Origin of the sequence: Wolbachia endosymbiont (group B) of Limnophora tigrina (assembly GCF_964263235.1) — a bacterium.
Lineage (GTDB): Bacteria > Pseudomonadota > Alphaproteobacteria > Rickettsiales > Anaplasmataceae > Wolbachia.
On record NZ_OZ181655.1, the window covers coordinates 1,036,080 to 1,151,422 of the forward strand.

The following is a 115,343-nucleotide window of genomic DNA, read 5'->3' on the forward strand; positions in this document are numbered from 1 at the left end:
AAATGCATTAAAATTCTATACTTCTGTAAGGCTTGACATAAGAAAAATTGGTGTAATAAAAGACAAAGAAAATATTACAGGCAATGAAACAAGAGTTAAAGTTGTAAAAAATAAAGTTGCTCCTCCATTTAGAGAAGCGAAATTTGATATAATGTACAATGAAGGTATATCAAAACTCGGAGAAATAATAGATATGGGAGCAAAGCTTGGTGTGCTTGAAAAAGCAGGCGCTTACTATTCATATAACAATACACGTCTTGGACAAGGAAAAGAGAATGTAAAAACTTACTTAAAAACAAACAAAGAAGTTGCAAGTGAGATAGAAATGAAAATCAGAGATTTGCTCGGAAATTATGATAATTCTATCACAATTAATGAGGATAGTGAGCAACTTTTAGAAGAATCAGTGTTCTGATCTAAACTTAGTTTGTGTTGGATGGGTTGTTACAGTATGACGGTGTGTGCTAATCTGTAATGTTACCTTGTATCAAGAGGACTTTGCTGAAGCAGTTAAAAAAAGCTTTTCATGAGAAATTATAAATGATAAATTGTTAACAATAGGTTATTGTGAATAAGATTATGTGTTTTAGTTTACCTAATATAAACAGGGAAGGTTATTTATTTATAGTCATTGCCTTTATAGTAACGTGTATAGCATTCTCTATATCTTGGGGGTTTGGTATTACGTGCTTGTTTCCGACATTATTGTGTACTTATTTCTTTCGCGATCCAGCAAGAGCTGTGCCAAACAATAAGGATCTTATATTAAGTCCTGCTGATGGTGTGATTTCAAAAATTGAAGAAGTTAATTATCCTTTATCGGCAGAAAATGGAGAAGAGAAGAAGTTCACGCTTGTTAGCATATTTTTAAGTGTTTTGAACGTCCATGTGAACCGTATACCAATATCTGGTACGATAAAGGAAATGAATTATAAAAAAGGCAAGTTTGTATCCGCAATGAGCAATAGGTCTAGTAATGAAAATGAAAAGCAGGTTATTGTGATTGAATACGAAAAGGGAAAAGAAATTATTGTGGAGCAAATAGCTGGATTAATTGCACGTCGTATCGTTTGTAATTTAGGAGTATCCCAGAATGTGAAAGCAGGTGAAAGGTTTGGAATTATAAGATTTGGTAGTAGAGTGAATATTTATGTTCCTGCTGATATAGAAGTCAGAGTTTCAGAAGGGCAAACTGTTATTGGTGGTGAAACAATTATAGCAAACTTAAATAAGGAAAACGTTCAAGAGAAGCTTACTTTTGACGTTATATGAATAACGATGGAAGTAACAGTAGATTCTTACCTATTACTAAATTATTCCCAAACTTTATAACTTTATTGGGTTTATGTTCTGGTCTCACTTCACTTAAATTTACATTTAATGAACAATGGGAATTCTCAGTAATTTTTATCATCATTGCAGCAATAATAGATGGAATGGATGGCAGAATAGCTAGAATTCTAAAATCAACTAGCGATTTTGGAGCCCAGCTTGATTCTTTTGCAGATTTTCTAAATTTTGGTGCAGCGCCTGCATTTCTTTTGTATTTTTGGAAGCTAAACGAAATCAAAGTCATAGGTTGGATTTTAGTAATGATATACGTAATCTGCATATCAATAAGACTTGCAAGATTTAATGTTTCGCTACACTCAGAACAATCACACTGGGAAAAATTTTTCTTTTCTGGTGTTCCAGCTCCAGTGTGTGCTTTACTTTCTTTGTTACCAATAATTATTACCTTTCAATCTCATGAGAGTGAATACTTACTTCTCATAGAGCGATTTTTTAACACAAGAAACGTAGCTTGTTACTTTCTGGCCATTTCATTTTTTTCGATAAGTCACATTCCAACTTTCTCTGCAAAATATATTTATATTCCCAAAAGCCTATCCTATATATTTGTGTCATTTTTTGGAGTACTCGTTGTATTTTTCATCAGTAAGCCCTGGATGACTCTACCAATTTTAGGTGTAGTGTATGTACTTACTATTCCAGCAAGCACTGGGCTTTATATATATTACTCGTATAAAGCTCGTTAGCTATAAGTCGTAATAAAAAGTAGTGAGCAGCATGATTGTAAAAATAAGTGAACTGTTAAATTCATTTCTGTACATAAAGATATTCAACATTCCATTTATAATTATTTGGGTAATTGCAACTGGGGTTTTTTGTACCATCCAATTCAAATTCACTAACTTTAGATTGTTCAAGCATGGAATACAGACGCTATTCAATCTAAAGTGTAATAACAATAACAATGGCATAATCACTCATATTCAAGCGTTTGCAACAGTAATTTCAGGAACAGTTGGTCTTGGAACAATATCAGGAGTTGCAATAGCTATCACAATAGGGGGCCCAAGTGCAGTTTTTTGGATGGTAATTACCGGAATACTTGGTATGTCGATAAAGTTTGCCGAGGTGGTGCTTGCATTCACCTATCGCTCTGAAAATGCAACTGGCGGGGCTTTTTATTACATGAAGTACGGGCTTGCAAAAATTGGATTTGCAAAAACTGGTAGATTTCTTGCCTTTACTTATGCGATTATGCTACTTACTGCAATGATTTTGGGCGGTATACCATTTCAAGCGAATCAGATAGCAGCATTGTCAAATAACCTCTTCGAATACAACGCATCCATTATTATATCCCTACTTGTCTTTATTGTAATATTGGGAGGAATAAAGCGCATTGCTTTCGTTTCAACGAGCTTAGCACCAATTATGATAGTGCTATATGTGGGTATGTGTATATATTTAATTGTATTAAATAGGACTTGATCTGACACTTAAAATAAGTAAGTTATAAAATAATAAAAGAAAGGAGTGTTAGAAATGAGTACAATACAAACAAAAATACTAAAACCAAAGCTAGGGTTATTAGAGCTAGCAAAACAACTAGGAAATGTATCTCAAGCATGCAAAGTGATGGGATACTCAAGAGATACATTTTATCGGTTTAAGGAGTTATATGAAAATGGAGGAGAGGAAGCATTACATGAAATAAGTAAGAAAAAACCGCTATTAGCGAACAGAGTTTCCGACGATATAGAAAGAGCAGTGATTGGTATAGCAACAGAATTTCCAGCATATGGGCAAGAAAGAGCTGCAAATGAACTGAGAAAAAGAGGTATAATAATTTCTCAGGGAGGAGTAAGGTCTGTATGGCTAAGAAATGACCTTGAAACTCTCAAAAAGAGACTTAAAGCGCTAGAGACAAAAGTAGCTTAAGAAGGAATCATTTTAACTGAAGAACAACTTACAGCTTTAGAAAAAGTTAAAGAACAAAGGGAAGCTCATGGTGAAATTGAGACACAACATCCAGGTTATTTGGGTTCTCAAGATACCTATTATGTGGGCAATATCAAAGGTATAGGGCTAATTTATCAGCAGACTTTTGTTGATACTTATTCGAGAGTTGCAATGGTTAAACTTTACACGGACAGAACAGCTATTACAGCTGCAGACCTCCTCAACGATAGAGTTATTCCATTTTTTGATGAGCAGAAAATTCCATTATTACGCATTCTAACTGATAGGGGTACAGAGTATTGTGGCAAGCCAGAAAATCACGCTTATCAGTTATATTTGGGAATCGAAAATATCGATCATTCTAGAACCAAAGCCAACTCTCCACAAACCAATGGCATATGTGAAAGATTTCATAGAACCATGCAAGATGAGTGTTACAATATTATCTTTAGAAAGAAAATCTACAATTCTTTGGAAGATCTACAGATTGATGTTGATTATTGGTTGCGTTCTTATAATGAGACAAGGCCTCACTCGGGTAAGTATTGCTATGGCAAAACACCTATGCAAACGTTTTTTGATAGTAAATATATTGCTTTTCAGAAAAACATTAGTAGCATTAAACAAGAGCCTGATATTAGTTTTGACTACCTCAATTCTTCTGTCAGTTAATTCTTGTCTGTCACATTAAATCTTGTCTTTTACAAAGACCAAGGACGTAAGTATTTCTTTCCTTTTGCAGAAGAATATTGTCACTTATTTACTTAACAATTCAAAAAACTTGAAAGAATAAAGATAGCTATTGAAATTATCTTGATTTACATCAGTTATCCAAGTTTGACATTGAATACTTAACACTTCCTCTATTAACGCCTTTCTGTAATGTTTATCCAGATGAGACATTATATCATCAAGTAGAAGAAGTGGTGCCTTATTGTAATGAATACACCTTGCTTTTACACTGGATAAAATAATAGAAAGCAGTAATAACTTTTGTTCTCCAGTGGAGCACAGATTTATTGGTACGTTTCTTTTTTGACAAAAAACCCGAAAATTATCGTTATGCACACCAAGGGTTACTCTACCAGTCAATGAATCTTTTTCTCTGTTTTCCTTTAGACGATTCTGAAAATATTCTGCAGTATCGTCCAAAGTTAGCTGGCTGCTGAATTTCAAACTTGCCTTCGGAAAAAGCTTACTGGAATGGTTATCAATTGTATCTTGTAATATTTTTAAAACAGATGATCGCATATGTAAAATACTAACTGCATTAACGGCCATTATGTTTTCAAGACTAGAGAACCAGTTTTTGTTCAAAATGTTCTCCCTCAATAGTTTACTTCGCTCATGTTTAGCTTTTCTATATTTCATGTAGCAGCAAGTGTAATTTTCTTCAAACAGTGAAACTATACGGTCTAAAAATTTTAATCTGTCACTTGGAGAATTAAGAAGAACATAGTCCATTTGTGGAATCAGCCATATTACATTGGATATCTTATACAGAGATGAATAACTTGATTGCGTTTTTCCATCAATTTGTATTAGTTTCTTATCAAAACTCTTTGCGATACCAATTGAATTAAAATCCGTTCCATTAAAAAAATCATAGTGCACTACCCAATCTTCATTACTGAATCTATTTTGTATCTCACTGGCTTTTGCTTTTTTCATTCCATTGCTTTTAGCAAGCAACGAGATTGCTTCAAGTATATTAGTTTTACCAATACCATTTTTGCCAGTTATTACAACTGAGCTATCATCTGAATCCAGTTCAAAGTTTGAGTGGCTACGAAAATTATGTAATTTCAGCTTTTTTATGTAGCAATGGGTAGCCATTAACCTATTCTTTAGTTTACATTCTCCTTACTTCTTCCAGAACCTCATCAACATGCCCACTAACTTTTACATTTTTCCAGATCTTCACTACTTTACCTTTTTTATCTATTAAAAAAGTAGTGCGCTCTATTCCCATATACTTTTTGCCAAACATACTTTTCTCTACCCAAACACCATATTTTTCCAACATTTCAGCATTCTCATCAGAAACTAAGGAAAATGGCAGAGAATATTTTGCTTTGAAGTTAGCGTGGCGCTTAACACTATCTTTTGATACACCAATTATCACTGTGTCAAGGGAAGAGAAATCATCTATTTTATCTCTAAAGCCTTTTGCCTCCATCCTACAACCCGGAGTATCGTCTTTAGGATAAAAATAAAGGACTACATTTTTTTTATCAAAAAATTCACTCAATGATAAATTTTCACCAGAATCTGTTGGTAAGCTAAAATCAGGTGCATTATTTCCTACTGCTAATTCCATACCTTGCTCCATTAATAACACTTTTATGGTATTATAGTAATATGGTGCATTATTTCCTACTGCTAATTCCATACCTCGCTCCATTAATACCACTTCTGTGGTATTATAGTAGTATGGTACATTATTTCCTACTGTTAATTCCATACTTTGCTCCATTGATAACACTTTTATCTATAGTAGTATATTGTAGTCAGAGTATCAAATTTTATATATAGCTAACAGATAAGATTCTTGATGGGGGCTTATTGATAAGTTTCTGCCTTGTATCTTGTAAAAAGCATCTAATGCTTTAAGCTTAAGCATTGTAAGTCATGCTCATTAGTTTCATCATCTCTTATGGTATGGCTAGGTATATAATTGACCTTATTAGGAAATAAAGTACAGTTTGATATTGCAATAAAGAAAATCTTCTGCAAACTAGCGTACTTATCAGTTTGCCTTGAGTAAACTTTACCAGCATAGGCTTGTGCGCGTTTTTCGAAGCCCTTGTCTCTAGCGAGCTGGTTAGGTAAGGAAGTAGTATTACTACTACTTCCTCCCTTAGAAACGCAGCATGCAGGTTTCCCCACACTACGCTTGAGCCCCTTATCTAAGTTCTTCTTTTCTCGAACCGGCTTGTCTTTCATAAATCCTCAGAATACATCAACTTTAGTGGTGACACTAACAGTAGAGAACCTTCTCTTGAAAAGGAGCTTGCTAACATTCTTGTTCGTTTCACTCTTTCATCAAAATACTTTTTCCATTTTAAGTCAAGTGGATTTGCATCCGCCCTGATTTTAACATGTCGTCTGATAGGTATATCAATCAGCTTAAGCAGTCTTAAATACCGTATCTCTTTTGGTTTGTTCTTGCATATGGGTGCAGCAAAGACCCATTGGCGTTGACCCATTACCTTGAAGTAACGATTTTTTATCCAACGTAATCCTTTGCGAGGATGTCTTTTCTTTGCCCATTTCCATAAACTATGCCAAATTTCATTATCGATCTTTCTAAACGCTTTTTTAGCACACACATGGTGATAGTAATTTCCCCATCCTCTCAGTAGAGAGTTAAGTGACTTAATTACTATAGCCTGTGTATTTGCTATTTTCGCTTTTATTAATGTACGCGCTTTATTAAGAAGCCTCTTAATACTTTCTTTCGAAGGTTTAATGATTAATTTCTTATTATATCTACGCACATTACAACCAAGAAAGTCAAACCCTGCTATAATAGATGTAATCTTTGTTTTCTCTTCAGAAAGAATAAGACCTCTCTCATGAAGAAAGGATGATACTAGAGGTTTAACTTCATTTTCTAGTACTTCACCTGAGATAATAAGGTGTAAAAGACAAGATTTAATGTGACAGACAAGAATTAACTGACAGAAGAATTGAGGTAGTCAAAACTAATATCAGGCTCTTGTTTAATGCTACTAATGTTTTTCTGAAAAGCAATATATTTACTATCAAAAAACGTTTGCATAGGTGTTTTGCCATAGCAATACTTACCCGAGTGAGGCCTTGTCTCATTATAAGAACGCAACCAATAATCAACATCAATCTGTAGATCTTCCAAAGAATTGTAGATTTTCTTTCTAAAGATAATATTGTAACACTCATCTTGCATGGTTCTATGAAATCTTTCACATATGCCATTGGTTTGTGGAGAGTTGGCTTTGGTTCTAGAATGATCGATATTTTCGATTCCCAAATATAACTGATAAGCGTGATTTTCTGGCTTGCCACAATACTCTGTACCCCTATCAGTTAGAATGCGTAATAATGGAATTTTCTGCTCATCAAAAAATGGAATAACTCTATCGTTGAGGAGGTCTGCAGCTGTAATAGCTGTTCTGTCCGTGTAAAGTTTAACCATTGCAACTCTCGAATAAGTATCAACAAAAGTCTGCTGATAAATTAGCCCTATACCTTTGATATTGCCCACATAATAGGTATCTTGAGAACCCAAATAACCTGGATGTTGTGTCTCAATTTCACCATGAGCTTCCCTTTGTTCTTTAACTTTTTCTAAAGCTGTAAGTTGTTCTTCAGTTAAAATGATTCCTTCTTAAGCTACTTTTGTCTCTAGCGCTTTAAGTCTCTTTTTGAGAGTTTCAAGGTCATTTCTTAGCCATACAGACCTTACTCCTCCCTGAGAAATTATTATACCTCTTTTTCTCAGTTCATTTGCAGCTCTTTCTTGCCCATATGCTGGAAATTCTGTTGCTATACCAATCACTGCTCTTTCTATATCGTCGGAAACTCTGTTCGCTAATAGCGGTTTTTTCTTACTTATTTCATGTAATGCTTCCTCTCCTCCATTTTCATATAACTCCTTAAACCGATAAAATGTATCTCTTGAGTATCCCATCACTTTGCATGCTTGAGATACATTTCCTAGTTGTTTTGCTAGCTCTAATAACCCTAGCTTTGGTTTTAGTATTTTTGTTTGTATTGTACTCATTTCTAACACTCCTTTCTTTTATTATTTTATAACTTACTTATTTTAAGTGTCAGATCAAGTCCTATTTAATACAACTTACTTATTTTAAGTGTCAGATCAAGTCCTATTTAATACAGCTAAGAAATGACCTTGAAACTCTCAAAAAGAGACTTAAAGCGCTAGAGACAAAAGTAGCTTAAGAAGGAATCATTTTAACTGAAGAACAACTTACAGCTTTAGAAAAAGTTAAAGAACAAAGGGAAGCTCATGGTGAAATTGAGACACAACATCCAGGTTATTTGGGTTCTCAAGATACCTATTATGTGGGCAATATCAAAGGTATAGGGCTAATTTATCAGCAGACTTTTGTTGATACTTATTCGAGAGTTGCAATGGTTAAACTTTACACGGACAGAACAGCTATTACAGCTGCAGACCTCCTCAACGATAGAGTTATTCCATTTTTTGATGAGCAGAAAATTCCATTATTACGCATTCTAACTGATAGGGGTACAGAGTATTGTGGCAAGCCAGAAAATCACGCTTATCAGTTATATTTGGGAATCGAAAATATCGATCATTCTAGAACCAAAGCCAACTCTCCACAAACCAATGGCATATGTGAAAGATTTCATAGAACCATGCAAGATGAGTGTTACAATATTATCTTTAGAAAGAAAATCTACAATTCTTTGGAAGATCTACAGATTGATGTTGATTATTGGTTGCGTTCTTATAATGAGACAAGGCCTCACTCGGGTAAGTATTGCTATGGCAAAACACCTATGCAAACGTTTTTTGATAGTAAATATATTGCTTTTCAGAAAAACATTAGTAGCATTAAACAAGAGCCTGATATTAGTTTTGACTACCTCAATTCTTCTGTCAGTTAATTCTTGTCTGTCACATTAAATCTTGTCTTTTACAGGTATTTTAGATGATACTATATCTTGTATTACTTCTTCCTTGACGTGCCGTTCAATATATTGGAGTGCCTCATTGTCAGGTGAGTCAATAATATTCCCTTGATCATCTGAAAAATAATATTTGTATGTATCACCTGACTCTTCCCATGTTACATATTTATATTCCACTGGTTGTGCCTTAAGAACGTAAATATACTTTGTGTTATAATCAGAAGGTTTTGATACTTCGTAGTCAATTGATATCTTCATTAATTTTTCATTAAGATACACAAAAGAATGTAAGTTATTTTCATAACCGAGTTTAGCGTTTCTAAATGGCACGACTGGAAATTTACAATTTGTGATTAGACCTTCTCCTTTATCACAACGGTAAGATGTTTGTTTCAAATCTTTTCCATTCTCCTTTATGCATGCAACAATTGTAAAAGGACCATCATTTGGAGCGTTGCAAAATTTTATAGGTAAGTCTAGTACTCTATCGTCTTCATCATCCAGTGGAGTAAACCAAATTTTATTAAAATTATTCCAAGTTAACTCTTCACCATCTACGGAACCTTGAAATATCCGCATTCTAGTCTCGTTAAATACCCCTTGTCCAGGCACTATCTTAAAAACATGTTTTTTTCCACTCATAGGTATTACCAATAAATTAATTGTTAGTATTCTAACATTTATTGATTAATTTATTGTTAAGTTAGCATATGTTGGAATTGTAATAACAAATATTACTTGTGTAGAGAGGAGTTATGAAAAGAAATAAGGATTTTTTAGAGAACTAGTATAAAATACTAATGGGCTAAAATAAGCTGACCTTATGATATGCTAGAACCTATATTGGTGGAGGCAAGCGGGATCGAACCGCTGACCTTCTGCGTGCAAAACAGATGCTCTACCAGCTGAGCTATACCCCCAAATATTCTTGCTTAAAGCATAAATCACTCAGGCTGAAATGCAAGAAATATTTATCTATTAGGCTATTACTAAGCATTATAATAATGTGCAAATTCTGCAGAGTGTACACAATTCTCTATTTTTTTGTCTCCTTAGCGTTATATGTCATACCATCCAAATAAATCTGTGAACCGAAAATTAACAAGTTTAATCAAGTAAAATTTTTTTTAAATTATTCATAGATTTTTTAACTAAATTATCACTAACGCAGTATATTATATAATTCACACATGAAAATTTTAGTTTGATTAAAACGGATAAAAACTGTATTGATGTTTAGTATAGCTGAAAAATGAAATGATCCCGTAGCTCAGCCGGTAGAGCAACTGACTTTTAATCAGTGGGTCACGCGTTCGAATCGCGTCGGGATCACCAGTCGTGTTTTACGAACTTCTCTCTATAGTAATTTACCACAACATAAAACCCGCCACAGTAGCCTGTTTTAACCACCTATATGTACAGCCTTTTTGTCTAATTATTTGCCCCAAAATTCCTGTTTTCTTTCCGTAATCTGTTAATTTTCCACTATTTTTCTCAAAAAGGTAGGTACTTTTTTGCTATTTTGAGAAAAGTAAATGAGTAAATTTCGCGTGACGCTAAAGAGGACCTGTTTTCTCCATGAACATAGTTGGGTTGTATTAAATAGGACTTGATCTGACACTTAAAATAAGTAAGTTATAAAATAATAAAAGAAAGGAGTGTTAGAAATGAGTACAATACAAACAAAAATACTAAAACCAAAGCTAGGGTTATTAGAGCTAGCAAAACAACTAGGAAATGTATCTCAAGCATGCAAAGTGATGGGATACTCAAGAGATACATTTTATCGGTTTAAGGAGTTATATGAAAATGGAGGAGAGGAAGCATTACATGAAATAAGTAAGAAAAAACCGCTATTAGCGAACAGAGTTTCCGACGATATAGAAAGAGCAGTGATTGGTATAGCAACAGAATTTCCAGCATATGGGCAAGAAAGAGCTGCAAATGAACTGAGAAAAAGAGGTATAATAATTTCTCAGGGAGGAGTAAGGTCTGTATGGCTAAGAAATGACCTTGAAACTCTCAAAAAGAGACTTAAAGCGCTAGAGACAAAAGTAGCTTAAGAAGGAATCATTTTAACTGAAGAACAACTTACAGCTTTAGAAAAAGTTAAAGAACAAAGGGAAGCTCATGGTGAAATTGAGACACAACATCCAGGTTATTTGGGTTCTCAAGATACCTATTATGTGGGCAATATCAAAGGTATAGGGCTAATTTATCAGCAGACTTTTGTTGATACTTATTCGAGAGTTGCAATGGTTAAACTTTACACGGACAGAACAGCTATTACAGCTGCAGACCTCCTCAACGATAGAGTTATTCCATTTTTTGATGAGCAGAAAATTCCATTATTACGCATTCTAACTGATAGGGGTACAGAGTATTGTGGCAAGCCAGAAAATCACGCTTATCAGTTATATTTGGGAATCGAAAATATCGATCATTCTAGAACCAAAGCCAACTCTCCACAAACCAATGGCATATGTGAAAGATTTCATAGAACCATGCAAGATGAGTGTTACAATATTATCTTTAGAAAGAAAATCTACAATTCTTTGGAAGATCTACAGATTGATGTTGATTATTGGTTGCGTTCTTATAATGAGACAAGGCCTCACTCGGGTAAGTATTGCTATGGCAAAACACCTATGCAAACGTTTTTTGATAGTAAATATATTGCTTTTCAGAAAAACATTAGTAGCATTAAACAAGAGCCTGATATTAGTTTTGACTACCTCAATTCTTCTGTCAGTTAATTCTTGTCTGTCACATTAAATCTTGTCTTTTACACTGTTACTCCTAGTAATATTACATCTGACAATGTTTGAATTATTAGACTTATCGCTTATATCTGAAATATTGCTTTTTTCACTACATGAAGACAAATTACTCGACATATTGTCTAAGCTAAAGCGCTTTTTACCTTGATAGATTGGATTCCAATCAAGTGGATTATAAGTTTTTTTGCTAGTCTCAACTTTTTGGTTATTTTGCTGCTTAGGAGAAAATCCAAAGTTTTCTCTTTCTTTCTTGCTTAGTGTTTCGAGAAATTTTACGGTTTCTAATTTATCTCCTGCAGCTAAAGTAACTTTCTTTTCCTCCATAACATTAGGCTTTGGAGCAGTAGAATCAGCTTTCTCTCTTGCATTTAATTTATTAGTGCTTTCATGAATGTCAATATTATGATTTTTCATCAAATCTTGCATTCTTGGACAAAATGTTCTCTCAAGATTATCAGAGGTGTTTTTAGCTGGTTGTTTTGGTGTTCCATTCTGCTCAAAAATTGCTCGCCTTCCAGCAAATTTAGCTTGGGAAGATTTCGGAGGAACAGGTGGGGCAACCATGCCTTTTGAGTTAATCTTTCCTTCATTTTTAGGAAAAATTTCTGGATTATTTTTTTCTACTGTAGTATTCATTTTTTTACCTCTAAACCTATTAACTAATAAAATTATAAACTTAGAGGTATTAATTTTGTAATAATAATGCTAATAGGTTTCAAATAAGCATTGCCAGAGGATTCTCTATATAATGCTTAAAAGCGTTTAAAAATTTCGCTCCGAGTGCTCCATCAACCGTTCTATGGTCAACAGAAAGTGTTACTGTCATTATTTCTGCTATCTCTATTTTCTCATTCATAACAATTGGTTGTTTTTTGGATGCACCAACTGCCATAATGCAAGATTGCGGTGGGTTGATTATAGCACTGAAGGCTTTTATACCAAACATTCCTAAATTGGAAATAGTAAACCCACCTCCTTGAAATTCTTCTGGCCTTAATTTTCCAGATCTTGCTCTGCTTACTAAATCTTTCACTTCTTTTGATATAGATAAAACATCCTTTTTATCAGCGTTTTTCACTATGGGGGTAATGAGTCCATCTTCAAGTGCCACAGCAATTGAAATATCTATATTTGAATATCTCAGTATTTTATTATCTATCCACGAAGAATTTATATCAGGAAATTTTTTCATGCTAAAAGCTACAGCTTTTATAATTAAGTCATTGATTGTCACTTTATTACTCTCATCTGCTAAGTTAATCTCATTTTTGAGCGATATTAGCTTATCAACTTGGCAATCTACAGTTAAATAAAAATGTGGAACGTTCTGTTTGGATTCAGTTAAGCGCTGTGCTATCACTTGGCGTATATTGCTTACTTCAACTATGGTATCTTTCTCAGGACTTTCAGTGCGTATACTACTGCTTAAAGACTCCAACACATCAGCCTTAATTATGCGACCATATGGTCCTGTACCTTTTAATTGCTGCACATTAACCCCTTCATTTTGAGCTATTTTCTTAGCTAATAGGCTTATTTTTGTTCTACCTTCTGTTGTCTTAGTATCTTCTTCTTTTCTAGATCCCAGTGTCACGCACTGGGATGACATTGAGGAGTTGGATCCCAGTGTCACGCACTGGGATGATATTGAAGAGTTGAATGACATTGGAGGGTTGGATGATATTGAAGAGTTGGGTAACATTGAGGAATTGGATGGCACTGAGGGATTGGTTTCAACTTCTTTCTTAGCTTCAATATTGGTAGCAGAAGCTGAAACATAGTTACCGAGTGCACTTTCATCTTCTCCTTCTTCCAGCATTAAAGCTATCGGTTGATTTACAGGCACGCCACTTGTTCCTTCTGTTACTAAAATTTTTGCTAAAACTCCTTCATCTACAGATTCAAACTCCATTATGGCTTTATCAGTCTCTATCTCAGCAATTACGTCGCCTACTTCAACTTTCTCTTGTTCTTTTTTATGCCACTTGACAATTTTTCCTCCAGTTTTGCTCATTGTCGGTGAAAGAGCAGGCATTAATATTTCTATAGGCATTGATTTTGCATTTAAAGATCTATTCAATTTTTAATTTACTCTTTATCTTATGTCAATCTAATCGTGAATTATGATGAATAAGTCTGTTACACTATCCCTCACGTCATCCCAGTGCGTGACACTGGGATCTTGGTTCAGTGCTATTATCCTATTGTTTTTATTATTTAGCCATAGCTTGTTTGCTAATAACTTTGTTTCAACCAAATCAAATAAGATCAACATGAGAACAGGGCCAGGGTTTCACTATCCTGTAAAATGGATATACACTTGCAAAAATCTGCCCCTGAAAGTGATAGAAGAGTTTGAGAGTTGGAAAAAGGTCTGTGATGTACATGAAGACTGCGGATGGATAAAAGGCAATCTGCTTAGTGATAAGCACCACGCAATTTTAAAAGAAGATACTTATGGATATCAAAAACAGAGTGTAGACAGCAAGATTACTATGAAAATAGACAAGTTTGTTGTAATGAAAATAAAAAAATGCAGTGAAAAATGGTGTTTGCTGTCCTCATCGAAACGCAAAGCATGGGTACAGAAAGAATCTATATGGGGAGTTGATTAGACTGGCGAAAGACCTTGATTAGTAGTAGTTTCCAAACCTTCTGTAGCAAGTTCTTCAGATGAAGCAGAGAGTTCTTGAGGCTCTGGAGAATTGTTTTGCCATGCAGTGCTGTCACAAAAACTCCTTAACATCTCCTCAGCGGATGAATCTAAAATTTGTACAATAGACTTTTCACTCTGCTCTTTTAGCGATTGATCCATTCTAGAGATCAACTCAGAAAACTCACTACCTTCTTTTTCAGCTTCACTTTTTATTTTACTTTCTATGCGTGCAATATTACCTTGATCAATTTCTTCTTTTGTTATGTTGAATGAATTTGCAACATCTTGATATCCAATCTTACAATTTCCACAACCAATTATGCAAAAAGCAATAGAATTAGATATTTCACTTGCAGCCCACTTATGTATAGTGTAAGCCAAATAATTGTCATGGTATTTAATGCTAAATTGTTGTTCTATTAGCTCAGAAATTCTATTCTTTAGAGACATAAAGTACCCTCCTTACATTCGTTATACCTTTTTGTTAAGATACAACAATTACACCATTTACTACATGCTTTGTTTTAATTAATTATTAAAACGAGAGCATAATTCTCAGAGCTATATCTTTTTACCTTAACAATTCTTTTTTGATTTCCTCTTCAATCATCTTAGTTAAACTCGTATCAAACTCACTCCTCGAAAAATCCCTAACCTCCCCGGGATCATATCGGTTTCCTATTCTTTTTTCAATAGCATCATCTATTATGTTTTTGTCAAATCCCTTTATAATAGGCGTTACCTTCACCTGCCCTGCAGAGCCTTTACCATAAATTCCTTTGCTTTTATCAATGCAACCACCTGCACCAGGTTTACTGCTTCTAAAACCCTTTCTACACTCTACTGGTTCATACTTGATTTCACCATTTTTTATATATGCTATCCTATTATCTTCAGTATCCCGCAATCCTGTTGTTGTGGTTTTTTCTTTTAATTTTACACTATCATCAATTATTGGTTCCATATAATCCCTATACCGACCTTCATACTCATACTCTTTATAGATACCTCCACCTCCCATAGTGATTAAATCCTTGCACTCTTGTTTGCCTACACGACACTTTCTTATAAAAATAGGACCCCCATCCTTATCTGTGTATCTCTTTTCTCTGTTACCTCCTCCCTCTGAAGCTTCAATTTCAAAGATAGGATAATCAAGATCAATTTCCAATTCAGCTTTAATATAATCTCCTGGCATTCCTGCTCTAGTTTCAGTGGAACAGGCATTCTTCTTGGTGGCGTCATCTACATGATGTTTGCAGTGATTGGGTGTATTTTCTATGTGACCTGCTTCACCACATCCCCACACTTCTATTTCAACATGGCTAGATGTTGTTTGTGAGCCATCAAAATCAGAATTTCCACTTCCAAAATCACGGGATTTTTCGCTCTTTTTTTCCGGTTCTTGTTTCTTTTTTTCCAGTTGTTTCTCGATTATCTCTTTTAACTTCTCTTTGAGACCTTCTAAATCGAACCTACACAATTTATCAGCGTAAAAGACCTCTGTTCTATCTGCTTTAATCAGTTGATCTTTTAATTGTGTGCACTTTTGTACTTTAACATCCTTATCTTTACAATCCACTTCCTCATACCTTAAGTAAAATGAACTACCATCTTTTTTATTCAAATATCGTGTTGAGCGACTACACACTCCACCAAAACAAATGCAACCATCATCACCTTGCTTACATATTACTTCTTTATGCTCTGCATCTATCAACTTATATACTACTTTGACTTTGTTGTTTGTAAATTGTTCATCTATGTCTTTATCGCGATCCACGCAGTAACTGCATTTTCCCTTCTCCTGCTTATTTTCATCAGGAAAGAAAACATACCCTTGTTTATTGAATATTATTTTATCCAGCCGACCTTGAGGTCTGTTTAATAGGTCGACTATTTCCTTGCTTGGAAGATAATAGAACTGATTTGATTCCTTTGAGTAAACAGCATTATATTTAATATATCTTGTTCTCATTGATTTTAGTGGTACTATCTTACCTTCTCTTTCAAGAACAAACTCCTCTGGTTGTGGTTGCCAGCCAGAAAGACAAAGCATTTTACTGTTAGAATTTTCTTTATACTTTACTTCTATTTCTGGTTGTCCTAAGTTGTTCAATTTGCATTTATTTCCTTGAAACTCTTTACATTCTGTTTCAATATCAGGAACATAGTCATATTCTTTCAGAACTTCAAATTGTTGCGGATTACTTTCTAATATACCTTCTATAATATTATCAATATAACTTTTTTCGTTATTACTATCAGTTGTTTTTGCTACTATTGCTGGTTGTACTACTTTTAAAGATAGAGGGCCAATGTTTGTAGAAGAACCAGCATTAACATTAAAAGTACAGGAACCATTACTGTAAATTCCATGTGCTCTATAAGTACAAGTGCTCTCGCTCATCCTCATTTTTATTTCCAACGTATTTTCATCTACTACCTTTACTACCTCAGGCTCTGGAGCAGGTGGTGCAGGAAAACAGCGGACGAACTGCAGATCATCTATACTTTGAGTTCCACGGTATTCAGCGCAGAGCTTATCTTTTTCTCTATAGGTTTTGAAGTAGTGTGTAGTGCCATCTCTATCCAAAATAGAGCGCCACTCAGCTTTATTTTCTCCATACCCTTTAGGGAAATCTAACTTTTCCCCAATCTCCCCATCTCTTCCTTTCAGATCACCAATTATTACCTTAACCTTAGGGTCAAAATAATCATTGTCTCCATTTGTTATAGGAACGATTCTAACTTGTGGAGGTGACATCGCAAGTTGTTCACAAAGTGGAGGTGGGCCAGGTGCAAGTGGCACAGGAGCACATTTTACTTTTTTCTGATAGCAAGTATCACAAATATTTTCCATTCCTCCAGGGCGAAAAATATTTGCTCCTTCACCTACTTTATCAGCCCATTCAAAAATACCACTTACACAAGCCGCTTTTTGGCTACAAGCACATATTTTAGGAGAATTAGCAAATTTCTTTTTTTCTTCATCAGTAACATTATCTACCCACTCCCACTCAAGACCTTTCGCAATTCCTTCCTTAATTTTTCCATCACCTAACATTTTATCTCCTTCCCAGTCGATAAAAACTGCTGCAGAAATTCCAGCTCCGCTTGCCTGTGTTCCGTATATCTGGCGGCAAGACGTTCCATTAGCTAATACATAACAATTACCTCCTTTATAGTCGCAAACTTGAATCTTTGGATTAAAATAACCATCAACTCCTTGGTCTTTGACTGCTGTTACTTTAATTTCTTTTAATAAGTGAGGATCAAAGCTTAAATCATCCCACTTACCAGTAAAGAAGTTCGCAAGACCTTTTCCTATTGTGCTTCCCCCAGCTTCAAAATCAGTACGAGTGTATATATTTGTGCAAGTATCAGAATATCCATTACTTGCAATTAGCAAAATTAATGCTAGAAAAAAAAATTTAGCTTTAAGCTCTACACTTCTCATAAAATACCGGTAACCACTTATTAGCTTCTTCCCCTTTTTCCTTTATTGCCTCGTACATGTACTTTATAGTCTCTTTATTAGCTGAAAGTACATATATTTCTTGCATATTCTTTAAATCTAAATTTAAAGTTACTAACCCTTTATACTGTTTTATCAAAAATAAACCTTCCTGTGTTGGCGTCTGCAGAATTATATTCAGCTCCTCTTTGGATAAAGAAAATGCTTTCATGTATAATCTATTTGCATTGACGTTTGGCATCAAGATCCTTGTATCAACATGCTTGTCTAAATATTGAGTAAATTTGCTAGCAAATGCGAGGTTCAAATTCTCAGTACTTAGGATTACCACAACATTTAGTTCCGTCATTCTTTGCATCCAGTTATCAAACTCTTTCTCTGTAGGAAAAATATTACTTATCTCCCATGCTTCATCCAAAACAAGTATTGCAGGTGAACCATCACATTTTGCCTCAAAAGAATATAAAAAATAGTAAAGTATCACGGACATACATTCTTTTTGTTTTGTGAGATTTGCAGTGTTGAGAGATATAGTTTTTACCTCCCAGTCGATATTTGATTCATCACCATCTTGAAATAAGTAAGCAAAGTCACCATCATCACACCATCTACTTATTTTACCCCCGAGGAGCAAAAGCACCTCAGAAATTTGTGAAATAGAACGCGATTCCCTTGGTATAGCAAATATAGAATCCACAATTTTTCTTATCTTTTCTTCTACGTCCACCAAGCTCGTATCGGCTACCATTCTTTTGATCAGTTCAATCAGCATATTGCGACTGGAAGCACTGTCTTCAATGTTTAGTGGATTAAATTTTAGGCTTTTATCTTTATATTTTGGGTCAATTATGTAATATTTACCACTCACTGCTTTAGTAAAAATTATTGATTTTCCAGTGTTATCCAATATGACAATTCTTGGGTTAAACTTTCTTGATTCTGATAATAGGAAATTAATGAGTGAGGTTCTGCCTGAATTTGGAGCTCCAAGTACCGTAGTGTGACCATTGTTTTTTTTTCCATGAAAATTAAAGAAGTAAGGACTTCCTTTTTTTGAAAAAAAGACCGTTACCGCTTCTTTCCACCTTCTTCCTTTTAATGTACCTGACGTAAAATCGTGCAGCATAGCAAAACTGCAAGCATATTTTGCTAATATATTTTTCGGTTGCGTAATAAAAGTAAAATTGCCTGGAAGTTGTGCCCAAAAATGACTTTCCATATGTAGATCAGTTCTAAACATCATGAAGCCAATCAATGACATTATAGAAGATAAATCACCAATACCTTCAGCTAACTTATTCCTATCGTCTGCAAATATTGTAAAAATAATTTTCTGTTGACAGAAGTCTAGACTAGAGGTCTTTTCAAGCTCTATTATTTCTTCAATTCCTGAGCTTTTAAGTAAGGTATTATCCTCACTAATTTGCAGCATGTTAATTTGTTTGTTAAATTCTTTTATTGCCTTACTATTACTAGTAAATATCATTATTTCTGTAATGATAAATTCAGATTCAAGCTGCAAGCACCTATCTATATTGCCTAAGGGGATTTCCCGGTATTCCTTCATGCTGAAAATAGAGCCAAATTTTTGTTGATTTTCAAATATTGTTTGAAACGTATTGAAACCAAAAGCTATCTTTAAATTTTCAACATGTTGCGACAGATCCCTTTCACATATTGGGTGATCTTTGTGCGTTAATGTAACAATATAATGAAGAAATTCCGTCATTTCAGAATATATGTTACCCTCACTAAACCTTAGACCCAGCTTTTTAGCTCCGAAAGGTTCTAGGTCACTTTGAATTAAGTCAGTTATCTTTTGCAACTCCTGGTGGCTTTCTTGTAAAGACAGCTTATGCTTATTCTTTATTCTGTTAAAAAGAAATGAATTATTAGTATGCTTGCCAAAATCGCTAAACAATATCACAACGTACAATTCATTTATATACTGTAATTTACTATCAGTTAGTTTATTAAACCATGTTGAATGTAGATCATCAGAGAAGTCTTCAGTTTTATTCCATTTTAAACTTAGTTTATTGCGCTTTCTGGCAGTATGAATCCAAACGGTAAAATATAGGCTATTAATATTTTTTGATATGCTTTTTCTGATTTCAGTTCTAAGGTCGCTGTAGTTATCAACAGAAGAATAATCTTCTAACTTGATTATTTTTAACAATTCTCCCTGTTTTGTTAGTATGGTTTCTTCGTTGTAATGACAAGCATAAGGAATAAAATCTAAATCAATGCTCTCTAGTAATGCTAAGTTGTTCTTTTTTTCAAACTTAGAGTTAATTGCTGGTACTTTTAGCTGCATATGCGTATTCAATAAAGATAATTAAAAAAGATAAAAATACTATCTTAATTTTTATCTTTTTTTTCGCTATCGGATTGTAATTTTATATCTTTTGCAAAATTAAATTTTTCTTTTAAGTAGTCTGTTGCCTTTTCTGTACTACCAAACATCATGATCAGTACACCAAACATTATCATAAAAAAGATTAGACCTCTGAACACTACTGCAAGTATCACCGCAGCTATACACAACCCTATGATTGTTGAAGGACTCATATTTTCTATAGTATCTTTAATTGAAAATGAAGAAATAAAATCTTTTACCGTTTCTTGTACATCCTTTAATTCATCACTCACCGAACTTGCTTCGCTAGAATATGATACAAAAATAAAACTTAACAGGGCTATAAAAACCAAAACTTTATTCAATTGAACGTGCATAAACTAAACACCTTTTAAACACTCCTCAACTATAACAACTTTTACATCAACAGGCAAGAGCTGAATTCACTTATCCACTACAAGTAACACATATTTAATTTTTACAGATGTGAACATGCTGTAAGCTCTTTATCATCAACAGGACGACTCAAATTGGTGGATGTTAATTCACTTGAAGGGGGGGTTAAATACCATGTGACTGCTGTTGCTATAGTAAACACTGCAGCCATAATAAGCAATCCTTCTCCTACCAATCCTGATGTCATTGCTCCTGCAACAAGACACCCTACTGCTAAAAGGGCACAACCTGCTACAAGTGCAACGTGAAGATTTCTGTTATTGGGTTGTTTTTTAGATAGAACCTCTTTATCGTTATTGTTATTATCAGGAGCACTTTGTTCACTTAAAACAGCTTCCTTCTTTTGTTCTTCAAGTTTAAGTTCCTCTTTCCCAGGTAATGTTGATCCAGATTTCTCACTATTTAACTTTAGCTCTTCTTTCACGACTTGCTCTGGTTGCATTTGATCTTCAATCTTTTTATTATATTTAGAAGGAGATCTTCGTCCACTTGGCCCTTTGGACCTTGTTTTAGTTAGGTGTACTAATTTTGTCTCTCCTTCATCCTCTGGTTGCAAACCATTATCTTCTTCAGTAGAGCTTAGTGTTGAGTTTAAACTTTCTTCAGATAAAGTGCTTGTTGCTGATAGTTCACGTGAACCCATTCCACTATCTGATTCACTGTCACTACTGAGTTTAGAAGTTTGCTTCTCCTCTATTTCTTCCACAACCTTGCTATATTTTTCAAACACTTCCTCTGTAACATCTGAATTACTAAGTATTTTATTATCACCACTTTTTTTCTCAGCTACATTCAAGGGTGTTTCTTGTGTGTTGTTTTGCTCTTCAATATGTTTTAGCTGCATTTGATCTTCAATATTTTCTTCAACAGCATTTGGTATTGAGCTTACACTGCTGCTCCTGTTAGTAATATCCAAAATTGTTTGTACTATTGCTGTCTTTTTTTTTGAGTCTAGTTTTTTTGACTCTGTTATTTCTGCTTTCAACGCTGGAAGAAAGTGTTGGGTATAATTATTATAATGTTCTCTTTTTTTTCCACTGATTTTTCTAACTCAGCTAATGCTTCAGGACTAGTTCCTTGCTTGGATAACTCTAAGTGTTTTGCGATAGCCTGCTCATCTTGTCGTGCTCTCAGTAATTCTTCTAATTCAGTTAACACCTTAGGACTAGCTCCTTGCTTGAACAACTGTTTGCATTTTCTGAGAGTCTCGTCTCGCTTACTGTCTGGGCTTTCGTGTTTATGATTTTCTTTCGTTACCTTTGCGTATATCACGTCATGCAATTCAGAGTCTTTTTTATTATTCTTAGGTTTTTTTAAAGGACTTAGCATAGCACTTCTCCATACATAACAAAATGTATAGATACCTCTTTAGCATTAATTTTACATTAAAACTGGGCAATTATGCCCTATCATGAATAATTACGGCAACCTGTTAACTATTTGCTTTCTGGGTTTTCTACTTCTACAAATTTGCTTTTGATATAATTGTTCGCTTGTTGAACTAACATGTCTATCACTTCTTTTACAGGCTTTTCTCTATCAACCATGCCAACACTTTGACCGGCCATTAAAGATCCCGTTTCAACATCTCCATCAATTACTGCTCTTCTTAAAGCTCCAGCCCAGAATTTTTCTATTTCAAGCTGCCCATCTTCTTTTGAGATCTGCCCATTTTGGTATTTATCAATAACTTTTTTTTGATGCTTCATAAAATCATCACTTGCTTTGTTGGCTATGGCTCTTACTGGAATTACAGGAAAATCAGCACTTATCTGTACAGAAGGTATTGCATTACGTGCGGCTGATTTAATAAACACTTTCTTAAAATTTTTGTGGGCAATTGACTCATTAGTGCAGACAAATAATGTACCTATTTGACAGCCACTTGCCCTCATTTCTAAGTAATTAACTATCATCTCACCTTTTCCTATTCCACCTGCAACAAACACTGGTATTTGTTCATTTTTAAAATGAGGCAATATCTCTTGTGCGAGAACAGAAGTGCTAACTGGCCCTATGTGCCCACCTGCTTCCATCCCTTCTATTATTAACGCATCTACTCCCATTTTTACTAACCTTTTCGCAAGGCTTAATGCTGGTGCAAAGCACATAACTTTAATGCCTGCACTCTTAATTTTTTCTATATTAGGCTTCGTTGGTAATCCGCCAGCAAGCACTATATGGCTTGCTTTCGTTTCAATACACACATCTATCAACTCACTCAACTTTGGGTGCATAGTAATTAGGTTTACACCAAATGGTTTGTTAGTTAATTTCTGTGTCTCTATGATTTCTTTTTTCAATAGGTCTGGAAACATTGCACCACATGCAATTACACCGAAACCACCAGCGTTTGAGATTGCCGAAACCAAGTTTCTCTCTGAAACCCAGCTCATAGCACCACCCATTATCGCAAACTCACTACCAAGAAAATCTGTTCCTTTTTTCCAGAGGCTACTTAACATATAACCTATATCATACGTTTAAAAATGTTTTGCTTATCTATAAATGTGTGTTTCAAAGCGCCAAGTATATGCAAGATTATAAAGAGTACCATAAAACATGCAAGCATCGAATGTAGCTGATTAGCCGTGTTAGCTAGATCTTTGTTTTGATTAATCAACAAAGGGATATGAAAAAAATACTTGATCTTTTTGCCAGAAGCAGAAGACATAACATAGCCAGATAGTGGCATTAGCACCATCAAAGAATACAAACCAAAGTGTACTGTTTTGCTTACATTGATTACAAATCGAGAGAAATTCCCTGGTAGTGGTGGAGCGTAAGTAAAGATGCGAAAAAATATGCGTACAACAATCAACCCAAGAATAGTGATACCGCAAGCCTTATGAATAGCGTATATGTTGAACTTAATCTCATTGCTAAGTGGTAAGCTTTTCATATAAAGTCCAGAGCAAAGCATACCAATAATAAAAACAGCCATCAACCAATGGATAACTCTTAAACCTAGGCTATATTTATCGTCTTCCATTTTGATTACCCTAAAGTAGCATTTATATAATAGAAAAACTATTTTTCAATCAAAATTATTAAAGCAATTTAGATTTACCGACAATGTAGCTATACAAATTCGACCCAGCCGAGAGTCAAGTGGCACCTAAGCCATAGAAACGGATTAAATGCAAAACTTCCTTGACAAACTCCGCCAGCCCCCTTATCATGAAACTGAAGGTATTCAGTTATCTTCATCTGTGCAGATTAAACAGCAAGAAAACAACGTAGTTGGCGTCTTATTTTTAATTTTTTGCACTATGTGCACCTTATGTCTTCACAACATTTCTGGGTTTTTACCTACATAAGCTGAAACGCGCTTATAAGTCGTTTAAGACAGTATAGTACGCCAATTTGCAGGATTAGAGAGTGACAACTAGCTAACACGGGATTTCTTTTGCCTTTTTTTCTGCTTAGTAAATTTCTTAAACATTTGAACTAAGGTGAGTTGCACTTAAAAGCAGCTAAATTGCAGTGTTTAAGACTTAAAAAAACGCCAATACAGAAAATAGACAATGACTAGGGCTTCTTTTGCCTTTTTTTTCGCTTGGTAAATTTCTTAATGTTTGTAGCTAAACGACAACCGTCATCCCGCTACTTGTTAGCGGGATCTAGAGATACCGCGAATGAATCGCGGTATGACGTGGTAGACTTGGTGTTTGCCTACGCTTGTCATTCCAGCGCCTCCCTCTGTCATCCCAGTGCTCCGACACTGGGATCCAGTTTTTTCATAATCATCAAAACGTTGTGTTTTAACAACCACTTTCTATGCTAGTTTGCTTGCTCACAAGCAAACTTTTCTGGATCCCAGTGTCTGGGCACTGGGATGACACCCTCTTGGATGGAAACCAGTGTCAGCTACTCGGATGACAGAGGGAGGCGCTGGAATGACAAAGTGAAGTATCTGCTTCTGTCATCCTATGATAGCTAAAATGTATTAAATAGGACTTGATCTGACACTTAAAATAAGTAAGTTATAAAATAATAAAAGAAAGGAGTGTTAGAAATGAGTACAATACAAACAAAAATACTAAAACCAAAGCTAGGGTTATTAGAGCTAGCAAAACAACTAGGAAATGTATCTCAAGTGTAAAAGACCTGGATTCCAGCGTCACGCACTGGAATGAGATTGTGGGGTGTTAGGTGTCATCCAAGTAGCGTGACTACTTGCTGTATTACCAAGTCCAATTAAGTGCAGCATCATCATTTATTGGAGGCTCAAAATACGGTTGTGACATTACTTCTTTTACAGCGTTTTGGAATCCTAAATCTTTTAAGGTATCTGCTATAACTTTAGTTTTAAAGGACTCTTCTCCCGCAAGTTTATTAGCTACATCATCGATTGATGCCCCTACTTTTGCGCTTAAAAAAGCTTTTGCTGTTTGATTATCACCATACGCTGTATCATTAGCATCAAGAAATCCTCGTAATTTTTCCACTAAAATTGATTTGTTGCCATCTTTTGCACCAAGTACCTTTCCTGCTACAGCTGATGTTTCAAGTTGAGAAGTTTGAACAACTTTGTCTGTGAGTTTGCTTAAGATAGCTTTAGCACCATCTTCAGTTGCGTTGGAACCATCAGCTTTAACAACTACGTTATTTCCAGTGAGTGTACCTAACATAGTATTCACACCAGCTTCAGTTGCATTGTCACCAGTAACGTTAACTTTAGTAGTTAGATCTGGAACTTTAACAACTACGTTATTTCCAGTGAGTGTACCTAACATAGCATTCACACCAGCTTCAGTTGCATTGTCACCAGTAACGTTAACTTTAGTAGTTAGATCTGGAACTTTAACAACTACGTTATTTCCAGTGAGTATACCTAACATAGCATTCACACCAGCTTCAGTTGCATTAGCACCATCAACATCAGCTTTCTTTACCACCTTAGCATCCACATCTTTTTTAGTATAAACACCATTATCATTAGCCCCTGCTTTGAGCTTTACTAATAGAGCATTTACAAAATCACTATCGTCTATGAGCTCTCGTTTTGTCTTACCATTCAAATTATCAAGCAACGCCATATCACACTCTCCGTTAATTACAAAAACCATAGCATGCATGAAAAAAGTATAATTTTTGTTAATGCTAGATTTTACATAAGATTTCCTTGAAGCTTGTCGTTTCAGAATTCTTCTCTTACCATCCCAGGCCCCTCTCCTGTCATCCCAGTGCATGACACTGGGATCCAGGTTGCTCACAAGCAAACTAGCATAGAAAGTGGTTACAATGGTTTCGATGAGATTGCAGAAAGGCTAGATCCAGTGTCAGCTACTCGGATGACACCATTCTTTTTCCTGGATCCCAGTGTCTGGGCACTGGGATGACAAGGAAGGTAGGCGCTGGGATGACAAGGGAGGGAGGCACTGGAATGACAGGAGAAGGTACTGGACTGACAATCGTCATCCCGCTACTTGTTAGCGGGATCTAGAGATACCGCTGCGGTATGACGGTTCGCGGTGGTATGACGTAGGACTGCTGTCATCCCGCTACTTGTTAGCGGAATGGTAGGGAAACCTTAGCTATAGAGATACCGCGAATGAATCGCGGTATGACGTGTTGCTTGGGTCAGCTATACTTGCTTCCCTGTATGTATTAGATGTAGGCCGAGTTATGATCGTGATAAACATAATCGCTTGCGCAATCAAACATTTTCACAAAGCCATTCTCTAGATAAAGATTATATTCGTGATGTTGATCTGATAATACAATATTATCTTGCTCCCCTAAATTGAAATGACTTGAATCTGACAGCAATTCATAATTTGGATTATCTATTTTACTAATGCTGCTTATTACTTTGCCATTACCACTTGATATAGCTAAACTATAACTATCACCATCCTTCATTATCTTGATGGATACCTTATCTTCAGGTAACGCTATAAGCTTTTTCGTATCACCATCGTGAATTACGAACTTGCCTTTTTCAAAATAATATTTGTCTTCTGGCAAAGCACCAACCTTATAATTTGATGTATGCAATTTGTTCCAGAAATCTAACACAGATTGCTTATCTGTTCCTTCTGCTCTATCATACAAAGATTTTACATCATTGTAATCTATGGTTACATTTGCCTTGTGCTTTCCTTCTGAATCTCGATCATAGCTCTTTTCTATTTTCAAGATTGTGTCTTTCAATACTACCTGTTCTTTTTCCTCTACTGAAGCTGACCTTTTTGCCCTTGTTGGAATTTGTGGCTGATCAGACTGCATTTCACTATTGTCGTTTGATACAGTTCTCTCTTCAGCAACAACATTAGTAGTACTATGGCTCATGTTAACTTCTGTCTTAGTTTCACTTACTTGCCCTTTTGGACTTTCGGTTTGTTTCTCTTTTGTGAATATTCTCTGATAGTCCGTGTAGCCTCTATTAGTATCACCGATATCGCCACTGCCTTGATCAAAAGTTATTTTTTTACTTCCATTCCCCATGTCCTCAATTTCAACTTGAGGAGAAACAGATGCGAGGAAATCGTTATAACTGTAGTTGTAGTCAGCAGAAAAGAATATTTTCCCTTTGAAGTTATGGAAATTATTAGATAACATTCCAATTTCTTCATCAGTATCACCATCAAATAGTTTTACTTTAGTGAAATATGTTTGATCTTTTATTCTAACTATTTCACCACTGGAGTTTCTTGGTATGTGGTAATCATTTGGATCATGTTTAATGGCAAAAAGTTTACCAGAGCCATATTTCTCTAAGTTTATAAGGCCCACATTTACATGTTTATGGGAATAATCTCTCTTCTCATATTCATGTGCAAATATTGGATCTATGTATCTATATTCATCTGGTATATCTGGCATACCCATTGGATGTTCATCACCATCTTTCGTCACCGGAACAAGCTTATATGCTCCGTCTTTTTCCACTAATTTTAGATGAGAAATGCTGTTTGGTAATTGAAACCTTACATTTGCTCCATGGTCATGAATAAATAGATCACCTTTCTCGGTAATATAAAAGCCCATATTTTTGAACTCATGTAAGCGCTCGTCTCCTTGCTTTACAACCGCTTCGTACACATCATCGTCTGTCCTATCTGTTCCCTTATTATCCAGTAATGTTCCTTTTTCCACGATTACTCCGCTTTCTCTTTGCTCATCAGAATATTGTGCATGCTCTGAATCCTGATGATTCAAAATCTTAGGGCCTCTGAGGAGCAGAGAATCTAAATCTTTTTGAATGTGTCCAGTACTAGGATGCAACAATTCATTTTCATGTAAATGTGCTTCATCAAAGTATTCATCGCGTTCAACTGTTCTGCCATCTATTAGAGAAGCTTTATACTGACCATTTTCTTTTGTAACTGCCATATAAGCACTACCATCATATGAAACATTTAGGTTGTGCAATGTATCCTCAAAAACAAAAGTTTCTTTAGTTTGGCCTTCAACTTGCTTAAAAAATCCTGATTCGCTCAATAACTCTCCAAGTTTTGTATTTCCATCATATATAGACAGTGCACCCATATCCCCGTGACCAAGAGCTTTTATAGAGAAAATCTTGCCTTCTTGTAGATCAATATGATTTGTACCTCTTATCAAGTTTGGATCGATATTGATCATCTCTCCTAACATCTTTTCTACATCGATGTTCTTAGTCGCTTTTACTTGTTCTAAGCCAGTGTTTATGGTTTTATCAAGCAAGGAGTTTTTTGATTCCTCATACTTATTTAATAATGCATCTTTCAGTTGTGTATATTTGTCTTGTGTAGCACTATATAATCTCTTATCTTCATTATAATAATCAGTGCTAGCTAATTTGAATTTTTCTGAATATTTTTCATAAGAAATCTCTCTTCTTTCGTATTGCTCAGATGCATCATGGCGCTGTGTGTCTTCCTGTTCACGCAGGCCTTTCAACACATCACCATATTCTATATCCTTCTGCTTATCTAAGTTTTCTAGTTCATCCACATATCTTTTTTCTAAATTTTTTTTCCCTTCATCGTAAGATTCTCTTAAATCTTCACCATATCTTGATAATATCCTTAAAGCCTGATTTTTATATTCTTGACTGTTTTGATATTCATTACCTTGTTGGTCAGAATAAGTTAGTTTATTCTGTCCATCAGAAACCTTGAGGAAATGATATTCCTTTGATATATCTAAATGATCATTTGTTGCCCTATTTATAGCACGAGCAACATTATGAAATGCAACATGTTCTACAGAAGAAAAACTTCCAACGTTTTCTCCATCTATTTTTTCTATATTTGCTTTATAGTAGGATACGTTTTTAATTTCTCCACCCAATATTTCCTGACCAGTTGCTATAAAATCTCCTTTTGTAACTTGCAAAGCGTTGAGATGTTCCATTGCAGTTTCTGTATCATTCTCAGCAAGCCAACTTTTGAAGTCAGCATCATGTCCTTTTATGTCTTTCAAGAAACTTTTTGACTCATCTGGGTTACCTTGACGTAAAGCATCTAGGTAGTCTCTTAATAAACTAGGATCTTTTTCCTGTAAGTACATTATCAACGCATGACCTGTTTTATAAACCAGGCTATTTGCTTCGCTGTCCTTTGAATATTCTAAACTTAAAATTTTATCTAAATCCAAATTTGCAGCTTCAGTTTTGTCGATACTTGATCCTTGAGCATTGAATTTATGATCTGAATGATGCTCAAAGTAATCTGCAATTCCTTCCATTAATACTGTAGGTAGGTGCTTACCTCCTGTAGCCAAGTAAGTTAAACCATGTGCAAATTCATGCTGAAGGTTATGAACGCCACCTTGCTGATAGACATACATTTCAGCAAAAACATCAGCTTCCCCTTTGTAGTAACATTTACCACCCTCATCTCCAAGGTAAGAACCGAAACTCTCACTTCCGCCAAGGTGAGTGTAATCATCCTTGTCATCAAACATATAAATTTTAAATGTTTGTTCTGAGTTGCTGTGTTCTAACTTGAATGTATCTTTAAAACTAGTAGCTGTTTCTTTTATCTCACTTTCAATTGTTGCAATTTTACTTGCTCTTAAATTATGAGAATAAACTTCTACTTTAATATTTAAATCTTTAACTTCTACAACATGTGACGAATTAAACCCTTTGCCGTTATTGTTAAAGTATTCTTCTTTAGTTATATTTTTATTTATTTGTTGATTGATTGTCATAATTCTAACCTCTAATTTATTAACTCTTCAAATATAAGGTGACCTCTACTAAAAAAGTGTGAATTTCTGTATTAATATAATTTGTGTCTTAGTGAAGAAGTATAAGTTATTAATTTAATGTGTAAAATATTAGCACAGAAAAAATCTAGATTCTAATGTCATGTTGGATAGTGTGATAAAGGTAAGAATTTAAAAGCAAATTGACTTTCATTCCACCAAAGCACTATACTAAAACCACGATGGGTAATTAGCTCAGTTGGTAGAGCACTTGCTTGACGTGCAAGCGGTCGCTGGTTCGAACCCAGTGTTACCCACGTTTTTGTTCATGAAAAGATTTTATATGACAGCAGTGCATAACGGCAAACACTCAGCAGCACAGTCCAAGCGCTTAATCTATTCCGTAATAATAGTTGCGATAACAATGTTTATGGAAATAGTAGGTGGAATAATTTCACATTCGCTTGCTCTACTATCAGATGCAGGGCATATGCTCACTGACCTCTTTGCCTTAGTTTTAAGCTGGTTAGCACACAAATTTTCAGCTAAGAAATCTGATTTGCAAAGATCATACGGGTATCATCGGTTGCAGATAATTGCAGCATTTGTTAATGGTTTAACTTTATTTTTTATTGCAGTAATCATTATAATTGAGTCAATAAAAAGATTTATTTTTCCGGTAAATGTTGAGTGGAAAGTAATGTTAGTAATTGCCACACTTGGCCTGATCTCTAATATTATAGTCTTTTTTATATTACATAGTAAATGCGAGAGCAATATAAACATAAAAAGTGCTGTACTACACGTTATAGGAGATATTTTAGGTTCTGTAGCTGCTGTACTTGCATCCATAATTATCATGTTTACTGGATGGCAAATGGTGGATCCGATTTTATCGGTATTTGTCAGTGTAATCATTTTGAATAGTGGCTACAAAATTCTAAAGAATTCTTGCCACATACTTCTTGAAGGCACACCTGAAGGGATATCTACTGAGGAAATAAAAAGTAAGATCACATCAGAATTACCTGAAGTGATAGATGTGCACCACATACATGCATGGTCACTGTCTGATAATTATTTTATAATTACCATGCATGCCAAAGTAAAGCAAGATGCACAACACACTGATATTTTGTACAGAATAAAAAAAATATTGCTAGATAAGTTCGAGATAGCACATTCCACAGTTGAAATTGAATACGATGAGTGTGCAGATAATAAGATACTTAAACATTGACGTTTTAAATTACTATGCTATTACTAGAATGTAATGATGTTGAAGGTAAGCTATGATAGGTATTTCTCAATTACAATTTCCTTCAAAGGAATCTAGCAGGCTAAAGTTTGTTAGTTATTTTGCAACTTTTGTTTCTTTAAGCATTATCACTAATCCTGTTAGTGTTCTTTTTTCTCTTGGTACTATATTCTTCAGGTCTGAAATTAAAACTCTTTATATCTACAAAGAAATAAAAACGGCAAAACAGCAAAAAATGAGCAAAAGGGAATATTGGGAAATATTTTTTAAGAACAATGCAATCAAGGTAGCAGCCTTCCTCTTGTTTTCTGCTTTCATAACATATCTCACTTTCACCTCCACTTTCTTACTAATTTCGTTACTGGGAACTATACCACTTACAATGCTATTGGTTTTATTGCAGAGTGAACTGAGACCAAAAGATTTTAACCCATTTACACTGCTTAAAGCTTCCATGAATTTCTTTCGGGAAGGCATGAAAGAGAACTTACGTGGGCTAGTCAATAGCTTTGATATTAAGCTCGAACATTTACTGCCCCATCAATTAAATGATGATATCATTGAAAATGTTGATAAATTAAAAGATAAGTATGGCGAACAAGTACCTGAAGACGTAATCAAAAATGATGAATATATTCAATTCATTGGATATATAAACAATTCATATGAGCTTAGTGGTGAAGATAAAGGAAGAGTAATTGCATTTTTAAATGACTTTTGCAAAGATGATCAAAAGCATAGCTCTGGTTTCACAGGTGGGCAGATTTTACTTCTAGTTCTGAGAGCCTGCAATGATGGAGATAGAGAAGCTGTAAAAAATAAAAAAGACGCGTTAATTACAAATTTGCTTGATAGCCAAACTTTCTCTAGAAAAGAGCGGATTCCTAACACCTGTTTTACTGGTATTGTCTACAGAATGTTAAGCACGCTAGAGGGAATTCATCCTGACCCAGAAATTAGATTTACTACTCCACAGCAAATATCAATTTCAGAGGCAGAAAATGAAGCACGTAAGTTTATGTTAGACAGGTTAAAAAATAAGAAAAACAATAAAGAAATCTTTAATGCTTGGTATAAGGTTCAGAACAATTCTGGTGACAATGAAAGTCAAAAAATAGTTGATGATTTTATTTCAGAAGTAAGTATTCCTTTAATGAGAAAATTACTGGGTTTTACTTCTCAATATAGTGAACAAATTGTGCTGACGTTAATAAAAAGTATCAACTTTATAAAGTTAAATAAATTACAATGTTTTGAACTGAGTCAGTACATGGGAGATAAGCTGGAGGTATATGGTTTAAGTGATCAAGAAAGTTTACTTGAAAGCATCCAAAAAAAAGTCTTTCTAGAGCTTTTAAACCAAAATTTACTCAAGACAGATTTTTCTCTTAAGGATTCATCTCTGGATGAAGCTAAGAGAATAGCTGACAAAATAATAATAGGAGAGGTTGAAAAATTTAGGTCAGAAGCTGCTGAAAAGGCTGGAAAAGTTAGCCCTATAGAGGCTCAAATAGATACTGTATTGCGGGATCTGTCAGCCTTGCCACGAGAAAGGAAGTGTTGCATTGCGTATAGCAGGCTAAGTAACCAGTATAAAGGTAATGAAAGAGAGATAATGGAGAACATCTTACTAAAAAAATTAGAGATAACGAAAAAAGAAATGAATAAGATGCTAGAAGAGAATGATATACGTAAGCTAAAATTAGCACTTGATGATGCATGTAAGAAAAGTGGAAAAAGCATGGAAGAAATGATAAAAGAAGTAGAAGAAGTAGTCTCAAGTCGTTTCTTGCATGGAGTATCTGTTAGTAATATAGCAACAGGGTCAGCACATGAATTATAAAAACTTATGTTCCTTGCCCTGCAGAAGATTCACAATATTTCTGTGGTGTTTAAAAAAAATCAGTGCTCCTATAATTAGTAATGTTAAGAATAGATCCACTTTGAAAAAGAATGAAGTTATCACGGCTATTGTAATAGCACTTAATGAAGCAAGAGAAGAATATCTAAAGATAAAAAATACCACTATCCAGGCAAATATAAATATCAAGGCAATTGGCATATTAAGTGCTATCAACACTCCCAAAGTTGTTGCCACTCCCTTTCCTCCACTGAATTTTAGCCAAATAGGAAACATGTGCCCTAAAACTGCTAAAATTGCAGATACATATATATAAAAATCGTTATTATCACAAAATTGTTGTGCTATATAAATGGCAATAAATCCCTTAAAAGAATCCAGAAGTAATGCTAGAGCAGCAAGACATTTATTTCCTGTTCTTGCAACGTTTGTAGCGCCAATGTTTCCTGAACCTACTTCTCTTAAGTTTATCCCTTTTATTCTTGTAATGATTAAGCTAAACGGTATTGAACCGAGTACGTAGGATAGTATAAGGATTACGTACTTCTCCATCATTCTAGCATCCTCTCTCTTGTCATCCCAGTGCGTGACACTGGGATCCAGCGAACTTTGTTCGCAAACGAACCTAGTAGATAAATATAAAATTTTACATTAAAACATAACACTATGGTGGAACTATATACAAAATAGATCCCAGTGTCACGCACTGGGATGACAAGAGGGAATTTTGGGATGACAAGAAAGAGTTTTGGGATGACAAGAGGGAGTTTTGCTATGACAAGAAAATGGCACTGGAATGACACCATTAGTTGTACATGTTGCTTTAAAATATAAAGTTCGTACAATTGTGTGTCAGTTACTGAAATGACATCTGTTGTTGTACCTTCATATGCCAAAATTTAATTAATTTTATTATTTCTCAGCCTTTTTAGGTAGCACTGAACTTCATCGTTAATCTGATTACTAAACAGTATAAGCGCTGTCATGTTGATGAGAGCTAAACAAGAGAACAAAGTTCCACCGATATTGGCAATAGCCATTATATCTTTAGAAAGACCAGAAAAAAACGCTACAATTATTACTGCTATGCGGTATATCACTATACTTTTTGCACCGAATAAATATAGCCACCCCATTTCACAACAATATACAAACGAAATTACTGAAGAAAATGCAAACAAAGGTGCAGCTATTGTTAGAAGTATAGGAAACCACGGAGAAACTGTCTCAAATGCTTTTTGAGTGATTAATATCCCTTCACCAACACTAGTCTGGTATGCACCTGTTATTACTATTGTTATTCCTGTTAAACAGCAAATTAACATTGTGTCAAAGCATGGTTCTATCATAGCGACTAGGCCAGTTCTTACTGGTTCTTCATCTTTAGTTGTTGCATGAGTAATTGCAGCAGAGCCAACACCAGCTTCGCTGGCAAAAATTGCTCTTTGAATTCCAGCAACAAATGCTCCTACCATCCCTCCGCCAACAGCATTAAAATCTATCATGCTGGAAAATAATATCTTAAATGTGTGACCAAGATTGTGGATATTAAATCCAATAATAACAAGGCAGCTACATATATATATGAGTGACATAATAGGCACTAGTGCAGAAGATACTCTAGCTATCCTTTTAATTCCGCCAATAATCACTAGAGCAAGCAGCGCAGAGATTATGGAAGAAAGAAACCAAGAGTGACCATCTACCCAACTTGAATAGCCAGATAATATTGAAACCATTTGGTTGGTTTGAAACGCTACACTTCCACCAAGACCTGATAATACAAAGAATACTGCATATATTGCAGCTAAAACAATACCAAGTTTTTTAAATCCAAATTCCTCCAGACCATTCCTTATATACTGAAAGGGACCACTAAACAATTGCTCCTGATCTTCTGTTCTATGTCTAAATGCTAAAGTCACTTCCGCAAATTTTGCTGACATACCAAAAAAACCTGTAATCATCATCCAAGGCACCGCTCCTGGCCCTCCCATTGAAACTGCAATTGCGACTCCAGCAGCAGTTCCAAGGCCTACTGTGCTTGAAAGTGCAGTCATAAATGCCTGAAAATGCGTAATATGACCATCATGGTGATTCGTGTCATATTTTCCACATAAAATAGCAAACGCATGCTTAAACATTCTTATGTTGAGAAATCCAAAACGTAATGTTAGAAACACATAACCAAAAGCTAGTAGAAAGATTATAAATGGCACGTAAAGGATTTTGAAAAACAGCACTTCATTCATGAAGTTATTTATTCCATTCAACACAGCATCATAACTTTCATAAAAACCTGAAGCAGCGTACACATCATTAAACAATAGGCAAAATAACACCATACAAAGCAATCTATAAATCATGTTTAATACCCTTTAGAATTGTAATAAGAATCTATTGTATTCAAAACTTCCCTTCTTAGTAGATATATTGCAACAGCATTTGGAATCATAAGGCACATGAACAAACTGTCGCCTAGGTAAGATATAAATTCTATATTTTTTGACATACAACTAATATACACTGAAACCACTATAAGGATTTGGAACGGTATCAGTATTTTTTTATTACCAAATAAATACAGCAGAGCAACTTCACAGTAGTAACAATAAGCTATTATTGTAGAAAATGCAAAGGAAAACATCATTAGCGGAAAAACTAACTTGCTGAACAAGGGCAAAGCTGTTGAAAATACCGAGCTAATTAATGTAATATCACCCACGTTATCAGTGCTATGCATACCAGTGATAATTATCACAATACCAGTCAAAAATGAGATTAATATTGTGTCTATAAGTGGTGCAATCATTGCAACGCATCCAACTTTAATTGGATCTTTTTCTTTTACAGCTGAATGTGCTATAGCTGCTGTTCCGGTACCTGCTTCGTTAGCAAACACTGATCTTCTCACTCCGGCTATTAATCCGCTCAATACTCCGCCTCCTATAGCTGATTTATTGAAGATGTCTTGGAATATTATGGATAGAACATTCAGCAAATTACTTCTGTTTACATAAATTAAATTGTAAAAGACAAGATTTAATGTGACAGACAAGAATTAACTGACAGAAGAATTGAGGTAGTCAAAACTAATATCAGGCTCTTGTTTAATGCTACTAATGTTTTTCTGAAAAGCAATATATTTACTATCAAAAAACGTTTGCATAGGTGTTTTGCCATAGCAATACTTACCCGAGTGAGGCCTTGTCTCATTATAAGAACGCAACCAATAATCAACATCAATCTGTAGATCTTCCAAAGAATTGTAGATTTTCTTTCTAAAGATAATATTGTAACACTCATCTTGCATGGTTCTATGAAATCTTTCACATATGCCATTGGTTTGTGGAGAGTTGGCTTTGGTTCTAGAATGATCGATATTTTCGATTCCCAAATATAACTGATAAGCGTGATTTTCTGGCTTGCCACAATACTCTGTACCCCTATCAGTTAGAATGTGTAATAATGGAATTTTCTGCTCATCAAAAAATGGAATAACTCTATCGTTGAGGAGGTCTGCAGCTGTAATAGCTGTTCTGTCCGTGTAAAGTTTAACCATTGCAACTCTCGAATAAGTATCAACAAAAGTCTGCTGATAAATTAGCCCTATACCTTTGATATTGCCCACATAATAGGTATCTTGAGAACCCAAATAACCTGGATGTTGTGTCTCAATTTCACCATGAGCTTCCCTTTGTTCTTTAACTTTTTCTAAAGCTGTAAGTTGTTCTTCAGTTAAAATGATTCCTTCTTAAGCTACTTTTGTCTCTAGCGCTTTAAGTCTCTTTTTGAGAGTTTCAAGGTCATTTCTTAGCCATACAGACCTTACTCCTCCCTGAGAAATTATTATACCTCTTTTTCTCAGTTCATTTGCAGCTCTTTCTTGCCCATATGCTGGAAATTCTGTTGCTATACCAATCACTGCTCTTTCTATATCGTCGGAAACTCTGTTCGCTAATAGCGGTTTTTTCTTACTTATTTCATGTAATGCTTCCTCTCCTCCATTTTCATATAACTCCTTAAACCGATAAAATGTATCTCTTGAGTATCCCATCACTTTGCATGCTTGAGATACATTTCCTAGTTGTTTTGCTAGCTCTAATAACCCTAGCTTTGGTTTTAGTATTTTTGTTTGTATTGTACTCATTTCTAACACTCCTTTCTTTTATTATTTTATAACTTACTTATTTTAAGTGTCAGATCAAGTCCTATTTAATACACTTAATCCCTTTCACAATCTCCTATCTATTGTTTCTTAAACCATACCCCTGAACGGATACCTTTGCTGACTATTAAGGCACTATGCAACAGTAAACCCATTTTATGCTTTGTATAAGCTTTAGAAATACTGCCTAGTCTCTTGGTCTTTATATGAGAGTCAAAATCCAAATAACTTGTATCTTGAACTGAAAAGACCAACTGGTTTCCTTTTATTCTTTCCTTAGTTTCTTTATAATGGGAAGAATAAATTTCCTTATCTTCAAGCTTTTCATTGCTTATATGCACCCTTAGCTTCTTTCCACCCACTACAACTTTGATTAATTGAACCAGATGCCTTACCCTCTATGCAATAACTTGTTTTTATAAGTCTTTTATTAAGCCTTATATCTCCCAAATTAATGTGTTTTAACTCTCTTTCCAGCCATTTATCCCCTAAGCCATCTGTATATTGCACGCTTGTACTTGTTTCTATCATTTTGATCCTAAATTATTTAGCTTACTCACTTTTTACATTTGTGGGTAAAAGTAAGCACTATATACCATCGCTTTCCCTACTTTAAAAAAATATATTATACCTTTATCATTCGCTTTTGAAAATACTATAAAACAGAAACAAAAGTGCTGTTTATTGCAGCTTTTGGGTAATTTAATGGTAAAAATTTTAGAGAGAAATTTTATACACTATCACTGATATTTTCCCTTAAGTTGACGCCATTGCCTGAACAGATACACTCGGATTTTTTATATAACTATATTTACTATCTTATTTGGTACAGCATATACAGTGCGAACTTTGCTTTGATCGATCTTACTGGACACAGAGTCTATCGCTATTTTCTTCAATTCTTCTTGAGGTAAGTTAATTGCTACCTTTATTGTTGTGCGTAATTTTCCATTGATTTGCACTGCTATAGTTACCGTATCGTCAACTAATAATGATTCATCAGCTTTTGGCCAAGGTTGACCTCCTATTTCTTGCCATAGGCTTTCAGCTAGATGTGGTATGAATGGTTCGATTACTCTGATTAATATACATATACCTTCATCAATAAGAGATTTTCCAGTTTTTACATCTATTTCAGCTATTAAATTCGTCATCTCACGAAATTTTGCCACTACACAGTTTAATCTGCAGTTTTCCAAGTCATCTGTAAGTCCGTGTAAGAGTTTATGGATTTTTTTTCTATATCCTAGAAGTTTACCCGTAACGCCTTCATTATTATAGTGTATATTCACAGGCCTTAGCTGCATTACCATACGCCACAATTTATTTATATAGCGAAAACAACCTTCCACACCATCATCAGACCATTCCATATCTTTTTCTGGAGGAGTGTCAGACAACACGAATAAGCGAGCAGTATCAGCACCGTACTTTTCTATGATAAAATTTGGATCAACTGTGTTCTTTTTCGATTTGCTCATCTTCTCGACTTTCCCAACTTGAACCTTAACACCCTGTGCCATCAATTCTTTTGCTTCTTCAGGAAACAACCATTTGCCATTTTCATCTTTGTAAGTTACATGGCAAACCATTCCTTGAGTGATTAAAGTAGAGAAAGGCTCTTTAATAGCAAAATAGCCACATTTGGTTAAAGCACGGCAGAAAAATCTTGAATAAAGCAAATGCAGAATCGCATGCTCTATTCCACCTATATAATAATCAACAGGCATAAAACGATTACATGCATCTTTGTCTATTGATTTATTTTCACTACAAAATGCAGCAAAATACCAAGAAGATTCAAAAAAAGTGTCGAATGTATCAGTTTCACGCTCTGCTTGCTTTCCACACTTTGGACAATCAACAAATTTCCAAGTTGGGTGTTTGTCAAGCGGATTACCACCACTTGTAAATTTTATATCCGTTGGTAGAACCACAGGAAGGTCTTTTTCTGGAACTTGCATAGTTCCACAGTCTTTGCAATATATGATAGGTATAGGGCATCCCCAATAACGTTGTCTCGAAATTCCCCAATCATGTAAACGATAGTTTGTTGTTTTCTCACCTATCCCTTTTTCTTTGAGCTTTTTAATGATTACTTCCTTTGCTCTACTTACCGTTAATCCGTTTAAGAACTCAGAGTTAAACATTATCCCATCAACGACCTTCAAGGTCTCTATAGTTTGTGCACCCTCTTCACGAATTACGGGAATTATCGGCAAATTATATTTCTGCGCAAATTCAAAATCACGCTGATCATGTGCAGGGCAACCAAAAATCGCGCCTTCTCCATATTCCATCAACACAAAATTCGCTATGTAAAGTGGCAATTCCTTATCAAGAAATGGATGTTTGACGTTTAATCCGGTGTAAATTCCAATTTTTTCATCATTCTTCCCATTTGTTTTTATGTTATCGATAAAGTCCTGTATTTCCTTGTTTTTTAAATCCTGCACAATAGGGTGCTCTGCTGCCACTGCACAAAAAGAAGCCCCAAATAAAGTATGAGGATAAGTTGTAAAAACCTTCAATTTCTTATTTAAGCCAACTACTTCAAACTCTATAGTTGCTCCTTCAGATTTTCCTATCCAACGCTCCTGCATTGTTTTGACTTTTTCTGGCCAATTTTTCAAACTTTGCAGGCATTTGAGTAAGTCTTCAGCGAAATCAGTAATCTTTAAAAACCATTGGGACAACTTACGTTTTTCAACAACTGCACCTGATCGCCACCCTTTTCCATCAACCACCTGTTCATTTGCAAGCACTGTTTGGTCCACTGGATCCCAGTTAACCCATGACTCTTTTCGATAGGCAAGCCCATGCTTTAAAAAATCCAGGAAAAATTTTTGTTCGTGTTTGTAGTAATCAGGCTCACATGTGGAGAGTTCACGCTCCCAATTATAAGAAAGACCTATAGATTTCAACTGTGTACGCATATTATCTATATTCTCTTTTGTCCATGTTTCAGGGCTAATATTATTGTCCCTTGCTGCATTTTCAGCTGGTAATCCAAACGCATCCCAGCCAATTGGATGCAAAACCTCAAATCCACGAGCTCTCTTGTAACGCGCTATCACATCCCCTATTGCATAGTTACGTAAGTGCCCCATATGAATTTTACCGGATGGATATGGAAACATCTCCAATACGTAACATTTCTCTTGTTCACTATTCTTGCTTACAGAAAAATCCCATTTATCTTGATAAAATTTTTCAACACTTTTAAAATCATATTTCATATAAATCCAAATTCAATTACAGTTCACATGCATCAAAGGATCAACCGCTTGGCCATTATGCCGTATTGTGAAACACATCTGTGGATCTTTATCTTGTGTGCTTGATTTACCTGCAGATCCAATCACTTGACCTTGCTTTACTTTATCACCAATTTCAACATGTATGTTTTTTAAATAGGAGTACACAGTCATGTAATTATCTTTGTGTTCTACTATAATTAAATTTCCATACCATCTCAGCCCTTTGCCTACATATACCACTTTGCCGGGTGCAGAGGCAACTACATTCGTTCCATTTTGAGCAGCAATTTTTATGCCATCCTTACACATTTCATCAGAAGAGGTAGCTGAAATAACTGTACCTTTAACTGGCATTACAAATTTGCAATTTACCCCCACATTTTGTGCATTATTGTTATCTTTGTATATCCTATTTATGATGGCTTTTCTATTTTCTTTTTTTATTAAAGGCTCCCTAATTAAATGGTACTCTCTTGTATATTCTAGCTCTCTTTTTCCGTAAAATTCTTCGCCTTTAAGCAGCACAGGTGCAGGTTTTTGCAGGCCACAGCCTATTAATATTGCTAATAATATAAGAAATGAAGCTATATGCCACATTTTAGATATATCAACTCTCACAAAACTCCAAAATTTTAGCGAGACGTAGTGTTTCACGCCTGTTCGTTACTTTCCTCGTTATTTATTTTACTAGTTAAATAATCCCTCAAATCGGTAAGTTCTTGCAACAAATTCTTTGGATCACGATTGACTTTTATATCATTACCAAATTCTTTTTGCACTCCTTTTATTGTATATCCTTTATCATATAGCATGTATTTTACTTTCTTTATGGCCTCTATACACTTACGATCATATAGCCTTCTTCCTTTACGCTTTGTAGGCTTAATTTGATGAAATTGACCTTCCCAAAATCTTAAAACATGCTGTTCCAAATGTAGCTCTTCAGCTACTTCCCCAATCGTATAAAATAATTTTTCCTTATTCATTAATTATTGATTAATTTTTTTATAATTTTTGAAGGCCTAAAAGAAATTGAATTTCTTGCCTGAATCATCACTTTCTCTGATGTATTTGGTATATTTCCTGGTCTTTCCTTCTTTTTCTTAACCAAGAATGTTCCAAATGACGATATTTTTACTATTCCATCCTTTGCCAAGCTTGTCTTTATTTCGTTCAATATATCATCTATTATCGAAGCAGAGTCTTCCTTTGATAATCCTATTTCTTGGTTTATATTTTCAGCTATCGTTGCCTTAGTTACTGTTGTGTCTTTTGTTGTAACGTGATCCATTATTGATAAATATTACAATACGTAAATATAATATAGCAATCGACTCGAGATTCAGCTACTTTATTTTTTAGGGTATGTCTCTTCTGTAGCATAATTTAAAATACTAGCAACTGCCAACATTACAAATATTGCAAAAAGCGCCATTTGATGATCTGTAAAAAGTGCTAGCATTGACACTATAATTCCGCTGACAATAAACATAAACCCATTGATAATGGATGATGATGTGCTAATGTATTTTCGTTTCACAATCTCGCTGCCGACAGTAAAATTAAGCATATGTCCTCCCGCAAAAAACCCGAACATTAACATACAAAAGTACACAACGTGGACTGTTAAATGGCTGCATAGTAAAATAACAATTGAGACGCCTTGCAATAAAGCAAAAGCAGAAATTACATATTTCCTATTTTTAAATAAGTTTGAGATTCGATCTGCAATTGGAGCACCAACTGCAAGACCAAGCCATAGTATTGCGGTTGCTATACCTGACTCCATTGTATTGAGTTCTGAGTTGCCCAGTAACCTTGGAGCCCACAGGGTGCTCAGTGCTAAAAATGTTCCAAAAGTAATAGCACCCACCACTGAAGTTATCCAGATATCTCTTAATTTTAGCACTGTGAGTACAGAGCACATTACTGTTCTTATAGAGTTTTGTATTGTGCATTCTTCTGAACTGCTTTCTGGAAGTGTGTTTGGACAAAAGAGTGTAAGTACAAATATCAACACACCAAATAGTATTATGCATATAATCATATTCTTCCAATCTGCACCTTCGGCAAGCAAGCTAGAGAACAATATTTGAATTATCAGTGCAGAAAGGCTTGAAATTGTCTGCACTAGTGAAAACATTAGTCCAAATTGGGCAGCGGAAAAACATATGCTACTTGTATGAGCAGCACCAATAAAACCAAATGATGCTCCAGTTGCAATCAACACTTGAGACAAAATCAAATGGGAAAAATTGTCACTATTAATAAGGACAAAAAACCCCAAGATCATAGTTGATAATGAGAAAAAATAAATTTTTTTACTGGAAAAAACATTAAACGTTGCCCCACTAAAAAATTGTAAGATGGCAAAAGTCCAAGTGTATGCTGAATTAGCTAGCGCAACTTGCGCGATTGTAAGTCCAAGTTCTTTTTCAAGATTCATACTTATAAAAGCATAAACTATCTGAATATTGCTGAATATAACAACCAAGTTACTGATCAGCCAAATGAACCAAGCCTTAGCTCTGCTTTCCATAAGATTTATTTTTATAAGTAATCTATTAGAAATTTAACACTAAGTCTCTTTTTAAGCTATTGTTTCCTGAATAAGTGCTGGACTTGACTTCCTTTAGCTTTATTGTACAATTAAATAATTTTATTCTAGAGGTTGGTAATATGGCACCACAAGATAAATCTCAATTCAAAAAGTTTGACAATATACTAGCAAGAATAAGTGACGCCATTGATTCTGGTAAGGGTGATTCTATTGAGATTTATGATGAAATAAAAAATTAGCTGAGAGAAGAACTTAATAATGTATATGAAGAATGGAAAAATAGTGAATTTAATTCAAACTTCAGATTCAAATTAGATGATGGTTATGAAGTAGAAACAACGCTACTGCACATTGCCATTCAATGCAGGAAAAGTGCTGCATGTGCACCACTAGTCCAATGCTTGTTAGATCAGGGAGCTGATCCCAACGTACAAGATAGTCCTTATAGTAGTTTTACCTTAACCTGTGTCCTAATGCCTTTTTTAAACCACCCGTGTCCAATCTTTGAATGTGTGCCAAACCGCGATTCATCGAAGAAAAACAGCTCTTTTCCAGGATACATGACAATAGTTTCATTAAGATTTTTTTTTAAACTCCTCTTGTTTACTTTTATCTTGTCCGTTATGCACTGGTCTTGGTGTGATATATGAGAATTTCATTCTTTGCATATTACGGTGTACTGTAGACTTGCTAAACCAAACCTTTCCTGAATTCTTATTTTCATTTCTTTTATAGTAATATTGGGGTTTTCCTCTATCCACACCTCAACTTGTTCAAGTTGGCTTTGGTTCAATATAGTTTTTCTACGGCGTTGAGGTGGAGCAAATAATTTTTCTTCTCTGCCAAATTTTAGGTCATGCAGTAAGTGCCTTTCTTGAAATGCAACATATTTTTGCTACGGCTGTTATACTATGCTTTTTTGCTGCAATTACAGCATTTAGTTTTTTTGCAACATATGCGTTGTTTCTTACTTTCTTCAGCATTTCTTTTGCTCACTTTTTCATCCAATAATTTTGATCTTAATGCCATTTAAACCTCGCTATTTTACTTACTCCAGTATGGCTTTTTTTCCATTATTGTCTATCCGTTACTTGTATAGCGGGAATTGGTATAACTAATTTACTTATCAACATATCCACTAACTATAATCTGTATACCGCTACACAGTTAGAAGTATTTTTTGATTTTACAATACAGCTTGAGATTCAATTTTTATAATTTTCTTGTTGACTAGCCAGACGGTTGTAAGTTGGAAATATGATATAAAAGAAGCAAGAAGGAAGATAACCTTATAAAAATGTGGTTATCGCAGGCTTGAGCGACCGTAAGACGTTAGTATTATAACATACGTAGATATCAAGGTCTATCCTTCGAGACGTTTGAATAGTTGTTTGGGACATATATATGCACCCGTTTACAATCTTAAATTTTAACTTAAACTCTCGAGGTTTTTTATGGTTACATCTTATCAAAATTTTATTGGCATTGATATAGGAAAATTTGAATTTGTTACTGCAGTTAATGAACAAAAAGGTATCATCAAATTTGACAATAATTGTGCTGGTTGGAAACAATTCTACCAAAAATTTTCAAATATCTTACCCAATTCCATGGTAATTTTAGAAGCTACAGGAGGTTATGAGCTTGGCTTATTGTATTTTCTTATTGATAGAAACATTGCTGTGCATCGTGCTAATACTCGTCAAGTTAAAAACTTCATTCTATCTCATGGAACTTTGGCAAAGACTGACAGTCTGGATGCAAAAGCGCTTGCCCAATATGGTTCTGAGCGTTGTAGACATCTGCAGCTATTTACACCTATCTCAAAAGAACAAACTACCTTGTTTGCACTTTGCCAGCGTCGTGACGATATTACGAAAATGCTTGTTCAAGAGAAGAATAGGTTAAAAACTCCTGGAAATGATTACATTAAGGAAAGTTGTCAACAAGCTATTGAATTCCTCAACAACCAGGTAGAAAAGCTTGATCAAGCTATACAAAAAATAGTCAACGAAAATCCTGAATTGCAACGATGCCAAAAAATTCTTGAAACAGTCCCTGGAATAGGTAGAAAAACCTCTCAATGTTTATTGTGTCTCATACCGGAACTTGGTTCTTTAAATAAAAGGCAAATTGCAAGCCTTGCAGGTGTTGCACCTCATCCTAAGGAAAGTGGTAAAGCTATTGGCTACCGAAGGATTATAGGTGGGAGAAGTAACGTTCGTTCAAAGCTCTTTACAGCTGCCATGGCTGCTCAAATCTGTACTTGGTGCCTTTTATTCTAAGCTTATTGAAAGTGGTAAGAAGAAGATGGTGGCTATAACAGCTCTAATGCGTAAAATTATAGTAATTGCTAATGCAAGACTTAAAGAAGCAGTCAATGTGAATATTTTAAAATTTACATAGCAGTAACTGAAATGAGTTAATGAATGTTGTGAATAAGTACGTCCACACAGACTTAAAGTACTTATTCACATATTCATTGGCTTAAGCAGGTAGTAGCTGTTTGATATAAATTCTATTTCTATGACAAACGGGTTTTTATTGCCCATATGAAGTTGCAAAATTGCACAATAAAAAATTTTTAAAAAACATAGTTGATATCTACCTTCTCGGCTTGCTGCTTTTGATAAAGTGTGGTTTTCAAGACCATATCAAATAGATCCTATTAAAAATCAATCGAATCTTCACATGTTTGTTCTTCATAAAAGAAGTTCAATGTTATCGTAGTACCAAGTTTTGCTTCACTTTTAATGTCGAAAGTTCCACCCATTAACTCTACTAATTTCTTGCTTAGCGGTAATCCGATGCCCGTACCTTCATTTCTATATCCCGAATCTGCTTGGCCAAAAACAGACATAACTTTATATATATCCTGCTGCATTATTCCTATTCCATTGTCATGAAACTCAATAGTTAATAAGTTTTTTTCTATATTTTCTTTTATCACCATCCTTATTAAACCATCTTTGGGAGTAAACTTGATTGAGTTTGATAATAAATTTATTATAACTTGTTTCATTCTCTTAGGATCTGCAATGACTAATAATTGTTTATTAGTCATCTCTTTTTTTAAATTAATCCCGGCTTCTTTTAATTTAGGTAATAGCATATTTACGCATGAATCTATTATTTTGTTCAGGTTAAACTTCACTTTTTCTACTGTTAAACTACTTGATTCAGCTTTTGAAAAATCTAACACATCATTAATTAAGGTAAGTAAGTGTGTTCCTGCATTATATATATCGTCTGCATACTCCTTGTATTGAGAGTTATCCATTGAACCTAAAGTTTCATTTTTGATCAACTCCGCAAATCCAATAATAGCATTAAGAGGTGTGCGTAATTCATGTGTAACGCTTGCAAAAAATTTTAGCTTATTTGCATTTTCTTGCTCTAATGCCTCTTTTATCTGCTGTAATTCAATGTTAGTTTTATGTTGCTTGGCTAGCATTTGGGTATTAGAAAATTGCAAATAGAACATTATTAATATTAAAATTATTAATAATAAGCCCAAAAATGTTAAAAATAGGCCATATGCTATAACATAAGAATTATTGTAGTTTCGAAGAATCTTCAAAAAAAACGACGGTTTAACGCTATTTTCATGGAATATAGGAAAAATAGAAGTTAATGTATTTCCTGTAGTATAAAATATTTCTTGGTTACTTAATAGTTCATCAATTTCATCGTTTGTAAGTAACTGTTCATAATCATAATCTTGAGTGTTAAAATTACTGAATATTATTCTGCTGTTTTGATCATACAGTATTAAGCTGAAATCCTTTACTTTGCTCACTGATTGTAATAATTCAGCACGCAGTTTTACCAGTTGGTTTATGTAGTCAAAATTTTTGTATTTAATGTGATGCTTTTCTATTAGTAAATAATGGTATTTTTTTATTATGCCATTTTCCAGTATACTTTTTAAGTTTACACTTGAATCACGGTAAGAAGAAAGGAAATTACTCCTTAGTAAATAATTACAATATATCACACTAAATAAAATCATAAAGATCGATGAGAGTAATGCAATAACTTTTGTGTATTTGTTTTTCTCCAGCGCAGAGAACATTGATTTACCTAGCTTATACATATCCTTCTTATTGTGAAACAAAGGTTTTTATGTTATTAATAATAAAATTTAGCATATAATATTTTATGACAATTTCTCCTATTTTGCCAGTTTATTCTCCTGTTAACATAAATTTTTCTTATGGTAAAGGTATTTACTTGTATGATATTGACGGTAAGCGCTACGTAGATTTTCACTCTGGAATAGCCGTTAGTAGCTTAGGTCACACCAATTCGCGATTAATTAGTGCTCTAAAATTGCAAGGAGAAGAATTATGGCATATATCAAATACCTATAATATACCTGCTGCCAATAATTTTGCAGAAAAATTAATAAACAACAGTTTCGCTGACACTGTATTTTTCTCAAATTCTGGATCAGAGGCAGTAGAATGTGGGCTTAAGATTGCTAGGGTCTATCAAAACGGAAAAGGCAATAAAAACCGTCACAGAATTTTAACATTCCATGGTGCATTTCATGGAAGAACCTTCCTAACTTGTGCTGCAAACGATAAACAGAAATTTTCTGAATTACTGAGTCCCTGTATTGATTGGTGTGATAATATCGAGCCCAATATTGAGAGTGTAAAGAAAGCAATTTCAAGTGGTATAGGCGTTATATTAATAGAACCAATACAAGGGCAAGGTGGTATCAAAGTAATGAATGAAGTCTTTATGAAAGAACTAAGAAAGCTGTGTGATGAAAATGACATATTGTTATTTTTTGATTGCGTACAATGCGGTGCTGGTAGGACAGGAAAATTATTCGCATACGAACATATAGGAGTGGAACCTGATATATGTGCTCTTGCAAAGGGAATAGGAGGAGGCTTTCCGCTAGGGGCTTGTCTTGCAACTGAAAGGGCTGCTAAGTATATGGCGGTCGGTATGCACGGTTCCACTTTTGGTGGCAATCCGCTTGCAACCTCAGTAGGTAATGCTGTGCTCGAAGAATTGCTCAGTCCTGGCTTTTTGAAAAATGTTGAAATTAGAGGTAAGTATTTAAAAAATAAATTAGAAGACTTAGCAAGTAAATTTCCAATAATAGAAGAAGTGAGAGGGAAAGGGTTAATGCTTGGAATAAAGGTGAAAGCAGACAATCAAAAGTTTGCAAAAGAATTAAGTTACCGCGGCTTGCTTACTGTTGGGGTAACATCAGATAACATTGTGAGAATTTTACCTCCACTAATTATCACTGAAAAAGAGATTGATGAAGGAATTGAGATTCTTAGACAATACTTATCTGAGAAATCTTCTAGTTAAAGACTAAACCTTCCTGCTCGCTAATTGTTGGCTGTACTAAAACTGCGGACAAGTCAGTAGCTACTTCATTCATGCATTTTACCTTATCTTGCTCTTTTATCAATGTAAGTCCATTTATATCACTTAGTGAGTCAAACTTTGTTGCATCCTCAAATATAAATGATTGTAAGGTGCTTTTTGGAATACAGAAGATGTAAAAGATAAGATTTAATGTGACAGACAAGAATTAACTGACAGAAGAATTGAGGTAGTCAAAACTAATATCAGGCTCTTGTTTAATGCTACTAATGTTTTTCTGAAAAGCAATATATTTACTATCAAAAAACGTTTGCATAGGTGTTTTGCCATAGCAATACTTACCCGAGTGAGGCCTTGTCTCATTATAAGAACGCAACCAATAATCAACATCAATCTGTAGATCTTCCAAAGAATTGTAGATTTTCTTTCTAAAGATAATATTGTAACACTCATCTTGCATGGTTCTATGAAATCTTTCACATATGCCATTGGTTTGTGGAGAGTTGGCTTTGGTTCTAGAATGATCGATATTTTCGATTCCCAAATATAACTGATAAGCGTGATTTTCTGGCTTGCCACAATACTCTGTACCCCTATCAGTTAGAATGCGTAATAATGGAATTTTCTGCTCATCAAAAAATGGAATAACTCTATCGTTGAGGAGGTCTGCAGCTGTAATAGCTGTTCTGTCCGTGTAAAGTTTAACCATTGCAACTCTCGAATAAGTATCAACAAAAGTCTGCTGATAAATTAGCCCTATACCTTTGATATTGCCCACATAATAGGTATCTTGAGAACCCAAATAACCTGGATGTTGTGTCTCAATTTCACCATGAGCTTCCCTTTGTTCTTTAACTTTTTCTAAAGCTGTAAGTTGTTCTTCAGTTAAAATGATTCCTTCTTAAGCTACTTTTGTCTCTAGCGCTTTAAGTCTCTTTTTGAGAGTTTCAAGGTCATTTCTTAGCCATACAGACCTTACTCCTCCCTGAGAAATTATTATACCTCTTTTTCTCAGTTCATTTGCAGCTCTTTCTTGCCCATATGCTGGAAATTCTGTTGCTATACCAATCACTGCTCTTTCTATATCGTCGGAAACTCTGTTCGCTAATAGCGGTTTTTTCTTACTTATTTCATGTAATGCTTCCTCTCCTCCATTTTCATATAACTCCTTAAACCGATAAAATGTATCTCTTGAGTATCCCATCACTTTGCATGCTTGAGATACATTTCCTAGTTGTTTTGCTAGCTCTAATAACCCTAGCTTTGGTTTTAGTATTTTTGTTTGTATTGTACTCATTTCTAACACTCCTTTCTTTTATTATTTTATAACTTACTTATTTTAAGTGTCAGATCAAGTCCTATTTAATACAATTAATGTTAGCACAATAAATTAAGTTTAGTAAGATTTTTGTTAAAATATTAATTGACTAGTGGTGTAAGTTATTGTAATATTAGCCTATATGGTTAATATTTTAAATAATCAATATGCCAAAATACGTTAACAAATATGTTAATCATACTGCTGAATCTATTGTATCGAAAGTCTATACTGATAAAAAAAATGTTAAAGTTAGAGTATCTTTGAAAACTGTAAATGAGGAAATTGAGAAAATTTTTTCAAAGCAGCAGATTACAGAGTTTCTAAATCAATCCACTAACATAAGGAACCGCAAAAACGAACTTGCTATCAGTAAAAATATAGAGCAAGGCATCACTGAAGACATAGAAGGTATACGTAGAGAAAATGGTAGATATGTATATAAAGCACTGAACCTATCAGCTGAAGAACAATACGAGAAATTGTTTGAAGGTGAGCAAGCTATCAAATTTAATTTGAATGGCTTTATGTCAGATAGCATATCAAAAATTGTACAATTAAAAGATAGATTTGAAGAAATTTTGGATTTTGATCCCGAAGAAGGCCCATGTCATCCATTAAATTATTTTATTACTCTTTTAGGATTAAAGAATAGGGAAGACTTCGCTGGATTTCTCAAATCTGGTGATGTTGTATCTGAACAAGATTTTATAGCTTATGTTAATGGAAGAAAAGAACAAACGATTGGGTTATTAGCAATACAGATCTTGCCACAATGCTTACCTATTCTTCATATTCAGAGCATTGAAAGACGTGAAGGAGATGCATTTTATGATGAAGTAATATATGAACAACCATGTGACGATTTATCTGCAACAAAAACACGAGTCAATATTGACCAGGAACGAGTCAAATGCGCTTTAAATGATGTAGAAATAGGATGCTACTTAGAATTTAATTTCTCCTGTTATGCTTGCAATAATAATGAAAGCAATGATGATGATGACGAGAATATTGCACATTCCATGCTGGTGTATAAAGCGGAGAATGGTAAATACATATTTTTTGACCCTAATAGAGGAGCGGTTGGCTTTTGTCCTGATACAGGAGTTGCTAATTTTACGTCAGAGGAAGTTTGTAGGGCAGTAGAGCTGGCTGTAAACTCTTATTCATATAATATGTATATTGAAAATTCTCCAGACCATTGTGAGATTTATGTTACGCTTAAAAATGCAACATTAATGTTAAAGAGAGCTGAAAAATTTTATGAAACAACAGAAAGGACAAACTCAAAAATAGTCGATATATCGGTTGATGAAAATATTGGTGAGTTGTTGCTTACTCCTGCAAATTCATGAAGAAATTTACGCATATGCCTTTATCTTTAAGATTATTTATCAAGTATAGACATCAGCTCGTCCCATTCTCTTTTACCAATATTACTTTCTTCTCTGGTAACGTTTTCCCCTTTAATTAATTTGCGAATTATTTCTAGACCAGTTCTTGAAATACAAGCTGATTCTAGGCAATATTCAACAAAGGCATTGTAGGCCAATGGGACCCATTTTTTTATTATATCCAGCATAACTTCTGCATAAACTCTGATTTCATATTGGGCATGCTTATCAGCTCTAAGCTTCAAAAAATGAAGGAGGTTATGCAGATCTATTTTCCAATAAAATTGCGTGTAGTAATTAAGCGTTAGATTAGTTCGGGCAATTTCTCTTGCAAGCCCCTGCTCAATAAATTTCTCATAATGAGAATATACTAAATTAGAGTCATTTGTTAGAGAATCTATTATTTCCTTTGAGGTATAGAGGTCAAAAGCTTCACCGCTACCTTGTTTATTATTATCAGATTGTTTTGCAATCTGTTCTGGTTTTGGTATATAAAATTCATTGTTAAGTATTGAATATCTTGCCGAATATTCATTCACATTTGCAGTTCTATGCCTTATCCATTGCCTTGCAACAAAAATTGGAAGTTTCACGTGAAACTTAATTTCACACATTTCAAATGGAGTTGTATGATGATGTCTCATTAAATACTTTATAAGTGCTTCATCCTGACTTATCTGTTTTGTTCCCTTGCCATAAGAAACACGAGCAGCTTGAACTATAGCGCTATCAGAGCCCATATAATCCACTACTCGAATAAATCCATGGTCTAATACCTTATGTTCTTTATATAAGATTTCATCTATTTCTTTTACTGTAGTTCGTTTAGTTGCTTCATTCATAAAATATCCTCAAGATGAAATGGAAATATCAGCTCCACATGAATTGAGTTTTTCGTGCATTGCTTCATATCCTCTCCATAAATGATGCGAATTATTTATTGTAGTTTCTCCACCAGCTACCAAAGAAGCAAGTACCAAAGCTGCTGTTGACCTTAAGTCAGTGGCACACAGATTAGCTCCAGATAAGCTTTTTATTCCACTTATAGTAGCTTTACTTTTCTCGATGCTGATATTAGCGCCTAACTTTCTCAATTCATCTGCATGTGCAAATCTGTTTTCAAAAATGTTCTCTTCAATTACTGATATCCCATCAGCGATGCACATTGCAGACATCAGTTGTGGTTGCATATCACTGGGAAAGTTGGGGTATGGATCTGTTGCAATGTTAGCAGACCTAATAGAGCAATTTTTTCTGGAAATCATAACCCCCTCATTATATATTTCAACATTAGCCCCTATAGCCTTCAATTCATTCACAATACATCTTATATCAGATAGACTTACTCCTTCTAACTCCAACTTACCATCGGTTATTATAGCAGCTAGTGCATAGGTGCCTGCTTCTATGCGATCTGGTATTATTTTATGAACACATCCATTTAATTCTTCAACTCCTGTTATTGTGATCCTTGTATCACTAATCTCAATATTAGCACCCATTTTCTTTAGGAACTCTATTAAATCAAGAACTTCCGGCTCCGTTGCAGCATTGTTTATTATTGTCACTCCTTCTGCAAGTGTTGCTGCCATTATTACATTTTCTGTTGCACCAACGCTTATTTTCTCAAGTATAACTTCTTTTCCTTGTAGCTTTCCTTTCACTGTTGCAATTATATTACAGCCTTCAACTTCAATTTTAGCTCCCATTTCTTCTAATGCTTTGATATGCATATCAACGGGACGCTTTCCAATATTGCACCCACCAGGAAAGACTGTTGTGATTTTACCAAATCTACTGAGAATTGGACCTAGCATTAAAAGAGATGCTCGCAGCTTACTTGCAGTTTCGTGTGACATTACGTGATTGTTGATATTACTGCAATCAATTTCCAAAGTATGATTTGCTTTATAATCTTTATTGTGTGTAAAGTTCACTTCCGCTCCAAGACTCTCAAGCAGCTTAGACATTAGATGCACATCAATTAAATCAGGTACATTATGCAAAATTACTGGAAAGCTACTCAATAGACTTGCTGCCATTATTGGTAAAACAGCATTTTTTGAACCATTAATCTTTATTTTTCCGACCAGAGGTTTATGGTTACTACTTACTAATATTTTGTGCATTTTAGATCTTACCAAATAAGTATAGTAAATCGACAGTAAAAGGCAAATTACAGATAATATAGCTATCACAGATCATAATGTTCGTACATTTTAGCTATTCAGCAGCAAAATTGATTACACTTGTCCAAAGATGAGCGATGCATTAGTGCCACCAAAACCAAACGAATTAGAAAGTGCATATTGAATTTTATGCTCCTGAGCTTTAAACGGTACAAAATTTAAATCACATCCTTCTGAAGGTTTATGTAAATTTAAGGTTGGCGGAATAATTCCATTATTTAACGCAAGAATACTGAATATTGCTTCAACGCTCCCTGCAGCACCAAGTAAATGTCCTATAGAAGATTTAGTTGAAGAAACAGGTATTTTATAAACGTAGTCACCAAATAACTGTTTCATTGCTATTACTTCAATTTTATCTCCAAGTGGCGTTGAAGTTCCATGTGCATTGATATATCCTACTTGATTTGGATTAATTTGCGCACTTTTTAAGGCAAGCTGCATTGCCTTAAATGCGCCTCTTCCTTCTGGATGTGGTGCTGTAATGTGGTGCGCATCTCCTGTGAGTCCGTACCCAACCAGTTCAGCATGTATTTTTGCCCCCCTTTTTTTTGCATGTTCGTATTCCTCCAGCACCAATATACCTGCTCCTTCACCCATAACAAAACCATCGCGTTCTGCATCCCATGGCCTTGAAGCTTCTTCCGGTTTATCATTGAATTTAGTTGATAATGCCTTCATAGACGCAAAACCTGCAATTCCAACTCTACACAGTGCACTTTCTGCTCCACCTGCAATCATAATATCCGCTTCACCAAGTTTTATAGTTCTTGCTGAATTTATGATTGCATGTGCACCTGTTGCACATGCGGTTACTGCTGAATCGTTTGGACCTGTAAATTCATATTTAATAGAAATATGGCCAGATATCAAATTTATTAGACTTGCAGGGACAAAAAATGGACTGACACGTCTGGGCCCTTTTTCCTGCATGATAATAACATTTTCCTGAATTGACGGAAGACCACCTATACCAGAGCCAATAGTTACGCCAACACGTTCTCTATCTACTTTTGAATCTTCTAAAGATGAATCTTCCACAGCTTGAATCGCTGCTGCAATGCCGTAATGAATAAAACGATCCGTTCTTTTTAGATCTTTTTCAAAAATATAACCTACAGGATTAAAGTAATTCTCAATGTTATCGGACTGCACAGGCACCTGCGCTGCAACCTTGCAAGCAAGATCAGAAGAGTCAAATCTATCTGTATTGATTGCTTTTATGCCAGACTCGCCTTTTATCAGCCCTGACCAAGTGTTGTCAACATCTGCCGCTAGTGGAGTGATTAAACCAACACCAGTGACTACTACTCTTCTGCTCATTTAACACTAACTATTAGCCTTTTTACTATTAATGTACTCAACTATTTGCTCCATAGTTTCCATTTTTTGTGCGTCTTCATCTGGAATTTCTATTCCGAACTCTTCTTCTGCTGCCATGATGATTTCAACTGCATCTAAACTGTCTGCACCATGCTCCGAAAGCTTTGAAGAGCTGTTGAATTTCTCTACATCCTTACTAATGTGCTCTAGTATAATCTTTTTCACTTTCTCTTCTATGTCTTCTCTAGTGCTCTTTGCTAGTTCGCTATTCACATTTCTTACCAAAAAAATAACCTATTCTTTGATGTTATAAAAAATTTTTATGTTTGCAATATCTTTTATAACTGGTAAACTACAGCAAAGTTTTCTACTGCCCTAGCTGGCTAGCGTTACGTGCTAAACAATTAACAATTCAAAAATGCTAGACGAAACAACAAAAAATTTGCTTATTGTAGAATTAAATAAACTTTTACCAGAAAATAGCGAGAATAAGCTTATATCAGCTATGCGTTATATACTCCTTGCTCCTGCAAAACATATACGCTCCTTTTTAGTCGTAGCTTCATCGCGAGTGTTTAACGCGGAAGCTAAAAAAGTAATATCAGTTGCTGCAGCAATTGAATTTGTTCATGCTTACTCTCTAATTCACGATGATTTACCGTGCATGGACAACAGTGATACTCGCAGAAGCCAGCTAAGCTGCCATAAAAAATTTGATGAAGCAACAGCAGTGCTTGCCGGAGATGCACTACTTACTCTGGCTTTTGAGGTATTATCTTCGTTAAACGAGAAATGCTGTGAAATCATGAAAGTTCTTTCTCAGGCAATAGGAATTAGGGGAATGGTAGGAGGACAGATTTTAGATATTGGTGCAGATTTTAACAAAACAAAAGAAATTCATTTGATGAAAACCGCAAAACTATTTGCAGCTTCGTGTGAAATAGGTGCTATAATAGGGAATGCTACAGATAAGCAACGTAAAGCGTTATATAACTACGGGATAAACCTAGGGCTTATCTTTCAAGCTAAGGACGATATTGAAGATTACGAACAAGATAAAACAAATAATCTAATGTCTGTACTTGGTAAAAGTGAAGTAGAGGACTATATAGACGACCTCTTTAAACAAGGCTTGGATAATTTGAGTGCGCTTTCAGGGGATACTAATTATTTATATGATTTATTGAATCAAGTAAAGAAAGATGGTTAGAAAAATTATATTACAAATGCTTATTTCCATAGTAATGATTCTCACTTTAACCTCTGCTTTTATGTTTACTATTGTCTATATAAACAAAGGTAAACCGGGAAAAAAGGACAAGCTTTATGAGATAAGTGCCACGCATGGTGGTTTGATACAGACAATAGCACATTATCTAGTGAAGCCAATACTTGAATCAGCACTCGACCGCTATATTGAAAAGCATGGGCTAACAGAATATTTAGAAGAAATGACGCAGCAAAAGGAAGAAGATTCGATAAATTTTTATGAAATTACTGAAGGCAGTGGCAGCAAGGCTTTCTGTGGCATGGAAGTCCTATTACAAATATATAAAATTTCTAATAATAACTCAGCAACACTCCCTAGCAAAGTTTCTGATGTTACTTTGAAAATAGGTCAAGATGACCTAAAAGAAGTGGGTTTAGGGGTGATAGGTATGAAAGAAGGCGGAGAGCGTGTAGTTACTATTGCCAATGATAACAAAATGAATTTTAATTCTTATTACGTCAAACTGATCGAAGTAAAGGATAAATATCCCGACTCAGTGAATAATCTGATGGTTTTTAATGACTTAATTAACAAGACTGGAAAACAAATAAGGTGCGGTGATGAGATATCAGTTAAATATAGCGTAAAGGAGCATAATGGGGAATATATAGTCAAAGATCAAACAGTGCAATTTAGGGTTGGCGATAAAAAAATACCACTTGCTATAGAGCTTGGAGTTGTGGGAATGAGAGCTGGTAATAAAAGAACTATTCTTTCTCCGCCTGACCTTTTGACTATTACTGACGATATGTTAATAAAAGACATAGATTATGATGAAGAAAATATCTCAATAATTGACTTAAGCTTAGATATTAAGCAAGAGGTCGCAGCACACCATTCTACTGTTGAAAAACAGCCTAAAGAATATAGCTGAAATTTTAGGCTTACTGGCTGACCTTCTGAACACTCTCTATACTACTTAAAGTAGGCTTTTTGTTTTTCCTAAAGTATAAACTTAGATAAATCAAGCTGCTTCGAAATTGACTCAAGTTTATCTTTTACATACTTGCTGTCTATAATGAATTTTTCGCTATTTTTCTCAGAAGCAATGAAACTTATTTCATCTAAAAGCTTCTCCATGATAGTGTGAAGCCTTCTTGCGCCTATATTTTCCACTTGCCTATTAACTGTAAACGCTATTTCAGCTATGGTTTTTATACCATCATCAGTGAACTCAAGCGTCACATTTTCTGTTTTCATTAAAGCTATGTACTGCTTTAACAAACTAGATTCTGGTTCCTTTAATATTCTTATTAAATCCTCTTGAGTAAGTGCCTTAAGTTCTACCCTGATCGGTAATCTGCCCTGTAATTCCGGTAAGAGGTCAGATGGTTTAGACTGATGAAAAGCACCAGATGCAATAAATAATATATAGTCTGTTTTTACATGGCCATACTTAGTTGTAACAGTTGTTCCTTCAAGTAGTGGTAACAGATCGCGTTGCACTCCTTCTTTGTTTACTTCACCTTTTACTTCTGTACGCGCTGCAATTTTGTCTATTTCATCCAAAAATACTATACCGTCATTACTAACAAGATCAATGGCTTCTTTGATTATCTTATCTTCATCCATTAGCCTTTCACTTTCTTCATTAATTAATATTTCACGCGCTTCTTTTACCTTCACCGTAATAGTTTTTGTTTTTTTGCTCCCGTTAAACATCTTGCCCACTATTTCTGTTACATTCATCACACCAACTTGCCCACCTGGCATGCCTGGTATATCGAAAGTAGGTAACATACTCTTGCTCTCTCTGACGTTAATAGAAACTTCTCCGTCCTCAAACTCTTTATTCCTCAACCTTTCTCTAAAAATTTTTTTACTCTCTTCGGTTGCATTTTCGCCTACCATAGAGTTTACTATTGTTTTCTCAGCTAAAATTAAAGCCTTTTTAGCTAAGGCTTTACGGGCTTTCTCTTTAACTAAAACTATTGCTGCATCAACTAAATCGCGTATTATCGAATCAACGTCACGTCCAACGTATCCTATTTCAGTAAACTTCGTTGCCTCAATTTTTATGAACGGTGCACCGGCAAGTTTTGCTAAGCGGCGAGCTATTTCAGTTTTACCAACCCCTGTATGACCGATCATCAATATATTCTTAGGTATGATTTCATCACGCAATGGAAATGGAACCTGATTGCGACGCCAACGATTTCTGAGCGCAATAGCAACAGCACGCTTTGCATCATCCTGTCCGATTATGAATCTATCTAATTCTTTAACTATCTTCTGTGGTGGCAGGTCATCTAACAAAACTTGAGTGCTGTCATTAACTTGAATATCGCTGTCATTTGAATCAAAACCACTCTTAGTATCTTTATAGAGGTCATTTTTTTCATCATAGGTGTCACTACTACAAGACCGCCCTTCTGAAAGGGTTATAGGCTGATTGGAAAAATTAGTGCACAAAGTTTTTTGCTTGGAAGACATATCACTCCTCTATCTTTTCAATAACTACATTATGATTTGTATAAACACATATATCGCCAGCTATCTTCATAGCCTTTTTTGCAATCTCTTCTATTGATATTCCTTTAATGTCAATTAAAGCTCTTGCTGCAGATAGAGCAAAATTTCCCCCAGAGCCAATAGCTGCGATTCCATCTTCAGGTTCAAGAACATCACCTGTTCCCGTAATTACTAATGAAATAGATTTATCTGCAACAATCATCATAGCCTCTAATTTTCTTAGATATTTATCCATTCTCCAGTCTTTTGCAAGTTCAACACATGCTCTCATTAATTGCCCTGGGTGCTTGTCAAGTTTAGATTCTAGTCTTTCAAAGAGAGTAAATGCATCGGCTGTTGCTCCAGCAAAACCGGCAATTACAGAATCACCAGAAAGACGCCTAACTTTTTTTGCTCCGGATTTTATAACAGTGTGGCCCAGTGAAACCTGTCCATCACCTATTACTACTACGCTTTTATCTTTTCTAATTGACAGTATAGTAGTTCCATACATTTTATTGTTATCGTGTTGAATCATTTTTCTATCACTTTAAATAAGAATCTCATTATACTTTAATCTTTAGTCAAATTTGCTAAATATGTTTAATTATAGCTTATAATATAATACCTTCCTTATAACATTTAAAGTGTAGATGCAAAACATAATTCACCCAGATTTGGAAAAAAGTATAAATAATTGGTTTGAGGCAAAATTTAACGGCCTTACATTGCCATTTTATAGCTCTATAGATCTTAGAAACTCCAGCTACAAAATTGCCCCAGTGGACGCTAATTTATTTCCTGCAGGGTTCAACAATCTAAGTGAGACATCAAGAGCAACAGCAGCAAAACTAATAAAAAGTTATTTTGAAACAAAACAATATAAAAAGACTCTTATAATACCGGAGAATTACACACGAAATAAAATGTATATAGAAAACGTATTTGTTATAGAGAAAGTACTGCAGCTCGCAGGTTTTGAAACTAGAATTGGCCTCTTTCACAACGAAGCATATAATTTAATAGAACCATATGAAACTATCGTGAAAGAAAACTCTCTGCTAAAGACAACTTCAGGATTTGTGCCTGATGTTATTATACTGAATCGTGATATGACGAGCCACATTCCAGACACGCTAAAAGACGTAAAGCAAGATATAGTACCAAGCCCACTATACGGTTGGCATAGCAGACAGAAATTTAAGTATTTTGAAATCTATCAAGAATTAGCGTCCGAATTTTGTAGCGAATTTAAAATGGACCCATGGCTTATTTCTGTTCTTACAGAAAGCTGTAATGGAGTTGACTTTAATGACGATTCATCACTAGGAGCAGTAGCGACTAAAGTTGACCAAATATTATCTCTAGTGCAAAAAAAATATGAGGAATATGAAATAAAAACACAACCTTACGTTTTTATCAAAGCAAGCAATGGCACATATGGGATGGGCATCATAACAGCAACAAGTGGAGAGGAAATATTAAACCTCAATAAAAAAAAGCGTCATAAAATGAAAAAGATAAAAGAAGGAATAGAAGTGAGTAGCGTTATTATACAAGAAGGTGTACCAACCATTGACATATTTAAAAGCAGTTCTGCAGAACCGCTAATATACTATATAGGAGATACTCCAACATGTTACTTATACCGATGTAATAGCAGGAAAGATGTATATTCTAGCTTGAATGCCACTGACTGTGAGTTTCATGATGTTAGCCAGGTTGTGGAAGGTAAAATTCTGTCACTTTGGAGTATTGTTGGCAAATTAGCAGTACTAGCGTTGGCAGTAGAAATAAAATCTTTTCACCTCTAACCCTTACATTCCCACAGCGTTGCCATAGGGCAGATCATTACCATCATTACCGGGCTGAATATGGTTATGGCCAGCATTATCAAGTTCAGTGGAAGGATCATCATTGACAGGTTGTTGAAACAATTTGTCAAGCTGAACTGCCAGAAATACTGCACTATATATTATGCTAACTGTTACGCTTAAGTTGAAATTATAGATTATACCATTACCTAAGTTTATTGGTATGGTTGCAGTCTCCATTCTTTTTAATATGAAGTTTAACAAACCTAATGACAAAGTTAATGTGCTGATAATAAGGTCCTTCTTACACTTAGCAGACTTTTCAGGATCCTTATTATCTAGGTATTTTCTCCATGAATAATAGTAGCTTATAGGTTCCGAAATAAACAGAAATAGGATCGTTGATGTTAAGTGAATGTGACTTATTACGTCTGCATTACCCCTAGTAAAAAAATGGATGACTTTCAACATCATCAATGCTTCTATGATGCTGCTTGCAAGATTAGCCGATTTACCCACAACTTTTGCCAGCTCTTTTTTACTCTCAGGGTTTCTGTAATCCTTAATTAGATCCTGTAGAGTAAATGCAGAATGGGCAATATATAGAATAGATGTCGGAAACTTTACTAGTCGAGCAACATTCCGTATAAGAAAGATATTGGATCTATTATTGTCAATGAACTCGCAGCAAAATTGCAGTGAAATCTTACACAATAGGGCTGTTAAACCTGTTGTGATGCAGATTACCTTCCTGAAATCATGATCATAAATATCATGCACCTTTTGTGCGAGTATGTTAGATTTCTTTTTTAGCTTGTTTGGCATGAAATAGTTAGCAAAATAATAACTCCCTTTTATTCTATCACATAAAAGCCTTGAAGAAAAGCCCTATAAATCAGGACTTTAAGGGTGATTTATGCATAAATCGGCTAAGCATTTTATAAACAAGGAATCAATACTGAGAGTTGGTACGCGAAAGTAATATCTATCCTTGATAATTGCTTTATATTCTATATCAAGTTCAACTAGAGTTTCTGAATGCTCAGAAACAAAAGATATAGGTGATAAAACTACAGGTACACCATCAGCTTTTGTACGTGATAGCTCACTTTCAGTGCTTGGCTCTAGCCATTTTACAGAACCAATCTTACTCTGATAACATATTGACCAATCTAAGTTATTGATAGCTAACTTTTCTACTATTAACTCTACGCTTCTTTCTACCTGTGAAGCGTAAGGGTCGCCTTTTTTAATAACGCTAAGGGGCAAGCTATGAGCTGAAAATAGGACTCTTGGCTTACCAATCCTGCTGGCTAATTTGTAGTACTTGGCTATCAAGTTAGCATGAGCCTCAATAAAGTTTTCATTGTCATAATAATGATGAATTATTTTTGTATTGCATTTTAGGCCATGCTTTTTAGCATTTTTTTGCCAATTTTCGATGGATGACAAAGTTGTGGTAGTTGAATATTGAGGGTATAGTGGCAGCAAAATTACTTCATCAGGATCAAACTGTTTTACACTTTTAACAACTTCGTCAGCAAATGGATGCCAATAACGCATGCAAATGAATACCTTGTGTACATGGTTTCTATCTTCATTTAATTTTAGTTCTAAAGCATTAGCTTGTGCTTTCGTATTATCCAAAATTGGTGATTTACCTCCAATTTGCTCATATATTTCTTGTGCAGTATTTTCTCGTTTTGCGGATATAAACTTTGCTAAAAGAAACCGAAAAGGGTTTGGTAAACTGATTATTCTTCTGTCATAAAAAAGGTTAAATAAAAAAGGACGGACCGCATTCAGTGAATCAGGTCCACCAAGGTTAAATAAAATGACAGCCTTTTTCACCTATGCACTACTTACAACAAGTTACTCCTGGGGTGCCTATAAAATTAGCTACACACTCATCAAATTTAGTTATAGGCACTAAATTTCTCACACTGGCATACAATAAATGGCCTGATCTCTGCAGGGTACTCTTGGTGGATGTGAAGCTCCAATCGAAAAATGTATCGACAAAAAGACTTGGTACCGTTTCAAGAAGTTCAACAGCAGCTAAAGATAGCATTATACAACTTTGCAGGACCTTCAAAAGAACCTTTAGGGGAAAAAGTGAAACTTCAACGAAAAGAGAGGTGCTACTTGTTTCATCCAGTGGTCGCCCTGAGTTAGGCGAATTATACTCGGTGTGTTTTCTATTTTGATCAAAGATAGGAAATTTTATAGTATCTTTCTTAAATTCCGCGTCTATTTCTTTTCTACTATGGTTAGTGATTTTTTCCATTAACTTCTCACGTAGATGAAAAGTTCTGACAATAAAACATGTGGCAATCATTAAGGCAGCACATAAAAGTGCGCATTGCATGAGGCTCATACTGCCTAGCATAGCTGGCAGTGCAAAACAAACAAGCGGTGCTATTATTGTCATTTCAAGAAATGGAATAGTGTTTCTTTTCATTGCAAAAGCAGCACCTTTTTTTAGCTCCGTGTATTGATCGTTACTTTTTTCTTGCTTTTGTAGAATATAGCCACACATACCATATTCTAAATAACTTAAAAAAGCCAAATTAAAAGTTAAAAACCCTTTTGTTCCACAAAAAATTGACGATTTCAAGTTATTGACCAATTTTTTAGCAGTAGATTCAGCTTGTTTTTTAGTGGTAGGCTCAGCTTGTTTGGTAGTGTTATTTTTACAGCATTCACCCATACAATACCTCCTTGATGGTTTATCCTTAACTATAAATAAAAAACTGCTTTTATCAAATCAAAATTTACAATAAAATAAATCTATAAATATACTATTTTATATAAGGAAAGAATATGGCAATTGAGAGAACACTTTCGATATTAAAACCTGATGCAGTAAAAAATAATATTACAGGCAAGATAAATTCATACATTGAAAGCTCTGGGCTCAAAATTATAGCACAAAAAATGATGTTACTGACAAAAAAACAAGCAGAGCTGTTTTATGAAATTCATAAAGATAGGTCTTTTTTTGGGGAATTGGTAGAGTTTATGACTTCTGGTCCTGTGATAGTTCAAGTTTTAGTTGGTGAAAATGCAGTAAGTAAATACAGACAAATCATGGGAGCTACCGATCCAAAGCAGGCAGATAAAGGTACAATCAGGGGTGATTTTGCTGATGACATTAGTGAAAATAGAGTTCACGGCTCAGATAGTCTAGAAAATGCTCGTAAGGAGATAGCTTTCTTTTTTGCTGAACGTGAGTTGGTGTAGTCAACTCAGATTTTCCTATATATAACTAAATTTTCTGGATTCTATGTCAAGCATACATCTGTACGAACGTTGTAATTAACAGGTGGCAAGTGACGTCATGCAAGTAGCTGACAACATAGAAACGAAAAACTTCCTTGACAAACTCCGCCAGCCCCCTTATCATGAAACTGAAGGTATTCAGTTATCTTCATCTGTGCAGATTAAACAGCAAGAAAACAACGTAGTTGGCGTCTTATTTTTAATTTTTTGCACTATGTGCACCTTATGTCTTCACAACATTTCTGGGTTTTTACCTATATAAGCTGAAACGCGCTTATAAGTCGTTTAAGACAGTATAGTACGGCAATTTGCAGGATTAGAGAGTGAACACTAATTACCACGGGGTTTCTTTTGCCTTTTTTTCTGCCTAGTAAATTTCTTAAACATTTTAGCTAAGGTTAGTTGCACTTAAAAGCAGCTAAATTGCAGTGTTTAAGACTTAAAAAACGCCAAATACTGAAAATAGACAATGACCAGGGCTTTTTTTTCGTTTGGTAAATTTCTTAATATTTATAGCTAAAGCAATTTAAGAGACCGAAAATGGTGTCATTCCAGCGCGTGACGCTGGGATCTAGTCTTTATTATGCAGCCACTTATTTAAAGTTAAGTTTTCTGGATTCAAGTAGTCAAGCTACTCGGATGACACCTTGACAATCGTCATCCCGCTACGTGTTAGCGCCGCGGCGGTATGACGTAGGGGTTGCCGAGAACTTGTCATTCCAGTCTGGAATCCAGTTTTCTTTACAAATTCACCAAAAGTGCTTCATTCTATAACGCAAAACCCATACTCACCAAACCCAATGCATTACTTGCAATTAAGTTTCCTGGATTCCAGACTAGAATGACACCGTCATAAAAGAACCAGTGTCAGCTACTTGCATGACACCTTCCTGATAGACAATGTTCGTACAGTGTTAGCTACTCAGATAACAGGAAGAAGGTGCTGGGATGACAGGAGAAGAAGGCTACTTAGATGGCAGGGAGGAGCTACTTGAATGACGGTTCTTATCGTCGGTAAACTTAGAGCTATAATAACTATTTGCCTTTTTTCTACTTAAGTTTGGGTTATGCAAGAAGTCTAATAGAGCGAAATATGGAAGACAAAAGATAAGTGCATTCTACGCAGCATCGCTAATTAATAATATCTTTATTATTGTATGAGATAGGTAATTTAGCATTTATGAATTTGTAATGTGTTACGCATAGCTCAAAGAAATAAGGTTTACTGGTTACACGCTGCAGCCAATGCCACAACACTAGGATCTATGTTTGTCTGCATGTTAATTTGCGTTGTGATTTTATGGAGGTCTTCTGTTACCTATGCTAGTGAAAATTTGGAGATACAGAAGGCCTTTGATAGTGTTGTCAAGCATATAAAAGCTGATAAAAAGTATAAAGATCTTGATGTTATTGAGAGAAAAAGTGACAAATTTAATATCAAAATTGCGCAGAATTCTGGCAAGAGTTTTGACATATACTCTACTTTAAAAAAAGCAAAAGATTCCTTTGAGTCAAGAGATAATGAAACAGCTATTTCTCTCCTTAATCAGATTACCGCAAAGTTTCCTTATCATAAAAATGCTTTAATTGGACTAGGGAATATTTATTACGCTAATAAAGAATACAAAAAAGCTGTAGAGATTTACACAAGACTGTTAAAAGAATACCCTAGTAACCCTTACATATTAAAAAATTTTCTGACGATAATCTCACAATATGATCCTGATCTGGCGTTGAGTGAAATGTTGAAATTGTATGATATACATAAAAATTATGCTCCTTTATTAGCAAATTTAGGTCTGATTTATATGAAAAAGGAGGATTATGTAAAAGGTAAAGAGTATATGACAACTGCTATTTCCCTTGATGAAAACAATATTTTTTATACCTATAATTTAGCTGTTATTCTAGATAAACTTTCAGATTTTAAAAATGCTACAATATTCTACTTAAAGTTGTTGAACATGGCTACAACTTCGAAAGATGTGAGTGAAAAAATACCTTTATACAAAGTGACAGCAAGACTAAAATTTATAAAACTCCACAGCACGCACCCAAAGATTTCATAAAAGCTTATAGCTTACCTAAATCTAATTTATCGCTATTTTTGTTTACAATAATAATATTGAGCTATAGAATTACATCTAAAGGGGCAATTAGCTCAGCTGGTAGAGCATCTCGTTTACACCGAGGAGGTCGGCAGTTCAAGTCTGTCATTGCCCATTTGCTTAACTGAATGTTAATATTATTAATTACTTCAATCAAAATATAGAAAATGCAGGATAATATAGTACCAATCTCAATAGTAAAAGAGCTGGAAGATTCTTATCTCTCCTACGCAATGAGCGTTATCATAAGCCGGGCTATACCTGACGTGCGAGATGGATTTAAACCTGTTCATAGGCGCATATTATATGCAATGTCAAGGGCTGGATACGATGCTGGTAAGCCATATAAAAAGGCGGCTCGTATAGTAGGGGATGTAATGGGGAAATATCACCCACATGGTGATGCAGCTATTTACGATTCCTTGGTCAGAATGGCTCAAGATTTCTCTCTTCTTTTACCACTTATTGATGGGCAAGGTAACTTTGGTTCGATAGACGGAGACCCACCAGCTTCAATGCGATACACAGAAGCAAGACTTCAAAAAGTGTCGCACTTTTTACTGAATGATATTGATGAAGATACAGTTGATTTTAGGCCAAACTATGATGGAAATGAAACAGAGCCTGTTGTGCTGCCTGCAGAGTTTCCGAATCTATTAGTAAACGGTGCAAGTGGTGTTGCAGTTGGCATGGCAACCAATATTCCTTCTCATAATCTTGGAGAAATAATAGATGCTTGTATATTATATGTAGATAATCCTGAAGTTACTTTGGATGAGTTACTTGAAGTGATACCAGGACCGGATTTCCCAACTGGGGGAACGATTCTTGGAAGGTCTGGAATAAGATCAGCATTTGCAACGGGTCGTGGATCAATTGTTGTGCAAGGCAAGACTCACATGGAAGACCTGCCACAAGATAGGCAAGCAATAGTGATTGATGAAATACCTTACCAGGTAAATAAAGTAAAATTAATTGAGAAGATAGGTGAGCTTGTAAAAGAAAAAAGAATTGATGGCATAACAGAAATTAGGGATGAGTCTGATAAGTCTGGTATTAGAGTAGTAATTGACCTCAGAAGAAATGCTGAAGCAAGTTTTATACTTAATCAAATATTGGGACTAACTCCACTAAGAAGTAGTTTTAGTGCTAACACTTTAGTCCTCAACAACAACAGGCCTGCTTTGATGTCATTAAAAGAAATCATAGCTGCTTTTGTTGATTTTAGAAAAGAAGTATTAATCAGGAGAACAGAATTTCGTCTAAGAAAAACGAGGGAAAAAGCTCATATATATATAGGGCTCTACATTGCGGTCTTGAGCATAGATGAAGTGATAAAAATCATCCGTGGTGCAAAAGATCCTGCGGAAGCAAGTAGAGAACTTTTAAATAAAGAATGGAAAACTTCATCTGAGATAAACACAATTATTGGATTAATCTCAGACAGCACGAGCTTTTTGAAAGACGGAGTGTATAGATTAACTGAGCTGCAAACGAAAGCTATTCTTGACATGAAATTGCAGCGTTTAACAGGCCTTGAAAAAGACAAATTAGAAGCTGAGCTAAGTTCAATGATCAACCTGATAAAAGAATATATCGCTTTTCTTGGCTCAGGAGAGAAGTTGATGAAAGAAATAAAAAACAATCTACAAGAAATAAAGAACAGATTTGCTGTGCCGCGAAAAACTTCAATAGAGGAATCAGATACGGACATTGAAGCTGAAGATCTAATTCCACAAGAGGATATGGTGATAACCGTAACTATGAATGGTTATATCAAGCGTGTGAAGCTTTCTCACTACAAAACTCAGCATCGTGGTGGAAAAGGAAAGCTAGGACAGGGGTTAAAAGAAGAGGATGTGATCACAAAATTATTTGTTGGGAATACCCACACTAGCCTTTTATTCTTTTCTAATATTGGCCGAGTTTATAGATTAAAAGTTTATAAGTTACCTCTTGCAGAGCCAACTGCACGTGGAAGAGCACTTGTTAATATATTCCCGCTTAGCGATGGTGAAACTATAACTAATATAATGCCATTACCAAGTGAAAATGACGAAAATCAAAACATAGTTTTTGCTACTGCTCATGGGAACATAAGGCGCAACTCTTTAGCGGATTTTCACTATATTCCAAGCAATGGAAAAATAGCAATCAAGCTCGATGAAGGAGACAAATTAATATCGGTTAAAGTATGCAATGAAATTGATCATGTTTTACTTTCAACAACGCTTGGAAAAAGTATCAGATTTGTTGTAAGTGATGTGCGTCAATTTAAAAGTCGCAATTCAGATGGCGTAAGAGGTATCAAACTTGCAAAGAATGACAGCGTGATATCCATAACCATATTAAATGGGATAGGTGTAGCAACAGAAACAAAAGAACTTTACTTAAAAGTTCCACTTGCAAAAAGACTGGGGACTGCAATTAATGACTCCATTGATTCTAAATTGGAAAAGACTTTGAATGATTTAGGAATAGATAACGAATTGTTCTTAAAACTTGCAGTGAATGAGGAGTTTATATTAACTATTACCGAAAATGGCTTTGGTAAAAGAACTTCTGCGTATGAGTATAGAATAACTAACAGGGGTGGTGTTGGTATCACCAATATTCTTACTACCAATAGAAACGGTAATGTTGTTGCTAGTTTTCCAGTTGAGCAGGGTGATAATATCATGCTTATTACAGATAAAGGAAAGTTAATTCGTATTTCAGTAAATGATATCAGAATTGCAGGACGTAGCACTCAAGGAGTCACTCTGTTTAAAACAGAGAGTAGAGAAAAGGTGGTGTCAGTAGCGAAAATTGAAGATCCTGATTCCACTGAAGATAGTATTTCTGAAGTTGAAAACTCTATCTCTTCTCAACTGTAGTACAGGTTAAACAAAAAGCGCAAGTTTTTGTTGATTAATAAGCAGTATTTAAATTAAAATATATACTTATAGCTAAGTAAAGATCAATGGACAAAAATTTAACTAAAAATAAAAAACCACTGGCAAACAAAGAGGATAAAAAAACACCTCCCGTTAAAGATCTTACTAAAAATAAGAGTAGGAGAGATTTTATAACATTAACTACATGCGCTATGGCAGGTATAGGAGCTGCAAGTGGACTTTGGCCACTGGTTAAGTCTATGAATCCTTCTGCTGAAGTTCTAGCAGCTTCCGCAGTGGAGGTGAATTTGTCTGGAATTCAGGAAGGACACGGAGTAAAAGTAAAGTGGCAAGGTAAACCAGTATTCATTCGTAGACGCACAAAGCAAGAAATTGAGGCTGCAAGAGCTGTGAATGTGAAGAGCTTGAGGGATCCTCAATTAGATGAGCAGAGAGTATACGAAGGAAAAGACGAATGGTTAATTATGCTTGGAATATGTACACATCTTGGGTGTGTGCCGATTGATCACGCTACAAAAGATGGTAACGGTTGGTTCTGCCCTTGCCACGGTTCATATTATGACACATCAGGCCGAGTAATAGGGGGTCCTGCACCAAAAAATATGGTTGTACCTGATTACTTTTTTCCCAGTGAGAATGTTGTGGTAATTGGCAAGAAGGCTTAACGGATACAATAAACTCGTTAAAAAAAACTCACAGGATCAACATCTATTATCACTGCAATACTCGAATTCAAGTTACAATTTTTAATCCAACATTTCAGCTTCTTTTGTATAGATAGACTGTGCTTATTGTGTATTTTTAGCAACACCCTATACCGATACTTATTATTTAAGAAATTTATTGCTGCTGGTGATGGACCAAGAATTTCAAATTCCTTTTTGTCTGCACCTAAATTTTTTTCCTGAATACAAGTAGTTGAGCTACTTAGATGACAGAGAAGAGATTTTACTATTTCATTCGCTGCCTTTTGTGTCGCAATCTGATTCTTACCACAAATTACAAGCGCTATTAATCTGCTAAATGGTGGCATTTTGGCTTCGCGTCTTGACTTAAGTTCAATTTCATAAAATGAGTCCCTTTTTTGATGTAGCAATGCTTTTATTATTGAACTTTCAGGGTTGTTGGTTTGCACTATTACCATTCCTTTTTCATTGAACCTTCCTGATCTGCCTGCAACTTGGTGCAACAATTGATACGTCTTTTCTGCTGCTCTTAAATCAGAATTTTCGAGACTCAAATCTGCATTCATTACTCCAACAAAAGTTAATTTAGGAAAATTGTGCCCCTTAGCAATTATTTGTGTGCCGATTATAATGTTCACCTCTTCTTTCAGTACCAAGCCAATTATGTTACTAACCGACTTCTGATCGCTGCTTATCATCGCAGTTTTTGCGTTTGGTATTAATTTCACCATTTCTTCAAGTAACCTTTCAATTCCTACGCCATAAAGGGAAAATGACTGTTCACTCTGGCAATCAGAGCATTTTTCTGGGAGTTTTAATTGATAAGAGCAATGATGGCACAAAAGAGCATTTTTTTTCTTGTGATATGTAAGCCAAACAGCACAATTTAAGCAGGAAATTTTATATCCACACTTTTTACAAACTGCCAGTTGTGCATACCCTCGGCGGTTTAAAAAGAGCATAACCTGCTGTTTTTTCTCTATGGTTTGTTTGATGCTTTCAAAAAGCTCAGAGGAAATCCATTGCTTGTTGTTCCTCATATCTACTACTTTAATGAGTGGCAATTCTGCACCACCGAATCGCTTGGTTAGCTTTACATGATTGTAATTCCCGCTTTTAACATGATGAATCGTTTCAAGCAGTGGAGTTGCTGATGATAAAATAATCGGAATATTTTCAAATTTGGCTAAGATTATCGCCATATCTCGAGCATTATATATCATTCCCTGTTCTTGTTTAAAAGATGAGTCGTGCTCTTCATCAATGATAATCAATTTTAGGTTTTTATAAGGCAAAAAAAGCGCTGAACGTGCACCAATAATTATCTGCGCATTTCCACTTGCTATATTGAGCCAATTATTCCGGCGAGTTTTTGGAGTGAGCCTTGAGTGCCATTCAACTAAGTTTTTTGATATCTGACCGCGAACACGATTTACCAATTGTGAAGTTAAAACAATTTCAGGCAAGAGGATTAAAATTTGTGCACTGTTTACAGTTTCTACCAATTTTGCAATTGCGGATAAGTAAACTTCCGTTTTTCCAGATCCTGTCTCACCGTCAAGCAAAGTCACTGAATACTCATTCAAACTGCTTATTATTTTATCGCTAGCTATCTGCTGCTCAGGGTTTAATTGGCAACTTATTTCACTTATTTCCTGCTTCTGCTTAGCACAAACCAATTTATCTATTTGGTTTACTTTTAACACTCCTCCCATTATCACTTTGGCAAGCATACCAATAGGCATTACATTGTATTGTGCAACCCACTCTGCAAATGTGATCAATTTTGGTCTAATATTTGGTAAATCGATTTTTTGCTCAATAAATTTTAATGCTCGACCACTCTTGTCACTATATTTCCAAACTATTCCGATCAAGCGTTTTTTGCCAAATGGCACCACTACGTAATCTCCAAGTAAAATCTCAGTATTTTCCTCAATTGCATATGAAAACAACTGATCAATTGGAAGTGGTAGTAATACATCAACTGTTCTTGTCATAGCAGCCTAAGTTTAGCACTGTTTTGAAAATATTCGTTTGATTTTTGTGGATTGATTGGTTGAACTGATATAGCATTATACTAAATTAATTTGATTGGGGGAGTGAGTATGATTCCAAAAACACGTAAAGAGGCATTCAAAGTATTAGGATTGTCAGAGAGTGCAAGCACAGAAGAGATTAAGAAGGCATATCACGAGCTTGCATTGAAATGGCATCCCGACAAATGGTCAGATAAAAGCCAAGAAGAGCAAAAGACAGCAACAGAAAAGTTTAAAGAAATATCAGTAGCATATAAAATATCAATAGGCGAGATGACTGAAGAATTCATTAGCCAACAGCCTAATGATGATTGGATTAACAACTTGGCTGAATATTTTGAAAACAGGGCAAAAGAACTTCGTAGAAAATGCTACGGCTCACATCTAAGTGAAGAAGAGATTGATTTATTTCAGGCTCTTGATGATAAAGATCTAGCCAAGACAAAAATTTTGTTAGAAAAAGTCAAAAATATCAATTCACAAACCAGACCTCTTGATTTATGGGCTGGGAAGTCAATATTGCACTACATTGTAAAAAATTCCTGCAGCAATTTTGAATCAGGTTAGATAGAGCTTGTATCTTGTAAAAAGCATCTAATGTTTTAAGCTTAAGCATTAGATGGAGAAGGGAAGCACTCTGTCATAGGGCTTAAGCTGTCAAGTAGATAAGAGCTCCCTTCTCAAAGGTATAGGCTGGACGGTATCGTAGAAAGACCTAAATGGTTCTAATTCTGTATCCGCAAGAATAGCCTTACTTTTCATTTTTAATGGTAACGTATAACAACTTTCTGGGAATAGATGTATCAAAAGATCGCTTTGATGTTTTTCTCTCATTTATAAGTAAAAAAGGAAAACGTGAAACTAGGAAAAGAAGCTTTAAGAACGATGGTTTCAAGGTCTGCAGAGCTTTCTACAAAAACATAACGTAGAGCAAGTGAAAGCTTGTATGTGGTTGTTATAGTGAAGCTCTGGCTGAATTTCTACACAATGCTGGACATTTTGTAAGTGTTGTAAATCCTTCTTGCATAAAATCTTATGCAAGAAGTAAGCTTGTACGACAAAAGAATGATCAGACCGATGCGGAAATTATTGCTGCCAAAGACAGTCGTTGCTTCTCCTGAGTTAAAAAAATTAAAACATCTTTATCGTTGCTCGGCTGCGTTAAAAGATGAATTGACATTACACTTAGAAAAAAAAGAGAGACTGCCTAAAGAAGTTACAAATGCTTGTTGCAATGAATATAGCTCAAAAAATAGAAACAATAAAAAACGTGAACTATTAAAGCAACACAAAGAGTTATTGGAAAATTTTCAACTTCTATTAACTATTTCAGGCATAGGAGAGAATAGCTATCTTAGCTCTGACATAAAAGCTTTTCAGGCAATTGGCAGCATATGCTACCACGAAATATAACGCTCTGTATATGCCAAGCCCAGATTAAGTAACACGAACACTACGTAAGGCAATGTATTTTCCTGCTATAGTAGCTAAAAATCACAATCCTATTATTATGACTTTTTGTGAAAGGTTAAAAGAGAAAGGCAAGCATAATATGGCCATTGTGGGAGCTGCGATGCGTAAGTTACTCCATATTGTTTTTGGTGTTCTAAGTTCAAAGAAGGCTTTTATCATATCAAAAACTACAGGGCAAAGCTGTTGGAGGAAGGTTTACTTAGCTGATTGTTAAAAAAAATACTTTCAAAATCTTATATGAAATATTGCCTTATTTTATAATTTTCTTTTTGACTAACGAGACGGTGTCTTGAATGACATCCTTCCTGGTGTGCTCAAATCACAATGTTCGTACAGTTATGCGTCAAGCCTAAAAACAGTTAGCTAATAGGTTTAATAAAAATTCACATATACAGGAAAGATTGGTAACATTATTTGAATAGAGACCGTTATTGTAATTATGCCGAAACGCACAGATATAGAATCTATATTAGTAATAGGAGCAGGCCCAATAGTTATAGGTCAGGCATGCGAGTTTGATTATTCCGGAACGCAAAGCTGTAAAGTATTAAAAAGTGAAGGTTATAAAGTCATTTTGGTTAACTCCAACCCCGCAACTATAATGACAGATCCTGAGTTTTCTGATGCAACTTATATTGAGCCGGTACTGCCTGAAATCATAGAGAAGATTATAATTAAGGAGATGCCAGATGCAATATTGCCAACAATGGGCGGGCAAACAGCACTCAATTGCGCAATAAAACTTGCAGATGATGGAGTGTTAGACAAATACAATGTAGAATTAATAGGGGTAAACAGAGAAGCAATAAAAAAAGCAGAGGATAGAGAGTTATTCCTTCAGTCCATGGATAAAATAGGGCTAAAATACCCCAAAAGTATCATTATAAAAAATCAAGAACAAATAAGAAAGGCTTTGGATTACATTGGATTACCAGCAATCATCCGCTCATCATTCACCCTTGGTGGTGCAGGTAGCGGCATAGCATACAATAAAGAGGAGTTTTTCAATATTGCAGAAAGTGCTCTCAAAATTTCGCCAATAAATGAAGTTCAGATAGATGAATCAATTATCGGCTGGAAAGAATATGAAATGGAAGTTATCCGTGATTGTAAAGATAACTGCATAATAGTCTGTTCGATAGAAAATATTGATCCAATGGGAGTGCACACCGGAGATAGTATCACGGTTGCTCCTGCTTTGACTCTGCGTGACGTAGAATACCAACAGATGAGAAATGCATCTATAGCAGTGCTAAGAGAAATTGATGTTAGTGCCGGTGGTGCAAATGTTCAGTTTGCAGTGAATCCTAAAGAAGATGGAAGCCTCGTTGTGATTGAAATGAATCCAAGGGTTTCTCGCTCTTCTGCACTTGCTTCGAAAGCAACAGGTTATCCTATAGCAAAGGTTGTAACTAAACTTGCTATTGGATATTCGCTTGATGAAATACGTAACGACTGTGCTCCAACAATACCAGCAGCATTTGAACCAGTGATTGATTATATCGTCACTAAAATTCCTCGATTTGAGTTTGAGAAATTTAAGGGGACAAATTGTGAATTATCAACTTCCATGAAATCAGTGGGAGAAGTGATGTCGATCGGCCGCACTTTTAATGAGTCACTACAGAAAGCTTTTCGCTCACTTGAAACAGGGCTCACGGGACTTGATGAAGTGTTTTCTGAAGGCACAGATGTTGATCATATCAGATCTCAATTGGCAAAATTGCTGCCAGATAGAATGTTAACTGCTGCCGATGCTATGCGTCATGGGATGAGCATAGAGGAGATAAATTCAATTACAGGTTATGACTTATGGTTTCTGCAAAATATACAGCAAATTATATTAACTGAACAAAAAATCAAGGAAAACGGCCTTCCTGAGACTGCATATGAAATGTTAGAGCTGAAAAAAATGGGGTTTTCAGATGCAAGATTGGCAAAATTAAGCAATAAGAAAGTAGAGCAAATCGAAGAAATAAGAAAAAAATTTGGCATTAAACAAGTTTATAAGCGTGTAGACACCTGTGCAGCTGAGTTTGAATCGAGCACTGCTTATATGTATGGCTGTTATGAGGGTAACACAATGATGTCATTCCAGCGCGTGACCAGAGATAAGGAAGAATGGATCCCAGTGTCAGCTACTTGGATGACAGAGGGAATGGAGTGCGAAGCAGATGTTTCTGACCGAGAAAAGGTTGTCATTTTAGGAAGTGGTCCAAATCGCATTGGTCAAGGTATTGAGTTTGATTATGCATGCGTACATGCAGCTTCTGCCGCCAAAGAAATGGGGTATGAAACAATAATGATCAACTGTAATCCAGAAACCGTTTCAACTGATTATGATACCGCTGATCGTTTATATTTCGCCCCACTGATTGCAGAGGATGTGCTTGAAATACTAAGTAAAGAGCAAGAAAATGGCACACTGGTTGGTGTAATAGTTCAAATAGGTGGTCAAACACCTTTAAAGTTAGCCAAAGTGCTTAACGAGAGAGGTTTCAAAATTCTGGGAACTTCGTTTGATTCTATTGACCTTGCAGAAGATCGCATGAGATTTAAAAACCTTGCTTTGCAACTTAATTTAAAACAACCTGAAAGTTCTATCTGCCATTCAGTAAAAGAAGCGTTAACCAACGCAGAAAAGGTGGGGTTTCCACTAGTAGTCAGGCCATCATATGTCCTCGGCGGTCAGTCTATGTCGATTAGACACGATACTCAGAGCTTTAAAGAGTATGTCTTGAATCAAACCAAAATTTTTGAACACGGATCGCTGCTTCTTGATAAATTTTTAGTCAATGCAGTTGAGGTTGACGTTGATGCTGTGTGTGATGGGGAAAAAGTTTTCATTGCAGCGGTCATGGAGCATATTGAAGAAGCTGGTATCCACTCTGGCGATTCAACATGCTCAATACCGACAAATAAATTGAGTGACGAAGTAATAAAAGAGATCGAGCTCCAAACTGAAAGAATAGCTCTTGCACTAGAAGTGAAAGGTCTGATAAACATTCAGTTTGCTGTTCAAGAGAGTGATGTATACATACTTGAAGTAAATTTACGAGCTAGTCGAACCGTTCCTTTTATTTCCAAGGTAATCAATATTCCTATTGCAAAGCTTGCCACTCAGGTTATTTTGGGTAAAAAATTGAATCAGGAAAACAAGCCTTTCAATCATTTTGCAGTTAAAGCTGCTGTTTTTCCATTCACGCGTTTTTCGGGAATTGACACTCTACTTGGTCCTGAAATGAAATCAACAGGAGAAGTAATGGGAATTGACTCATCGTTTGAAGCTGCACTTGCAAAAACGCACATGGCTGCAGGATACAAGTTACCAATAGAAGGAACAGCTCTGGTTTCAGTAAAAGATGATGATAAAGAGTATATATTGCCTGTTGCACGAATGTTGAAAGAACTGAGTTTTGAAATATATGCAACCAAAGGCACAGCTTTATATCTGAATAATAACGGCATTGCTGCAAAAGCTGTAAATAAAGTAAGAGAAGGCAGACCCCACATAGTTGATATGCTCAAAGATGGAAAAATAAATCTAGTAATCAATACTTCAAAAGGTGTGAAATCAGTCTCAGATAGCAAAGATATCAGGAGAACTGCTATTTTGCAAAATATAGCTTATAGCACCACAGCTTCTGGGAGTAAAGCGTTAGTGCTTGCAATTCAATATGTAAAGAATAGCAAATTGGAAGTGAAATCATTACAGCAGATACAAAACGTTTAAATATCAAAACTAAAATAATTCATTCCTCTATCTCGAAATCGTGGTAGAGTAATGTAAGTCAAATTTCTTTACTGACTTGCCTATGTATTATAGTATTTATCAAAGAATTAATGGGTAATGGTTATATAACATGACTTATGAGATAAAAAAGCAACAAACAATAGACTAACAAATTCTTGAAAGTGATATAGAAGATCCGACGAAGTTCTCTCTTAATCAAGAGTATAACTTTGCCAAAAATGATGTGTCAAACAAAACAGATGAACATGAAAGTGATAATCGACTACAGAACTCTAGTGATCATGATTCAGATGATAGTTCCGTTGATAGACGCCTTATACTGAATCAAGTGATTGGGACTCAAATTCGAGCTGTAGTTCAGATTATTCTTGTTTTTTGGAAGACGGCTCACTTTTAATGGATCTAGAAATACCATTAACTAAAAATGAAGAGAAGCTGATTGATGAATTTTGTAAGGAGATGAAAAAGGTGGAAGAAGAAAATAACAAAGGAAGTGCTTTAAGGCTTATTCAAGACATAACAAATACATATTTAAAGAAAGGGATAAGACTAAACGCATGTTACGGTGAGCGTCGTAAAACTGTAACAAATTTAGTATTTGAGGAAGTGATGGGCGTTACTCTCAATGAAGGTATGTCTCCTATCAATAGAATTGATCATTCTGATTTTGATAAAGAAGTATTATCAAATGAAAGTGAAAAAATCATGAGGGGTATCATTGGAAGTTTATTGTCAGAAGGTGGGAAAGTAGAAAAATCTACCTTCTTTAATGGTGAGCTAGGACATGTAACTTGTGATGATAATTATGTAAATAATTTCTTTGCGACATGTGAGGAAAATGAAAACAATCTAAAAAATGTAGCATATGAAAGTATTGTAAACAAAAATAAGCAAACCCAAAAGGATGAATTAGAAGTAGAGATAGATAATGGATGTTTTTATATAAAATATCCACAAGATAGTACTGTTGAAGTTGCAAAAATCCTAAGCAATGAAAAGAATAAAGGTTTAAGCTTAAGAGTTGGTATACTGCAAATTGGGAAAAGTATAGTAAGAGTTGAAAGCTACAACGGAAAAAGAAATTATCTGGATGTTTGTAAGCAAGGTGCAACATTATCTTTTGATAGTGAAGCAGGAAAAATCAGTATTCATCTAAATCCTAAGAAAAATAGTAATGAAATAGAAGTAAAGATTGATAAGGAGAGCGAAGCAAGGCTTAACGAGTTAGAAGATAAGGGGAAAAGTTTAGGAGAAAACTGTCTTTTAGGAGGAAAAAGCGTTCTGGAAGCTATACGAGATAGAAATTTTGAAAGAAATAGAAGTATACCAACTAGCGTAATTGAACAGCCAAATGCTGCAACGAATACTCCACAATCTTACTTAGAGAACATTTTCCTGAACGGACACAATTACAGAACAAAACAATAGGCCTATCTATCATTCTGATGTGATTTCAGTTTTTTTTACATGCAAACTCTCTAATCCCACCTTATAGTTAGGATAAATTAGAGAGACATTAAGATCTTTTTTAATTTTAACATTACTTACTTTTTTTGACCCTAAATAAAAACTCTGTGCATAATCTGGTAAGGAAGAAACCTCAATTGGCTCTGGAGGACTAACATTGAGAAGTTTGGCTGCATACATTATCACTTCAGATTGTGTAGTGGGTAAATCATCTGCACAATTGTATACTTCACCAGGTTTTATGTTTTGCATGGAAGAAAATAGAATATTCGATATATCTTCAACGTGAATACGAGAAAAAAAATGCCCTTCTTTTTTCACATTTTTTGCTTTGCCAAGCTGCAAGTCAATTAACACGTTCCTACCAGGACCGTATATTCCAGCTAAACGAAAAATATGTACAGGCAGTTTGCTATTCAGCCACTTCTTTTCAGATCTAAGGCGCTTTTCTCCTCTGATTTCTATAGGTTTTGTTTCAGATTCCTCATTCACCCAATTACCAGAGTAATCACCATAAACGCTAGTTGCAGACAAATAACCAAACCATTTAACATTTTGCAGGCAATCACCATATCTCTCCATAACATCATCACCATCTGGAGGAATAGAAATTAAAACGTGCGTTGCGCTTTTAAGCAGATCTTGGCTAACTTTCTCATAATTAAAGAGGATTACATTTTGTATATTTTTACTTCCTGATGTGCCACTAACTTTCCAACCTAAGTTCAGCAGTTTTTTCGATAAAAATTTAGCCACATATCCATAACCAAAGCAAAACAAGTGCATGAAAATTAATTTTTAAAATTCTTCTTGATAAATTCTACTCCTAATTTTATCCCCTCTTCATTAATAATATGCCCTAATGCATGAATTGGGTGCCTTTCAACATTTATTCCATTTTCTTTCAAAGCTTTAACCGCTAAGTCGAGGGACGAAAAAGGTACCACGTCGTCAGCATCACCATGGATAACACATATGTTAGGTTTTGACTTGATCTCTGGTGCAGTTTTTGAAGGTGAAAGAAACCTACCAGAGTATGCAACAACTGATGCACAGGATTGAGAGCGGGTGAGAGCTGTATGTATTGCAAGCATTGCTCCTTGAGAAAATCCAACCAAAGAAAGTTGCGTATCTTTTAAATTAAGCTCCTTTAATTTTGTATCAATGAAATGATTTACAATTGATGTAGCATTTTTTACTCCATTATATAGCGCTTCCTCACTACGATCTTCCAAGCTGAACCACTGATAACCATCACCTATTTCTCTTTCAAACGGAGCATTGGGTGCTACAAAATATGACTCGGGTAAAAACTTGCTCATAACTTTAGCAAGGTGAATGAAATTGTCGCCACTTGAGCCCCAACCATGTAAAAAAATAATCAAATTTTTCTTATTTCCGCCTGCACAAATTTCTTGGCCTTTAAGTTCAATCATTTCTTTTCCTTTTGCATTTATATTTTTATTTAACACTAATTTTCAAATTTGTAAAAACATACTGTGATTGCTGTTGAATGATGGAGAGACATACTCCATTATTTTATACCTATAGCTAACTGAAAAAAGGTTACCTCAGAAGGGATAAAAAGGTATAAAATGGCTTTGGATAAGGTAGAATGATGCCAAAGTGAGGATCTGAGGGAACGTGTTTTGAAAGTAGTAGACGAGAAAAAAATGACTATGGAGGAAGATGTTCAAAATTGATAGAAAAACAATATATTGGTGGAGGAAAAGAAGAGAAGAAACAGGAAGCATAAAACCATCTTCAGGCTATCAAAAGGGGCATAGTCATAAAATTAAAGACTTAGATAGCTTTGTCGAATTTCTAGATGAAAATCAGAGTTGAAAAGATAATTGAAAAATTTGGCAATATGTGCAAAGACAAAGTATATAACTACCTTAAAAAAGTGAACTATATGTATAAAAAAAACTTTTCTCTACCAGGAAAGGGATGAAGGAAAACGAAAGGAAGTCATACAAAAGGTAGCAGAAATAAGTGAAGAAAATTTAGTATTCATAGACGAATCAGGGATAGAAGATAACGAATTTTATGCGTATGGATGGGCTGCAAAAGGCAAGAGGTTATTTGCTGATAAACCAAGATTCAAAAGAAGAAATAATTGGAGCCCTAAGTGAAGAGGCACCATGAGGGATATTGCAACAGTGAGCTTTTTGAAGCGTATGTTGAAAATAGGCTTATGCCAATATTAAAACCTGGCTAGGTTTGACAATGCGAGTTTTCATAAGTCTGACAAGACGAAAGAATTAATAGAAAGTGTTGGATGTAAAGTTTTATTTTTGCCGCCATACTCGTCTGATTTAAATCTAATTGAGAAGTTCTGGTTTGCCATCAAGCATGCCATCAAAAAAGCGCTCCAAGCTTTTGGCCTGATATCAATTCTGCTATTGATTTTGTTTTTCAGTATTCAGGTAACCCTTTCTTGGGTTAGCTATAGGATCATCATCTATTCTTTTTTCTCTACAAGTATAGTATTTTCTAAAACGAATGATAAACGTCTAAAATGGTATTACCAACTAAAAGGTGTAAGTCTGTACATTGATGCATTAGAGGTCTGAGGCAACTTTTGATGGTGTGCCAACAATGCTCTATCGGATTTAGATCTTACTATTACCTACAAATAAAAACATAGTATTGTATTTACTCAAATAATTTAATTTTATTAACCTGAAAGCTTATTAGATTAAAATTATTAAACTAAGAGTTATAATTTTAGCAACTAAAAGCTGTAAATTGCACCATATAAACAGTTATTTCAAGCAAAAATTATGCCATTAAGAGCTATGCAACAAACATTTATATTTGTGGGTAATAGTAAGGATTTAGATCAGGTGAATATGTTGGAAGATAAAGCAAATGACAGCCAAAAGACTCTATTAATGACTTTGTTTTGGGAGTTTTATGGAATGTAGCATTATCCATAACTATGGTTGTATCACGCTGTAATTGTGGTTCGCTCTAACCATACATTAAATATATCTTTATTACACCCTCCTGTGAAGGTCATTGGTACAATAAACTTCTTTTCAATCCATCCACCTATTATACTCACTCTTTCCCACTTTTTTCCTGGAACATCAGCATATATTTTTTCTCCTCTTGGAGCTCATGCATATTCTCGGTATAGTCTATCCTGCTTCATCTATATATAAAATGCTACAGTAGTCTATTTTTGAGACTTTATCGATAAATTGCTGCCTATCTTCTTGATTGCGCTCTTGATAGAATGTGACTTTTTTTTAAGGTTATTTTTAGCTGTTTTAACCTATACCAAATTGCACTTATTCCAAAGCCAAGGTTTTGTTTCATTTCTGCTAGTGTGTGATCTGGGTGTTTTTTAACATAGTCTGCAAGTATTTTTGGGTCTATTTTTCGAATAAAGCTGCCGTTTTTAGATGGCTTTAGGCTTTCACCAGCAGCTTTCTTTTTTAACCAGCGGTACAGAGTTGCTATTCCTATCTCCAGAAGCTCTGCCACCTCAACCTTCGTCTTCCCTTTTCCTATCATTGATACTGCCTTTTCTCTTAAATCCACACTATACGCCATTATAACCCAAATAGCTTATTATAGCTTTATCATTTACTTTAGGAAATACTATAGTTTCATATTTCAAATAGAATGAAACCCTTTATTATTAGTATCGTCCTTTTTGTAGGAAACACTCCTAACTTTTTCATTACTTTTGCTGGGTAAGGTCATTCTAAACTGATACAGTTAAGTAGCTTTATTAATGTTCACTTTTAGTTCCTTGCAAATTTATAAATTTGTTAAGTAGAATTTTTATATTGAGTAATTGTATTTATAATATATTGTTTTGTATAATTGATTTTTTAAATTACTATGTTAACTCTAATGTTTTTGGTTTAATGAAAGATAATATTACTTATCACTCTCACTTAGGCGTATACGGTTTAATTTTAAAACCTAAAAGTATAGTTTTGGTGAAAAAAAGTCGAGGTCCTTATAAAGGGTTGTTTGATTTACCAGGTGGAAGTCTAGAAATTGCTGAAACGCTTGAAGAGGCGCTTGTAAGAGAAATTAGAGAAGAAACAGGTTGTTTAGTGAAAGAATACGACCAAATCCAAACAGTTACCAGCCTATATCATTATAATGAAGACAATGTAAATAAATGTCTAAAACATATAGCAGTTTTATACAAAATTGAAATCATAGGGGAAATAAAGCGAGAATCTGATGGAGAAGATTCTGATGGTTGTATATGGCAAAATATAGATACTATAAACTGTAAAAAATTTTCTCCGATGGTTCATATAGCAAGTAAATTCATAAAATAAAGACTATTATTTTTATTACAGATGTATCCACGGTTGGAAAATCAAGTTTAGCTCATATATTAGGTTCAAAGCTTTTTATGCCCAGAAACTTTGCGATTCCACTAACTACTTGTAGAGAAAAAAGAATAGATGATGATCCTAAATATTTAATAAATTTGACTACTGAGGAATTTCAAAAATCTCAATTTTTTATTAATTGTGAGATGCGGTACATTCTATCTTCATATAGCTTTCCTCTTCATACCTCAACTAATGAAATTAGAAGCATCAACTCCCTTCTGCAAGCAAGCAGCAATAACAGTGTTCATCATTAGAAATGCAATTGTTATTGGGCCAACGCCTCCGGGTACTGGGGTAATAGCTTTGGCTTTCCCTTTTATTCCCTCAAAGTCAACATCACCTACAAGCTCTCCTACATTAACACTATTTATGCCAACATCGATCACTATTGCACCTTTCTTTATCCAGTCTGCTTGAACAAAATTTGGCTTTCCGACTGCTGCAACTACTATATCCGCTTTAGAGCAATATTCAGCTAAATCTTTACTCTGTGAGTGCAAGATGGTAGCAGTGCAATTTTCCTGCAGCAATAGGTGAAACATTGGCTTGCCCACGATATTTGACCTACCAATCACCACTGCGTTTTTACCGGAAAGGTTCTCTTCAATTGATTTAATTAAATGCAAAGAACCTTTAGGAGTGCAAGGTATAAGGCAGTTTTTTTCACCTTTAACTAATCTACCAACGTTTTCATTGTGGAAGCCATCTACATCTTTTTCAATACTTACTGCGTTAATTACTCTGCTTGCACTAATATGATTTGGTAAAGGCAACTGTACTAAAATGCCATGCACAGATCGATCTTCATTTAACTCATTGATTTTTTCAATCAATTCATCTTCTGAAATATTATTAGGCAAAACAATGGTCTCAGAACTTATGCCTATTGATTCTGCTTTTTTCTCTTTGTTGCGAACATAAACCTGACTTGCTGGATTGCTGCCCACGAGAATTACTTTCAGGCAAGGAAAAATGTTATACTCTCTCTTTAAAATATCAATTTTTTGTGATAGCCTCTCACATAGGTCGTTTGCTATTTTTTTACCATCAATAATAATTGTCACTTCCTTGCCACTCCTTAAAGTCAGGTAATTTGATATCAAATAAATCCAATACTTTGCCAACAGAATGATTAATAATATCATCCAACGATTTTGGTTTAATATAGAAAGCAGGCACTGGTGGAGCAATTATTGCTCCCATCTCCGTTAATTTTAACATATTTTGTAAATGCCCAAGATGTAGTGGTGACTCTCGCACCATAAGAATTAATTTTCTTCTTTCTTTTAGCGTTACATCTGCAGCCCTTGTCAATAGATTGGAAGTAACACCTGATGCAATTTCAGACATTGTCTTCATAGAGCATGGTGCTACAATCATTCCTGAGGTTTTAAATGAGCCACTTGCTATTTTTTCTCCTATTTTTTCTTCAGAATAGTAAAAATCTGCAAGTGATGTAATATCTTCAAGTTTTTCTTTAATCTCATGAGCTAGAGTTATTTTTCCAGCACGACTTATCACTAAATGAGTTTCATAACCAAATTTGCAGCGCGTGACGCTGGAATCTATATTTCTTTTTCCCTGGATCCCAGTGTCAGCTACTCGGATAACAGGGATAAGAGATCTATTAATATTTCTTAACGCCTCTAAAATACGTACACCGTAAATAGAACCAGATGCTCCACTTATTCCAATTACAATTCTGCTATTCACTTAACTCTTCTTCGTAGCTCATTCCCAATGCACGTTTATAGGTATCAAGCAATATTTCCTGTTCCTCTCTGTCATCATCATCCATCTTCCTCAGCCTAATAATTTGTTTCATCACTTTTATATCCCAACCTTCATCTGCGGCTTTTACATATACATCACGAATGTGATCTTGCACATCCCTCTTTTCTTGTTCAAGTTTTTCGATTCTCTCTATGTAACCCTTCAACTCTTCAGCCGTTATTTTTACTGTATCTTCCATGAAACTCCACTAATTAATTGCTGCTACTAGTATTACCAGTTTTTACTTGCACTTCAACAACAGTAATAATATTTTTATCTTTTTTTAAAATCTTAAAGCGAAAACCATACATGGAAAACTCCTCGCCTTCGTCAGGAATGCGCTCTATTTCATTCACAATCATACCTGCTAGAGTTGTAGCTTCTTCACTAGGGAGATTCCAGTGTAACTGCCTGTTAATATCTCTAATCGTGGATTCTCCTTCTATATAATACACATTGTCAGACATCTTCTTTATAAAATTCTCCGTAATCAAATCATGCTCATCGGAAATTTCTCCAACTATTTCTTCTAATATATTCTCAAGAGTTACAATTCCTTGCAATGCTCCATATTCATCAACAACAAGTGCAAAGTGTTTCCTATTCTTACGGAAATTGTGAAGTTGTACACTAAGCGGCGTACTTTCTGGTATGAACCAAGGCTTTGACATAACTTGGGTAATGTCAACTTCTTCCGCTTTATTATTCTTTTCACGCAAGGCATTTATTAGACCCTTCACGTGAATTACACCGATAATATCATCTGGTTCTTTTTGCCATAAAGGTATCCTACTATGACTGCTAGTTAAAATTTCCCTTATTAACTCTTCTTTACTTCGATTTATATCAAGAGAAAATAAATTTCTTCTATGGGTCATAATTTGTGATATTTCTGTCTCAGCCAAATCAAGTATGCTGCTTAGCATATCTAAATCCTGTTGTAACATAGTTCCTTCACTGCGGTGAAGAGTAATCATATTACGCATTGCATCCGCTGCAGATATTACTTCCTTATCTTTATGCAGCCCACATAATTTCAGGATGAGGTTAACAATAAATTGAATACCTAGCGTCAATGGAGAAAAAATCTTTACAAAAAACAATACAAAATAAGCAGAAAATGATGCAAATTTTTCAGGATTTTGAATAGCATAAGTTTTTGGTAGAACTTCGCAGAATAATAAAATACAAAATGTCATTATAATTGTTGATAGGAGAATGCCCTCATTTCCAAAAAGATTGATAAATATTGCTGTAAATAAAGCAGAGCAAGTAATATTAATAATTGTATTGCCGAGCAATACCGTTCCTATTGTCAATTCTTTCCTATTTAATAAGCGGTCTATTATCCTGGCTCTTTTATTACCGTCTAGCTTTAGCTTATTAACTCGAGAACGGCTAATTGAGGTTAAGCCTATTTCTGCTCCTGAGAACAAAAACGATAAAATTAACAAAATAAAAATTGCTGATGATACTAAGACCAATAACCAATCCATTAAAGTACGATGTTATTGTGATAAAAAACAAAATTAATTTTACATGTTATGAGAGGCATTTGCAAGCCTAAATTTATATTGCCAAATTTTATATATCTTTAATCTTAAAAAATAAATCATAAAGCATATTACACGCTGCGTTCACATGCTCATCCTCAATGATAAGTGATGGGGTTATCCTTACTACTTTGTTGTTTGAAACCCTAGTTATTATTAAACCTTTATCAAGAGATCGACTAATAACTTTATCAGCTACAGGAGTTGCTAGTTCTATTCCCATTAGTAACCCTTCTCCACGAACTTCTGAAATCATCTCAGGAAATTCTTTAGCTAAAGGCAACAGCTTTTCTTTTAAATATTTACTAATTCTCTTAACATGATCAAAAAAGCCTTCTTTTAGCATTATATCGAGCACTGCATTACCAACAGTCATAGCAAGTGGATTGCCACCATAGGTTGATCCATGAGTTCCTGGAGTAATTGCTTCTGCTATGTAATCTTTTACTAAACATGCAGCTAGAGGAAAACCGTTACCCATAGCTTTTGCACAGGTTAGCATATCAGGTTCAATGCCGACATTTTGATAATGAAATAAAGAACCGATGCGTCCATATCCACATTGCACTTCATCAAAGCACAAAATTATCCCTTGAGCTTTTGTTATTTTCCTTACTTTTTGAAGATATTCTACTTCTAGTGGATATACTCCGCCTTCGCTTTGTATGGGCTCTAAAAACACAGCAGCTGTTTCATCGCTGATTTTTTTCTCCAAAGCTTTAATGTCATTTCTTGGCACTTTATCAAAACCAGAAAGAAGCGGAGCAAAACCTTCGCGTGATTTTTCACTGCCTCCAGCAGAAATTGCAGCAATACTGCGGCCATGAAACCCTCCTTCAATTGTAACAATACGATTACGTTTTGCTTGCCCTTTTGAATAAAAGTAACGACGAATAAACTTAATTGCAGCTTCTGTTGCTTCAAGCCCACTTGAGCAGAAAAAAACTTTATCTGCAAAAGTAAGAGTTGTTAAACGGTCAGCAAGCCTTTCTTGCTCGGGAATAGTGAAAATGTTAGAGCAGTGCCATAATGAGCTCAATTGCTCTTTCAGTTTGTCTGTAATGTATGGATGACAATGCCCTAAAGAAGTTGTAGAAATACCTGCAGCAAAATCTAAATATTTTTTACCATCTTTGTCAAAAAGATATGCCCCTTCTCCCCTAACTATAGGAGTGTCAAGTCTATTGTACGCATTAACAACATGATCCATTTTATAAGTATTGTGGTATTATCTGTATTATACCTGAAATGAATTCATTAACACAAAGCTTTTCCTTTAACCTCTTATGCTACTTCAACTAAAATTTTAGCTAATGCAAACCTTTTTTGTCATTCTATAGCTAAAGTGACTTAGTTTTACCAACGATTCGCCACTTATTAGCATTGTATAGCTAACCCAAGAAAGGTTTTCCTACGTCATACCGCCGCGGATAGATTCCGCTAACGAGTAGCGGAATGACGAATTTGTTGTTTTTCAAATTGTAGGTAAACCTAAGCCACTTTAGCTATAAAGGTCAAGTAAGTTTTTGTTTCTATTGAATGACAGTTGTAGCATATGCAAGAAGTCTATTGACTTTGAGCGCACTTTAGCCTATACAATTTTAATATCTTAAACTACTGGACATGCCCGATCTAAAGACAATGATGTTAAATTTTGGCCCTCAGCACCCAGCTGCACATGGAGTGTTACGCCTTGTTTTAGAGATGGACGGCGAAGTGGTTGAGAGAGCTGATCCTCATATTGGGCTTTTGCATCGTGGTACTGAAAAATTAATAGAACATAAAACGTATCTTCAAGCTTTGCCTTATTTTGATCGCCTTGACTATGTGTCACCAATGTCGCAAGAGCACGCATATTCACTGTGTGTAGAGAAATTGTTGCAATGTGAAGTGCCAATTAGGGCAAAACATTTGCGTGTTTTGTTTTGTGAGCTAACAAGGATACTAAATCATCTGCTTAATATCTCCTCCCAAGCACTTGATGTTGGGGCAATGACTCCTCTTTTATGGCTCTTTGAAGAAAGAGAAAAAATACTGGAATTCTATGAAAGAGCCTCAGGTGCAAGGTTTCACGCAGCTTACATAAGACCAGGTGGAATTGCAGCAGACGTTCCAGAAGGCTTGATTGAAGATATTGCAAAGTTTATAGAGCAATTTCCAAAGTATATAGACGATGTTGATGAGCTTTTGACGGAAAATAGGATATGGAAGCAACGCACTGTGGGGATCAGTGAAATATCAATAAAGCAGGCACTTGATTGGGGCTTTAGTGGTCCAATGTTGCGTGCTGCTGGGCTTGCTTGGGATTTGCGAAAAAGCCAGCCGTATGAGATATATGACCAACTAGATTTTGATATACCTGTTGGCCAAAATGGCGATTGTTATGACCGTTATCTAGTTAGAATGGCAGAGATTAGGCAATCTATTAGTTTGGTGAAGCAGTGCATAGAAAAAATGCCTGAAGGCCCAATAAAAACTGAAGATAGAAAAATTTCTCCACCGCCAAGGGAAGAAATGAAAAAATCTATGGAAGCTATGATCCATCATTTTAAACTTTATTCAGAAGGGTATCATGTACCAGAAGGCGAAGCTTATGTTGCTGTTGAAGCACCAAAAGGAGAGTTTGGAGTATATATAGTTTCAGATGGCACCAATAGACCTTACAGGTGCCGAATAAGAGCACCTGGCTTTGCACATTTACAAGCCTTGGATTTTATGGCAAAAGGACACATGCTTGCCGACGTTGCAGCAATTATTGGCTCACTCGATATAGTTTTTGGTGAGATTGATAGGTAATTATTGTAAAATAGTAACTCAACTAATGGTCAATACATCTTCTATTAAAAATTGTACAAATTCATTGCCATTCCAGTAATTCATAGAGATTTTACCCAAAATGGCTTTAACATTACCCTGCATGATAGCAGAGCCAAGGTGAGTATTTGCAGAGCGAAATGCAATAGCTCTTACCATAACATTATCATCAGCAATAAAACATTTTATATGGTCAACTCCTATAACTTCAGGCTTTCTTATCTTTGCTCCCTGAATGATAAACCTTGGTTCAGGATTCCCAACTCCAAATGGTCCCAAGCGTTGCAGTTGGTTCCACAGAGATAAGTTTATTGCTTTAGCAGTTACTATACTATCAGCTTTTAAAGTTTTCTCATTTATAGAGTTTGAAAATCTTTCAGTAAAAAAATCATGCAAATCATTTATTTTGTCTTCTTTAATTGAAAATCCTGACGCCATACTATGGCCACCACCTTCAATAATTAAATTTGTAAACTTTGCGGAAAGGACTGCAGCACCGATATCAACTCCCAAAATTGATCTACAGCTTGCTTTTCCTATTCCATTGTTTAAAGACATCACTATTGTTGGTAAGTGAAACTGCTCCTTTAGCCTCGATGCAATTATACCGATTATTCCCTGGTGCCAGTTGCCGCTTACCATTATAAAATTTACACCTAATTGGGCAAATTTTTCCGCTTGTGCTGTAGCTTCCAAGAGAGCCTCATTTTCTAACACTTTCCTTGCATTATTCAAATCTATTAATTTTAGCGCGATTGAATGTGCCTCTTCATCATCATCGGTTGAAAGCAACCTTGCACCAAGCGATGCTTCTCCTATTCTTCCTCCAGCATTTATGCATGGCCCAATACTAAACCCTAATCGTGAAACACTTGGTTTTTCAAGGATCCCCAAAGCATCAAATAAAACACGCAAGCCAACGTTTTTTCTTGCTGACATAACTTTTAATCCTTGTGAGACAAATGCTCTATTGAGGCCTGTAATCTGCATAACATCGCAAACAGTTCCAAGGGCAACTAAATCCAGCAGATCAAATAAATCTGGTTCTTTTTTGTTGGTAAAAAATCCTTGCTCACGTAGGCTTTTATTAAGAGCAATAATCAGCAGAAATGACACTCCAACTGCTGCAAGGTTAGTATAAGGAGAGCTTTCATCAAGGCGGTTTGGGTTAACAACTGCTACGGCGCTTGGTAACTTTTCCGTACCAAGATGATGATCGACAACTATAATATCAAGACCAAAGACCTTTGCATCTTCTATTGGTTGATATGCAAGCGTACCGCAATCAACGGAAATACATAAATCGATCCCGTTTTTTTTAAGTTGTAATAAAGCATCTGTGTTTAATCCATAGCCCTCATCAACACGATCTGGAATGTAGATTATAGAGTGTATATCGATTGCTCTCAGGTACCTGTTAATCAATGCTGACGACGTTGCACCATCAACATCATAGTCACCAAATATTGCAATGTTTTCATTATTTTTTATTGCCCGTATTATACGAGAAACAGCTTTATCCATATCAAGAAGGTGAAAGGGATCTGGTAATAGCGATCTGATTAGTGGATATAAGAAGTCGCTCGCATTTTCTATGTTAACACCACGAGTAACCAATATTCTTGCTAGTACTTCTGGCAACTCAAATCTCTGTATAAGAGTTAAGATTTCCCTTTGATCTACTTCTTGCAACTTCCACAATGCATTTGTTATGCTGCGCTTTTCAATTTCAAGTAGCATATTCTTTGTAAATAAAATTACTTTACCAGAACTTTTAAACTTGTTCTATAATTGTATTAGATGCACAGTTCCAGAGTGTGATGGTATGATAAAATATGAGAAAAAAATATCATCAAGGGAGGAATTATGGTTATATGGGTGCGCCAGAACAACAGAGACAATTCGTAGAGCAATACAAAATAGTAAAGAGAGCATAGCAAAACTCTCCAAGTGTTATAACCTTAAACCAAAAACTATTATTAAGTGGAGAAAACGCTCATTTACCAAAGATGCTGGTATGTGTCCAAAGCATCCAAGATCAACTGTTTTAACTTTAGAAGAGGAGGTGTTGCATTTCGTAAGCATACTCTATTGCCATTAGATCTACGCTTTGCAAACCTCAATCCCACATTTGAGTCGCTCCAGCTTACATCGTTGTTTATAAAGGCACAACATTAGCAGACTACCAGATGTCGATGGTGAAGTTAAACCAAGAAAGAAATTCAAACAATATCCTATAGGCTATTTCCATATTGATATCGCGGAAGTTAGAACAGAAGAAGGAAAGCTGTATTTGTTTGTTGCAATAGATCAAATTCACCTACGTTGAGTTGCACAAAAGTGCTACAAAACCCATAGCTGCTGAGTTTTTAGGTAATCTGATTAGAATTTTACTGTATAAAATCCACACTATTTTGACAGATAATGGCATACAATTTACAAATCAGAAGCGCCATAAATACGCCTTCCAACACATATTTGATAGAGTTTGTGAAGAAAATAACATTGAACATCGTCTGACAAAAGTTAGCCATTCTTGGACAAATGGACAAGTTGAACGTATGAATAAAACTTTAAAGGATGCTACAGTTAAGAAGTATTACTATCAATCGCACCAGCAACTTAAAGAACACCTTTATAACTTTGTTATATTATGCAAAGAGACTCAAAACTCTTAAGGGTCTTACTCCCTATGAATTTATATGTTATCAGTGGACACAGTCTCCAGAATTATTTATACTAAACCCACACCATCACACTCTGGAACCATACATCTTATACTCTACCTTAATTCTAGTTTTCGGACAACCTCTATCTCTACAAAAACTATATTTTTCTTCAGAAGAGAGTTATATTGTAACTATGGACAAAATAATCATAAAAAAATTTGGCGGGACTTCGCTAACTGATTTAAACCGAGTTGCAAATTTGATAAAAAACGATATTGAGAAAGGTTGTAATGTAATCGTTGTTGTATCTGCTGTTGCAGGATTTACCGACCAAATGGCTTTTCAGGCTAGGCAAATCTCAAATTTAAGTTGCAGACAAGAGTTATCAGAGTATGACGTTATGCTTTCAGCAGGAGAACAAATTTCTTGCGGTCTATTAGCTATCACTCTCCAATCGATCGGAGTTAATGCTAAATCGTGGCTTGCCTGGCAGCTACCAATTGTAACTGATGATTTTTATTCTGAGTCTAAAATAAAAACAATAAAGATTGACCGTGTGAAAAGATCTTTTGCTGAGGGTTATACTGCTGCGATCATCGCTGGTTTTCAGGGTATAAATGATGATAGAATCACTACTTTTGGAAGAGGAGGCTCTGATATATCAGCAGTTGCCTTCACGGTAGCCTTTGGTGTTAGAACTTGCGAAATTTTTACTGATATTGATGGAATATATACAGCAGACCCGAGAATTGTTCCAAAGGCACGCAAGCTCAAATTTATCTCTTACGATGAAATGTTGGAAATGTCGTCATCTGGTGCTAAAATACTGCATAATCGTTCAATACAACTTGCAATGAAGCATAACATTAAAGTGCAAGTGTTATCCACTTTTAAAGAAGTAGAAGGCACCACAGTACTACACAAAAGGGATGTACTAGAGAGATACTTAATTACTGGAATAGCTTATAGCACTAATGAAGCTCTTGTAACTTTCACTAACCTTGCAAATAACTTGCGTACTTTAAGAGATATAGTAGGGGCAAACGTTAAAATTGATATGATACATGGGTCAAGTTTTGTTATCTCCAAATTTGATATTGATTTAATGGAAAAGTTACTGAATAAGAATGAAAATTATGCTATAAACGATAATGTAGCTAAAATTTCAATAATTGGTATTGGTGTTATGTCTAACACTGAAGTGATGCACCGCACACTCAAGGTTTTAAGCGAAAAAAAGATAGAAATACTTGCTATCACAATATCCGAAATCAAAATCAGTATAATTGTTCAAAAAGAATACGTTGTAGCTTTGGTCAAAGATTTACATACTGAGTATGAGCTTGATATGCAACACTAGGATAGGCTCGACGTCCACAACTGTACGAACATTGCAATTTGGGCCTACCAGGAGGGTGTCATTCTCCTGTCATCCAAGTAGCTGACACTGGTTCCTTTATGACGGTGTCATCCCAGTGCCCAGACACTGGGATCCAGTTTTCCATATAATCTCATTGAAAACGTTGTGTTTTAACAACCACTTTCTATGCTAGTTTGCTTGCTTACAAGCAAACTTTTCTGGATCCAAGTAGTCAGGGCACTGGGATGACAGCTAGCCTGACAATCGTCATCCCGCTACTTGTTAGCGGGATCTATGCTAAGGGATACCGCGAATGAATCGCGGTATGACGTAGGACTGCTGTCATTCCAGTGCTTGACACTAGAATCCAGTTTTCCATATAATTCCATCAAAAACGTTGTGTTTTAACATAACACTTTTATGCTTACCAACCCAGTGTCCAATCAAAATTCCTGGATCCAAGTAGTCAAGGCACTGGGATGACAAAGGAGGGCAGTGTCAGATACTTGAATGACACCTTTTTTCTACTTAGTGTGGGTTATGCAAGAAGTCTATTGTATAGCTATTGCTGATCATATATTACTTATAGCTTATCTATTCAAATTTTGACTTCATTTTCATAATTAATTATTGACACTGTTGATAATCTAGTTATTGTTAATATTGTATTGGTTAATGAGGTAAAAAATGTCTACATTTAACCTTAAAATTTCAATTGCTGCTTTCTCATTATGTGTAAAAGACAAGATTTAATGTGACAGACAAGAATTAATTGACAGAAGAATTGAGGTAGTCAAAACTAATATCAGGCTCTTGTTTAATGCTACTAATGTTTTTCTGAAAAGCAATATATTTACTATCAAAAAACGTTTGCATAGGTGTTTTGCCATAGCAATACTTACCCGAGTGAGGCCTTGTCTCATTATAAGAACGCAACCAATAATCAACATCAATCTGTAGATCTTCCAAAGAATTGTAGATTTTCTTTCTAAAGATAATATTGTAACACTCATCTTGCATGGTTCTATGAAATCTTTCACATATGCCATTGGTTTGTGGAGAGTTGGCTTTGGTTCTAGAATGATCGATATTTTCGATTCCCAAATATAACTGATAAGCGTGATTTTCTGGCTTGCCACAATACTCTGTACCCCTATCAGTTAGAATGCGTAATAATGGAATTTTCTGCTCATCAAAAAATGGAATAACTCTATCGTTGAGGAGGTCTGCAGCTGTAATAGCTGTTCTGTCCGTGTAAAGTTTAACCATTGCAACTCTCGAATAAGTATCAACAAAAGTCTGCTGATAAATTAGCCCTATACCTTTGATATTGCCCACATAATAGGTATCTTGAGAACCCAAATAACCTGGATGTTGTGTCTCAATTTCACCATGAGCTTCCCTTTGTTCTTTAACTTTTTCTAAAGCTGTAAGTTGTTCTTCAGTTAAAATGATTCCTTCTTAAGCTACTTTTGTCTCTAGCGCTTTAAGTCTCTTTTTGAGAGTTTCAAGGTCATTTCTTAGCCATACAGACCTTACTCCTCCCTGAGAAATTATTATACCTCTTTTTCTCAGTTCATTTGCAGCTCTTTCTTGCCCATATGCTGGAAATTCTGTTGCTATACCAATCACTGCTCTTTCTATATCGTCGGAAACTCTGTTCGCTAATAGCGGTTTTTTCTTACTTATTTCATGTAATGCTTCCTCTCCTCCATTTTCATATAACTCCTTAAACCGATAAAATGTATCTCTTGAGTATCCCATCACTTTGCATGCTTGAGATACATTTCCTAGTTGTTTTGCTAGCTCTAATAACCCTAGCTTTGGTTTTAGTATTTTTGTTTGTATTGTACTCATTTCTAACACTCCTTTCTTTTATTATTTTATAACTTACTTATTTTAAGTGTCAGATCAAGTCCTATTTAATACACATTATGTGTATCTGCCGTTGCAATTTATATACATCTTCCTTATGTTATTGCAGCAGTTTCTGGTTCTGGTGCAATTGAAGCAGTGCCTTTAGCAATTTTTGCTGTTTCTGCGATTGTTGCATTGATTTCAACAATATATCTCATTAGACTGGCCGTTTCTAGAGCTGGTGATAAGAAAAAAATAGATCTTAGTGGAGAAGAATCCGGCCATACTGCATCTCAAGAACCACAAAAACTTGTGCATGAAAATAGCACTAATCTGGAAAGTAAGCCAATTGGAAAAGAGTTTGATAAGTCTGTTAAGAAAGGTAGTGGATCACAGATAAAAGTTGATAGTGGTATTAATCTGGAAAATCAATCAAGTGTGCCTACTCCTCAATCACTTCCAGTAACGCTTGAAACACAACAAATTCCGCATGCGGCTGTACCACCTCCTCCATTTCCACAAGGTGCTGCTCCGCCACCACCACTTCCTCCTGAAGGTTTGAAAGATTGGAACCTATCAAAGAATAATCCTACTGGTAAAAAATCTTCTGTTGGTGCTACAAAAAAAAACACTTCCCCTCGTAAAAAATACGAATCCCCGGAAGATAGCAGGAGAATGCCTGTTAGTGATGATACTATTACAAATGAAAGGGCAACCTTTAAAAAACCAGTGGAACCAAATTCTGTGACTTTGGCTATGCTAAATAAATTCAATACTATGAACCCCCATGCATACAGTGAAAGTGAAAACGAATGTTTTAACCAAGATGACGAAGGATGGAGTAAGAGCGAACATTCTGGTTCTGACATCAGTTGTGCGAATGAGGGAAAACAAAAAAAGAAGAAGCTGACAAAACACAGGGAAAAATCTACATCTTCAAACCTCCAATCAGATGGTGAAAAAAGAAGCAAAAGTCCTGACAGTGGTAATGTATCTGGTGATGATGTACACTCTAAACTCACGTCTCCGTTACCTCCTGAACCAAAGGCAGAGAAGCCACCGAAACCACTAAAGCCCGCTAATTTACAAATGTGTATTAAATAGGACTTGATCTGACACTTAAAATAAGTAAGTTATAAAATAATAAAAGAAAGGAGTGTTAGAAATGAGTACAATACAAACAAAAATACTAAAACCAAAGCTAGGGTTATTAGAGCTAGCAAAACAACTAGGAAATGTATCTCAAGCATGCAAAGTGATGGGATACTCAAGAGATACATTTTATCGGTTTAAGGAGTTATATGAAAATGGAGGAGAGGAAGCATTACATGAAATAAGTAAGAAAAAACCGCTATTAGCGAACAGAGTTTCCGACGATATAGAAAGAGCAGTGATTGGTATAGCAACAGAATTTCCAGCATATGGGCAAGAAAGAGCTGCAAATGAACTGAGAAAAAGAGGTATAATAATTTCTCAGGGAGGAGTAAGGTCTGTATGGCTAAGAAATGACCTTGAAACTCTCAAAAAGAGACTTAAAGCGCTAGAGACAAAAGTAGCTTAAGAAGGAATCATTTTAACTGAAGAACAACTTACAGCTTTAGAAAAAGTTAAAGAACAAAGGGAAGCTCATGGTGAAATTGAGACACAACATCCAGGTTATTTGGGTTCTCAAGATACCTATTATGTGGGCAATATCAAAGGTATAGGGCTAATTTATCAGCAGACTTTTGTTGATACTTATTCGAGAGTTGCAATGGTTAAACTTTACACGGACAGAACAGCTATTACAGCTGCAGACCTCCTCAACGATAGAGTTATTCCATTTTTTGATGAGCAGAAAATTCCATTATTACGCATTCTAACTGATAGGGGTACAGAGTATTGTGGCAAGCCAGAAAATCACGCTTATCAGTTATATTTGGGAATCGAAAATATCGATCATTCTAGAACCAAAGCCAACTCTCCACAAACCAATGGCATATGTGAAAGATTTCATAGAACCATGCAAGATGAGTGTTACAATATTATCTTTAGAAAGAAAATCTACAATTCTTTGGAAGATCTACAGATTGATGTTGATTATTGGTTGCGTTCTTATAATGAGACAAGGCCTCACTCGGGTAAGTATTGCTATGGCAAAACACCTATGCAAACGTTTTTTGATAGTAAATATATTGCTTTTCAGAAAAACATTAGTAGCATTAAACAAGAGCCTGATATTAGTTTTGACTACCTCAATTCTTCTGTCAGTTAATTCTTGTCTGTCACATTAAATCTTGTCTTTTACAACTTAACAGCATTCCAAAGCTTTTTCTTATCATCTGCCATTGATTTTGAAAAAATTTCTTCTATATAAATCTCATCAGGAGCAAGATAAGCCACTATCTCCAGAATGCTCAAAGCTTCAATACCACATTCTTTTTGTTTTATAGCCTCAATTGTAGCATCCCATGTTGTAAAAATTGTTTTAGTATAACAATCTTCATTTTCATAAACTCCTTCTTTAAGTAATTTTTCTGGATGTTGTTGGTACTCCTTTAAGTAATCACTTATCTCAAATCTTCCATAATCCCTCAACTTCGATTCTTTATTTTTGTTGTGAATATACGCAACTGCTTGTTTTAAAGCCAAAGGAAAATACTTTAGTTCTTCTGTTAGTTCTTCTATTTCCTCATCCTGTAAAGCATTATCTATATCTAAGAACTTCTCGACTAATTCCAAAGCTTCTGGTTTTTTGAATACATCCAACTTTATTACTTCCATTTCTACCTTTTGTCCCACTTCCTACTTCGTATCACGAGAGGTAATCAAAACATAAGGTCTATAATTCAAAGAGGACGGCAAAAATTTACTAATATTCTTATATCCTTCGGCGTTATCAAAAATAAAAAGACCTTTTGCATCTTCAAAATACCTGTACACATCTTCAATGATAGACTCGTTTCTTTCCTCTGTAGTAGAAACTTTTGAACCCTTCCTTTTATTTAACTCTCTAGCTAATCCTTTAAACGACTCTTCTAGGCTACCCTGTGTTTCAGCATTCATCCAGACAACATTGCCATCATAATCCTTTCTATATTCATAAGCGTACTTCCTAACCAACTCACTTTTTCCTATTCCTCCAAGACCGCAAATGACAACAATTTGTGATATTGCCATCGGTTTGTTGGTGCTTTCATGCAATTTATCATACATTTCTTGCAATTTATTTTCCCTTCCAGTAAACATTTTAACTGGATACTTTATATTAAACCAAATAGGTTCTTTGCGTACTTGTTGATTATTTAAGACTTCTCCTATCTCATCAACCTTTCCTTCTATTCTCTCTACTCCTTGTCTTATCTCACTTACAGTACTGGCCCATAGCTCTACTTTTTGGAAAAATTCTCTTCCTTCTTTTGGTGAAAGGAAGCGCCCTTCTCTATCTTTCATCCAGCTTAACACCATCATAAAAAACGCACAGTAAGCAAATTCATTGTCGTCAAAGTATTTGAACTTCCTGGCTAATTCACTGCTTATCTCATCTTTAATCAACCTCTCTAGCTCAACATCATTGGGCAAATTCACTACAAACGCCAGTTCATTTAAAAAGCCTTTTATTTTTTCATTGCTTACTTCCCTACCTACCTCACACTTTATAAAATCCATATGTTGCTCTAGATATTGAGCAATACTACCGCCTGAATCATTAATTCTATATCTTGCACCATTGCCTATATCCAGAAACTCATCTTGTATATCTATCTTTACAACTGAAACCTCTTTTCCTTTATTTTCTCCACTTAACATCATTCTTAGCTTTCTCACTGCATGTTGTGTTGAATCTGCGAAATCAAAATCAATATTCGTAGCAATAATAAAATCCTTTATTTCACTCTTGAATTTTCCATTACTTTTGATTTTTAAATAAGCAACAAAGTATTTTAACAGGTTAAACTGACTACTCTTTGTTAATAAGCTACCCACACTGATTTTTTCGGTCCCCTCTTGCTTGTGTTTGATTTGTATAAACCTATGTACTGTTGTTCCGTTTTGTTCATATTGAAAGACAATATCATCAAAACCTTCAGCTGACCTCACTTCTGTGTTTAACCGAAAAGAGTACTCTCGATCCAACCCACGTTTCAAAAACAGCATTAGCCACTTCAGTTGGTAAATACCACCAGGAAGAAAGCATTTTAACCCCCAAGTAGGATAAGTTTCAGGCATTCCTAACCTCACATAATTTTGCAAATAGTACCCGCAAATGGTAAAAGAGTAGTAAACCATATATGTCATAATATACATACACCGTAGCGTAGATTTAATACGAGATGTGCTGTTATGTAAATAAAAAAATGTGACTAATTACTTAATCTCTCACTCAAAATTAAATTCACCACATCAGGGCTGGCTTTTCCCTTGGTAAGTTTCATTACTTCGCCGACAAAGAATCCGTATAATCTTGTTTTACCGCTTTTGTATTCTTGAACTTTATCTTGGTTGCTATTGATGATTTTGTCGATAATTTCTGATATTTGACCTCTATCGGTTATTTGTTTTAGGTCCCGCTCTTCTATGATTAAAGATGCAGGGTTACCAGTTTCAAACATAATATCAAAAACCTGCTTGCCAAGTTTAGCAGAGATCGTTCCATCAACGATAAAATCCAAGAGTTCGGACAAGGCATTTGCTTTGATTGGGGAGCTCACAATATCAATATTTGCTTTATTTAAACGACCGAAAAGCTCTACAGTTAACCAGGTGACCGCGAGCTTTGAATCATGTTTTTTTATCAATTCCTCAAAGTAATCAGCAATCGCCTTATCGGAAGTAATGACGTTTGCATCGTATTCATTGATACCTAATTCCTCAATGTATCGCAGCTTTTTTTGATCTGGCAACTCGGGCAAAGATGATTTAATAGAATCAATTTTCTCCTGGCTTACCTCAACTGGCAATAAGTCAGGTTCAGGAAAATATCTATAGTCGCTTGCATCTTCTTTGTTTCTCATCACTTTTGTTTTTCCTAAAGTGACATCAAACAATAAGGTATCTTGACTTATTTCTCCTCCGCTTTCCAAAATTTTGATCTGCCTTTGTGTTTCATAATCTATAGCTTGTACAATATAACGTATTGAATTTAAGTTTTTTATTTCACAGCGAGTGCCAAATACGCTACTACCCTTTGGGCGAACAGAAACATTTGCATCACAGCGAAGTGACCCCTTTTCCATATCACCATCACATGAACCAATGTAACGCAAAATCTGCCTCAATTTTTTCATGCATTCTGCAGCTTCTGCAGATGACCTAAGATCTGGCTCTGAAACAATTTCCATTAAAGCAACCCCTGCACGATTTAAATCCACATAAGTTTTGCTTTCCTCATGAACGCTCTTTCCTGCATCTTGCTCTAAATGAATTCTCGCAATTCTTATTTCCTTTTCATTGTCGTTGATAAATACTCTACCATTTTTAACTATTGGCTCAAAAAACTGGGTTATCTGGTAACCTTGCGGTAAATCAGGATAAAAATAATTTTTCCGGTCAAAGTAAGAACACTTATTAATTTCTGCAGAAAGTGTAAGACCGGTGCGTATTGCTTGCTCTATGCAGTAATAATTTAGTATTGGCAGCGTACCTGGCATTGCCGCATCAACTAGAGAAACTTGAGTGTTATGCTCAGCACCAAACTCCGTTGATGAGCTAGAAAATAGCTTCGTATTAGAAGAAACTTGAGCGTGCACCTCAAGCCCAATTACCGCTTCCCAATCCTCTTTCGTCATGTATTTTATTTAAATGATAATCTTAATATTCTGCAAAATTAACACAAAAAGTCAAAACAAAACCCACATTTTTATTTTTTGTCTTAACTTTTTAACCTATAGTAATTAAAATATGACCTTACCCAGAAAAAGTGAAGAGAAAGAAAAGGCGTTTTTTTATAATAAAAATGTTTTTTCAAAAGGAGTAGTAATGACAAAAAGAAGAGAATATACAGTTGAGTTTAAATTAGAAGCTGTGTATTAAACAGCGCAGGCATTCTGCTATTAATTATTGCATTCCTGAGCAATTTGATTCATTATTCTTTTTGTAAAAAATTTTCTTGACTTTCTCTCTACTTTTTCTGGGTAAGGTCACTTTAAAGGAAGTCTAATAGATGCTACATAGAAATCCAGATGAGTTTCTAAAGTCTATTCCAAAAGATAAGCGCATAATGTGCCTTGACATGGGAGAAAAGCAAATAGGCATAGCATTTAGCGATAAAACACAGCTTATAGCCACAGCTCATAGTGTATATTATAGGAAAAATATGAGCAAAGATTTAGGTTCTCTGCATAGAATATTCAAAGAAAATGAAGCTGGATCAATGGTAATAGGACTACCATTAAAAATGGACGAGCAAGAAACTAAATGGTGTAAAACCATAATCCAATTCGCAAATAAAATAATAAAAAAATATAAAGTACATATATACTTACAAGACGAAAGCTTCTCAACATCTATCGCAACTCATACACTAAAAATCACTGGAATATCAATCACAAAATCGAAAAAAATAGATGATAAAATCTCCGCATGTATTATTTTGCAACGAACGTTAGACAAGATAAATACAATCAAATAGTTTTTTCAGATCTGGAAATCTTCAAACTGAATCTCATATAAAAGTTACTCAACAAAACAAGAACCTTTCGTATAAGCATGACAAATTGCTACAGCAAGAGCATCAGCAGCATGGTGACATTTTATACTCAAATTTTTAACTATTTGCTTCACCATAAATATAATCTGATCCTTATCAGCATGGCCATTTCCGGTAATGCTTTTTTTTACATAGTTTGCATCATATTCATTCATAGTTAGCTTTGTTATTTTTAACGCTAAAATTACAACCCCTCTTGCATATCCTAAAGTTAGTGAAGATTTAGGATTTTTATTAACAAAAATTTTTTCTACTGCAGCTTCATTCGGAGAATATCGAAATATTACTTTCTTTAATTGTTCAAAAATTATATGTAAGCGTTCACCTGTACCCAATTTACCATCAGTTGATATGGTACCGCCGCCCAAAAATTCAATATTATTTTTCTCGTTCAGGCTGATAATGGCCCAACCAGTCTTGCTTATCCCTGGATCTAGACCTATTATTTTAACCACTTAATAAACGCTTAACCAATAGACAAACAAAAATAAAAACATCCAGACTACATCTACAAAATGCCAATACCAGGAGGCAAACTCAAAGCACAAATGGTCCTGAGGTGTAAACTGGCCTTTCCGCGCTCTAAATAAACACACTGATAAAAATATTATTCCTATTATAACGTGTGCGCAGTGAAAACCGGTAATCATATAAAAATTGGATGTATAAATAAGCTTTTCTCCTGTTTCTTGTAGAGAAAAACTCGCTTCATGATACTCTATTGCTTGCACTATTATAAAAAAAAACCCAAGCAATATAGTTATAGACAGCATTTTAATCATGCTCTTTTTATCATTTTCAAGTAAAGAGTGATTTGCCCAAGTAATTGTTGTACCAGAAAGCAATAATATTAATGTATTCATGAATGGTAGTGACCACGGATCAGGTGGCAAAATTCCCTCAGGGGGCCATTCAACTTTTTTTGCAGGAGAAAACGCCTCAAATAAAAAAACTGGATCAAGCCAGGCTTTAAAGAATGAACAAAAGAACACTATAAAAAATACGACCTCCGAGAGAATAAATAAGTACATTGCAAATTTGAGTCCATGTTTTACAATGGTAGTATGACATTTATCATAAATGGCCTCCCTTATTACATCTCTCCACCAATAGAACAGCACCCCTGATACTGCGGAGATTCCCAGAGCTAAACAAAACATTCCGAAAATTTGTTTATGAAGCGTGCCAACTAATCCAAGTGCAAGAATAAGAATTGCTGCTGATATAGCAATTGGCCAAGGACTTGGGTCCACTAAATGAAAATCATGTTCTTTACTTTTCATAGCATTTTAAAAAATACTTACTAAGGATACAAATTAGCTTAAAATTGTCAATGTTCCTTAGGAAATTGATTGAATCTTGAAAAATTATATGCACCGTTCAAAAAATCTAACACAAATTGTGCAGTTATTCTAAACAACTCAAGCATTTTGCTCTTTTCATTTTCTCTTGCTCTGCTGCAATATCCATCAATAATATTTTCCAAAATAATGCATCCAGACTTTACTGAATCACTGCAACAAAAATAAAACCAATCCCTATATCTATTATTTTTCTTGAATCTATTTTTCATGTTATCAACGATAGTCTTGTATATAAACATGCAAGAATACAAAACCGTCATAGCCTCATAGGTATTACTATACGAGATGGATAAAAGAAAATGAGTGAAATTAAAACACTCAAGAGATTTCTTTCCACGACTTATACCGTACATAGTAAAGTAGTAGTCATATAGCATTCTATTAACAGTCACTGCTCTTTGGGCTACTTCAGTAAGCGAGATAATATTACTATAATCTTCCATTTTGGATGCAGTAATTAAGGTGGTACGAATATAATCACCTAAGAACAACGTCTTTTGTTGAGCATAGAATTTGAAGTTCTCTATATTTAGGGTGTTATTCGCCAACTTAACATTAAAAGGATGCTCAATTATATCCTTTAAAAGATTTGACCCGTAACAGCTCCTAATTATGCCACTGAACACTGTAGTTACCGATAAAGATCAAGTCAACGTAAATAATCCGCTGCTAATATTCTTTGCTAGATATATTAGAGTAATACATCTCATCCCAGAATATTACCTCAAATTCTAATCCGTTACGAAAAAACTCGAGCATCTTTTTCTTCTCCTTATTACTAGATTCTCTATACAGCTTATTCACAATCTCAGTTATAGCATCAGCTGTGTTATTCACTATATTAGTATTATAGAGATTAATCCATTTTTTATACTTATTGCTTAAAGGAATGCTATCTTTTACCGTATGTTGAAAGGTGATCTGACACATACCAAAATATGGATAAGAAGCTGCTAAGCCTTCAGCTACTGAATTATGGTATGCAGCACGCATGAAGAAATCAATAAAGGCAGAACTAGATTTCGATCTTTTGTGATTATCGGATAAGTTACATTCTGTAAACTGCTCCTCACATATACTTCGCATACTGAATATTTTACGAGCTATAAAGGTTAATTTATCCATTGTTTCAATATCATTAGCTCTAGCTGCAATAATTAAAAAAGCACGAGTGCAATCCACTAAGCATAAAAAAGTCTGTTGAACGTAGAACTTGAACTTCTTATAACTTAATTTGCCATTCATCAATTCAACATAAAAAGGATGTTCTTCTATTCTATCAATAAGATCAGATGATTCTTTTATGGCTATACTACAGAATTCTTCTTCTATTCCGTTATACATTTTATGAGCCTCACAATAAAAACTGAATATAATAATTATCACTAATATAGTATAATTATTATGAAAAAGCAATTATACTTCAACAATAAGCTAGTATATAAATATGAGGCTGTAAATCAAAAATTTTAGCAATCTAAAGAAATTTTACTATTACCTTCTATATTGAATTCTCTACAAAGATCAGCAGACAAGTTCATGCTTTCCCAAGAAAATCCACCGTCATTTTCTGACTCTTTACCAAAATGTCCATAACAGGCTGTGCGTTTATATATAGGGCGATTAAGCGATAAATGCTTGATTATGCCTTTTGTTGATAAATCTATACTATTCTCGATAAACTCTTTAATTACTCTTTCCTCCACCGCATTCGTACCAAATGTATCAATATAGAATGAAGTAGGTTTTGATACACCAATTGCATAAGAAAGCTGCACAAGACAACGTTCAGCTAAACCTGCAAAGACAATATTTTTAGCAAGGTATCTTGCCATATAAGCTGCAGATCTATCAACTTTGGTTGCATCTTTTCCGGAAAATGCCCCTCCACCGTGTGGAATATAACCTCCATAGGTATCAACCATAATTTTTCGTCCGGTTAATCCACAATCACTAACCGGTCCACCAGTAACAAATCTACCAGTTGGATTGACTAAGAGATTTTCCTCAGGACATATCCACCCTTTAGGTAAAGATGAAACTATGTAAGGATAAATTATTTCTTTTACTTTTGATTGGTCCAAATCCTCAGGGTGCTGTATTGAGACAATAATACTTTCAGCACGTACCGGGAGGTTATTCTCATATGCCAAAGTGATTTGTGATTTTGCATCCGGACCAAGCTTTGCTTCTTTAACTGCGCTCATGATATTTTTCAGAATCGAGTGTGCATAAAAAATGGGTGCTGGCATAAGGTTTTCTGTCTCTGTTGTTGCATAGCCATACATTATGCCCTGATCCCCAGCACCTTGATCCAACCCTATTGCAATGTCATTTGATTGCTCATGCAGCAGTATATTTACCTTCACTTTTCTCCAGTGGAAACCATCATGCTCATAACCAATATCTTTTATTGTATTCCGTACAATACTTTCAATCCTGCTATTTTTGATGTTAGGTCCGAATACTTCCCCAGCTATAATAACGTTATCTTTGGTGACTAAAGTCTCTATTGCAGCTCGCGCAAAAGGATCAGTGAAAAGGTATTCATCAAGTATTGCATCTGAAATTTGATCTGCTACTTTATCTGGATGACCAGCCGCCACTGACTCACTGGTTACTAAATTTTTATATAAACTCATGCTTTAGGTTTCTGCTTATACAATACCAAAACCGCTATAAAAACACAGTTAGTAATTACTAAATGGTGGGCCTGGGAAGAGTTGAACCTCCGACCTCACGCTTATCAGGCGTGCGCTCTAACCACCTGAGCTACAGACCCCTGATTTATTCAAGCTGAAGCTTTCATATTATCTGTAGGCAAGATATCAATAAAAGTCTTTTTATTTGCTGACCTTCTAAAGCTGACCCAGCCTTCTACTTTGGCAAAAATCGTATGATCTTTACCTATACCAACATTCTTCCCAGGATGGAATTTTGTACCTCTTTGGCGCACAATTATGTTACCAGGAATAACCTTCCCATTCTTCTTTATTCCTAACCTACGACCTGCTGAATCTCTACCATTACAGGAACTACCACCTGATTTTTTAGTTGCCATATCTTACCTCTTACTTTTGAAGATTAATTTCATTGATACGAAGAACAGTTATATACTGCCTATGACCAGTTTTCCTACGGTAATTTTTTCTTCTTTTCTTCTTAAAGATTATAATTTTTTCTCCCCTGCATTGCTCCAATACTTCAGCTTTAACAGTAGCATTAGATGAACAAGATAAGCCATTATTTGAAACACAAATCACCTTATTGATTTCCACTTCTCCTTTTTCTTCAGCTTCTAACTTCTCTACTTTTATTATACTGCCTTTTTTTACTAAATATTGCTTTCCACCAGTCTCAATTACTGCAAACATGATAAATATAAATTATTGTTATTAACTTTAATCGTAAACGATGTCATATATGCTGTCAATATAAATAAAAAACATGACTTAATGCTCCTTCTGAGCTACTTAAATACTTCTATCTTTTTTCACCTTGTGATCTGCTTTTTCTCAGACAATAATTAATTCTCAAAAAATCTTGTTTTGAACAGAAGCAAAACTTGATCATTTTTAATCTCCCTCACTTTGCTTTTGCGGCAGATCTCTAATTAAAACTCCATAATATGGCCACTCAGCAAAAACTCAAGCTTTCATTTTAAAAAGACATAGTTCACTGCACATCCTCCATTAAATTTGGGCTTACAAATTAAAATTCATTCCAAATTCAAACCCATGGTTATGATCTTCGAATTCTTTCAATAGACGGTAACCAGCAAAAACACTTGTCCTTGAAGAAAACGGAAGGTCAAGGCCAGAGCTTATTTTATATGAGAAACCAAATTCTAACTTACTCAAATCGATAGCAGCACCTATACCAACATTGATATACGGAGTGATATCCGTGTTTGTAAACTCTTAATGATAACGTAAATTTGCTAAAATTCCTCCTTGCAGTCTATGGTCAAAAATATTTGCAACTGAAATCATAGGCTCAACTGAAATTTTTACGCTGTTTGTGTAGTGATAACCGATACTATGACTAAAATTGCCAGAACTGTATGACGAAGAAGTATAGATCCTATCTCTAACCCAATCAACTCCAAAACATGGTACTGACAAAGAAACAGCAGGTAATATAGCCATTAAAGTAAGTAATTTTTTCATTTTCATCCTCTAAACATTGACATACGCATGTATACACATATAAGCATTAAAAATTACATAACCTACAGGTAAACACTGACATTACTTTATCTTCTTAATCACTTGCTTTTCTCTTGCTATTGCAAGGCTTTTTTCTGGTACATCTTCCACTATAACACTACCTGCTGCAATTACAGAGTCATCATGAATATTAAGTGGCGCAATTAGTGAGCTATTGGCACCAACAAAGCAATTGCTCCCTATATTCGTTTCATGTTTATTTTTCCCATCATAATTACAAACAATAGTGCCTGCTCCTATATTACTCCTCTGCCCTACTTTAGCATTTCCTATATAACTTAAGTGTTTTATTCTAGTGTTTTGACCAACTTCACTTGTTTTCACTTCCACAAAATTTCCTATTTTTGCCTTATTACCAATTGTTGTGTTTCCGCGTATTCTGGTAAATGGACCGACCTCAGCATTACTTTTAATTAAGCAGTTTTTTAAATGCGAAAATGGCAGTATTTTTGCACCAGACTCTATTTTCACTCCAGTACCGAAAAAAACATATGGGTAAATAACTGAATCTCTGGCAATTTGCGTATCAAGAGAAAAGAAAACAGTCTCTGGAGCAACAAGCGTTACTCCAGAGTTGGTAAAAAATTTTCTTTTGTTTTCTTGAAAGTAAAATTCAGCTTTTATAAGGTCATTTCTGTTATTTATTCCCGTTGCCTCTTCTCCACCGGTAATAACGTAACCGACATTTAAATTACTCTTCACTGCAATGGAAACTATATCGGTCAAATAATATTCATGAGTTGAGCTATTGCACTCTATTTTCTCCACCAATTCACGTAAATTCTTTGCACATGCAACCATTATTCCAGCATTTGCAAGAAACTCTTCATGATTATTTTTATCACTCTTTGCTTCTACGATTTCTCTTAAGGAACCATTCTCAATAATTAACCTACCGTATTCTTTATTGCTTGTCCTAAAACCTAGGCAAACTAGAGCCTTGCCTTCTAAGCAACTAACCATTTTAGTTATTGTGCTGCTTTTTATGAGTGGGGTATCTCCATACTGCACAATAATTATGCTCGAATCTGGCAATTCTTTCAGGTTTCTCGTCGCAGTTTTGACTGCATCTCCCGTGCCAAGTGTTAATTCTTGTGTAATTAACTGTATATCCTTAAAGCACTTTAGTCTTTCAATTAAAGGCAGATCAACTACAACAGCAATATTTTCAGGATTTAACTGTTTTGCATTGTAAATGACATGCTGGAGCATGGAAAAACTGCCTATTTTGTGTAGGACCTTAGGCAAATCTGAATTCATCCGCCTGCCATGCCCTGCAGCAAGTATAACGAACGTATGAGTTTTACTTATCACTTATCTTAAAGATGAAAAATGAAAACCGTAATGATCAAGCCAGCTGATTTTATTGTCATAAAAGCTCCTTAAGTCGCTAATTTGATATTTTAGCATTGCAAGCCTTTCTATACCAATGCCAAACGCAAAACCGCTGTATTTAGTGTGATCTATTCCAACATTTTGAAATACATTTGGATGCGTCATACCGCATCCCAGTACTTCTATCCATTTACTACCTTTATAACTTATGTCCACTTCTGCAGAAGGTTCGGTAAAAGGGAAAAAACTATTACGAAAACGTATCTTCAGCCCTTTATCTCCAAAAAACTTGTTAAGGAAGTGATGAATAGTAAATTTTAACTGGCCCATATTGACATTCTCATTGACATATAACCCCTCTATTTGATGGAACATGGGGGTGTGAGTTGCATCAAAGTCGTTTCTGTATACTCTACCAGGAGATACGATTTTAATCGGAAAAGTTTTCGCTTTTTCCATAGTTCTGATCTCCACAGATGAGGTATGAGTGCGCAGCACCATTCTTTTGCCGTCTATTTTATTCTTTAAGTAAAAGGTATCTTGCTCCTCTCGCGCAGGATGATGACTTGGAGTATTCAGTGCATCAAATACATGGAATTCATCTTCAATGTCAGGACCATCAACTGCTTTAAAACCCATATGTGCAAAAATAAGCTTTACTTCATTTATAACTTTACTCAGTGGATGGACCTTGCCAATTTTTTCTGGTCTAACAGGCAACGTGATATCAACTGCCTCGTTTTGCAATTTAAAGTTAACTTCTTCTGTTTTTAGTACATTTTCCCTATTCATTATAAGCTGATCTAGCTTATCACGCAAAGAGTTGATAATCTCACCCAAAATACGCTTTTCTTCTGCGTTTATTATCTTTCTCAAGTTCTCAAGATAAGCCTTAACTACACCCTTTTTTCCCAAATATGATAGCCTGACTTTTTCTAAATCTTGCAAAGAAGAAGCATTCTCAATTTCGGAAACTGCTTTATCTTCAAGTGAAGGTATTTCATTCAGTAGCTCTTTATTCATCTTAGAAACGCTGGCTTAAACTTTAATTATAGTAAAATCTTGAATAGCATCAACAATCTAAAAACTGTCCCATTTTAATTATTAATTTATTGACCAATTAGTTTTTTTTATTTACCTTTGCGTTGATGAATTTGCTATATCAACCATGCACAACAGTGACACTGAAACTGATAATAAGTACAAAATAGAGGATTTACCTAAGTTCTTTAAGGAAAGATCCAAAAACATAAGTAAAGCATTTTCTAGCAAAATAATTAAGATCAGTACCATTCGCTCGAGAAGTATTAAAAGTAATATACAAGAATTTTCATTTGAGCTAACAGCAACAGACACCTTTAATACAAGACCATTTCAAATAAAATCTTTAATTGATTTTTTTAAAATCTGCCTTTCTCGGGAAAAAAAATTTACAGTCAACATAGAAGTGCCAAAAGAAAGCAGTGAATTATATAATAACTACTGTAAAATTAATAGTGATAAAACTGTAGAAGAATTCGTAAATAATGCTCCGCCTCAAATCCTTCTGCAAGGAATAACAATCATACTACAAACAAATGTTAAAGACATTAACTTAGATAATTTGCACCAAATAGGGTCACTTTTAAATGAAAAGCTAAAACATGCAGAAAAAACTGAAAATGAGGAACAGAGTCAAGTTACACTACAAGTAAAAGAAGCAGAAAATAAAGACAGACAAGAACAGAGTGAAACTAAGCAAAAAAACGCACAAAATAGACAAATTGTACCATTTACAGGCTCGTTTGGCTTTAACGTAGCAAGCAAAGTAAATTGTAAAGCTCCAGTGGTTACTGCTGCAATAAAAGCTAATATACCAAAATATAGAATCTTCCTTCCCTTATCCAATTTTTTTAATGATGTAATAAGGTTATCCCTTTTAAGAACACCAAAACCTTCTATACAGAGCAACAATATACCATTTGGTGTCATTCCAGCGCTTGACGCTGGAATCCAGAAAAAAAAAGAAAAATGGACCCCAGTGTCAGCTACTTGGATGACAAGTAGTATAGGAAATCCAATACCTCAAGAAGCAGAACAGAATGTAGGTCAAACTACTTCGCACACAGAGTATTTTAAGGCTAACAGAAAAAAGAAGTCAAAAAAGCAGACCAAAGAACTATCAGAGAAAGAAAAACAATTAGCCATAAAACAAGCACAAAATGATGCTAGAGTAGCTATGTTAGATAACCAGATTGAGCGCAGGGGAAAAAAACTCGATGAAGTATTTATTGAAGTGATGAATGGATACAAAAATCAAGATCCAGAAACATTTCGCAATGTTTTTAACTCAATATTCAATATTGTTTATTTTCAAGATAAACAATTACATGAAATATTAGAGTCAGGTGAGATATCAGAAGTATTAGAAATACTAGAAATACCACAACCAGCTGGCAAGTCTTCTTTTCCAAAAGAGTATTTACATAAGCAAGTATATAAAAAAAAAGAGCAATTGCTCAAATTAGTTTCAGGTGTTTATATACAACAACCTCCTACGCAACATGAAAATACTCCTCATAAATCTACAAACCCTTCACCAATTAAAGATCCTTCACCAGCAACAAATGAAGCTAAAACTCTACCTCCTACTAACATTACACTCAAATCACCGTTAAAACTGTATTTTCCTCAAAAAAGGCTTATTTTTGTCTATTTATAATAGTAGCATCTGCATCAACACTTTGCTTATGGCATTTTCCATTAGGAAAAGTGTCAATGTTAAAAGGATTAGTGCCACCAGAAAAAAGAGAAAATATTGGGTTAGCATTGAACATAGGGTTACCAACATTGATTACATTATGTGTTTTGAGCTTGGCTTATTTTATATATTCTGAATATTCTATAGAATCTATTGAACAGAACAAGTCTTCTTCTCGTATTTAAACTTACCCAAAATGTAAACAAGTTGTTCTAAGAGATCTTTCATGGTAAAATTATTTATTTTCACCATATGTTCAAAGGAATTATCACGGATATCGGAACTATAACTGATACTACCACTCACTACAACTCTGATCAAATTTTCCATATCAAGACACAAAACTTATCCTCTATAAATAAAGGAGATTCAATAGCTTGCTCTGGTGTGTGCTTAACTGTTGTTGATATAATGAGCGATATATTTACAGTCCAAACGTCTCAAGAAACTATGAAGGTTTCTAACTTAAATACGTGGAAGATAGGCAAAAAAATAAATCTCGAACGAGCAATGAGGCTAAGCGACAGAATCGATGGCCATCTAGTTCAGGGTCATGTTGATGGGATAGTAAAAATTTTAACAATTGAACGAAATTTAGATTCTCATGAAATCAAGCTATCATGCCCACAAGAATTAATTAAATTTATTGCAAAAAAAGGGTCTGTGACGCTAGATGGAGTTTCCCTCACAGTGAATTCAGTTGTTAACCAAGAGTTCACTGTGAATATCATTCCCTATACATGGGAAAATACAACTTTTCAGTATAACAAAGTAAATGATTATCTGAATTTAGAAATTGATATGATCACTAGGTATTTAGATCAATTGATGCAGCATAAATACAATTAATTTTACAACCTTGTTATTTACAACTATTATATCTTGAAAACCATATAGATATAAAATATGCTTTTCGATAGTCTAACTATCTTCATTGTTGTTCTATGCGTAATAATCTCGGTAACTAGAGGCTTTATAAAAGAGCTATGCGCATTAATGTTTCTATTTTTATCAATTTTTCTGACAGCTAATCACTATGATTTTTTCACTCCAAATTATAGTAAATATTGTGATTCTAAAGTTACACTAAACATACTTTCTACAATCTCTGTATTTATTATACTTAATATTATATTGATGATAATAAATAACTGGCTAATGTACGTATTATCACCCATAAGGTTGGGATTTATCGATAGAGTTACTGGAATCTCTCTCGGAGTGCTTAAAGGAATATTGCTCTCTTATGTACTATTTTTTGCTGTATACTTATATTGTTACACAGTATATGACAAAGAAGAATATGGCAAAAAAGAGAAGTATTCTGAAATAAAAGCAGAAGACATATTGCCTAATTGGATAATAAATTCACACTCTTATCAGGCTTTATTTGTGACAGCAGAAGAAGTAATTGACATGTATGTACCAAAGTCGTTGATACTAAAAATAAAAGAGATTGGTGGAGAAATGGTTGATCAAGAAAAACCCAAAAACAATAAAAAAGAAGAGTAAATATTTATTTATAAATATGTTCATTGGGAGTATTCAAAAAGCCATATGTGTCAGGTTAAGAGCACTCCTCTCTTATAATTCACGTATTTAAGAATGACTTTTGCTAAACCTTTACTAATTCCATGTACGTTTTGAATTTCAGCCAGAGAAGCTTTGCTTATATTTTTCACTGAACCAAAATAAGACATCAACGCCTTTTTCCTTTTGTTGCCAATGCCGGGTATTTTGCTTAATTGTGAAACTATAAACTGTTTATCGCGTTTTTTTCTATGTGAAGTTATCGCAAAACGGTGGGCTTCATTACGCAGCAATTGTAAGTAAAGCATGACTTTGCTGTCATTTGCCAGACTGAATTCTTCCCTGCCCAGCATATAAAATGTTTCATTTCCTGCGTTACGATCAGGACCTTTTGCCATACAAGCAAAAGGAACGTTTATATTCAATACTTCCAGTACATTCTGTACTATGGAAACATGTCCTGGTCCACCATCAATCAGTAAAAAATCAGGTATTATGCCTTTTATATTGCCGGAGAAACGTCTGGTTAGCACTTCCCTCATCATTTTATAGTCATCGCCTGAAAATTTTTCCTTTATAGTAAATTTTCTGTACTCACTTTTTAAAAAACCCTCCTGCCCTGCAACAACCATTACACCAATTTGTTGATTTCCAAATATATGGCTATTGTCATAAACCTCAATACGCTTTGGAATGTTTGGTAACAAGAAGATTTTGCTAAGCTCCTCAAGCTTTTCTAGGTTATTTCTATAATCGATAAGCTTCTGCTCTAAGCTATGCTGAGAGTTATCATAAACAAATTTCAATAAATCACGCTCTTTTTTATTCTTTGCACGCAGAACTTTTACTGGCTTTTTAGCAACCTTATATAGTGCTTGTTCTATAATTTCCTTATCCACAATAGAATCTGGAACGTAAATTTGTATTGGAGGTATGTTAGCTGAATTATAAAAATTGACCAAAAAGGTGGATAAAATTTCATCATTTGAGTGATCACCACAGTTCTCGGCAAAGTAAGGAGTGCTGCCGTAGTTGTCTTTATTTCTGAACGATAACACACTAATACATGCTAGATCCTCTTCACGTACAATACTGAAGAAATCTGCATCTTTTTCAAAAGAAAAATCCGTGTGCTGTATTTGAATTTGCTCAAGAAACTTTACCCGATCTCTATATATAGCAGCAAGCTCATAGTTTTCTTCACTGCTGCACTTTCTCATTGTGAAAAGTAACTGTTCTTTCACTTCCTTATTTCTTCCAAGCAATGTATTTCGTGCCTGTTTTACTGATTGGCAGTAGTCGTCTTTTGTGATTTTGTTTATGCATGGTGCTGAGCAGCGCTTAATTTGATATTCAATACATGGTCTTTTTGTTGAGGAAAAGTATTGATCTGAACATACTCTTAGGAGAAAGGCTTTTTGCAATGACAATATAGTTTGCTTAACAGCAGCGGCAGATGTAAAGGGACCATAATAATGAAACTCATTCTTCTTAAATTTGCCTCTATATTTTGCTATTCTTGGATAATCATGCTTGGAAATTGTTATATAAGGATAAAATTTTCCATCCTTGAGCACAATATTATAAAGTGGTTTCAATGATTTTATTAACTGTGCTTCAAGAAGCAGTGCTTCGATTTCATTCTCAGTGATGAATATTTCAACCTTAACAACCTGTGAGAGCATAACTCTAATTCGTTCAGAAAGGTTTTCGAATTGAAGATAGTCAGATAATCTCGATTTCAAGTTTTTTGCTTTACCAATGTATAAAACTTTATCCTTATCTCCAATCATCTTATACACACCACAAGACTGCGGAGATAATTTTATCTGTTCTTTATATTGCTTGAACATTTATCCATTACTTGACTTGTATGAGGTTAAAATCTGCTACTAAACGAAAGATGGAAACAACACTTGCAAGCAAAGACAATCTATTTCTCCTTAGCTTATCAGAATCGCAGTTGATCTTTACACTATCCATAAATTTATTGATAAATGGAGCAAAACCAGCAAGTTCATCAAGCGCTGCGTTTAAATCCCCACTTTTCATTGCTTGTTCAATGCTCTTATAAAAAAATGTAGCATAACTTGATAGTGCAACTTCTTCCTTTTCAATCGGAAGCCACGTATTGTAAAATGTGCCATAAGCAGTGTCATCATTTTTCCTTACTTTGTTAACCATGTTGCTGACTCTTTTATAAGTGCTTAGAATCTGTTCACCTTTTGGCGTACTAAGATAACAATCCAATATAACAGCTCGCTTTTCTGCTGTCAGCAGATCGTTCATATCAGTCCATAATATTGAATCTACAATACCTTGGCTTACACCTTTATTTCTTAAAATAACCTTGAATCTTTCTGTGCAGAACATGTACACTAGACTTGCAATGCATCTTCTAGTCTGTTTATGAGGATTGCTAGCTGATGTTGTGTCTTTAGTAAACGCAAGTCTTGAATATAAAGATACTGACTTATCTATCAGTAGTCTGAGAGGGTTGCTAGCTGGTGTTGTGTCTTTAGCAAATGTGAGTTTCGAATATAAAGATACTGACTTGTCTATCAATAGCCTGATTGGAACATGCAAATTATTTTCAAGTATTGTTCTAATTATGCCAATTGCCATTCTCCGCAAACCAAACTGATCATATGAACCTGAGATCTTTTCTCCTGCTGCAACTAAACCAACTAAACTGTCTACTTTATCAGCAATAGCTACAGCAATCGCAGTGGGAGATTTAGGGCATTCTTGCTCCGATCTGATTGGCTTATAGTGTTCAGTTATAGCTTCCACTATTTCTTTATCTTCGTGAAAATAAGAAGCGTAATATCCACCCATTGCTCCTTGCAGTTCTGGAAACTCTCTTACTATTGATGTTGCAAGATCTGCCTTTGCTAAATATGCGGCACGCTCAACCTTAATTAATGAAGCATGCGGAATAAATGTAGCTATATATCTTGATAGAGCTATAATGCGCTTCACCTTTTCCCCCACGCTGCCAAGTGAAGCATGAAATAATATCGAACCTAATTTTTTGACATAATAATCTAGATTTTCCTTTTTATCTTGAGATATTAAAAATTGGGCATCAGCAAGACGTGCTTCTAATATTCTTTCGTGTCCTTTAACAACTTCACCATTGTTGACATTGACAACAGTGACAAAGTGTGAAATTCTCTTTTCATTACTTAAAGCAAGGTATTTTTGCTGCGTATTAATTATACTAAGAATTACTTCCTTCGGTAATCCAAATGACTTTTCTTGATTCACTTCACCAAACAGTACGATTGGCCACTCTATAAGCCCTGTCAATTCATTTAGTAAATAATCATTTTTCTCAAG

At 34.9% G+C, this 115,343-nt stretch carries 93 protein-coding genes, 5 tRNA genes and 17 pseudogenes (2 of these 115 cut by a window edge); 42 read left to right on the plus strand and 73 right to left on the minus strand.

Annotated features, from left to right (window positions below; all coding sequences use genetic code 11):
* The 5 genes and pseudogenes from recA to ACE38O_RS05170 form a co-directional block, all read left to right on the plus strand.
* Positions 1-415, plus strand: the final stretch of a protein-coding gene (gene recA / locus ACE38O_RS05150) for a recombinase RecA (RefSeq protein WP_374698484.1). It extends 653 nt beyond the left edge of the window; the window shows 415 of its 1,068 coding nt (coding positions 654-1,068); its start codon lies off the left edge, out of view; its stop codon occupies positions 413-415.
* A 164-nt stretch (positions 416-579) separates the two neighbouring features.
* The gene (locus tag ACE38O_RS05155; protein WP_374699092.1) at positions 580-1,272 is read left to right on the plus strand and encodes a phosphatidylserine decarboxylase; all 693 of its coding nucleotides are present in this window, start codon (positions 580-582) and stop codon (positions 1,270-1,272) included.
* The gene (locus tag ACE38O_RS05160) at positions 1,269-2,039 is read left to right on the plus strand and encodes a CDP-alcohol phosphatidyltransferase family protein (protein WP_374698485.1); all 771 of its coding nucleotides are present in this window, start codon (positions 1,269-1,271) and stop codon (positions 2,037-2,039) included. The genes ACE38O_RS05155 and ACE38O_RS05160 overlap by 4 nt, the downstream gene beginning before the upstream one ends.
* Positions 2,040-2,070: 31 nt before the next feature.
* Positions 2,071-2,772 (plus strand): annotated as a pseudogene (locus ACE38O_RS05165) (alanine:cation symporter family protein); the annotation flags it as partial.
* A gap of 63 nt (positions 2,773-2,835) precedes the next feature.
* Positions 2,836-3,924, plus strand: a pseudogene (locus ACE38O_RS05170) (IS481 family transposase).
* Positions 3,925-4,008: 84 nt separating this feature from the next.
* Here ACE38O_RS05170 and recF read toward each other — a convergent pair.
* The 5 genes and pseudogenes from recF to ACE38O_RS05195 all read right to left on the minus strand — a co-directional run bounded on the left by recF (position 4,009) and on the right by ACE38O_RS05195 (position 8,017).
* Entirely contained in the window at positions 4,009-5,088 is a 1,080-nt protein-coding gene (gene recF / locus ACE38O_RS05175; protein WP_374698486.1) for a DNA replication/repair protein RecF, read from the minus strand.
* 16 nt (positions 5,089-5,104) lie between these two features.
* Entirely contained in the window at positions 5,105-5,572 is a 468-nt protein-coding gene (gene bcp, locus ACE38O_RS05180) for a thioredoxin-dependent thiol peroxidase (RefSeq protein ID WP_264688477.1), read from the minus strand.
* 302 nt (positions 5,573-5,874) lie between these two features.
* A pseudogene (locus ACE38O_RS05185) lies at positions 5,875-6,198 on the minus strand (transposase); the annotation flags it as partial.
* Positions 6,195-6,752, minus strand: a complete 558-nt coding sequence (locus tag ACE38O_RS05190) for a group II intron maturase-specific domain-containing protein (protein WP_374698487.1) — start codon at positions 6,750-6,752, stop codon at positions 6,195-6,197. The gene ACE38O_RS05190 and the pseudogene ACE38O_RS05185, both read right to left, overlap by 4 nt.
* A gap of 176 nt (positions 6,753-6,928) precedes the next feature.
* Positions 6,929-8,017: pseudogene (locus tag ACE38O_RS05195) on the minus strand (IS481 family transposase).
* A 110-nt stretch (positions 8,018-8,127) separates the two neighbouring features.
* Here ACE38O_RS05195 and ACE38O_RS05200 point away from each other — a divergent pair.
* A pseudogene (locus tag ACE38O_RS05200) lies at positions 8,128-8,889 on the plus strand (integrase core domain-containing protein); the annotation flags it as partial.
* Positions 8,890-8,904: 15 nt separating this feature from the next.
* Here the strand turns inward: ACE38O_RS05200 and ACE38O_RS05205 are convergent.
* Together ACE38O_RS05205 and ACE38O_RS05210 are read right to left on the minus strand one after the other, a co-directional pair.
* Positions 8,905-9,492 carry a hypothetical protein gene (locus tag ACE38O_RS05205; protein WP_374698488.1) on the minus strand — a complete coding sequence of 196 codons (588 nt, stop codon included), beginning with the start codon at positions 9,490-9,492 and terminating at the stop codon, positions 8,905-8,907.
* Between the two features lie 265 nt (positions 9,493-9,757).
* A tRNA-Ala gene (locus ACE38O_RS05210) sits at positions 9,758-9,833 on the minus strand.
* A gap of 339 nt (positions 9,834-10,172) precedes the next feature.
* Here ACE38O_RS05210 and ACE38O_RS05215 point away from each other — a divergent pair.
* A tRNA-Lys gene (locus ACE38O_RS05215) sits at positions 10,173-10,248 on the plus strand.
* A 332-nt stretch (positions 10,249-10,580) separates the two neighbouring features.
* Positions 10,581-11,669 (plus strand): annotated as a pseudogene (locus ACE38O_RS05220) (IS481 family transposase).
* Between the two features lie 15 nt (positions 11,670-11,684).
* Here the strand turns inward: ACE38O_RS05220 and ACE38O_RS05225 are convergent.
* The gene (locus tag ACE38O_RS05225; protein WP_374698489.1) at positions 11,685-12,329 is read right to left on the minus strand and encodes a hypothetical protein; all 645 of its coding nucleotides are present in this window, start codon (positions 12,327-12,329) and stop codon (positions 11,685-11,687) included.
* Between the two features lie 79 nt (positions 12,330-12,408).
* The gene (locus ACE38O_RS05230) at positions 12,409-13,746 is read right to left on the minus strand and encodes a pyruvate dehydrogenase complex dihydrolipoamide acetyltransferase (RefSeq protein WP_374699093.1); all 1,338 of its coding nucleotides are present in this window, start codon (positions 13,744-13,746) and stop codon (positions 12,409-12,411) included.
* A gap of 70 nt (positions 13,747-13,816) precedes the next feature.
* Here ACE38O_RS05230 and ACE38O_RS05235 point away from each other — a divergent pair, with 70 nt between their 5' ends.
* Positions 13,817-14,308, plus strand: a complete 492-nt coding sequence (locus ACE38O_RS05235) for an SH3 domain-containing protein (RefSeq protein ID WP_374698490.1) — start codon at positions 13,817-13,819, stop codon at positions 14,306-14,308.
* Here the strand turns inward: ACE38O_RS05235 and ACE38O_RS05240 are convergent.
* From ACE38O_RS05240 to ACE38O_RS05280, 9 genes are all read right to left on the minus strand, one after another.
* Entirely contained in the window at positions 14,305-14,799 is a 495-nt protein-coding gene (locus tag ACE38O_RS05240; RefSeq protein WP_374698491.1) for a hypothetical protein, read from the minus strand. The genes ACE38O_RS05235 and ACE38O_RS05240 overlap by 4 nt on opposite strands.
* A gap of 121 nt (positions 14,800-14,920) precedes the next feature.
* A complete protein-coding gene (locus tag ACE38O_RS05245; RefSeq protein ID WP_374698492.1) occupies positions 14,921-17,809 on the minus strand; it encodes a hypothetical protein in 2,889 nt (962 codons plus the stop codon).
* A complete protein-coding gene (locus tag ACE38O_RS05250) occupies positions 17,790-20,144 on the minus strand; it encodes a type VI secretion protein (RefSeq protein ID WP_374698493.1) in 2,355 nt (784 codons plus the stop codon). The genes ACE38O_RS05245 and ACE38O_RS05250 overlap by 20 nt, the downstream gene beginning before the upstream one ends.
* A gap of 44 nt (positions 20,145-20,188) precedes the next feature.
* A complete protein-coding gene (locus ACE38O_RS05255) occupies positions 20,189-20,563 on the minus strand; it encodes a hypothetical protein (protein WP_374698494.1) in 375 nt (124 codons plus the stop codon).
* Between the two features lie 101 nt (positions 20,564-20,664).
* Entirely contained in the window at positions 20,665-21,558 is an 894-nt protein-coding gene (locus ACE38O_RS05260) for a hypothetical protein (RefSeq protein WP_374698495.1), read from the minus strand.
* Positions 21,559-21,623: 65 nt separating this feature from the next.
* Entirely contained in the window at positions 21,624-21,971 is a 348-nt protein-coding gene (locus tag ACE38O_RS05265) for a hypothetical protein (RefSeq protein ID WP_374698496.1), read from the minus strand.
* A gap of 107 nt (positions 21,972-22,078) precedes the next feature.
* On the minus strand, positions 22,079-23,107 hold the full coding sequence (locus tag ACE38O_RS05270) for an NAD(P)H-dependent flavin oxidoreductase (protein WP_374698497.1): 1,029 nt from the start codon (positions 23,105-23,107) through the stop codon (positions 22,079-22,081).
* Between the two features lie 5 nt (positions 23,108-23,112).
* Positions 23,113-23,634 (minus strand): cytochrome b, encoded by a 522-nt coding sequence (locus ACE38O_RS05275; RefSeq protein ID WP_374698498.1) that lies wholly within the window; start codon positions 23,632-23,634, stop codon positions 23,113-23,115.
* A 621-nt stretch (positions 23,635-24,255) separates the two neighbouring features.
* Positions 24,256-24,417, minus strand: coding sequence for a hypothetical protein (locus tag ACE38O_RS05280; protein WP_374698499.1), 162 nt, complete (start codon positions 24,415-24,417; stop codon positions 24,256-24,258).
* Positions 24,418-24,660: 243 nt separating this feature from the next.
* Between ACE38O_RS05280 and ACE38O_RS05285 the strand changes: the two are divergent.
* Positions 24,661-24,766 (plus strand): annotated as a pseudogene (locus ACE38O_RS05285) (IS481 family transposase); the annotation flags it as partial.
* A gap of 63 nt (positions 24,767-24,829) precedes the next feature.
* Here ACE38O_RS05285 and ACE38O_RS05290 read toward each other — a convergent pair.
* Positions 24,830-25,714 (minus strand): hypothetical protein, encoded by an 885-nt coding sequence (locus tag ACE38O_RS05290; protein WP_374698500.1) that lies wholly within the window; start codon positions 25,712-25,714, stop codon positions 24,830-24,832.
* Between the two features lie 63 nt (positions 25,715-25,777).
* On the opposite strand from ACE38O_RS05290, the gene ACE38O_RS05295 reads away from it, so the two are divergent.
* A complete protein-coding gene (locus tag ACE38O_RS05295) occupies positions 25,778-25,987 on the plus strand; it encodes a hypothetical protein (protein ID WP_374698501.1) in 210 nt (69 codons plus the stop codon).
* A gap of 268 nt (positions 25,988-26,255) precedes the next feature.
* Here ACE38O_RS05295 and ACE38O_RS05300 read toward each other — a convergent pair whose 3' ends face one another.
* The gene (locus ACE38O_RS05300) at positions 26,256-29,789 is read right to left on the minus strand and encodes a peptidase M2 (protein ID WP_374698502.1); all 3,534 of its coding nucleotides are present in this window, start codon (positions 29,787-29,789) and stop codon (positions 26,256-26,258) included.
* 241 nt (positions 29,790-30,030) lie between these two features.
* On the opposite strand from ACE38O_RS05300, the gene ACE38O_RS05305 reads away from it, so the two are divergent.
* The 3 genes from ACE38O_RS05305 to ACE38O_RS05315 all read left to right on the plus strand — a co-directional run bounded on the left by ACE38O_RS05305 (position 30,031) and on the right by ACE38O_RS05315 (position 32,887).
* Positions 30,031-30,103 (plus strand) — tRNA-Val (locus ACE38O_RS05305).
* 11 nt (positions 30,104-30,114) lie between these two features.
* Complete coding sequence (locus tag ACE38O_RS05310; RefSeq protein ID WP_374698503.1) at positions 30,115-31,026, plus strand: cation diffusion facilitator family transporter; 912 nt, start codon at positions 30,115-30,117, stop codon at positions 31,024-31,026.
* 52 nt (positions 31,027-31,078) lie between these two features.
* On the plus strand, positions 31,079-32,887 hold the full coding sequence (locus ACE38O_RS05315) for a hypothetical protein (RefSeq protein WP_374698504.1): 1,809 nt from the start codon (positions 31,079-31,081) through the stop codon (positions 32,885-32,887).
* Here ACE38O_RS05315 and plsY read toward each other — a convergent pair.
* From plsY to ACE38O_RS05375, 12 genes and pseudogenes are all read right to left on the minus strand, one after another.
* Positions 32,882-33,457, minus strand: a complete 576-nt coding sequence (gene plsY / locus ACE38O_RS05320; protein ID WP_374699094.1) for a glycerol-3-phosphate 1-O-acyltransferase PlsY — start codon at positions 33,455-33,457, stop codon at positions 32,882-32,884. The two genes, ACE38O_RS05315 and plsY, sit on opposite strands and share 6 nt — an antisense overlap.
* Positions 33,457-33,801, minus strand: a complete 345-nt coding sequence (locus ACE38O_RS05325; protein WP_374698505.1) for a hypothetical protein — start codon at positions 33,799-33,801, stop codon at positions 33,457-33,459. Before ACE38O_RS05325 ends, plsY begins: the two co-directional genes overlap by 1 nt.
* Before the next feature lie 3 nt (positions 33,802-33,804).
* The gene (locus tag ACE38O_RS05330; RefSeq protein WP_374698506.1) at positions 33,805-35,271 is read right to left on the minus strand and encodes an alanine/glycine:cation symporter family protein; all 1,467 of its coding nucleotides are present in this window, start codon (positions 35,269-35,271) and stop codon (positions 33,805-33,807) included.
* A 2-nt stretch (positions 35,272-35,273) separates the two neighbouring features.
* Positions 35,274-35,930: pseudogene (locus ACE38O_RS05335) on the minus strand (alanine:cation symporter family protein); the annotation flags it as partial.
* Positions 35,931-35,966: 36 nt separating this feature from the next.
* A pseudogene (locus tag ACE38O_RS05340) lies at positions 35,967-37,055 on the minus strand (IS481 family transposase).
* Positions 37,056-37,397: 342 nt separating this feature from the next.
* Positions 37,398-37,604 (minus strand): transposase DNA-binding-containing protein, encoded by a 207-nt coding sequence (locus ACE38O_RS05345; RefSeq protein WP_374698260.1) that lies wholly within the window; start codon positions 37,602-37,604, stop codon positions 37,398-37,400.
* A gap of 266 nt (positions 37,605-37,870) precedes the next feature.
* Entirely contained in the window at positions 37,871-40,312 is a 2,442-nt protein-coding gene (gene leuS / locus ACE38O_RS05350) for a leucine--tRNA ligase (protein WP_374698507.1), read from the minus strand.
* Positions 40,313-40,324: 12 nt separating this feature from the next.
* A complete protein-coding gene (locus tag ACE38O_RS05355) occupies positions 40,325-40,930 on the minus strand; it encodes a murein hydrolase activator EnvC family protein (RefSeq protein WP_253310003.1) in 606 nt (201 codons plus the stop codon).
* Positions 40,931-40,983: 53 nt separating this feature from the next.
* Positions 40,984-41,319, minus strand: a complete 336-nt coding sequence (locus ACE38O_RS05360; RefSeq protein WP_265033447.1) for a MerR family transcriptional regulator — start codon at positions 41,317-41,319, stop codon at positions 40,984-40,986.
* On the minus strand, positions 41,319-41,624 hold the full coding sequence (locus ACE38O_RS05365) for an integration host factor subunit alpha (RefSeq protein ID WP_341811964.1): 306 nt from the start codon (positions 41,622-41,624) through the stop codon (positions 41,319-41,321). The genes ACE38O_RS05360 and ACE38O_RS05365 overlap by 1 nt, the downstream gene beginning before the upstream one ends.
* Positions 41,625-41,684: 60 nt before the next feature.
* A complete protein-coding gene (locus ACE38O_RS05370; protein WP_374698508.1) occupies positions 41,685-42,872 on the minus strand; it encodes an MFS transporter in 1,188 nt (395 codons plus the stop codon).
* A gap of 469 nt (positions 42,873-43,341) precedes the next feature.
* A pseudogene (locus ACE38O_RS05375) lies at positions 43,342-43,922 on the minus strand (winged helix-turn-helix domain-containing protein); the annotation flags it as partial.
* 425 nt (positions 43,923-44,347) lie between these two features.
* On the opposite strand from ACE38O_RS05375, the pseudogene ACE38O_RS05380 reads away from it, so the two are divergent.
* Positions 44,348-45,299, plus strand: a pseudogene (locus tag ACE38O_RS05380) (IS110 family transposase).
* Between the two features lie 262 nt (positions 45,300-45,561).
* Here ACE38O_RS05380 and ACE38O_RS05385 read toward each other — a convergent pair.
* Positions 45,562-46,989 carry a sensor histidine kinase gene (locus ACE38O_RS05385; protein ID WP_374699095.1) on the minus strand — a complete coding sequence of 476 codons (1,428 nt, stop codon included), beginning with the start codon at positions 46,987-46,989 and terminating at the stop codon, positions 45,562-45,564.
* A gap of 65 nt (positions 46,990-47,054) precedes the next feature.
* Between ACE38O_RS05385 and ACE38O_RS05390 the strand changes: the two genes are divergently transcribed.
* Complete coding sequence (locus tag ACE38O_RS05390) at positions 47,055-48,230, plus strand: aspartate aminotransferase family protein (protein ID WP_374698509.1); 1,176 nt, start codon at positions 47,055-47,057, stop codon at positions 48,228-48,230.
* Here ACE38O_RS05390 and ACE38O_RS05395 read toward each other — a convergent pair.
* Together ACE38O_RS05395 and ACE38O_RS05400 are read right to left on the minus strand one after the other, a co-directional pair.
* Positions 48,223-48,453 (minus strand): hypothetical protein, encoded by a 231-nt coding sequence (locus ACE38O_RS05395; RefSeq protein ID WP_374698510.1) that lies wholly within the window; start codon positions 48,451-48,453, stop codon positions 48,223-48,225. The genes ACE38O_RS05390 and ACE38O_RS05395 overlap by 8 nt on opposite strands.
* Before the next feature lie 3 nt (positions 48,454-48,456).
* Positions 48,457-49,545 (minus strand): annotated as a pseudogene (locus tag ACE38O_RS05400) (IS481 family transposase).
* A gap of 188 nt (positions 49,546-49,733) precedes the next feature.
* Here ACE38O_RS05400 and ACE38O_RS05405 point away from each other — a divergent pair.
* Positions 49,734-50,924: a hypothetical protein gene (locus ACE38O_RS05405; protein WP_374698511.1), complete on the plus strand. Its 1,191-nt coding sequence runs from the start codon at positions 49,734-49,736 to the stop codon at positions 50,922-50,924.
* Between the two features lie 32 nt (positions 50,925-50,956).
* Here ACE38O_RS05405 and thyX read toward each other — a convergent pair whose 3' ends face one another.
* From thyX to acpP, 4 genes are all read right to left on the minus strand, one after another.
* Positions 50,957-51,805: an FAD-dependent thymidylate synthase gene (gene thyX, locus ACE38O_RS05410; protein WP_374698512.1), complete on the minus strand. Its 849-nt coding sequence runs from the start codon at positions 51,803-51,805 to the stop codon at positions 50,957-50,959.
* 9 nt (positions 51,806-51,814) lie between these two features.
* Positions 51,815-53,092 carry a UDP-N-acetylglucosamine 1-carboxyvinyltransferase gene (gene murA / locus ACE38O_RS05415; RefSeq protein WP_374698513.1) on the minus strand — a complete coding sequence of 426 codons (1,278 nt, stop codon included), beginning with the start codon at positions 53,090-53,092 and terminating at the stop codon, positions 51,815-51,817.
* A 114-nt stretch (positions 53,093-53,206) separates the two neighbouring features.
* The gene (gene fabF / locus ACE38O_RS05420; protein WP_374698514.1) at positions 53,207-54,475 is read right to left on the minus strand and encodes a beta-ketoacyl-ACP synthase II; all 1,269 of its coding nucleotides are present in this window, start codon (positions 54,473-54,475) and stop codon (positions 53,207-53,209) included.
* Between the two features lie 6 nt (positions 54,476-54,481).
* Positions 54,482-54,748, minus strand: a complete 267-nt coding sequence (acpP, locus tag ACE38O_RS05425) for an acyl carrier protein (RefSeq protein WP_374698515.1) — start codon at positions 54,746-54,748, stop codon at positions 54,482-54,484.
* A gap of 145 nt (positions 54,749-54,893) precedes the next feature.
* On the opposite strand from acpP, the gene ACE38O_RS05430 reads away from it, so the two are divergent.
* Together ACE38O_RS05430 and ACE38O_RS05435 are read left to right on the plus strand one after the other, a co-directional pair.
* Complete coding sequence (locus ACE38O_RS05430) at positions 54,894-55,685, plus strand: polyprenyl synthetase family protein (RefSeq protein WP_374698516.1); 792 nt, start codon at positions 54,894-54,896, stop codon at positions 55,683-55,685.
* Positions 55,678-56,619 carry an FKBP-type peptidyl-prolyl cis-trans isomerase gene (locus tag ACE38O_RS05435; protein ID WP_374698517.1) on the plus strand — a complete coding sequence of 314 codons (942 nt, stop codon included), beginning with the start codon at positions 55,678-55,680 and terminating at the stop codon, positions 56,617-56,619. The genes ACE38O_RS05430 and ACE38O_RS05435 overlap by 8 nt, the downstream gene beginning before the upstream one ends.
* Positions 56,620-56,687: 68 nt before the next feature.
* On the opposite strand, the gene hslU is transcribed toward ACE38O_RS05435, so the two are convergent.
* Positions 56,688-58,178 carry an ATP-dependent protease ATPase subunit HslU gene (gene hslU / locus ACE38O_RS05440; protein ID WP_374698518.1) on the minus strand — a complete coding sequence of 497 codons (1,491 nt, stop codon included), beginning with the start codon at positions 58,176-58,178 and terminating at the stop codon, positions 56,688-56,690.
* Between the two features lies 1 nt (position 58,179).
* Positions 58,180-58,734 carry an ATP-dependent protease subunit HslV gene (gene hslV, locus ACE38O_RS05445; protein WP_096617344.1) on the minus strand — a complete coding sequence of 185 codons (555 nt, stop codon included), beginning with the start codon at positions 58,732-58,734 and terminating at the stop codon, positions 58,180-58,182.
* 115 nt (positions 58,735-58,849) lie between these two features.
* Here hslV and gshA point away from each other — a divergent pair, with 115 nt between their 5' ends.
* Positions 58,850-60,010 carry a glutamate--cysteine ligase gene (gshA, locus tag ACE38O_RS05450; protein ID WP_374698519.1) on the plus strand — a complete coding sequence of 387 codons (1,161 nt, stop codon included), beginning with the start codon at positions 58,850-58,852 and terminating at the stop codon, positions 60,008-60,010.
* Between the two features lie 3 nt (positions 60,011-60,013).
* Here gshA and ACE38O_RS05455 read toward each other — a convergent pair whose 3' ends face one another.
* The 3 genes from ACE38O_RS05455 to ACE38O_RS05465 all read right to left on the minus strand — a co-directional run bounded on the left by ACE38O_RS05455 (position 60,014) and on the right by ACE38O_RS05465 (position 62,720).
* Positions 60,014-60,835: a hypothetical protein gene (locus ACE38O_RS05455; protein WP_374698520.1), complete on the minus strand. Its 822-nt coding sequence runs from the start codon at positions 60,833-60,835 to the stop codon at positions 60,014-60,016.
* Positions 60,836-60,913: 78 nt separating this feature from the next.
* Positions 60,914-61,861 (minus strand): ferrochelatase, encoded by a 948-nt coding sequence (gene hemH / locus ACE38O_RS05460; RefSeq protein WP_374698521.1) that lies wholly within the window; start codon positions 61,859-61,861, stop codon positions 60,914-60,916.
* Positions 61,862-61,868: 7 nt separating this feature from the next.
* The gene (locus tag ACE38O_RS05465; RefSeq protein ID WP_374698522.1) at positions 61,869-62,720 is read right to left on the minus strand and encodes a hypothetical protein; all 852 of its coding nucleotides are present in this window, start codon (positions 62,718-62,720) and stop codon (positions 61,869-61,871) included.
* A 113-nt stretch (positions 62,721-62,833) separates the two neighbouring features.
* Between ACE38O_RS05465 and ndk the strand changes: the two genes are divergently transcribed.
* The 5 genes from ndk (at position 62,834) to petA (ending at position 68,962) form a co-directional block, all read left to right on the plus strand.
* Entirely contained in the window at positions 62,834-63,253 is a 420-nt protein-coding gene (ndk, locus tag ACE38O_RS05470) for a nucleoside-diphosphate kinase (RefSeq protein ID WP_253309229.1), read from the plus strand.
* A gap of 1,232 nt (positions 63,254-64,485) precedes the next feature.
* Positions 64,486-65,361, plus strand: coding sequence for a tetratricopeptide repeat protein (locus tag ACE38O_RS05475; protein WP_374698523.1), 876 nt, complete (start codon positions 64,486-64,488; stop codon positions 65,359-65,361).
* 81 nt (positions 65,362-65,442) lie between these two features.
* Positions 65,443-65,515: transfer RNA gene (locus ACE38O_RS05480), tRNA-Val, on the plus strand.
* A gap of 52 nt (positions 65,516-65,567) precedes the next feature.
* Positions 65,568-68,276, plus strand: coding sequence for a DNA gyrase subunit A (gene gyrA / locus ACE38O_RS05485; RefSeq protein WP_374698524.1), 2,709 nt, complete (start codon positions 65,568-65,570; stop codon positions 68,274-68,276).
* Between the two features lie 86 nt (positions 68,277-68,362).
* On the plus strand, positions 68,363-68,962 hold the full coding sequence (petA, locus tag ACE38O_RS05490; RefSeq protein WP_374698525.1) for a ubiquinol-cytochrome c reductase iron-sulfur subunit: 600 nt from the start codon (positions 68,363-68,365) through the stop codon (positions 68,960-68,962).
* A gap of 17 nt (positions 68,963-68,979) precedes the next feature.
* Here the strand turns inward: petA and priA are convergent, their stop codons facing one another.
* Positions 68,980-70,983: a primosomal protein N' gene (gene priA, locus ACE38O_RS05495; protein WP_374698526.1), complete on the minus strand. Its 2,004-nt coding sequence runs from the start codon at positions 70,981-70,983 to the stop codon at positions 68,980-68,982.
* 108 nt (positions 70,984-71,091) lie between these two features.
* Here priA and ACE38O_RS05500 point away from each other — a divergent pair, with 108 nt between their 5' ends.
* The 4 genes and pseudogenes from ACE38O_RS05500 (at position 71,092) to ACE38O_RS05515 (ending at position 77,677) form a co-directional block, all read left to right on the plus strand.
* Positions 71,092-71,589 (plus strand): J domain-containing protein, encoded by a 498-nt coding sequence (locus ACE38O_RS05500; protein ID WP_374698527.1) that lies wholly within the window; start codon positions 71,092-71,094, stop codon positions 71,587-71,589.
* A gap of 200 nt (positions 71,590-71,789) precedes the next feature.
* Positions 71,790-72,702, plus strand: a pseudogene (locus ACE38O_RS05505) (IS110 family transposase).
* Between the two features lie 232 nt (positions 72,703-72,934).
* Entirely contained in the window at positions 72,935-76,228 is a 3,294-nt protein-coding gene (gene carB / locus ACE38O_RS05510; RefSeq protein WP_374698528.1) for a carbamoyl-phosphate synthase large subunit, read from the plus strand.
* Between the two features lie 417 nt (positions 76,229-76,645).
* Positions 76,646-77,677: a hypothetical protein gene (locus ACE38O_RS05515; protein ID WP_374698529.1), complete on the plus strand. Its 1,032-nt coding sequence runs from the start codon at positions 76,646-76,648 to the stop codon at positions 77,675-77,677.
* Between the two features lie 9 nt (positions 77,678-77,686).
* Here ACE38O_RS05515 and ACE38O_RS05520 read toward each other — a convergent pair whose 3' ends face one another.
* Both ACE38O_RS05520 and ACE38O_RS05525 read right to left on the minus strand, forming a co-directional pair.
* Positions 77,687-78,502: an SDR family oxidoreductase gene (locus ACE38O_RS05520; RefSeq protein ID WP_374698530.1), complete on the minus strand. Its 816-nt coding sequence runs from the start codon at positions 78,500-78,502 to the stop codon at positions 77,687-77,689.
* A gap of 5 nt (positions 78,503-78,507) precedes the next feature.
* Positions 78,508-79,152, minus strand: coding sequence for an alpha/beta hydrolase (locus tag ACE38O_RS05525; protein ID WP_374699096.1), 645 nt, complete (start codon positions 79,150-79,152; stop codon positions 78,508-78,510).
* A 253-nt stretch (positions 79,153-79,405) separates the two neighbouring features.
* On the opposite strand from ACE38O_RS05525, the gene ACE38O_RS05530 reads away from it, so the two are divergent.
* Together ACE38O_RS05530 and ACE38O_RS05535 are read left to right on the plus strand one after the other, a co-directional pair.
* On the plus strand, positions 79,406-79,561 hold the full coding sequence (locus tag ACE38O_RS05530; protein ID WP_253309621.1) for a hypothetical protein: 156 nt from the start codon (positions 79,406-79,408) through the stop codon (positions 79,559-79,561).
* Positions 79,562-79,983: 422 nt separating this feature from the next.
* On the plus strand, positions 79,984-80,292 hold the full coding sequence (locus tag ACE38O_RS05535; RefSeq protein ID WP_374699097.1) for a transposase: 309 nt from the start codon (positions 79,984-79,986) through the stop codon (positions 80,290-80,292).
* A 238-nt stretch (positions 80,293-80,530) separates the two neighbouring features.
* Here the strand turns inward: ACE38O_RS05535 and ACE38O_RS05540 are convergent, their stop codons facing one another.
* Together ACE38O_RS05540 and ACE38O_RS05545 are read right to left on the minus strand one after the other, a co-directional pair.
* A complete protein-coding gene (locus ACE38O_RS05540) occupies positions 80,531-80,656 on the minus strand; it encodes a transposase (protein ID WP_374698531.1) in 126 nt (41 codons plus the stop codon).
* A gap of 276 nt (positions 80,657-80,932) precedes the next feature.
* On the minus strand, positions 80,933-81,268 hold the full coding sequence (locus ACE38O_RS05545; RefSeq protein ID WP_374698532.1) for an IS630 transposase-related protein: 336 nt from the start codon (positions 81,266-81,268) through the stop codon (positions 80,933-80,935).
* A 332-nt stretch (positions 81,269-81,600) separates the two neighbouring features.
* On the opposite strand from ACE38O_RS05545, the gene ACE38O_RS05550 reads away from it, so the two are divergent.
* Entirely contained in the window at positions 81,601-82,029 is a 429-nt protein-coding gene (locus tag ACE38O_RS05550) for an NUDIX domain-containing protein (protein WP_374698533.1), read from the plus strand.
* Between the two features lie 245 nt (positions 82,030-82,274).
* Here the strand turns inward: ACE38O_RS05550 and folD are convergent, their stop codons facing one another.
* The 5 genes from folD to ACE38O_RS05575 all read right to left on the minus strand — a co-directional run bounded on the left by folD (position 82,275) and on the right by ACE38O_RS05575 (position 86,625).
* The gene (folD, locus tag ACE38O_RS05555; RefSeq protein ID WP_374698534.1) at positions 82,275-83,153 is read right to left on the minus strand and encodes a bifunctional methylenetetrahydrofolate dehydrogenase/methenyltetrahydrofolate cyclohydrolase FolD; all 879 of its coding nucleotides are present in this window, start codon (positions 83,151-83,153) and stop codon (positions 82,275-82,277) included.
* Positions 83,137-83,802: a UbiX family flavin prenyltransferase gene (locus tag ACE38O_RS05560; RefSeq protein ID WP_253309371.1), complete on the minus strand. Its 666-nt coding sequence runs from the start codon at positions 83,800-83,802 to the stop codon at positions 83,137-83,139. Before ACE38O_RS05560 ends, folD begins: the two co-directional genes overlap by 17 nt.
* Positions 83,795-84,061 carry a DUF2312 domain-containing protein gene (locus ACE38O_RS05565; RefSeq protein WP_064125346.1) on the minus strand — a complete coding sequence of 89 codons (267 nt, stop codon included), beginning with the start codon at positions 84,059-84,061 and terminating at the stop codon, positions 83,795-83,797. Before ACE38O_RS05565 ends, ACE38O_RS05560 begins: the two co-directional genes overlap by 8 nt.
* A gap of 13 nt (positions 84,062-84,074) precedes the next feature.
* Positions 84,075-85,358 (minus strand): HlyC/CorC family transporter, encoded by a 1,284-nt coding sequence (locus ACE38O_RS05570; RefSeq protein ID WP_374698535.1) that lies wholly within the window; start codon positions 85,356-85,358, stop codon positions 84,075-84,077.
* 88 nt (positions 85,359-85,446) lie between these two features.
* Positions 85,447-86,625 carry an aspartate aminotransferase family protein gene (locus tag ACE38O_RS05575; protein ID WP_374698536.1) on the minus strand — a complete coding sequence of 393 codons (1,179 nt, stop codon included), beginning with the start codon at positions 86,623-86,625 and terminating at the stop codon, positions 85,447-85,449.
* Between the two features lie 413 nt (positions 86,626-87,038).
* On the opposite strand from ACE38O_RS05575, the gene ACE38O_RS05580 reads away from it, so the two are divergent.
* Positions 87,039-88,211, plus strand: a complete 1,173-nt coding sequence (locus ACE38O_RS05580; protein ID WP_374698537.1) for an NADH-quinone oxidoreductase subunit D — start codon at positions 87,039-87,041, stop codon at positions 88,209-88,211.
* Positions 88,212-88,229: 18 nt separating this feature from the next.
* On the opposite strand, the gene recJ is transcribed toward ACE38O_RS05580, so the two are convergent.
* Positions 88,230-89,969 (minus strand): single-stranded-DNA-specific exonuclease RecJ, encoded by a 1,740-nt coding sequence (gene recJ / locus ACE38O_RS05585; protein ID WP_374698538.1) that lies wholly within the window; start codon positions 89,967-89,969, stop codon positions 88,230-88,232.
* A gap of 85 nt (positions 89,970-90,054) precedes the next feature.
* Here recJ and ACE38O_RS05590 point away from each other — a divergent pair.
* Positions 90,055-91,001 (plus strand): annotated as a pseudogene (locus ACE38O_RS05590) (DDE-type integrase/transposase/recombinase); the annotation flags it as partial.
* A gap of 90 nt (positions 91,002-91,091) precedes the next feature.
* Positions 91,092-92,258 (plus strand): aspartate kinase, encoded by a 1,167-nt coding sequence (locus ACE38O_RS05595; protein WP_374699098.1) that lies wholly within the window; start codon positions 91,092-91,094, stop codon positions 92,256-92,258.
* 768 nt (positions 92,259-93,026) lie between these two features.
* Here the strand turns inward: ACE38O_RS05595 and ACE38O_RS05600 are convergent.
* Positions 93,027-94,115, minus strand: a pseudogene (locus ACE38O_RS05600) (IS481 family transposase).
* Positions 94,116-94,271: 156 nt separating this feature from the next.
* Here ACE38O_RS05600 and ACE38O_RS05605 point away from each other — a divergent pair.
* Both ACE38O_RS05605 and ACE38O_RS05610 read left to right on the plus strand, forming a co-directional pair.
* Positions 94,272-95,219, plus strand: a complete 948-nt coding sequence (locus ACE38O_RS05605) for a hypothetical protein (RefSeq protein WP_374698539.1) — start codon at positions 94,272-94,274, stop codon at positions 95,217-95,219.
* 61 nt (positions 95,220-95,280) lie between these two features.
* A pseudogene (locus tag ACE38O_RS05610) lies at positions 95,281-96,369 on the plus strand (IS481 family transposase).
* A gap of 29 nt (positions 96,370-96,398) precedes the next feature.
* Here the strand turns inward: ACE38O_RS05610 and ACE38O_RS05615 are convergent.
* From ACE38O_RS05615 to gatB, 3 genes are all read right to left on the minus strand, one after another.
* Entirely contained in the window at positions 96,399-96,878 is a 480-nt protein-coding gene (locus ACE38O_RS05615; RefSeq protein WP_374698540.1) for a hypothetical protein, read from the minus strand.
* A 21-nt stretch (positions 96,879-96,899) separates the two neighbouring features.
* Positions 96,900-98,324: an NB-ARC domain-containing protein gene (locus ACE38O_RS05620; protein WP_374698541.1), complete on the minus strand. Its 1,425-nt coding sequence runs from the start codon at positions 98,322-98,324 to the stop codon at positions 96,900-96,902.
* Positions 98,325-98,458: 134 nt separating this feature from the next.
* Positions 98,459-99,883 carry an Asp-tRNA(Asn)/Glu-tRNA(Gln) amidotransferase subunit GatB gene (gene gatB, locus ACE38O_RS05625; protein WP_374698542.1) on the minus strand — a complete coding sequence of 475 codons (1,425 nt, stop codon included), beginning with the start codon at positions 99,881-99,883 and terminating at the stop codon, positions 98,459-98,461.
* Between the two features lie 112 nt (positions 99,884-99,995).
* Between gatB and ACE38O_RS05630 the strand changes: the two genes are divergently transcribed.
* Entirely contained in the window at positions 99,996-100,127 is a 132-nt protein-coding gene (locus ACE38O_RS05630; protein WP_374698543.1) for a hypothetical protein, read from the plus strand.
* Positions 100,128-100,257: 130 nt separating this feature from the next.
* Complete coding sequence (gene ruvX, locus ACE38O_RS05635) at positions 100,258-100,725, plus strand: Holliday junction resolvase RuvX (protein WP_374698544.1); 468 nt, start codon at positions 100,258-100,260, stop codon at positions 100,723-100,725.
* Positions 100,726-100,769: 44 nt separating this feature from the next.
* On the opposite strand, the gene ruvC is transcribed toward ruvX, so the two are convergent.
* The 12 genes from ruvC to pheS all read right to left on the minus strand — a co-directional run bounded on the left by ruvC (position 100,770) and on the right by pheS (position 108,754).
* Entirely contained in the window at positions 100,770-101,258 is a 489-nt protein-coding gene (ruvC, locus tag ACE38O_RS05640; RefSeq protein ID WP_374698545.1) for a crossover junction endodeoxyribonuclease RuvC, read from the minus strand.
* Positions 101,259-102,086, minus strand: a complete 828-nt coding sequence (locus ACE38O_RS05645) for a cytochrome c oxidase subunit 3 (RefSeq protein ID WP_374698546.1) — start codon at positions 102,084-102,086, stop codon at positions 101,259-101,261.
* Positions 102,087-102,133: 47 nt separating this feature from the next.
* Positions 102,134-102,793 (minus strand): TenA family protein, encoded by a 660-nt coding sequence (locus ACE38O_RS05650; protein ID WP_374698547.1) that lies wholly within the window; start codon positions 102,791-102,793, stop codon positions 102,134-102,136.
* 43 nt (positions 102,794-102,836) lie between these two features.
* Positions 102,837-103,511: a TenA family protein gene (locus tag ACE38O_RS05655; RefSeq protein WP_374698548.1), complete on the minus strand. Its 675-nt coding sequence runs from the start codon at positions 103,509-103,511 to the stop codon at positions 102,837-102,839.
* A gap of 125 nt (positions 103,512-103,636) precedes the next feature.
* A complete protein-coding gene (gene metK, locus ACE38O_RS05660; RefSeq protein WP_374698549.1) occupies positions 103,637-104,809 on the minus strand; it encodes a methionine adenosyltransferase in 1,173 nt (390 codons plus the stop codon).
* 63 nt (positions 104,810-104,872) lie between these two features.
* Positions 104,873-104,949 (minus strand) — tRNA-Ile (locus tag ACE38O_RS05665).
* A 9-nt stretch (positions 104,950-104,958) separates the two neighbouring features.
* Positions 104,959-105,228 carry a 50S ribosomal protein L27 gene (rpmA, locus tag ACE38O_RS05670; protein ID WP_096617064.1) on the minus strand — a complete coding sequence of 90 codons (270 nt, stop codon included), beginning with the start codon at positions 105,226-105,228 and terminating at the stop codon, positions 104,959-104,961.
* A 10-nt stretch (positions 105,229-105,238) separates the two neighbouring features.
* Positions 105,239-105,541 carry a 50S ribosomal protein L21 gene (gene rplU, locus ACE38O_RS05675; RefSeq protein ID WP_374698550.1) on the minus strand — a complete coding sequence of 101 codons (303 nt, stop codon included), beginning with the start codon at positions 105,539-105,541 and terminating at the stop codon, positions 105,239-105,241.
* Positions 105,542-105,871: 330 nt separating this feature from the next.
* On the minus strand, positions 105,872-106,027 hold the full coding sequence (locus ACE38O_RS05680; protein WP_374698551.1) for a hypothetical protein: 156 nt from the start codon (positions 106,025-106,027) through the stop codon (positions 105,872-105,874).
* A 60-nt stretch (positions 106,028-106,087) separates the two neighbouring features.
* Entirely contained in the window at positions 106,088-106,336 is a 249-nt protein-coding gene (locus ACE38O_RS05685; protein WP_374698552.1) for a hypothetical protein, read from the minus strand.
* 81 nt (positions 106,337-106,417) lie between these two features.
* A complete protein-coding gene (glmU, locus tag ACE38O_RS05690; RefSeq protein WP_374698553.1) occupies positions 106,418-107,710 on the minus strand; it encodes a bifunctional UDP-N-acetylglucosamine diphosphorylase/glucosamine-1-phosphate N-acetyltransferase GlmU in 1,293 nt (430 codons plus the stop codon).
* Entirely contained in the window at positions 107,711-108,754 is a 1,044-nt protein-coding gene (gene pheS, locus ACE38O_RS05695) for a phenylalanine--tRNA ligase subunit alpha (protein WP_374698554.1), read from the minus strand.
* A 145-nt stretch (positions 108,755-108,899) separates the two neighbouring features.
* Between pheS and ACE38O_RS05700 the strand changes: the two are divergent.
* The 3 genes and pseudogenes from ACE38O_RS05700 (at position 108,900) to ACE38O_RS05710 (ending at position 111,983) form a co-directional block, all read left to right on the plus strand.
* Positions 108,900-110,656: pseudogene (locus tag ACE38O_RS05700) on the plus strand (hypothetical protein).
* Between the two features lie 67 nt (positions 110,657-110,723).
* Complete coding sequence (locus ACE38O_RS05705; RefSeq protein WP_374698555.1) at positions 110,724-111,320, plus strand: riboflavin synthase; 597 nt, start codon at positions 110,724-110,726, stop codon at positions 111,318-111,320.
* Positions 111,321-111,377: 57 nt separating this feature from the next.
* Positions 111,378-111,983 (plus strand): CvpA family protein, encoded by a 606-nt coding sequence (locus ACE38O_RS05710; RefSeq protein WP_374698556.1) that lies wholly within the window; start codon positions 111,378-111,380, stop codon positions 111,981-111,983.
* 50 nt (positions 111,984-112,033) lie between these two features.
* Here the strand turns inward: ACE38O_RS05710 and uvrC are convergent, their stop codons facing one another.
* Complete coding sequence (gene uvrC, locus ACE38O_RS05715) at positions 112,034-113,854, minus strand: excinuclease ABC subunit UvrC (RefSeq protein ID WP_374698557.1); 1,821 nt, start codon at positions 113,852-113,854, stop codon at positions 112,034-112,036.
* 7 nt (positions 113,855-113,861) lie between these two features.
* On the minus strand, positions 113,862-115,343 hold the 3' portion of the coding sequence (gene glyS, locus ACE38O_RS05720) for a glycine--tRNA ligase subunit beta (RefSeq protein WP_374698558.1). Its footprint extends 699 nt past the window's final position; the window shows 1,482 of its 2,181 coding nt (coding positions 700-2,181); the start codon falls outside the window, past its right edge — the gene reads right to left on this strand; the stop codon is at positions 113,862-113,864.

Coding starts and splice junctions, on each gene's coding strand:
- ACE38O_RS05250 (WP_374698493.1), bottom strand. CDS start 20,144: ATGCAGCTAAAAGTACCAGCAATTAACTCTAAGTTTGAAAAAAAGAAC.
- ACE38O_RS05615 (WP_374698540.1), bottom strand. CDS start 96,878: ATGGAAGTAATAAAGTTGGATGTATTCAAAAAACCAGAAGCTTTGGAA.
- ACE38O_RS05430 (WP_374698516.1), top strand. CDS start 54,894: ATGCTAGACGAAACAACAAAAAATTTGCTTATTGTAGAATTAAATAAA.
- ACE38O_RS05435 (WP_374698517.1), top strand. CDS start 55,678: ATGGTTAGAAAAATTATATTACAAATGCTTATTTCCATAGTAATGATT.
- ACE38O_RS05300 (WP_374698502.1), bottom strand. CDS start 29,789: ATGACAATCAATCAACAAATAAATAAAAATATAACTAAAGAAGAATAC.
- ACE38O_RS05310 (WP_374698503.1), top strand. CDS start 30,115: ATGAAAAGATTTTATATGACAGCAGTGCATAACGGCAAACACTCAGCA.
- ACE38O_RS05385 (WP_374699095.1), bottom strand. CDS start 46,989: ATGTATAAGCTAGGTAAATCAATGTTCTCTGCGCTGGAGAAAAACAAA.
- thyX (WP_374698512.1), bottom strand. CDS start 51,805: ATGAATGAAGCAACTAAACGAACTACAGTAAAAGAAATAGATGAAATC.
- ACE38O_RS05525 (WP_374699096.1), bottom strand. CDS start 79,152: ATGATTGAACTTAAAGGCCAAGAAATTTGTGCAGGCGGAAATAAGAAA.
- carB (WP_374698528.1), top strand. CDS start 72,935: ATGCCGAAACGCACAGATATAGAATCTATATTAGTAATAGGAGCAGGC.
- ACE38O_RS05570 (WP_374698535.1), bottom strand. CDS start 85,358: ATGGATTGGTTATTGGTCTTAGTATCATCAGCAATTTTTATTTTGTTA.
- ACE38O_RS05465 (WP_374698522.1), bottom strand. CDS start 62,720: ATGGGTGAATGCTGTAAAAATAACACTACCAAACAAGCTGAGCCTACC.
- ACE38O_RS05230 (WP_374699093.1), bottom strand. CDS start 13,746: ATGCCTATAGAAATATTAATGCCTGCTCTTTCACCGACAATGAGCAAA.
- leuS (WP_374698507.1), bottom strand. CDS start 40,312: ATGAAATATGATTTTAAAAGTGTTGAAAAATTTTATCAAGATAAATGG.
- ACE38O_RS05275 (WP_374698498.1), bottom strand. CDS start 23,634: ATGGAAGACGATAAATATAGCCTAGGTTTAAGAGTTATCCATTGGTTG.
- priA (WP_374698526.1), bottom strand. CDS start 70,983: ATGACAAGAACAGTTGATGTATTACTACCACTTCCAATTGATCAGTTG.
- petA (WP_374698525.1), top strand. CDS start 68,363: ATGGACAAAAATTTAACTAAAAATAAAAAACCACTGGCAAACAAAGAG.
- ACE38O_RS05205 (WP_374698488.1), bottom strand. CDS start 9,492: ATGCGGATATTTCAAGGTTCCGTAGATGGTGAAGAGTTAACTTGGAAT.
- ACE38O_RS05390 (WP_374698509.1), top strand. CDS start 47,055: ATGACAATTTCTCCTATTTTGCCAGTTTATTCTCCTGTTAACATAAAT.
- ACE38O_RS05655 (WP_374698548.1), bottom strand. CDS start 103,511: ATGTATAACGGAATAGAAGAAGAATTCTGTAGTATAGCCATAAAAGAA.
- ACE38O_RS05370 (WP_374698508.1), bottom strand. CDS start 42,872: ATGGAAAGCAGAGCTAAGGCTTGGTTCATTTGGCTGATCAGTAACTTG.
- ACE38O_RS05575 (WP_374698536.1), bottom strand. CDS start 86,625: ATGGATCATGTTGTTAATGCGTACAATAGACTTGACACTCCTATAGTT.
- ACE38O_RS05550 (WP_374698533.1), top strand. CDS start 81,601: ATGAAAGATAATATTACTTATCACTCTCACTTAGGCGTATACGGTTTA.
- ACE38O_RS05315 (WP_374698504.1), top strand. CDS start 31,079: ATGATAGGTATTTCTCAATTACAATTTCCTTCAAAGGAATCTAGCAGG.
- ACE38O_RS05255 (WP_374698494.1), bottom strand. CDS start 20,563: ATGCACGTTCAATTGAATAAAGTTTTGGTTTTTATAGCCCTGTTAAGT.
- bcp (WP_264688477.1), bottom strand. CDS start 5,572: ATGGAATTAGCAGTAGGAAATAATGCACCTGATTTTAGCTTACCAACA.
- ACE38O_RS05705 (WP_374698555.1), top strand. CDS start 110,724: ATGTTCAAAGGAATTATCACGGATATCGGAACTATAACTGATACTACC.
- pheS (WP_374698554.1), bottom strand. CDS start 108,754: ATGAATAAAGAGCTACTGAATGAAATACCTTCACTTGAAGATAAAGCA.
- ACE38O_RS05330 (WP_374698506.1), bottom strand. CDS start 35,271: ATGATTTATAGATTGCTTTGTATGGTGTTATTTTGCCTATTGTTTAAT.
- ACE38O_RS05645 (WP_374698546.1), bottom strand. CDS start 102,086: ATGAAAAGTAAAGAACATGATTTTCATTTAGTGGACCCAAGTCCTTGG.
- gshA (WP_374698519.1), top strand. CDS start 58,850: ATGCAAAACATAATTCACCCAGATTTGGAAAAAAGTATAAATAATTGG.
- ACE38O_RS05290 (WP_374698500.1), bottom strand. CDS start 25,714: ATGGTTTTTGTAATTAACGGAGAGTGTGATATGGCGTTGCTTGATAAT.
- ACE38O_RS05360 (WP_265033447.1), bottom strand. CDS start 41,319: ATGAATAAGGAAAAATTATTTTATACGATTGGGGAAGTAGCTGAAGAG.
- gyrA (WP_374698524.1), top strand. CDS start 65,568: ATGCAGGATAATATAGTACCAATCTCAATAGTAAAAGAGCTGGAAGAT.
- ACE38O_RS05355 (WP_253310003.1), bottom strand. CDS start 40,930: ATGTGGCATATAGCTTCATTTCTTATATTATTAGCAATATTAATAGGC.
- ACE38O_RS05685 (WP_374698552.1), bottom strand. CDS start 106,336: ATGAAAAAATTACTTACTTTAATGGCTATATTACCTGCTGTTTCTTTG.
- ACE38O_RS05540 (WP_374698531.1), bottom strand. CDS start 80,656: ATGGATAATGCTACATTCCATAAAACTCCCAAAACAAAGTCATTAATA.
- plsY (WP_374699094.1), bottom strand. CDS start 33,457: ATGGAGAAGTACGTAATCCTTATACTATCCTACGTACTCGGTTCAATA.
- ACE38O_RS05225 (WP_374698489.1), bottom strand. CDS start 12,329: ATGAATACTACAGTAGAAAAAAATAATCCAGAAATTTTTCCTAAAAAT.
- ACE38O_RS05270 (WP_374698497.1), bottom strand. CDS start 23,107: ATGTTAAGTAGCCTCTGGAAAAAAGGAACAGATTTTCTTGGTAGTGAG.
- ACE38O_RS05710 (WP_374698556.1), top strand. CDS start 111,378: ATGCTTTTCGATAGTCTAACTATCTTCATTGTTGTTCTATGCGTAATA.
- fabF (WP_374698514.1), bottom strand. CDS start 54,475: ATGAGCAGAAGAGTAGTAGTCACTGGTGTTGGTTTAATCACTCCACTA.
- rplU (WP_374698550.1), bottom strand. CDS start 105,541: ATGTTTGCAGTAATTGAGACTGGTGGAAAGCAATATTTAGTAAAAAAA.
- gatB (WP_374698542.1), bottom strand. CDS start 99,883: ATGACGAAAGAGGATTGGGAAGCGGTAATTGGGCTTGAGGTGCACGCT.
- ruvX (WP_374698544.1), top strand. CDS start 100,258: ATGCTACATAGAAATCCAGATGAGTTTCTAAAGTCTATTCCAAAAGAT.
- ACE38O_RS05240 (WP_374698491.1), bottom strand. CDS start 14,799: ATGTCTCTAAAGAATAGAATTTCTGAGCTAATAGAACAACAATTTAGC.
- ACE38O_RS05405 (WP_374698511.1), top strand. CDS start 49,734: ATGCCAAAATACGTTAACAAATATGTTAATCATACTGCTGAATCTATT.
- ACE38O_RS05620 (WP_374698541.1), bottom strand. CDS start 98,324: ATGCCTGAAACTTATCCTACTTGGGGGTTAAAATGCTTTCTTCCTGGT.
- ACE38O_RS05455 (WP_374698520.1), bottom strand. CDS start 60,835: ATGCCAAACAAGCTAAAAAAGAAATCTAACATACTCGCACAAAAGGTG.
- ACE38O_RS05155 (WP_374699092.1), top strand. CDS start 580: ATGTGTTTTAGTTTACCTAATATAAACAGGGAAGGTTATTTATTTATA.
- ACE38O_RS05235 (WP_374698490.1), top strand. CDS start 13,817: ATGATGAATAAGTCTGTTACACTATCCCTCACGTCATCCCAGTGCGTG.
- recF (WP_374698486.1), bottom strand. CDS start 5,088: ATGGCTACCCATTGCTACATAAAAAAGCTGAAATTACATAATTTTCGT.
- murA (WP_374698513.1), bottom strand. CDS start 53,092: ATGCACAAAATATTAGTAAGTAGTAACCATAAACCTCTGGTCGGAAAA.
- ACE38O_RS05530 (WP_253309621.1), top strand. CDS start 79,406: ATGTTCAAAATTGATAGAAAAACAATATATTGGTGGAGGAAAAGAAGA.
- uvrC (WP_374698557.1), bottom strand. CDS start 113,854: ATGTTCAAGCAATATAAAGAACAGATAAAATTATCTCCGCAGTCTTGT.
- ACE38O_RS05565 (WP_064125346.1), bottom strand. CDS start 84,061: ATGGAAGATACAGTAAAAATAACGGCTGAAGAGTTGAAGGGTTACATA.
- ACE38O_RS05160 (WP_374698485.1), top strand. CDS start 1,269: ATGAATAACGATGGAAGTAACAGTAGATTCTTACCTATTACTAAATTA.
- ACE38O_RS05245 (WP_374698492.1), bottom strand. CDS start 17,809: ATGAGAAGTGTAGAGCTTAAAGCTAAATTTTTTTTTCTAGCATTAATT.
- ndk (WP_253309229.1), top strand. CDS start 62,834: ATGGCAATTGAGAGAACACTTTCGATATTAAAACCTGATGCAGTAAAA.
- rpmA (WP_096617064.1), bottom strand. CDS start 105,228: ATGGCAACTAAAAAATCAGGTGGTAGTTCCTGTAATGGTAGAGATTCA.
- metK (WP_374698549.1), bottom strand. CDS start 104,809: ATGAGTTTATATAAAAATTTAGTAACCAGTGAGTCAGTGGCGGCTGGT.
- ACE38O_RS05500 (WP_374698527.1), top strand. CDS start 71,092: ATGATTCCAAAAACACGTAAAGAGGCATTCAAAGTATTAGGATTGTCA.
- ACE38O_RS05520 (WP_374698530.1), bottom strand. CDS start 78,502: ATGCACTTGTTTTGCTTTGGTTATGGATATGTGGCTAAATTTTTATCG.
- ACE38O_RS05580 (WP_374698537.1), top strand. CDS start 87,039: ATGCCCGATCTAAAGACAATGATGTTAAATTTTGGCCCTCAGCACCCA.
- hslU (WP_374698518.1), bottom strand. CDS start 58,178: ATGTCTTCCAAGCAAAAAACTTTGTGCACTAATTTTTCCAATCAGCCT.
- ACE38O_RS05515 (WP_374698529.1), top strand. CDS start 76,646: ATGGATCTAGAAATACCATTAACTAAAAATGAAGAGAAGCTGATTGAT.
- hslV (WP_096617344.1), bottom strand. CDS start 58,734: ATGATTCAACACGATAACAATAAAATGTATGGAACTACTATACTGTCA.
- ACE38O_RS05345 (WP_374698260.1), bottom strand. CDS start 37,604: ATGATAGAAACAAGTACAAGCGTGCAATATACAGATGGCTTAGGGGAT.
- ACE38O_RS05595 (WP_374699098.1), top strand. CDS start 91,092: ATGGACAAAATAATCATAAAAAAATTTGGCGGGACTTCGCTAACTGAT.
- ACE38O_RS05365 (WP_341811964.1), bottom strand. CDS start 41,624: ATGGATCACGTTACAACAAAAGACACAACAGTAACTAAGGCAACGATA.
- ACE38O_RS05265 (WP_374698496.1), bottom strand. CDS start 21,971: ATGCTAAGTCCTTTAAAAAAACCTAAGAATAATAAAAAAGACTCTGAA.
- ACE38O_RS05630 (WP_374698543.1), top strand. CDS start 99,996: ATGACCTTACCCAGAAAAAGTGAAGAGAAAGAAAAGGCGTTTTTTTAT.
- recJ (WP_374698538.1), bottom strand. CDS start 89,969: ATGCTACTTGAAATTGAAAAGCGCAGCATAACAAATGCATTGTGGAAG.